At 28.4% G+C, this 115343-nt stretch carries 122 protein-coding genes, 4 tRNA genes and 1 pseudogene (1 of these 127 running past the window's edge); 44 read left to right on the forward strand and 83 right to left on the reverse strand.

Annotated features, from left to right (window positions below):
- Positions 1-179 precede the first annotated feature (179 nt).
- From AVBRAN12642_RS01715 to pyrF, 3 genes are all read right to left on the reverse strand, one after another.
- Positions 180-647 (reverse strand): hypothetical protein, encoded by a 468-nt coding sequence (locus tag AVBRAN12642_RS01715; RefSeq protein WP_336607863.1) that lies wholly within the window; start codon positions 645-647, stop codon positions 180-182.
- Between the two features lie 114 nt (positions 648-761).
- Positions 762-1367, reverse strand: coding sequence for an orotate phosphoribosyltransferase (pyrE, locus tag AVBRAN12642_RS01720; protein WP_214116805.1), 606 nt, complete (start codon positions 1365-1367; stop codon positions 762-764).
- Positions 1360-2085, reverse strand: coding sequence for an orotidine-5'-phosphate decarboxylase (gene pyrF / locus AVBRAN12642_RS01725; protein WP_214116806.1), 726 nt, complete (start codon positions 2083-2085; stop codon positions 1360-1362). The genes pyrE and pyrF overlap by 8 nt, the downstream gene beginning before the upstream one ends.
- 157 nt (positions 2086-2242) lie before the next feature.
- Here pyrF and AVBRAN12642_RS01730 point away from each other — a divergent pair, with 157 nt between their 5' ends.
- Positions 2243-2404: a hypothetical protein gene (locus AVBRAN12642_RS01730; RefSeq protein ID WP_214116808.1), complete on the forward strand. Its 162-nt coding sequence runs from the start codon at positions 2243-2245 to the stop codon at positions 2402-2404.
- A gap of 23 nt (positions 2405-2427) precedes the next feature.
- On the opposite strand, the gene AVBRAN12642_RS01735 is transcribed toward AVBRAN12642_RS01730, so the two are convergent.
- Positions 2428-3354: a homoserine O-succinyltransferase gene (locus AVBRAN12642_RS01735; RefSeq protein WP_214149860.1), complete on the reverse strand. Its 927-nt coding sequence runs from the start codon at positions 3352-3354 to the stop codon at positions 2428-2430.
- Positions 3355-3443: 89 nt separating this feature from the next.
- On the opposite strand from AVBRAN12642_RS01735, the gene AVBRAN12642_RS01740 reads away from it, so the two are divergent.
- Positions 3444-4724: an O-acetylhomoserine aminocarboxypropyltransferase/cysteine synthase family protein gene (locus AVBRAN12642_RS01740; protein WP_336607864.1), complete on the forward strand. Its 1281-nt coding sequence runs from the start codon at positions 3444-3446 to the stop codon at positions 4722-4724.
- A 49-nt stretch (positions 4725-4773) separates the two neighbouring features.
- Here the strand turns inward: AVBRAN12642_RS01740 and flgG are convergent, their stop codons facing one another.
- The 8 genes from flgG to typA form a co-directional block, all read right to left on the reverse strand.
- Positions 4774-5562: a flagellar basal-body rod protein FlgG gene (gene flgG / locus AVBRAN12642_RS01745; protein ID WP_214116814.1), complete on the reverse strand. Its 789-nt coding sequence runs from the start codon at positions 5560-5562 to the stop codon at positions 4774-4776.
- A gap of 8 nt (positions 5563-5570) precedes the next feature.
- Positions 5571-6380, reverse strand: a complete 810-nt coding sequence (locus AVBRAN12642_RS01750) for a flagellar hook-basal body protein (RefSeq protein ID WP_214116815.1) — start codon at positions 6378-6380, stop codon at positions 5571-5573.
- Positions 6381-6480: 100 nt separating this feature from the next.
- Positions 6481-7749: an MFS transporter gene (locus AVBRAN12642_RS01755; RefSeq protein ID WP_336607865.1), complete on the reverse strand. Its 1269-nt coding sequence runs from the start codon at positions 7747-7749 to the stop codon at positions 6481-6483.
- A gap of 95 nt (positions 7750-7844) precedes the next feature.
- Positions 7845-8261 carry a ribosome maturation factor gene (locus AVBRAN12642_RS01760; protein ID WP_336607866.1) on the reverse strand — a complete coding sequence of 139 codons (417 nt, stop codon included), beginning with the start codon at positions 8259-8261 and terminating at the stop codon, positions 7845-7847.
- Complete coding sequence (gene rbfA / locus AVBRAN12642_RS01765) at positions 8262-8621, reverse strand: 30S ribosome-binding factor RbfA (protein WP_214116821.1); 360 nt, start codon at positions 8619-8621, stop codon at positions 8262-8264.
- The gene (gene infB, locus AVBRAN12642_RS01770; RefSeq protein ID WP_214119782.1) at positions 8621-11296 is read right to left on the reverse strand and encodes a translation initiation factor IF-2; all 2676 of its coding nucleotides are present in this window, start codon (positions 11294-11296) and stop codon (positions 8621-8623) included. The genes rbfA and infB overlap by 1 nt, the downstream gene beginning before the upstream one ends.
- A complete protein-coding gene (locus tag AVBRAN12642_RS01775) occupies positions 11277-11543 on the reverse strand; it encodes a DUF448 domain-containing protein (protein ID WP_214116825.1) in 267 nt (88 codons plus the stop codon). Before AVBRAN12642_RS01775 ends, infB begins: the two co-directional genes overlap by 20 nt.
- Positions 11544-11657: 114 nt before the next feature.
- Positions 11658-13463 (reverse strand): translational GTPase TypA, encoded by a 1806-nt coding sequence (gene typA, locus AVBRAN12642_RS01780; RefSeq protein ID WP_214116827.1) that lies wholly within the window; start codon positions 13461-13463, stop codon positions 11658-11660.
- Positions 13464-13583: 120 nt separating this feature from the next.
- On the opposite strand from typA, the gene fliK reads away from it, so the two are divergent.
- Positions 13584-15221, forward strand: coding sequence for a flagellar hook-length control protein FliK (gene fliK, locus AVBRAN12642_RS01785; RefSeq protein WP_336606690.1), 1638 nt, complete (start codon positions 13584-13586; stop codon positions 15219-15221).
- A gap of 141 nt (positions 15222-15362) precedes the next feature.
- Here fliK and AVBRAN12642_RS01790 read toward each other — a convergent pair whose 3' ends face one another.
- From AVBRAN12642_RS01790 to AVBRAN12642_RS01865, 16 genes are all read right to left on the reverse strand, one after another.
- Positions 15363-15686: a hypothetical protein gene (locus AVBRAN12642_RS01790; protein WP_214116831.1), complete on the reverse strand. Its 324-nt coding sequence runs from the start codon at positions 15684-15686 to the stop codon at positions 15363-15365.
- Positions 15683-16987, reverse strand: a complete 1305-nt coding sequence (gene murC / locus AVBRAN12642_RS01795; protein ID WP_214119785.1) for a UDP-N-acetylmuramate--L-alanine ligase — start codon at positions 16985-16987, stop codon at positions 15683-15685. The genes AVBRAN12642_RS01790 and murC overlap by 4 nt, the downstream gene beginning before the upstream one ends.
- Before the next feature lie 9 nt (positions 16988-16996).
- Positions 16997-17836 carry a DMT family transporter gene (locus tag AVBRAN12642_RS01800; protein WP_214119786.1) on the reverse strand — a complete coding sequence of 280 codons (840 nt, stop codon included), beginning with the start codon at positions 17834-17836 and terminating at the stop codon, positions 16997-16999.
- Positions 17833-18486 carry a HesA/MoeB/ThiF family protein gene (locus AVBRAN12642_RS01805; RefSeq protein WP_336607867.1) on the reverse strand — a complete coding sequence of 218 codons (654 nt, stop codon included), beginning with the start codon at positions 18484-18486 and terminating at the stop codon, positions 17833-17835. The genes AVBRAN12642_RS01800 and AVBRAN12642_RS01805 overlap by 4 nt, the downstream gene beginning before the upstream one ends.
- Positions 18461-19252: a carbon-nitrogen hydrolase family protein gene (locus AVBRAN12642_RS01810; protein WP_336607897.1), complete on the reverse strand. Its 792-nt coding sequence runs from the start codon at positions 19250-19252 to the stop codon at positions 18461-18463. The genes AVBRAN12642_RS01805 and AVBRAN12642_RS01810 overlap by 26 nt, the downstream gene beginning before the upstream one ends.
- Positions 19246-19473, reverse strand: coding sequence for an exodeoxyribonuclease VII small subunit (locus AVBRAN12642_RS01815; protein ID WP_214116840.1), 228 nt, complete (start codon positions 19471-19473; stop codon positions 19246-19248). Before AVBRAN12642_RS01815 ends, AVBRAN12642_RS01810 begins: the two co-directional genes overlap by 7 nt.
- Positions 19470-20921 carry an IMP dehydrogenase gene (gene guaB, locus AVBRAN12642_RS01820; RefSeq protein ID WP_336607868.1) on the reverse strand — a complete coding sequence of 484 codons (1452 nt, stop codon included), beginning with the start codon at positions 20919-20921 and terminating at the stop codon, positions 19470-19472. Before guaB ends, AVBRAN12642_RS01815 begins: the two co-directional genes overlap by 4 nt.
- Before the next feature lie 43 nt (positions 20922-20964).
- Positions 20965-22629: an AAA family ATPase gene (locus AVBRAN12642_RS01825; protein ID WP_336607869.1), complete on the reverse strand. Its 1665-nt coding sequence runs from the start codon at positions 22627-22629 to the stop codon at positions 20965-20967.
- Positions 22616-24133 carry a long-chain-fatty-acid--CoA ligase gene (locus AVBRAN12642_RS01830; protein WP_336607870.1) on the reverse strand — a complete coding sequence of 506 codons (1518 nt, stop codon included), beginning with the start codon at positions 24131-24133 and terminating at the stop codon, positions 22616-22618. The genes AVBRAN12642_RS01825 and AVBRAN12642_RS01830 overlap by 14 nt, the downstream gene beginning before the upstream one ends.
- Positions 24134-24146: 13 nt before the next feature.
- A complete protein-coding gene (locus AVBRAN12642_RS01835) occupies positions 24147-25883 on the reverse strand; it encodes an OmpP1/FadL family transporter (protein WP_336607871.1) in 1737 nt (578 codons plus the stop codon).
- Positions 25884-26057: 174 nt separating this feature from the next.
- Positions 26058-26693, reverse strand: coding sequence for a protein-L-isoaspartate(D-aspartate) O-methyltransferase (locus tag AVBRAN12642_RS01840; protein ID WP_214116849.1), 636 nt, complete (start codon positions 26691-26693; stop codon positions 26058-26060).
- A complete protein-coding gene (locus AVBRAN12642_RS01845) occupies positions 26683-27705 on the reverse strand; it encodes a ribonucleotide-diphosphate reductase subunit beta (RefSeq protein ID WP_336607898.1) in 1023 nt (340 codons plus the stop codon). The genes AVBRAN12642_RS01840 and AVBRAN12642_RS01845 overlap by 11 nt, the downstream gene beginning before the upstream one ends.
- On the reverse strand, positions 27705-28121 hold the full coding sequence (locus tag AVBRAN12642_RS01850; protein ID WP_336607872.1) for an RDD family protein: 417 nt from the start codon (positions 28119-28121) through the stop codon (positions 27705-27707). The genes AVBRAN12642_RS01845 and AVBRAN12642_RS01850 overlap by 1 nt, the downstream gene beginning before the upstream one ends.
- Before the next feature lie 2 nt (positions 28122-28123).
- Complete coding sequence (frr, locus tag AVBRAN12642_RS01855) at positions 28124-28681, reverse strand: ribosome recycling factor (protein WP_214116854.1); 558 nt, start codon at positions 28679-28681, stop codon at positions 28124-28126.
- 11 nt (positions 28682-28692) lie between these two features.
- Positions 28693-29010 carry a preprotein translocase subunit SecG gene (gene secG / locus AVBRAN12642_RS01860; protein WP_442862353.1) on the reverse strand — a complete coding sequence of 106 codons (318 nt, stop codon included), beginning with the start codon at positions 29008-29010 and terminating at the stop codon, positions 28693-28695.
- Between the two features lie 88 nt (positions 29011-29098).
- Complete coding sequence (locus tag AVBRAN12642_RS01865; RefSeq protein ID WP_239803051.1) at positions 29099-29776, reverse strand: Bax inhibitor-1/YccA family protein; 678 nt, start codon at positions 29774-29776, stop codon at positions 29099-29101.
- A 103-nt stretch (positions 29777-29879) separates the two neighbouring features.
- Here AVBRAN12642_RS01865 and AVBRAN12642_RS01870 point away from each other — a divergent pair, with 103 nt between their 5' ends.
- From AVBRAN12642_RS01870 to nhaA, 3 genes are all read left to right on the forward strand, one after another.
- Positions 29880-30518 (forward strand): carbonic anhydrase, encoded by a 639-nt coding sequence (locus AVBRAN12642_RS01870; protein ID WP_214116860.1) that lies wholly within the window; start codon positions 29880-29882, stop codon positions 30516-30518.
- Positions 30515-32227, forward strand: coding sequence for a mechanosensitive ion channel family protein (locus AVBRAN12642_RS01875; protein WP_336606697.1), 1713 nt, complete (start codon positions 30515-30517; stop codon positions 32225-32227). Before AVBRAN12642_RS01870 ends, AVBRAN12642_RS01875 begins: the two co-directional genes overlap by 4 nt.
- 214 nt (positions 32228-32441) lie before the next feature.
- The gene (gene nhaA / locus AVBRAN12642_RS01880) at positions 32442-33569 is read left to right on the forward strand and encodes a Na+/H+ antiporter NhaA (protein ID WP_336607873.1); all 1128 of its coding nucleotides are present in this window, start codon (positions 32442-32444) and stop codon (positions 33567-33569) included.
- Positions 33570-33595: 26 nt separating this feature from the next.
- Here the strand turns inward: nhaA and AVBRAN12642_RS01885 are convergent, their stop codons facing one another.
- Entirely contained in the window at positions 33596-34798 is a 1203-nt protein-coding gene (locus tag AVBRAN12642_RS01885; protein ID WP_336607874.1) for a sugar MFS transporter, read from the reverse strand.
- A gap of 209 nt (positions 34799-35007) precedes the next feature.
- Between AVBRAN12642_RS01885 and AVBRAN12642_RS01890 the strand changes: the two genes are divergently transcribed.
- Positions 35008-35733 carry a tetratricopeptide repeat protein gene (locus tag AVBRAN12642_RS01890; protein WP_214119797.1) on the forward strand — a complete coding sequence of 242 codons (726 nt, stop codon included), beginning with the start codon at positions 35008-35010 and terminating at the stop codon, positions 35731-35733.
- A gap of 23 nt (positions 35734-35756) precedes the next feature.
- Here the strand turns inward: AVBRAN12642_RS01890 and AVBRAN12642_RS01895 are convergent, their stop codons facing one another.
- The 3 genes from AVBRAN12642_RS01895 to AVBRAN12642_RS01905 are packed head-to-tail and all read right to left on the reverse strand — an operon-like array spanning position 35757 to position 39023.
- Complete coding sequence (locus AVBRAN12642_RS01895; RefSeq protein WP_336607875.1) at positions 35757-37592, reverse strand: aryl-sulfate sulfotransferase; 1836 nt, start codon at positions 37590-37592, stop codon at positions 35757-35759.
- Positions 37593-37620: 28 nt separating this feature from the next.
- Positions 37621-38379, reverse strand: a complete 759-nt coding sequence (gene dsbI, locus AVBRAN12642_RS01900) for a protein-disulfide oxidoreductase DsbI (RefSeq protein ID WP_336606701.1) — start codon at positions 38377-38379, stop codon at positions 37621-37623.
- 11 nt (positions 38380-38390) lie between these two features.
- Positions 38391-39023 (reverse strand): thiol:disulfide interchange protein DsbA/DsbL, encoded by a 633-nt coding sequence (locus AVBRAN12642_RS01905; protein ID WP_336607899.1) that lies wholly within the window; start codon positions 39021-39023, stop codon positions 38391-38393.
- 244 nt (positions 39024-39267) lie between these two features.
- On the opposite strand from AVBRAN12642_RS01905, the gene AVBRAN12642_RS01910 reads away from it, so the two are divergent.
- Entirely contained in the window at positions 39268-40158 is an 891-nt protein-coding gene (locus AVBRAN12642_RS01910) for a DMT family transporter (RefSeq protein ID WP_336607876.1), read from the forward strand.
- The gene (locus AVBRAN12642_RS01915) at positions 40155-40658 is read left to right on the forward strand and encodes a magnesium transporter MgtE N-terminal domain-containing protein (protein WP_214116887.1); all 504 of its coding nucleotides are present in this window, start codon (positions 40155-40157) and stop codon (positions 40656-40658) included. The genes AVBRAN12642_RS01910 and AVBRAN12642_RS01915 overlap by 4 nt, the downstream gene beginning before the upstream one ends.
- Positions 40659-41132: 474 nt before the next feature.
- Here the strand turns inward: AVBRAN12642_RS01915 and AVBRAN12642_RS01920 are convergent, their stop codons facing one another.
- From AVBRAN12642_RS01920 to AVBRAN12642_RS02000, 17 genes are all read right to left on the reverse strand, one after another.
- Positions 41133-42101, reverse strand: coding sequence for an iron-sulfur cluster assembly scaffold protein (locus AVBRAN12642_RS01920; protein ID WP_214116889.1), 969 nt, complete (start codon positions 42099-42101; stop codon positions 41133-41135).
- Positions 42101-43297, reverse strand: coding sequence for a NifS family cysteine desulfurase (locus AVBRAN12642_RS01925; protein ID WP_214116891.1), 1197 nt, complete (start codon positions 43295-43297; stop codon positions 42101-42103). The genes AVBRAN12642_RS01920 and AVBRAN12642_RS01925 overlap by 1 nt, the downstream gene beginning before the upstream one ends.
- Positions 43298-43391: 94 nt before the next feature.
- A complete protein-coding gene (locus tag AVBRAN12642_RS01930; protein ID WP_214116893.1) occupies positions 43392-44636 on the reverse strand; it encodes a homoserine dehydrogenase in 1245 nt (414 codons plus the stop codon).
- Positions 44636-45430 carry a hypothetical protein gene (locus AVBRAN12642_RS01935; RefSeq protein ID WP_214116895.1) on the reverse strand — a complete coding sequence of 265 codons (795 nt, stop codon included), beginning with the start codon at positions 45428-45430 and terminating at the stop codon, positions 44636-44638. Before AVBRAN12642_RS01935 ends, AVBRAN12642_RS01930 begins: the two co-directional genes overlap by 1 nt.
- Positions 45430-46455, reverse strand: coding sequence for a hypothetical protein (locus tag AVBRAN12642_RS01940; protein ID WP_336607877.1), 1026 nt, complete (start codon positions 46453-46455; stop codon positions 45430-45432). Before AVBRAN12642_RS01940 ends, AVBRAN12642_RS01935 begins: the two co-directional genes overlap by 1 nt.
- The gene (locus AVBRAN12642_RS01945) at positions 46448-47134 is read right to left on the reverse strand and encodes a TrmH family RNA methyltransferase (RefSeq protein WP_214116899.1); all 687 of its coding nucleotides are present in this window, start codon (positions 47132-47134) and stop codon (positions 46448-46450) included. Before AVBRAN12642_RS01945 ends, AVBRAN12642_RS01940 begins: the two co-directional genes overlap by 8 nt.
- Complete coding sequence (gene rsmI, locus AVBRAN12642_RS01950) at positions 47131-47943, reverse strand: 16S rRNA (cytidine(1402)-2'-O)-methyltransferase (RefSeq protein ID WP_336607878.1); 813 nt, start codon at positions 47941-47943, stop codon at positions 47131-47133. Before rsmI ends, AVBRAN12642_RS01945 begins: the two co-directional genes overlap by 4 nt.
- On the reverse strand, positions 47943-48143 hold the full coding sequence (rpmE, locus tag AVBRAN12642_RS01955; RefSeq protein ID WP_214116903.1) for a 50S ribosomal protein L31: 201 nt from the start codon (positions 48141-48143) through the stop codon (positions 47943-47945). Before rpmE ends, rsmI begins: the two co-directional genes overlap by 1 nt.
- A 57-nt stretch (positions 48144-48200) precedes the next feature.
- On the reverse strand, positions 48201-48860 hold the full coding sequence (locus AVBRAN12642_RS01960) for a 16S rRNA (uracil(1498)-N(3))-methyltransferase (RefSeq protein ID WP_214116905.1): 660 nt from the start codon (positions 48858-48860) through the stop codon (positions 48201-48203).
- Entirely contained in the window at positions 48844-49233 is a 390-nt protein-coding gene (locus AVBRAN12642_RS01965; RefSeq protein ID WP_214116907.1) for a hypothetical protein, read from the reverse strand. The genes AVBRAN12642_RS01960 and AVBRAN12642_RS01965 overlap by 17 nt, the downstream gene beginning before the upstream one ends.
- 12 nt (positions 49234-49245) lie before the next feature.
- A complete protein-coding gene (locus AVBRAN12642_RS01970) occupies positions 49246-49632 on the reverse strand; it encodes a hypothetical protein (RefSeq protein WP_336606707.1) in 387 nt (128 codons plus the stop codon).
- Complete coding sequence (locus AVBRAN12642_RS01975) at positions 49632-50210, reverse strand: 6-pyruvoyl trahydropterin synthase family protein (RefSeq protein WP_336607879.1); 579 nt, start codon at positions 50208-50210, stop codon at positions 49632-49634. Before AVBRAN12642_RS01975 ends, AVBRAN12642_RS01970 begins: the two co-directional genes overlap by 1 nt.
- Positions 50207-50938 (reverse strand): 7-carboxy-7-deazaguanine synthase QueE, encoded by a 732-nt coding sequence (locus AVBRAN12642_RS01980; RefSeq protein WP_336607880.1) that lies wholly within the window; start codon positions 50936-50938, stop codon positions 50207-50209. The genes AVBRAN12642_RS01975 and AVBRAN12642_RS01980 overlap by 4 nt, the downstream gene beginning before the upstream one ends.
- The gene (gene moaA / locus AVBRAN12642_RS01985) at positions 50938-51906 is read right to left on the reverse strand and encodes a GTP 3',8-cyclase MoaA (protein ID WP_214149883.1); all 969 of its coding nucleotides are present in this window, start codon (positions 51904-51906) and stop codon (positions 50938-50940) included. Before moaA ends, AVBRAN12642_RS01980 begins: the two co-directional genes overlap by 1 nt.
- A 9-nt stretch (positions 51907-51915) precedes the next feature.
- Positions 51916-52428, reverse strand: a complete 513-nt coding sequence (locus AVBRAN12642_RS01990) for a helix-turn-helix domain-containing protein (protein WP_214116919.1) — start codon at positions 52426-52428, stop codon at positions 51916-51918.
- Complete coding sequence (locus AVBRAN12642_RS01995; RefSeq protein ID WP_214116920.1) at positions 52418-52906, reverse strand: hypothetical protein; 489 nt, start codon at positions 52904-52906, stop codon at positions 52418-52420. Before AVBRAN12642_RS01995 ends, AVBRAN12642_RS01990 begins: the two co-directional genes overlap by 11 nt.
- Positions 52906-53769, reverse strand: a complete 864-nt coding sequence (locus tag AVBRAN12642_RS02000) for a UbiA-like polyprenyltransferase (RefSeq protein ID WP_336607881.1) — start codon at positions 53767-53769, stop codon at positions 52906-52908. Before AVBRAN12642_RS02000 ends, AVBRAN12642_RS01995 begins: the two co-directional genes overlap by 1 nt.
- Before the next feature lie 56 nt (positions 53770-53825).
- On the opposite strand from AVBRAN12642_RS02000, the gene miaA reads away from it, so the two are divergent.
- A complete protein-coding gene (gene miaA, locus AVBRAN12642_RS02005; RefSeq protein WP_336607882.1) occupies positions 53826-54695 on the forward strand; it encodes a tRNA (adenosine(37)-N6)-dimethylallyltransferase MiaA in 870 nt (289 codons plus the stop codon).
- A 51-nt stretch (positions 54696-54746) separates the two neighbouring features.
- On the opposite strand, the gene dnaJ is transcribed toward miaA, so the two are convergent.
- Positions 54747-55838, reverse strand: coding sequence for a molecular chaperone DnaJ (dnaJ, locus tag AVBRAN12642_RS02010; RefSeq protein WP_336607883.1), 1092 nt, complete (start codon positions 55836-55838; stop codon positions 54747-54749).
- A gap of 78 nt (positions 55839-55916) precedes the next feature.
- Between dnaJ and AVBRAN12642_RS02015 the strand changes: the two genes are divergently transcribed.
- The 15 genes from AVBRAN12642_RS02015 (at position 55917) to AVBRAN12642_RS02085 (ending at position 64879) form a co-directional block, all read left to right on the forward strand.
- Positions 55917-56588 carry a response regulator transcription factor gene (locus tag AVBRAN12642_RS02015; RefSeq protein ID WP_214116928.1) on the forward strand — a complete coding sequence of 224 codons (672 nt, stop codon included), beginning with the start codon at positions 55917-55919 and terminating at the stop codon, positions 56586-56588.
- Entirely contained in the window at positions 56588-57808 is a 1221-nt protein-coding gene (locus AVBRAN12642_RS02020) for an ArsS family sensor histidine kinase (RefSeq protein ID WP_336607884.1), read from the forward strand. The genes AVBRAN12642_RS02015 and AVBRAN12642_RS02020 overlap by 1 nt, the downstream gene beginning before the upstream one ends.
- Positions 57805-58368, forward strand: coding sequence for a recombination protein RecR (locus AVBRAN12642_RS02025; RefSeq protein WP_214116931.1), 564 nt, complete (start codon positions 57805-57807; stop codon positions 58366-58368). Before AVBRAN12642_RS02020 ends, AVBRAN12642_RS02025 begins: the two co-directional genes overlap by 4 nt.
- Entirely contained in the window at positions 58361-59020 is a 660-nt protein-coding gene (locus AVBRAN12642_RS02030; RefSeq protein WP_239803062.1) for a hypothetical protein, read from the forward strand. The genes AVBRAN12642_RS02025 and AVBRAN12642_RS02030 overlap by 8 nt, the downstream gene beginning before the upstream one ends.
- On the forward strand, positions 59017-60627 hold the full coding sequence (dsbD, locus tag AVBRAN12642_RS02035) for a protein-disulfide reductase DsbD (RefSeq protein WP_336607885.1): 1611 nt from the start codon (positions 59017-59019) through the stop codon (positions 60625-60627). The genes AVBRAN12642_RS02030 and dsbD overlap by 4 nt, the downstream gene beginning before the upstream one ends.
- A gap of 54 nt (positions 60628-60681) precedes the next feature.
- A complete protein-coding gene (gene ndk, locus AVBRAN12642_RS02040) occupies positions 60682-61095 on the forward strand; it encodes a nucleoside-diphosphate kinase (protein ID WP_214116937.1) in 414 nt (137 codons plus the stop codon).
- Between the two features lies 1 nt (position 61096).
- A complete protein-coding gene (locus AVBRAN12642_RS02045; RefSeq protein WP_267525052.1) occupies positions 61097-61447 on the forward strand; it encodes a hypothetical protein in 351 nt (116 codons plus the stop codon).
- Between the two features lie 10 nt (positions 61448-61457).
- Positions 61458-61604 (forward strand): 50S ribosomal protein L32, encoded by a 147-nt coding sequence (gene rpmF, locus AVBRAN12642_RS02050; RefSeq protein WP_214116941.1) that lies wholly within the window; start codon positions 61458-61460, stop codon positions 61602-61604.
- 5 nt (positions 61605-61609) lie between these two features.
- Positions 61610-62599 carry a phosphate acyltransferase PlsX gene (gene plsX / locus AVBRAN12642_RS02055; RefSeq protein WP_214150181.1) on the forward strand — a complete coding sequence of 330 codons (990 nt, stop codon included), beginning with the start codon at positions 61610-61612 and terminating at the stop codon, positions 62597-62599.
- On the forward strand, positions 62577-63563 hold the full coding sequence (locus AVBRAN12642_RS02060; RefSeq protein WP_336606713.1) for a beta-ketoacyl-ACP synthase III: 987 nt from the start codon (positions 62577-62579) through the stop codon (positions 63561-63563). The genes plsX and AVBRAN12642_RS02060 overlap by 23 nt, the downstream gene beginning before the upstream one ends.
- Positions 63564-63797: 234 nt before the next feature.
- Positions 63798-63873: transfer RNA gene (locus AVBRAN12642_RS02065), tRNA-Lys, on the forward strand.
- Positions 63874-63894: 21 nt separating this feature from the next.
- Positions 63895-63970, forward strand: a tRNA-Glu gene (locus tag AVBRAN12642_RS02070).
- Between the two features lies 1 nt (position 63971).
- A tRNA-Val gene (locus AVBRAN12642_RS02075) sits at positions 63972-64047 on the forward strand.
- A gap of 16 nt (positions 64048-64063) precedes the next feature.
- Positions 64064-64140: transfer RNA gene (locus AVBRAN12642_RS02080), tRNA-Asp, on the forward strand.
- Positions 64141-64441: 301 nt separating this feature from the next.
- Complete coding sequence (locus AVBRAN12642_RS02085; RefSeq protein ID WP_336606714.1) at positions 64442-64879, forward strand: PH domain-containing protein; 438 nt, start codon at positions 64442-64444, stop codon at positions 64877-64879.
- A gap of 21 nt (positions 64880-64900) precedes the next feature.
- Here the strand turns inward: AVBRAN12642_RS02085 and AVBRAN12642_RS02090 are convergent, their stop codons facing one another.
- From AVBRAN12642_RS02090 to AVBRAN12642_RS02155, 14 genes are all read right to left on the reverse strand, one after another.
- Complete coding sequence (locus AVBRAN12642_RS02090) at positions 64901-68737, reverse strand: autotransporter outer membrane beta-barrel domain-containing protein (protein ID WP_336607886.1); 3837 nt, start codon at positions 68735-68737, stop codon at positions 64901-64903.
- Positions 68738-68843: 106 nt separating this feature from the next.
- On the reverse strand, positions 68844-70061 hold the full coding sequence (locus AVBRAN12642_RS02095) for a flavodoxin family protein (protein WP_336607887.1): 1218 nt from the start codon (positions 70059-70061) through the stop codon (positions 68844-68846).
- Positions 70061-70711 carry a hypothetical protein gene (locus tag AVBRAN12642_RS02100; RefSeq protein ID WP_336607888.1) on the reverse strand — a complete coding sequence of 217 codons (651 nt, stop codon included), beginning with the start codon at positions 70709-70711 and terminating at the stop codon, positions 70061-70063. Before AVBRAN12642_RS02100 ends, AVBRAN12642_RS02095 begins: the two co-directional genes overlap by 1 nt.
- The gene (locus AVBRAN12642_RS02105; protein WP_214150176.1) at positions 70711-71481 is read right to left on the reverse strand and encodes an ABC transporter substrate-binding protein; all 771 of its coding nucleotides are present in this window, start codon (positions 71479-71481) and stop codon (positions 70711-70713) included. The genes AVBRAN12642_RS02100 and AVBRAN12642_RS02105 overlap by 1 nt, the downstream gene beginning before the upstream one ends.
- An 8-nt stretch (positions 71482-71489) precedes the next feature.
- Positions 71490-72236 (reverse strand): ABC transporter ATP-binding protein, encoded by a 747-nt coding sequence (locus AVBRAN12642_RS02110; protein WP_214120259.1) that lies wholly within the window; start codon positions 72234-72236, stop codon positions 71490-71492.
- Positions 72229-73209, reverse strand: coding sequence for a FecCD family ABC transporter permease (locus AVBRAN12642_RS02115; RefSeq protein ID WP_336607889.1), 981 nt, complete (start codon positions 73207-73209; stop codon positions 72229-72231). The genes AVBRAN12642_RS02110 and AVBRAN12642_RS02115 overlap by 8 nt, the downstream gene beginning before the upstream one ends.
- 3 nt (positions 73210-73212) lie before the next feature.
- Entirely contained in the window at positions 73213-75177 is a 1965-nt protein-coding gene (locus AVBRAN12642_RS02120) for a TonB-dependent receptor (RefSeq protein ID WP_336607890.1), read from the reverse strand.
- Between the two features lie 4 nt (positions 75178-75181).
- Positions 75182-75574, reverse strand: coding sequence for an ExbD/TolR family protein (locus tag AVBRAN12642_RS02125; RefSeq protein ID WP_214116976.1), 393 nt, complete (start codon positions 75572-75574; stop codon positions 75182-75184).
- Positions 75558-76157 carry a MotA/TolQ/ExbB proton channel family protein gene (locus AVBRAN12642_RS02130; RefSeq protein ID WP_214116978.1) on the reverse strand — a complete coding sequence of 200 codons (600 nt, stop codon included), beginning with the start codon at positions 76155-76157 and terminating at the stop codon, positions 75558-75560. The genes AVBRAN12642_RS02125 and AVBRAN12642_RS02130 overlap by 17 nt, the downstream gene beginning before the upstream one ends.
- 591 nt (positions 76158-76748) lie before the next feature.
- Positions 76749-77141: an NfeD family protein gene (locus AVBRAN12642_RS02135; RefSeq protein WP_214120579.1), complete on the reverse strand. Its 393-nt coding sequence runs from the start codon at positions 77139-77141 to the stop codon at positions 76749-76751.
- Complete coding sequence (locus AVBRAN12642_RS02140; protein WP_214116983.1) at positions 77138-78040, reverse strand: SPFH domain-containing protein; 903 nt, start codon at positions 78038-78040, stop codon at positions 77138-77140. Before AVBRAN12642_RS02140 ends, AVBRAN12642_RS02135 begins: the two co-directional genes overlap by 4 nt.
- A gap of 15 nt (positions 78041-78055) precedes the next feature.
- Positions 78056-78631 carry a formate dehydrogenase FDH3 subunit beta gene (gene fdh3B, locus AVBRAN12642_RS02145; RefSeq protein ID WP_214116984.1) on the reverse strand — a complete coding sequence of 192 codons (576 nt, stop codon included), beginning with the start codon at positions 78629-78631 and terminating at the stop codon, positions 78056-78058.
- A 2-nt stretch (positions 78632-78633) separates the two neighbouring features.
- Positions 78634-81486: a formate dehydrogenase subunit alpha gene (locus AVBRAN12642_RS02150; protein ID WP_336606723.1), complete on the reverse strand. Its 2853-nt coding sequence runs from the start codon at positions 81484-81486 to the stop codon at positions 78634-78636.
- A gap of 18 nt (positions 81487-81504) precedes the next feature.
- Complete coding sequence (locus AVBRAN12642_RS02155) at positions 81505-81702, reverse strand: twin-arginine translocation signal domain-containing protein (protein WP_336606724.1); 198 nt, start codon at positions 81700-81702, stop codon at positions 81505-81507.
- Between the two features lie 127 nt (positions 81703-81829).
- On the opposite strand from AVBRAN12642_RS02155, the gene coaE reads away from it, so the two are divergent.
- From coaE to AVBRAN12642_RS02190, 7 genes are all read left to right on the forward strand, one after another.
- Positions 81830-82462 (forward strand): dephospho-CoA kinase, encoded by a 633-nt coding sequence (gene coaE, locus AVBRAN12642_RS02160; RefSeq protein ID WP_336606725.1) that lies wholly within the window; start codon positions 81830-81832, stop codon positions 82460-82462.
- Positions 82449-83198: a diaminopimelate epimerase gene (gene dapF / locus AVBRAN12642_RS02165; RefSeq protein ID WP_336606726.1), complete on the forward strand. Its 750-nt coding sequence runs from the start codon at positions 82449-82451 to the stop codon at positions 83196-83198. Before coaE ends, dapF begins: the two co-directional genes overlap by 14 nt.
- 44 nt (positions 83199-83242) lie before the next feature.
- A complete protein-coding gene (locus AVBRAN12642_RS02170; RefSeq protein ID WP_442862354.1) occupies positions 83243-83893 on the forward strand; it encodes a dUTP diphosphatase in 651 nt (216 codons plus the stop codon).
- Positions 83894-83895: 2 nt separating this feature from the next.
- Positions 83896-85698: a threonine--tRNA ligase gene (thrS, locus tag AVBRAN12642_RS02175; RefSeq protein ID WP_336606727.1), complete on the forward strand. Its 1803-nt coding sequence runs from the start codon at positions 83896-83898 to the stop codon at positions 85696-85698.
- A complete protein-coding gene (gene infC / locus AVBRAN12642_RS02180; RefSeq protein ID WP_336606728.1) occupies positions 85695-86219 on the forward strand; it encodes a translation initiation factor IF-3 in 525 nt (174 codons plus the stop codon). Before thrS ends, infC begins: the two co-directional genes overlap by 4 nt.
- Before the next feature lie 265 nt (positions 86220-86484).
- Positions 86485-89331, forward strand: a complete 2847-nt coding sequence (locus AVBRAN12642_RS02185) for an autotransporter outer membrane beta-barrel domain-containing protein (protein WP_336607891.1) — start codon at positions 86485-86487, stop codon at positions 89329-89331.
- A 153-nt stretch (positions 89332-89484) separates the two neighbouring features.
- Positions 89485-89646 carry a hypothetical protein gene (locus AVBRAN12642_RS02190; RefSeq protein WP_336607900.1) on the forward strand — a complete coding sequence of 54 codons (162 nt, stop codon included), beginning with the start codon at positions 89485-89487 and terminating at the stop codon, positions 89644-89646.
- A gap of 32 nt (positions 89647-89678) precedes the next feature.
- Here the strand turns inward: AVBRAN12642_RS02190 and AVBRAN12642_RS02195 are convergent, their stop codons facing one another.
- The gene (locus tag AVBRAN12642_RS02195) at positions 89679-90452 is read right to left on the reverse strand and encodes a 3'-5' exonuclease (protein ID WP_214119567.1); all 774 of its coding nucleotides are present in this window, start codon (positions 90450-90452) and stop codon (positions 89679-89681) included.
- Positions 90452-91099, reverse strand: coding sequence for a ribulose-phosphate 3-epimerase (gene rpe / locus AVBRAN12642_RS02200; protein WP_214117019.1), 648 nt, complete (start codon positions 91097-91099; stop codon positions 90452-90454). The genes AVBRAN12642_RS02195 and rpe overlap by 1 nt, the downstream gene beginning before the upstream one ends.
- 118 nt (positions 91100-91217) lie before the next feature.
- Between rpe and rpmB the strand changes: the two genes are divergently transcribed.
- The 5 genes and pseudogenes from rpmB to AVBRAN12642_RS09865 all read left to right on the forward strand — a co-directional run bounded on the left by rpmB (position 91218) and on the right by AVBRAN12642_RS09865 (position 93952).
- The gene (gene rpmB / locus AVBRAN12642_RS02205; RefSeq protein WP_214117022.1) at positions 91218-91412 is read left to right on the forward strand and encodes a 50S ribosomal protein L28; all 195 of its coding nucleotides are present in this window, start codon (positions 91218-91220) and stop codon (positions 91410-91412) included.
- 18 nt (positions 91413-91430) lie between these two features.
- Complete coding sequence (locus tag AVBRAN12642_RS02210; protein WP_214117036.1) at positions 91431-92555, forward strand: potassium channel family protein; 1125 nt, start codon at positions 91431-91433, stop codon at positions 92553-92555.
- Positions 92556-92630: 75 nt separating this feature from the next.
- Positions 92631-92852 carry a YdcH family protein gene (locus AVBRAN12642_RS02215; protein ID WP_214117038.1) on the forward strand — a complete coding sequence of 74 codons (222 nt, stop codon included), beginning with the start codon at positions 92631-92633 and terminating at the stop codon, positions 92850-92852.
- Between the two features lie 395 nt (positions 92853-93247).
- A pseudogene (locus tag AVBRAN12642_RS09860) lies at positions 93248-93511 on the forward strand (methyl-accepting chemotaxis protein); the annotation flags it as partial.
- A gap of 126 nt (positions 93512-93637) precedes the next feature.
- Positions 93638-93952 (forward strand): CZB domain-containing protein, encoded by a 315-nt coding sequence (locus tag AVBRAN12642_RS09865; protein ID WP_239803735.1) that lies wholly within the window; start codon positions 93638-93640, stop codon positions 93950-93952.
- A 388-nt stretch (positions 93953-94340) separates the two neighbouring features.
- Here AVBRAN12642_RS09865 and AVBRAN12642_RS02225 read toward each other — a convergent pair whose 3' ends face one another.
- Complete coding sequence (locus AVBRAN12642_RS02225; protein ID WP_336607892.1) at positions 94341-99524, reverse strand: hypothetical protein; 5184 nt, start codon at positions 99522-99524, stop codon at positions 94341-94343.
- 526 nt (positions 99525-100050) lie between these two features.
- On the opposite strand from AVBRAN12642_RS02225, the gene AVBRAN12642_RS02230 reads away from it, so the two are divergent.
- Complete coding sequence (locus tag AVBRAN12642_RS02230) at positions 100051-100701, forward strand: DNA alkylation repair protein (protein WP_336607893.1); 651 nt, start codon at positions 100051-100053, stop codon at positions 100699-100701.
- Here the strand turns inward: AVBRAN12642_RS02230 and AVBRAN12642_RS02235 are convergent, their stop codons facing one another.
- The 9 genes from AVBRAN12642_RS02235 to rpmJ are packed head-to-tail and all read right to left on the reverse strand — an operon-like array spanning position 100702 to position 106814.
- Positions 100702-101634: a Cj0814 family flagellar-dependent secreted protein gene (locus tag AVBRAN12642_RS02235; protein WP_336607894.1), complete on the reverse strand. Its 933-nt coding sequence runs from the start codon at positions 101632-101634 to the stop codon at positions 100702-100704.
- A gap of 48 nt (positions 101635-101682) precedes the next feature.
- A complete protein-coding gene (locus AVBRAN12642_RS02240; protein WP_214119557.1) occupies positions 101683-103389 on the reverse strand; it encodes a M24 family metallopeptidase in 1707 nt (568 codons plus the stop codon).
- Positions 103390-103398: 9 nt separating this feature from the next.
- Positions 103399-103875, reverse strand: coding sequence for a cysteine permease (locus AVBRAN12642_RS02245; RefSeq protein WP_214117762.1), 477 nt, complete (start codon positions 103873-103875; stop codon positions 103399-103401).
- Positions 103876-103904: 29 nt separating this feature from the next.
- Positions 103905-104255 (reverse strand): 50S ribosomal protein L17, encoded by a 351-nt coding sequence (gene rplQ / locus AVBRAN12642_RS02250; RefSeq protein ID WP_214117763.1) that lies wholly within the window; start codon positions 104253-104255, stop codon positions 103905-103907.
- A 3-nt stretch (positions 104256-104258) separates the two neighbouring features.
- Entirely contained in the window at positions 104259-105260 is a 1002-nt protein-coding gene (locus AVBRAN12642_RS02255) for a DNA-directed RNA polymerase subunit alpha (RefSeq protein WP_214117764.1), read from the reverse strand.
- A gap of 13 nt (positions 105261-105273) precedes the next feature.
- Entirely contained in the window at positions 105274-105900 is a 627-nt protein-coding gene (gene rpsD, locus AVBRAN12642_RS02260; RefSeq protein WP_214117765.1) for a 30S ribosomal protein S4, read from the reverse strand.
- 29 nt (positions 105901-105929) lie between these two features.
- Complete coding sequence (rpsK, locus tag AVBRAN12642_RS02265; RefSeq protein ID WP_214117766.1) at positions 105930-106322, reverse strand: 30S ribosomal protein S11; 393 nt, start codon at positions 106320-106322, stop codon at positions 105930-105932.
- 9 nt (positions 106323-106331) lie between these two features.
- Positions 106332-106697 carry a 30S ribosomal protein S13 gene (gene rpsM / locus AVBRAN12642_RS02270; RefSeq protein ID WP_214117767.1) on the reverse strand — a complete coding sequence of 122 codons (366 nt, stop codon included), beginning with the start codon at positions 106695-106697 and terminating at the stop codon, positions 106332-106334.
- Between the two features lie 3 nt (positions 106698-106700).
- The gene (rpmJ, locus tag AVBRAN12642_RS02275) at positions 106701-106814 is read right to left on the reverse strand and encodes a 50S ribosomal protein L36 (RefSeq protein WP_214117768.1); all 114 of its coding nucleotides are present in this window, start codon (positions 106812-106814) and stop codon (positions 106701-106703) included.
- 479 nt (positions 106815-107293) lie between these two features.
- On the opposite strand from rpmJ, the gene AVBRAN12642_RS02280 reads away from it, so the two are divergent.
- Both AVBRAN12642_RS02280 and AVBRAN12642_RS02285 read left to right on the forward strand, forming a co-directional pair.
- The gene (locus AVBRAN12642_RS02280; protein WP_336607895.1) at positions 107294-107998 is read left to right on the forward strand and encodes a hypothetical protein; all 705 of its coding nucleotides are present in this window, start codon (positions 107294-107296) and stop codon (positions 107996-107998) included.
- A 2-nt stretch (positions 107999-108000) separates the two neighbouring features.
- On the forward strand, positions 108001-108258 hold the full coding sequence (locus AVBRAN12642_RS02285) for a hypothetical protein (RefSeq protein WP_336606738.1): 258 nt from the start codon (positions 108001-108003) through the stop codon (positions 108256-108258).
- A gap of 245 nt (positions 108259-108503) precedes the next feature.
- Here the strand turns inward: AVBRAN12642_RS02285 and AVBRAN12642_RS02290 are convergent, their stop codons facing one another.
- From AVBRAN12642_RS02290 to infA, 3 genes are all read right to left on the reverse strand, one after another.
- On the reverse strand, positions 108504-108788 hold the full coding sequence (locus AVBRAN12642_RS02290; RefSeq protein WP_336606739.1) for a hypothetical protein: 285 nt from the start codon (positions 108786-108788) through the stop codon (positions 108504-108506).
- Complete coding sequence (locus AVBRAN12642_RS02295; protein ID WP_336606740.1) at positions 108789-109556, reverse strand: hypothetical protein; 768 nt, start codon at positions 109554-109556, stop codon at positions 108789-108791.
- Positions 109557-109650: 94 nt separating this feature from the next.
- A complete protein-coding gene (infA, locus tag AVBRAN12642_RS02300) occupies positions 109651-109869 on the reverse strand; it encodes a translation initiation factor IF-1 (RefSeq protein WP_214117771.1) in 219 nt (72 codons plus the stop codon).
- A 117-nt stretch (positions 109870-109986) separates the two neighbouring features.
- On the opposite strand from infA, the gene AVBRAN12642_RS02305 reads away from it, so the two are divergent.
- The 3 genes from AVBRAN12642_RS02305 to AVBRAN12642_RS02315 are packed head-to-tail and all read left to right on the forward strand — an operon-like array spanning position 109987 to position 111574.
- The gene (locus AVBRAN12642_RS02305; RefSeq protein ID WP_336606741.1) at positions 109987-111054 is read left to right on the forward strand and encodes a transglutaminase-like domain-containing protein; all 1068 of its coding nucleotides are present in this window, start codon (positions 109987-109989) and stop codon (positions 111052-111054) included.
- Positions 111051-111323 (forward strand): hypothetical protein, encoded by a 273-nt coding sequence (locus tag AVBRAN12642_RS02310; RefSeq protein WP_214117773.1) that lies wholly within the window; start codon positions 111051-111053, stop codon positions 111321-111323. Before AVBRAN12642_RS02305 ends, AVBRAN12642_RS02310 begins: the two co-directional genes overlap by 4 nt.
- The gene (locus AVBRAN12642_RS02315) at positions 111320-111574 is read left to right on the forward strand and encodes a heavy-metal-associated domain-containing protein (RefSeq protein WP_214119551.1); all 255 of its coding nucleotides are present in this window, start codon (positions 111320-111322) and stop codon (positions 111572-111574) included. The genes AVBRAN12642_RS02310 and AVBRAN12642_RS02315 overlap by 4 nt, the downstream gene beginning before the upstream one ends.
- A gap of 37 nt (positions 111575-111611) precedes the next feature.
- On the opposite strand, the gene AVBRAN12642_RS02320 is transcribed toward AVBRAN12642_RS02315, so the two are convergent.
- From AVBRAN12642_RS02320 to gltX, 4 genes are read right to left on the reverse strand one after another with little or no spacing between them, the layout of a single operon-like run.
- Complete coding sequence (locus AVBRAN12642_RS02320) at positions 111612-112004, reverse strand: rhodanese-like domain-containing protein (RefSeq protein ID WP_336606742.1); 393 nt, start codon at positions 112002-112004, stop codon at positions 111612-111614.
- A gap of 2 nt (positions 112005-112006) precedes the next feature.
- Positions 112007-112630 (reverse strand): uracil phosphoribosyltransferase, encoded by a 624-nt coding sequence (gene upp, locus AVBRAN12642_RS02325; RefSeq protein ID WP_214117776.1) that lies wholly within the window; start codon positions 112628-112630, stop codon positions 112007-112009.
- Entirely contained in the window at positions 112617-113864 is a 1248-nt protein-coding gene (locus tag AVBRAN12642_RS02330) for a malic enzyme-like NAD(P)-binding protein (RefSeq protein ID WP_336606743.1), read from the reverse strand. Before AVBRAN12642_RS02330 ends, upp begins: the two co-directional genes overlap by 14 nt.
- Complete coding sequence (gene gltX / locus AVBRAN12642_RS02335; protein ID WP_239803736.1) at positions 113861-115261, reverse strand: glutamate--tRNA ligase; 1401 nt, start codon at positions 115259-115261, stop codon at positions 113861-113863. The genes AVBRAN12642_RS02330 and gltX overlap by 4 nt, the downstream gene beginning before the upstream one ends.
- 42 nt (positions 115262-115303) lie before the next feature.
- Here gltX and AVBRAN12642_RS02340 point away from each other — a divergent pair, with 42 nt between their 5' ends.
- Positions 115304-115343, forward strand: the 5' end (the start) of a protein-coding gene (locus AVBRAN12642_RS02340; RefSeq protein ID WP_214117779.1) for a hypothetical protein. It continues 527 nt past the right edge of the window; 40 of the gene's 567 nt are visible here — the first part of the coding sequence; its start codon is at positions 115304-115306; its stop codon lies off the right edge, out of view.

Here is a 115343-nt window from a genome sequence, read left to right on the forward strand (position 1 = left end):
TGTTGTTTGAGATACCAATCATTAGTATGCTTAATACAAATATCTACAAAAGAATATTTCTTCTCTAATCTATCATCAATAATTGCGTTTTTAAAAGCCATTTGCTTACCTTTTTTTAAACCAAATTCCTACTTCAAATTCCACAATTTTTAAAGAATTTGAATTAGGATTTAAAATATTTATTCTTTTATTATTTCATCTCTTACATATACTTTATAATCTTTTTCAATTTCGCCCCAAGCACCAGAAAGATTATAAACATCTAATATTTCTTTAAGAAGATTTATAACTTCTTTTTCGCTTAATAATTCATTGTTTTTAATATCAAAAATACTCCAAACTTTATCGTATAAAACACCATCTATTGTTATATCAAAATCATAATCAAGTATAACTTCAATCAAATTACCTTTATAATATAAAACCCACAAGCCTTTACTAAGTCTTGCACGCTCTAATTCAGGGTCTAAAAAATTATAAGCTTGTATTATAAAACAATCTAATTCTTCATCTATTACTATTCTTTTCTCATCAGGCATCATACGATTTTGTTTATAATATAAGCTATCTGTATAATTGCAAAAAATATCTGTCATTTTGTATTTTTCATCAAGTTCTTTTGTAACTACTGCGTTCTTAAAAGCCATTATTTTTCCTTAATTTTAATTATTAAGTAAATATTATAAAAATTATTTTTTGTAAAGTAAAGAAGGTCTGAAGATATTCAAATTCCAAAATCGGAATTTGAAATTAAAATTATTTTATTCTTGAGCGTCACGCCATTCGTTTAGAACTTTTACTTCTTCATCGCTTAAAAATCCACTAAATGCAGAAAATCCACTAAGCGAATAAGCAGGGCAATCAATACTCTCATAATTTTTCTTAGCTTGATTTAATTCATAGCTAAATATTGAAAATACACCTTTTACATCTAATCCGTGAGACCTAGCAGCACCAACAGCAGCAATACTTGAACCGCCACTTGAGATTAAATCTTCTAGCACAACGCAAGTGCTTCCGTGCTTAAAGCTTCCTTCAATCATCTTTGCTCTTCCGTGGGTTTTGTTTTTTGATAATATATATACTAATGGTTTGTTTAATATATCAGCCACCCAAGCTCCGTGAGCAATAGCTCCAGTAGCAGTTGCTGCTATGTAATCAACATCTCCTGCTTTTTCTTTAATCAAATTCGCTAAATGATTTGCTATGATTTTACGCTCTTTTGGATAGCTAATTAACACACGATTATCACAATATATAGGGCTTTTAATACCACTTGAATATGTGAAAAACTCTTTAGTATTAATAAATATTGCTTCACAATCTTTTAATATTTTTACAACTTCACTTGCAACTTCTTTATTCATTTTCTTCTCCTTTTATACATTGAAAATAAGCTCTAATAGGATTAGAACTCTTTGTAATCATTCTACCAGCTACAATATAATCAATATTGTTTTCTATAGCAAATTTTGGCGTAGCAACCCTTGCTTGGTCATTTGCATCATTGCCTAAAAATCTAATGCCAGGCGTAAGAGCCTTAAGTCCTAAATCTTTAGCAAATTTTGCTTCATAAGCACTACTTACTATACCATCAAGACCTGCTTTTTTGCTGATTAAACAGCGTTGTTTTACGCAATCATTAATGCTTCCATTAAAGCCTAAATCATTTTTAAATTCTTCTTCTTCAAACGAAGTTAATACAGAAATTCCAAATAATTCACACTTGCTACCTAATTCATTTTTAGCATTAACAGCAGCCTTTAAAGCTTGCTCGCCTGCAAAAGAATGAAGGCTTAAAATATCAATATCATTTTTTAAAAGTGTCTTAGTAGCATTATAAATAGTATTTGGAATATCAATTAATTTTAAATCTAAAAATATATTAAAACCTAAGTCTTTTAGCTCTTTTAAAAAGTCATTTCCAGCTGTGTAGTATTGCCACATACCGACTTTTAAATAAGGCATAATTAATTTTAAATTATGCTCTTTTGCATAGTTTTCAAGATTTTTTGCTGATAGTTTTGATACAAATTCACGGCTTTGCTCTAAGGTGTCAAAATCTAATGCGATTATGGTTTTCAAATTCTCTCCTTTGATTTAATAAAATTATCTCTTTTTAACTCTTTACGACTTAGCATTATGCAAAAATTTATTAAATAAAACATATTGAATTTGTATTTTTAAAAGTTATTTATTACATTATTTAAATAATATAATACAAAAATCAAAAGGAGAAAAAATGGACTTTTTAGACTCATTAAAGCAAATCAAAACAGATATAAAAGAAAATGAAAAGAAAAAAGAGCAAGAATTAGAACTAGCAAAAATAAAACAAAAAGAAGAAGAATTAAGACAAGATTTCATAAATTATATGAATGAAAGCGGAGTTAAAAAAATCTAATTAAGATTTAGAAAATCTAAATCTTAATTAATTGAATTAAGTTTGTCTAATTCAAAAGGTGTAGTTTGATATACATAATAATTTAGCCAGTTGATATAAACACAATTTGCGTGAGCTCTCCAAGTAAGTTTTGGGGGATTGTTTGGATTATCATCTTTATAATAATTATAAGGAATATCAACATCTAAGCCGTTTTTAATATCTCTTTTATACTCATTATCTAAAGTAGTGCGAGAGTATTCAGGATGACCTAGGACAAAAACTTGTCTTCTATCAGAACTTCTTATTAAATAGCTTCCTGCTAAATCGCTTTTAGCTAAAATCACTAAAGATTTATGATTTGCTAAGGCTAATTCATCAATTCCTGAATGCCTTGAATGTGGAGCTAAAAACACATCATCAATTCCCCTTAAAATCTCATCTTTACTATCAATTACATCGTGATAAAACACTCCGCTTAATTTCTTTTTTAAAGGAATTTTTGCAATATTGTAATGATAATTTAGCCCAAACATCGCACCATAGCATATATGAAGAGTGCTAAAAACATTGCTTTTGCTCCATTCTAAAATACTAACTAATTCATCATAATAAGTTATTTCGCTAAATTCATATTGTTCTAGCGGAGCTCCTGTTATTATCATTCCATCAAATTTTTTATGCTTTATCTCATCAAATACCAAATAATGCTCGTTTAAGTGGCTTTGACAAGTGTTTTTGCTCTCGTGACTTGCTATTCTTAAAAGCGTGATTTTTACTTGTAAAGGCGTATTAGAAAGCATTCTAAGTAATTCTAATTCAGTTTCTTCTTTGATTGGCATAAGGTTTAAAATCACAAGCTCTAATGGACGAATATCTTGAGAATTTGCTCTTGCTTCGTCCATTACGAAAATATTTTCATTTTCTAGTAAAACTTTTGCTGGAAGATTAGTTTTTATATTAACGGGCATTTTTTCTCCTTTTTTAACTAATTTTGCCATTTTTTACTTGCTAAATACTTAAAATAAAGTTAAACTAATATTTTTTTAAAGGAGAGAAAATGTTAAAACAAGATACTTTATGTATTCACGCAGGTTATGAGCCAAAAAATGGCGAAAGTAGACAAGTGCCAATCATTCAATCAACTACTTACAAATACGATTCTTGTGAATTTATGGGAAAATTATTTGACTTAGAAGAAAGTGGATACTTTTACTCAAGAGTAGCAAATCCTACAAATGATTATGTAACTAGTAAAATTGCTAAATTAGAAGGAGCAATTGCTGGGGTGCTAACTTCTAGCGGACAAGCGGCTATATTTTTTGCAATTACAAATATTTGTAAAGCAGGAGATCATTTAGTTTGCGTAAATGAGATTTATGGTGGAAGTATAAATCTAATAGGCGTAACGCTTAAAAAATTTGGAATTGATTGCACCTTTATTAGTGCAAATAGCACAGATGATGAAATAAGAGCAGCTATTAAAGAAAACACAAAATTAATTTACGCTGAAAGCGTATCAAATCCTGCTTTAGTAGTGCTTGATATTAAAAGATTTGCAAATATTGCTCACGAAAATGAAATTCCATTAGTAATTGATAATACTTTTGCAACTCCTATTAATTGTCAGCCTATAAAACACGGAGCTGATATTGTTATTCATTCAGCTACTAAATATCTTGATGGGCATTCAAGTGTGATTGCTGGGGTTGTGCTTGATAGTGGTAATTTTGATTGGAGTAAGTATCCTAAAAAATTTGCAGATTTTAATACCCCTGATGAGTCATATCACGGATTAATCTATACGCAAAAATTTGGCAAATTAGCGTATATTGTAAAAATGATTGTTCAATTAATGAGAGATATAGGTGCTTGCTTACCTGCAACTAGTGCATATATGCTATCAACTCATATTGAAAGCCTACCTTTAAGAATGGCAAAACACTGCGAAAATGCGAAAAAAATTGCAGAATTTTTAGAAAATAATGAATATATTGAAAGCGTAAATTGCCCTATGCTAAAAAGCAGTCCTTATTATAATCTAGCTTTAGAATATATGCCTAATGGAGTTTGTGGGGTTATTAGCTTTACATTAAAAGCAAATAAAACTAAGGCAGTTAAATTTTTAGATAACTTAAAATTAATAATGATAGCAACTCATGTAGCTGATGCAAGAAGCTGTATTTTACACCCTGCAAGTCATACTCATAGACAATTAAATGAAGCTGAATTAATAAAAGCTGGAGTTAGCGAAGGTCTTGTAAGGCTTTCTGTTGGTATTGAAAATGCTGATGATTTAATAGCTGATATTAAACAAGCATTAGAAGTTACTTTTAAGTAATTCGTATTTGAAATTCTTATAAAATTATAAGAATTTCAATCTATATTATTTATCTTTTAAGTCCATTTACGATTGATAGCATTTCATCACTTGTAGTGATTGCTTTAGAGTTTGCTTCATAAGCTCTTTGACCTGTGATTAAATCAGTCATTTCTTCTACTAATTGCACGTTACTCATCTCTACGAAGTTTTGCTTAATTTGACCAAAACCATTAGTCCCACCCGTGCCAACAACAACTGCTCCACTAGCACTAGTTTCAAGGAAATTATTATCTCCTAATGCGTGTAAGCCGCTAGGATTTATGAAGTTTGCTAATTCAATTTGACCTAGTTGCACTGCTTCAGGATTACCCGCTTGAATTACACTTACAACCCCATCAGTTCCTATCCCAATAGCAACTGCATCTTCAGGAATTGTAATTTCAGGGATTAATCTATATCCATCACTATTTACGATAGTTCCTTCGCTATCTAGCTTAAAAGCACCATTTCTTGTATATGCCGTAGTGCCATCAGGTAGCTGAACTTGGAAAAAACCATTACCTGCTATTACCATATCTAATTGATTACCTGTTTCTTTGAAATATCCTTGTGTAAATTGCTTTGTGATTGCTGTTGGGCGAACCCCAAGACCTACTTCAATACCTGTTGGACTTTGCGTTGTTGTGCTTGTGCTAGTTCCTGCGTATTCCATTACTTGATACATTAAATCAGCAAATTCTGCTCTATTTTTTTTGTATCCCATAGTATTTACATTGGCAATATTATGAGATGTTGTATCAATTTGTGTTTGCTGTGCTATCATTCCTGTTGCTGCTGTATATAAAGACCTAAGCATTTTTACTCCTATTTAACATTTGCTAATTTATTTATTGCGTCGCTGTTTAGCTCATCCATATGGCTAGTCATTACTTTTTGATACATTTCAACTAAACGATGAGTTTCTATAAGACCTACCATTTCATTAACGGCATTTACATTACTCATTTCTAAAAACCCACTCGCAAGTGCATTTGAGCCCTCGAAATCCTGCATTTTAGTTAAATCATCTAATTTATAAAGATTATCTCCTATCTTTTCTAAATCCCTTGTATCATCCATCCTAGCTACAAAAATCCTATTTGCTACTTCACCATCTAAATAGACATTTCCATCTGAATCAATAGTTAATCTTTGATTATCTCCTACTTGAATGCCATCATTTGCAGGGTCTTCAAAATAATTCGAGCTTAATAATCTATCTCCATTTTTTGTAACTATAAAGCCATCTTCATCTAGACTAAATGCTCCATTTTTGCTAAATTTCACACTACCATCTGATGAGCGAACCATAAAAAAACAATCACTTCTTTTGATTGCAATATCTAAAGGATTGTTGGTCGGACGGATTGCACCTACGCTAAAATCTGTGTATTCTATATCAATATTAGGAACTCTATTTATGGTTTGATTTATGTATTTTGCAGCTTGTTTTGTATGATTATCAATTGGCATATTTTGCATTTCTTCATCATAAAGCCTTTTAAAATCAGCAATTACTACATTATCTCTTTTATAACCTGCTGTATTTACATTAGCTAAATTATTAGAGATAACATTTAAGCGATTTAGTTGAGTAACCATTGCTCCTGTAGCTTGATAAAATCCGTTTTGCATAACTTTCCTTAAATATTTTATATTTTGGTAAAAGCAAAACTTATTCCAAAATAAGATAAACTTCTAAAAATTTTTAGAGTTTATCTTAAAATCAAATTCTTTATTTTTTATTTTTCATAATTTTGTCAAAAAATACAGAATTTAAAAAAGCAATTAAACATATGAAAATAATGTAATATCCACTACCAATATCAAATTTTCCGTGTGATTGAACTACGATAATTGGAGTTAAAAATCCTGCTATTGCATAAGCTAAATTATAAGAAAATCCTATGCCTGTATATCTAATACTAGCCTTATAAAGCCTACACATAAATAATGATGTAAAATTAACAATACCACCAAAAAACGCCGAAGCAAAATAAAATATACAAGTTGAAGCGAAATCCTTTAAAACATATAAAGAATAAAAATACATAGTGCTAGTAAAAACTAATAAAATAGCAAAAATTTTGCAAATTAAACTAGCTTTAAATCTATCAGCCAATGCCCCGCAAACAACAAGTCCAATCATCATACTAACACTAGCAATAATTTGCAAGCTAGTATTTAAAGCAGGATTAATATTTAAAATACCTTTCATAAAATTAGGCATCATTATTAAAAATACTAAAACACAAGCAGTAAGAACAATAGTTAAAAACATTGATAAAATTATTTCCATTTTATAATCTTTAATGACTGATTTTATAGGAAAATCGCTTAATTGCTTTTCAGCTTGAAGTTGCTTAAAAATAGGAGTTTCTTGCAAAAATCTTCTAAGATAAATGCTAATTAGACCAAAAATACCACCGATTAAGAAAGGAATTCTATACGCATAATCTTTTATTTCATCTTCTGTGAAATTTAGTTGAAGCAATAACGCACTTAAAGCTCCTAAAGTAATACCACCACAAACCCCGCTTGTTAAAACTCCTAAAAATAATGCCTTTTTATTATCAGGACTATGTTCATATATAAAAGCCCAAGCACCAGGTAACTCTCCACCAATTGCAACGCCTTGAACTAATCTAATAGCTAATAAAATAGCAATAGCAAAATAGCCAATTTGCTCATAAGTAGGCATAATCGCAAAAATGAATGTAGGAATTACCATTAAAATAATGCTTAATAAAAACATATTTTTCCTACCAAACTTATCTCCAAAATGTGCCATTATAACTCCACCTAATGGACGAGCTAAATACCCTGCAGCAAAAGCTCCATAAGTATTTAATAATTTTATACTCTCATCAAGCTCTTTTGGAAAAAAATGATGTGTAAAATACGGAGTAAATAATGCAAATATAATAAAATCATAAAATTCTAATGTCCCACCTAATGCACTTAATGCTAAGGTTTTTGTATCTTTTTTTGTAATAGTTTTCATCAAATTCCTTTAAATTTCTTTGTTTTTTTTATTTCTAATTTTGATTTTGTTAATGATTATTAATTTGAGTAAGAGTATATAGGTAAGGCTTTGCCTTACCAATAGATATAAGTTTTTGTAGATTTAATATCTGCGTAGTTTAAAATTGTGCCATCTTCTAAAGTGATTTTTTCATCATCAGCACCAAGTAATTTTGAGATAATTTCTTCTTTTTCTTTAGTTTTAATTTTTAATATCTCACCTATACTAAGTTTAAAATGCTCTATTTTAGTAAGCTTTCTTTCAAGTCCAGGAGAGCTTACTTCTAAAAAGTATTTTTCATCTGTAGGTGGATTTAAATCAAGTATAGGAGAAATCAATCTACTAAATTGCTCGCAATCATCAAGGCTAACTGATTTATTTTCTCCATCTTTTAAGATGAAAATTCTATAAATAAAGTTATTGCCTTCTTTTGCTAATTCAGTATCATAAATCACTAAATTAAGCTGTTTAGCTAAATTCTCTAGCTCCATTTATTTCTTTTCCTTATTAATTTGCTTAAATAATTCTTCTATTCTATTAATTTTATCTAAACTATCGTCAAACCTAAAATGAAAATTTGGGCATCTATACATACCAAGCGCTCCTAAGCAATGAGCTTGCAATACTTTACTAACTCTTTTTAGCTTAGAAAGAACTAAATTTTGTTCATCTTTTGTAAGCGACATTTTATCTAAATATATAAAAGCATCATAACGACCCTTTTTACAATCTACATCATTTACCAATAGACCGCTCAATAAAGGATCATCTAAGTTTGCTAAAGCTTCTCCTACTAATTCCTTTAGCAAACTTTGTGTTCTTAGGCGTTTTATTTGTGCTTTATCATTCATTATAAACTAGCCTTACTTTGAACTTCTTTATAACTTTCTATAAAATCGCCTTCTCTCATATCGTTAAATCCAACGATACCAACACCACATTCATAACCTTTGCTAACTTCTCTAGCATCATCTTTAAAGCGTTTAAGTGAACTAATCTCTCCTTCAAACACTACAACACCTTCACGAATAACACGGATTTTAGCCCCTCTTACTATACTTCCATCAGTTACCATACATCCTGCTATTTGTCCTACTTTTGGCACATTGATTACTTGTCTAATTTCAGCTTGTCCGAGTTGCTCTTCGCTAATAATAGGACTCATTAAACCACCTAAAATAGCTTTAATCTCATCAATTAGATTGTAAATTACATTATATGTTTTAATCTCAACCTTGGCTTCTTTTGCTTTTTCCTTAATATCCCCCGTTGGACGAACATTAAAGCCAACTATAACACCACCGCTAGCTTGTGCTAAAGCAATATCTCCTTGAGATATTCCACCAACACCGCCTAAAACAATATCAACTTTTACCTCATCATTTGAAAGCTTTTCAAGACTTCCTCTAATAGCTTCTAATGTTCCACCTACATCGGCTTTTAAAATAACAGGTAATGATTTTAAATTCCCTTCTTTAATTTTTGCACTTAATTCATCAAGGCTTACTTTTGTTGATTTGCTTAATTCTTTTTGTCTTAAATATTCGTGGCGTTTTTGTGCGTAATCTCTTGCTTCTTTATCAGTCGCAACACTAATTAATGTCTCACCTGCATCAGGAATTTCATTAAGACCCATAATTACACCACACTCGCCTGGTAAAATCTCTTTTAATGCGTTACCTTTGCTATCTGTAATACTTTTTACCCTACCATAAGCAATGCCTGCTACAACGGTATCTCCTACTCTTAGCGTTCCATTTTCCATAATCACAGTAGTTACTACACCGCGACCTTTTTGTAAAGAACTTTCAACTATATTTGCTTTTGCAGCTGTATTCTTATTTGCTTTAAGCTCTAAAATTTCAGCTTGTAATAAGATAATTTCAAGTAAATCTTCAATTCCAGTTCCCTTTAAAGCACTAATATGAACGAATTCATGACTTCCACCCCACTCAGTTGGCATAATATCAAGCTCTGCTAATTGAGTTTTAACTCTATCAGGATTTGCTGCTTCTTTATCTATTTTATTAACAGCGATGATGATTGGAACACCAGCTGCTTTTGCATGCGAAATTGCTTCTTTTGTTTGTGGTTTTACACCATCATCAGCAGCTACAACGATAATTACTATATCAGTAACACTAGCACCCCTAGCTCTCATAGCTGAAAATGCTTCGTGACCTGGAGTATCAATAAAGGTTATATTTTTACCATTTTTATTAACCATATAAGCACCAACGTGCTGAGTAATTCCACCTGCTTCGCCACTTGCTACACGACTATTTCTAATATAATCAAGCAAACTTGTCTTACCATGATCAACATGCCCCATAATTGTTACAACAGGAACTTTAATATCTTTTAATTCTTCTTGATTTTCTTCATAATCAGCAACATAATCAAATTGTGCAGTCTCATCAAAAAAGCTTATTTCAATTCCAAACTCAAGTCCTAAAATCTCAATAGTTTCTTCATCTAAGAAATCATTTTTAGTAGTCATCATTCCTTGCATAAATAGTTTTGAGATTAATTCGCTATCTTTTTTACCTAACTTCTCTGCTAATTCATAAAGTCTTATTTCTTTAGGAATTTTAATACTTGTAATTTCTTCGCTACTTTGTTCTTTTTTATATGCTTTTGATTTTTTACGGCGAGACCTTGCTATTGAAGTATTTGTAAATTGATTGATTTGGTTATTAAATGCACTTCTTAATGAAGTTTGTGCCTTTGCAGGCTTTTCAATATCTTCTTTTCTTTCATTAAATGAAAAATCAGGCATAACCACAACATCATCTTCATCATCATTAATCTCTGCAAAATTAGTATCAAAATCCATCTTAGATGAACTTTCTTTTCTTGCTGCTGGAACTATTTTTTTAGCTTTTTTCTTTTTTAAGCTTTCATCTGTGCTAAATATTGAAGCAAACGATACGGGCTCTTTTGATTGAGCTTTAGGCTTAACCTCTTCTTTAACTTCTTCTTTTGCTGCATTTTTCTTCTTAATGATTACTAAGCCACGGCGTTTTTCAAGCCCACTTCTTGCAAGACTTACAGGTTCTTCTTGCACTAATTCTTCTTTTGCTATTTCTTTGCTTTTCATTTCTTCTTTAACTTCTACCTTAGTGATTTTTTCTTCTACTATTTTTTCTTCTTTAGTTTCTTGTTTATCTTCTTTGGTTTCTTCTTTAAGAATTTCTTTTTGTTTGCTTTCAGTTTTTTTTGTTTTTTCAATCTTTTCAGTCTTTGTACTTTTTTCAGCTTTTTCAGTTTTACTTTTTGTTGTTTTAGAAGTAGTTGATTTTGTACTAGATTTTTTGGCACTTTTACTTGATTTTGCAACTTCATCTTTTAAAATTTGTTGAATTGTTCCATTTTTTAAATACTCATATATTGCTGCTGCTACATCTTCACTTACAGCTTTTTGAGGTGATTTATAATCAAATCCTAATTCATTAATTTTTTCTAAAGTTTCTTTATTTTGATAACCTAATTCCGCTGCTATTTCACTAATTTTTATATTCGCCATTTAAAAACCTTTCTTTTAATTTACTAGCAAGTTCTTTTTTATCTATATTAATTTTTATAACTTTTTGCAAAGACTTTAAAAAATCACTATCATCTTTTTTAAGGCATTCATCACATAAATACATACTTCTACCGCTATTAAATTGAAATAAAACTTCATTTAAAGACACTTGAAAACGCTTTAAATCAGTTTGATTTTTTCTAATCTTGCAAATAATACACATTCTAATAGGTTTTGCTTTTTTCATAATCTTTTAATTTTAATTGTTTTTGCTTAACAGAAGTCTTAAAAGCTTTATTTTCAAACATTTTAATTTTCTATTCTAAATTCTTTAAAAGATTTAGAATAGAAAGAATAAAAATTAAGATTTAGATTTTTCCATACGGCGTCTTAGAGTTGGGTCTAAATAACGCTTTCTAATACGAATATTAATTGGAGTTACTTCTACTAATTCATCTTCTTCAATCCACTCCATAGCACGCTCTAAAGTAGGTTTTCTAGGTGGAACTAATTTAATAGCATCATCACTACCACTAGCACGAACATTGGTTAGGTTTTTACCTTTTATAGGATTTACATCAAGGTCATTCGGACGGCTATGCTCGCCTATAATCATACCAACATAAGTTTTTGCTTGAGGGTCTATAAATAAAACACCCCTATCTTGAAGATTCCATAATGAATAAGCTAATGCAACACCATTTTCCATACTCACTAATGCTCCATTTTGGCGTTTTTCAACACTACCAACAAAAGGTCTAAATTCCATAAAACTATGATTCATTATACCTTCACCTTTTGTATCTGTTAAAAACTGACTTCTAAATCCAATTAGCCCACGAGCAGGAATTTCAAACTCAAGTCTAGTTTGTCCATCTCCTGTTGGAACCATACTTTTCATCTCAGCTCTTCTTCTTCCAAGCTTTTCAATAACCGTTCCACTAAACTCATCAGGAACATCAATAACTAGATTTTCAAAAGGCTCTGTTTTAACTCCATTTTCAATTTTTACGATAACTTCAGGGCGTCCAAGACAAAACTCAAAACCTTCTCTTCTCATATTTTCAGCTAAAATCGTAATTTGTAATTCACCACGACCACTTACTTTAAACTTACCTTCGCCAATATTTTCATATTTCATAGCGATATTTGTCTTCATTTCGCTTTCTAATCTTTCAGCAATTTTATTACTTGTAACATGCTTTCCTTCAGTTCCTGCTAAAGGTCCATCATTTACGCTAAATACAACGCTTAAAGTAGGTTCTTCTATATGTAGTGGGTCAAGTGGCATAGGATTGCTAGGATCAACTACGCTATCTCCAACATCTAAAGCATCAAAACCTGCAATTGCTACTATATCTCCTGTGCTAGCACTATCAATATCCATTTTTTCTAAACCTAAAAATCCAATTAGTTTTGAAATTCTTCCTGTGTGTTTTGTCCCATCAGCCTTAGCTAACATTACATTTTGATTTTTTGAAATTGTTCCATTGAAAATTCTAGCAATTCCAATTTTACCAACGAAGTTATCATAACCTAATGTAAATACTTGTAATTGTAAAGGATTTTCATTACTACCACTTGGTGCTGGAACATGCTCAATTATCTTGTCAAATAAAGGTTGCATATCCTTACTATCATCATCTAATTCATTTTTTGCAATACCTTCTTTTCCAATTGCATAAATTACAGGGAAATCTAATTGCTCATCAGTTGCATCAAGTGCAGCAAAAAGGTCAAATACTTCATTAATTACTCTGTCAGGTTCAGCTGCAGCTTTATCTATTTTATTTACCACAACTATTGGTCTAAGACCTAATGCTAATGCTTTTTTAACAACGAATTTAGTTTGTGGCATAACACCTTCTTGAGCATCAACGATTAATAAAACCCCATCAATCATCTTTAAAACACGCTCAACTTCTCCACCAAAATCTGCGTGGCCTGGAGTATCAATTATGTTAATTTTTGTGCCTTTATAATTAATTGCTGTGTTTTTTGAAAGAATTGTAATTCCACGCTCTTTTTCAATATCATTACTATCCATAACGCGTTCATCAACTTGGTCTCTTTCGCTAAATGTTCCTGATTGTTTTAATAACTGATCAACCATTGTAGTCTTACCATGATCAACGTGTGCGATTACTGCTATATTTCTAATACTCAATGTTTTCTCCTTGATTTTAAAGTAAAAGTTTAATTAATTTAGGTTAATTTTTAAATATGAAATCACAAAAACTTGGAACGAATTTTGCTAAAACTCATCAAGTTTTAAACAAGGATTATTATGAAAGATTTATTAATTTTACAAGATGTAAAAAATCTAAATTCTAAAAAAGGTAAAGGCTCTAAAAAGTCTGGCGGAGAAGGTTTTGCTGATTTATTATTTAATCAAACCGATGTAAAAGATACTAAAAATTTATTGGTAATGCAAAATGTATTTAAAGCAAAAAATGAAATAAAAAATAAAGATGTAAAACAATTTAGTAATATAAATCTAGCTTCAACTTTATTAAACGAAAAAACAAGCAAACAAGAGCCAAATTTATTAGCAAGTCTTTTACAAAATCCAAAAACTCTACAAGATAAAGTATCAAAAATAGTGCAAAATGCAAAAGAAATGAATGAATTTTTACCTAAAAGATTGCAAATAAGTGATGCTGAAATTATGCAAGATATTAAGACTTCTATGGAAGATGTTGAATATGGAAAAGAACTTTTAGATGATTTGAATTTCGTTCAGATTTTAGATTTTTTAGACATATTAAAGCAAGATAAAAAAAATGTAAAATTAAATGATTTTTTTAACTTAAAAAATATTGTTAATAATAAAGCTAGTTTAGAAAGTTTTGCAAATACAAATAGCGTTCATTCATTAGTAGAACTTGCAAAAGAGCATAAATTAGGGCTTAGCAATATAACTTATGAAAAAATTAAAAATAATGAATATAACGAGCAAATTTTTGCTAAACCATATCCTAAATTATATGAGCAAAATTTCTTCTCACACGCATTAAACAAAAATACAAAAATTGAAGAGAATTTAAAAAATACTGAAATTAAAAAACCAAATTTAGAAAGTTTATTATCAGTAAAAAGTGAAAAAATTGTATCTAATAATACAAACGAACCTATTATAAACGCTGAAAAAACTCTAAAAACTGGGGCTTTAAATGAGTTATTAAGCAAAATTGCAAATGATGATAAAAAACAAACTAAAGATATAAAAGAAGAAGCATTTAAAATCGTTTCAAAAGATATAGAAACACAAAGTCCTAAAATAACTCCGAACACAATTAAAAATGATATAAAAGATATACAAATTCAAGCAAATAAAACTCAAATTCAAACCCAAGAAACAAAAGAAAATGAAAATAAAATTCTACCTGAATTAAATATAGTAGAAGAAAATTTGCAAGATAATTTAGATGAAAACTCAAGCCAAACTCAAGATAATAAAGAAAAGCTAAATCTACCACAAAATCTTAAAGTTGATTTTTTAAATCCTAATAAAGAACTTAGTAAAGAACAAACTAAATTAGTAATTGATAATTTTACAAGAGATTTTAAGGAAGAAATAGAAAAATTCAAAGCTCCAAGCCATAAAGTTAGCATTAATTTAAATCCTAAAGAATTAGGAGAAGTTAATGTCACTATGATTGCAAGGGGTAATAACTTACATATAAATCTTAATTCAAACAATGCAAATACTCTAAATCTTTTCATAGCAAATCAGCAAGAATTTAAAAATAGCCTTGTAAATATGGGCTTTACGGGTCTTGCTATGAATTTTGGAGATAAAAAAGAAGGTTCAAATCATCAAGAGCAGCAAAAAGCTCGTAAAAAATATGAAGAAATTGAAGAATTAGAAAGCACAAGCGATATGCCAAGTGGAATTAATGCTGTGCTTTATAGATATTTTTAAAGGGGTAAAAAATGTTGGTTTCAATTTTATTAATAAGTTCAATGATAATTTTAGCAGTAAGCTTTGCTGCTAAAATATATTTTAAAGATAGTTAAAATAATTAAAGCCTTTATTATTTAGGCTTTAATTAAAATCTTAAAATTATTTGCAAATAAACATATCTATTTTTTGATTGTTAGTATTATCTATAAACACTGAAGTTCCGTTGTTAAATCCGTGAGTTTTGATATTGATTTTTATACCTTGACAATCTAAATCCTTGCCTGAATTATAAATATTTAAAATCTCTTGCTTTAAAGCCCCACTTGAATTATCTAGGCTAGTGTATATAAAACCAACTATAAAAGTAACAACTATTAATGAAATAACAGCCACATAAAGCTTAGAATTAAAATGATTTTTATAATAAATACAAACACCAATTAATGCAAAAAACAATATTAAAAATATTGCAAATCTAATCATTTTAATCCCCTTAATTTATAGGTCAAATCACCTGCGTTAAATCCAACCACTACGCCTTTATCTAAAGTAATTTCTCCTAAATTACTAAATAATTTTAAAGAATTATCAACTCTTTTTATATCGTCTATGAAACAAGCATTAGGAAAATGCTTAGCTAAATCAATTTTAATTTCATCTTCATTAGCACTATAAACAGGCAAAATAAATAGCTTTGAAAAACCTTCAAAACAAGTTTTAAAACCTTCTAAATTATCAAGCAATCTTGTGTATTTATGCGGTTGCCAAATCGCTATAGTATCATCTAAATTTAGTGCTTTTGCATAAGAAAATATACCTTTTTTAGTCTCTCTTACTTCGGTTGGATGATGAGCGTAATCATCAATTATTACAAAATCCTTACTAGCATATAAAACATCAAAACGCTTTTTAATACCACAAAAATCTTTCAAATTTTGCTTAATCTCACTTAGGCTTAGCCCAACACACCTAGCAGCAAGTATTGCTAAAGCAGTATCAATAGCTATACATTCGCTATGACCTTGCACGCTAAAACGACCAAAATCTCTTAAATCAAAAGATATAAAAGGCAAATAATCCTTAACTTCAAATTCTAAGTTTTTAATATCTTCGCTAGGCACTAGCCTTTCACAATCTAAATCAATTGTAGCTAAAAACTCATCTTCAGCATTAATTACTCTAATTTTGCTTTGTTTTAAAAAGTCTGTATAAGCTTTATAAAAAGCGTTTAAATCGTGATTATAATGCTCTAAATGTTCAGGTTCAGCATTAGTTACTATACTTAAAGCAGGATTTAAATTCAAAAACGAACTATCACTCTCATCAGCTTCAAAAACTAATTTTTCACTAGTTTTATACACCATATTTTTACCAGCTCTTTTATCCACTGCACCGATTATAAAAGAGCTTTGCAAAATATTTGCTAGGATACTACTTGTAGTGCTTTTGCCGTGTGCACCTGCAACTGCAAAAAGCATTTTGTTTTCTAAAATAAGTGGCAAGGCTTCTTTTCTTGATAGAACTCTTATACCTAGTTCTTTTGCTTTTTTTATTTCAGGATTGTTTTCACGAATTACTGCTGAATGCACTACTAAATCAATATCGTTGCTTAAATTTGATGCACTATGACCTATAAAAACCGCAATTCCTTCTGCTCTTAATTCTTTTACTAATTCACTCTCATAGACATCGCTTCCTAAAACACTAATTCCACGCTCATTTAAAAATCTAGCCAACGCACTAAGACCAATGCCACCAATACCGATAAAAAATATTTTTTTCATAAAAATCCTTTAAGAAAATGCTAGAGCAATCAAAATTAACCCTGCTCCTAATAATTGTAAAATTGTAAATACTTCTCCATAAAAACTTCCTAAAATTCCAGCCGAAATTGGCTCAAGTAGTAAAATCAATGCGACTTTACTTGGATGAAGGTGCTTTTGAGCGTAATTTTGAGCAAAAAAACAAAATATTGTAAATATCAATGCTGATACTAAAATAAGTATAAAAACCTTAGAATTTAAAATAGGAGTTAAACTTAAATCAGCAAAAATTAAAGCCGATAATAAATACATTATCGTGCTACCTACAAATTGAAAAAATATAAAGGTATTTAAATCATTTGATTTTAAAAATTTATCATTTAAAGCCACTAAAAGTGCAAAAAACACAGCACAAATTATCGCTAAATATTCGCCTTTTCCAAAATTATCAAAATTCGCATCACTAAATAAAAACATACCAAAACAAGCAAGTAAAGCTAGGAAAAATATCTTAAAACTAAGCTTTGCTTTGCTTATAAAAAAGCATAAAAATGGAGCAATAATTCCTTCTAAACCAGTTAGAAAAGCCACATTAGAGCTTTGAGTAAAGCTTAGTGCTTGGGTTTGAAAAATAAAGGCAAACGCCATACAAAAACCAGTGATTAATCCATATAAATAAGTATTTTTGTAATGCTTTAAAATATCATTTTTAACCAAGAAAAAAAACACAATAGAAGCTAATAAAAATCTATAAAATAATAATTCATAGCTATTTATGTAGTTTAATACCCACTTAGTAGGTAAAAACGATGCTCCCCAGATAACTACAGCGAATATTAATAAAAAAAATGATTTTTCTTGATGGTTCATAAATTAAACTTATTAATATTTAAAATATCTTTTGAAAAATCAAAATAATATAAATAATCAAGTTTTACTTCATAACCTGCTAGATATTTTAATGCCAAAATACTTGCAAAAGTAGCACTAAACATAACAAATGGAGTTGCTTGAGGTTTTATCCTTTTTATTTCATTTTTGAATGCTATTTTTTTATTTTTTACAATACTAGCACTTATGAAAAACTCTTCAACACTAGCAAAAATCCAAGGAATATTATTAGCTTTAGCGTAATTATCAATTTCAGCTCTAACTGATAAATTATCGGTCGCATCCATAATTAAATCAGCACTAGGTTTAGTAGCAAAAAATTCTGCCGCACTCATTTTATAAGTTTTTATATCACAAAATGAACGCTCTTTTAATTTATTAAAACAATCAACCTTAGCTTTACCTTCATCGTTAAAATTAAACATAATTTGCCTTTGAATATTGCTAAAGCTAACTATATCAAAATCAACTACACTAATACTCTTTATACCACTACTAGCAAGTGCATATGCTATACTTGAGCCAAGACCGCCTGCACCTATTATTATGATTTCTTTGTTTTCTAAATTCTTTTGCTTATCTTTTAATAATAAAGTTTGTCTTTCATAAAAGTCGCTTGTTGATTTCATTTCTTACTTCCTTAAATTGCCAAAATTTAGTAGCTTCACTAGGTTTGCTAATTTCAGAAATTAATACTTCTTCAGCGTCGCTTAATTCTTGAACTATATCTCCATAAGCATTGCATAAAAAACTATTACCATAAAAATTCCACTCTAATTCATCTACTTCGCTAACACCGATACGATTTACTCTTAAAATATTAGTATTATTTAAAAATGCTCTCATTTTAATAAGTTCGCACCATCTAGAATTTGAATTATAAGTATTTGCCGTAGGAATTATCAATAAATCTAATTCATTTGCCTTTTTAAAAAACTCATCAAAATGTATTTCATAGCCAAATAAAACGCCTATTTTAAAATTATCACATTTAAAAGTATGCAATTTAATAGCTTTTGTTGAATTTATAAAAAAATCCTTTTCATTCCAATGTGAATACGGCATAAAAACTTGCTGATTTATATATTTGATTTTACCTTTATTTGCTACTAAGCAAGTTTTATTAAAACCTTTATTAGTGCTAAAAATTATAGGAGCAACTATACATAAATTATATTTAGCACTATATTCTTTTAAGGCTTCTAGTTTTACCTTGCTTTGCTCTTTTACTAAATCAACTGGCATTTGCTTTAATTCAGTAAAAAAATTATTTAAAACATACTCGCCTAACGCTACTAATCTAACATCTTTTTGCTCGCAAATTCTTAAATAATAATCAAGCCTTGCATTACTTAAAGCCTGAGTGCTTAGTTGAAGTGCTGCTATTTTCAAAATGGCAATCTTTCTGTATCAATACTTAAAGAATTATTTTGTTTAGTTTGTTCAAATTCTTCAATATCTTTACTAGCCTTATCTAATAATTCTCTAGCTTCATTTATTAGTTTCATACCATCTTTATACGCATCTACTAAATCAAATAAAGGCGTTTGCTCATCTTCAATTATTTTTAATTTTTCATCTAAAATTTCACAGATTTGTTCGTAAGTTTTTTTCATTGATTTACCTTATAATTTGGTGCTTCTGCAGTGATTGTTACATCATGAACATGGCTTTCTTTAAGCCCTGCACTAGTAATTTCTACAAATTCAGCTTTTTCTTGAAAATCCTTTATATTTATAGCTCCGTTATAACCCATTGAGCTTCTAAGACCACCAAGTAATTGAAACACTACATTTTTAATACTTCCAGTATGTGGAACTCTTCCTTCAATTCCTTCTGGCACGAGCTTTTCTTTTGCTGTTCCTTCTTGAAAATATCTATCAGAACTACCCTTTGCCATAGCCCCTAAGCTACCCATACCGCGATACGATTTATATTGTCTTCCTTGATATGTGATAAATTCTCCTGGACTTTCATCAGTCCCTGCTAAAAGTGAGCCTATCATTACACTACTTGCACCTGCTGCAAGAGCCTTTGCAATATCTCCTGAATACTTTATCCCACCATCAGCAATTATAGGCACATTAAACTCTTTAGCAGCTTCAGCACAATCGCTAATAGCAGTAATTTGCGGAACTCCAACTCCACTTACTATACGAGTAGTGCAAATACTACCTGGTCCAATACCAACCTTTATAGCATCAGCTCCTGCTAATGCTAAATCCCTAACTGCCTTAGGATTAGCAATATTGCCTACTATTACATCTATATTTAATTCTTTTTTGATTTCTTTTAAAGTATCAATTATGCCTTTACTATGTCCGTGAGCACTATCCATAACCAAGACATCAACACCTGCATTTACTAAAGCTCTAGCCCTATCAAGTTGCCCTACTCCAATAGCAGCACCTACTACTAATCTTCCTAATTTATCCTTATTTGCATTTGGATATTCTTTACGCTTTTTTAAATCCTTTATAGTAATAAGACCACAAAGAGTATTATCATCATCTACTAAAGGTAATTTTTCTATTTTATTTTTACTAAAAATTACTTCAGCTTCATCTAAGGTGCAGCCTTTTTTAGCAGTAATTAAAGGCATTTTTGTCATTACTTCATCAACTATTTTTGAAAAATCAGTCTCAAATCTCAAATCACGATTAGTTAAAATTCCTAATAATTTTTTATCATTATCTACAACAGGAACACCTGAAATACTATATTCATTCATAATAGCTAAAGCATCACTTACCTTTGCTTTAGTATTAACATAAACAGGGTCATATATAATACCACTTTCACTTTTTTTAACCCTGATTATTTCTCTTACTTGGCTTTCAATATCCATATTTTTATGAATTATTCCAATTCCACCAAGCCTTGCCATCATTATTGCAGCCCTATGCTCTGTAACCGTATCCATAGCAGCCGAAATTAAAGGCATATTTAAATTAATATTTTTAGTAAGTTTTGTGCTAATATCAACTTCTTTTGGTAAAACTTCTGAATATTGCGGAACCAATAATACATCTTCAAATGTTAGAGCTTTTTTAATAATATTCACTGGATTTTCCTTTCGTAGTTTATTTTATTATAAGGGCTATTGATTAATTAAAGCCCATTTTAATTTCTTTAGAAAAATCGCTATTTAGTTCTTTTTGAATACTTTCTTTAAAATCATCTAATCTAAAAATTCCATCGCCTTGAGCAACTTTTATAGCAGTATTTTTAACAACCATTTTAATCTGTGCTCCACTTAATTCATAACTTTTTAAATCTTCTACTTTAAATCCTGATTCAAATTCCGCATTTTTTGGTAAGTGTAATTTCCAAATCTTCTCACGCTCTATTTCTGTTGGATTTGAGAATTTGATTTTATACTCAAATCTCCTTGAAAATGCTGGGTCTAAACTATCTAAAAAGTTAGTTGTAGCTATTACAATGCCATCAAATTTTTCTAGTTGTTCTAAGAAAATATTTTGCATTTGATTATGCATTAATTCACTTCCGTGACTTGCTACACTTCTAGTGCTTAAGAATTGATCAGCCTCGTTTAATAATAAAATAGGCGGAGTTTTAACACTTTTGCTAATTATTTTATAATTATCAAAAATAGCACGAACATTTTTCTCACTCTCTCCTACATATTTATCTAATACTTTAGAACAATCTAGTGTGATAATTTCTCTTTTTAAAGTTTTTGCTAAATAACTAGCACTCATAGTCTTACCCGTGCCTGGAGGTCCATAAAAAATTATATTAGCTCTTAAAACATCATCTTTTACTATGCCCCAATCTTTCAATCTTTTTGCCACACTTTTGGTTGAGCGTTTTTTAAGACTTGTTGCTAAATCGCTAATATCTTTACTAACTATTAAATCTATTTCATTTATTTCTAAATATTCAAAGAAATTTAATTCTTCTACAATAGCTTTAATATTTTCGCCTTTATTTGGGAAAAAGTATTTTAAAGCATTATCACTTATAATAAATCTATTATCATTACCAACATATTCAATTAATTCATTGCTAAGCAACTTAGAATCATCACTTAACAATTCATAATTTCTAATCTTTTCTAATTGATAAGGGTTAATTATGCTTAATAATTCTTCATAATGAAGTGGTTTTTTAGAGCCTGTTAATTCTTCTTTTAATAAAGCCATTAATATAAGAGTTTCTTCAGCACTCAAATCATAATCTTTCATAATTTCATTAAAAGGATTATGAAATTTTGGGCTATTTTTAAGCCTTGTATTAATCAAATCAAGTCTTAAATCCGATGTTAAAAACTCTAATTTGATCCTAGCATCAATCATATCAAAGCAATCATTTAAATAAACGCTTAAATCAGTATAAGGCTTATGTTTATATTCTTCTAATTCATTATCACTAATTAATCTTGCCCCATCAAATTCATTAGCAAGGTTAAAAAATACATGAGCATATCTTGTAAGTGCTATTGATTGAAATAAAATAAGCCCTGCATTATCTTTATAATTAAACTGCTTTCCGCTTGCTTCTTGAATAAATTTTTTCTCATATAGCTCAACGAAATTTGGTAAATATGAAACCATTTGAGCGGTAGTATTAACATTAAAAGCATCTTCTACAATACTATGAAACTTTATCCCGAAACGAGATTTTATAGTTTTATTTAGCATTGTTCTTAATATAATGCACGCTTCTTTAGATAGACCTTGATTTAATAACTTTAAATATAAAAAACTCTCTTCGTAATTATTACTTAAAAACTCTTTAATTTTTTCCAATTTCTAACTCTTTTTTTAATTCTTTTTTCAATACTTTTCCAGCAGCATTTTTTGGTAATTCGCACTTAAAAATTATAGTTTTAGGAACTTTATAATTTGCTAAATACTTTTTAAGATACTTTTGAATTTCTTGAGCGTTTAGTGTAGCACCTTCTTTTAAACAAACATAAGCAACAACGCTTTCATCTAACTCACTATCCTTAACACCTATAACAGCACAAGAATCAACTTCATCTAATTGCATAATAATATCTTCAATTTCTCTTGGATATATATTCATTCCTTTTGCAATTATTATGTCTTTTTTCCTATCTACTATATAAATAAATCCATCTTCATCAAGTCTTGCAATATCACCTGTTTTAAGCCATTCGCCTTCTATTACTTCATTAGTAAGCTCAGGTTTATTGTAATAACCTTGCATTACACAATCACCTTTTACAATTAACTCTCCTATTTCTCCGATAGGCAATTCTTTTAAATCATCATCTACAACTTTTACTTTATATCCGTGTAATGGCAAACCTACTGAATTAACCTTTTGCTTATCTACACGATTTACTGCAACTATAGGAGAACATTCGCTTAATCCATAACCTTCTAAAACTGCAGTTCTTTTAAATTTTTCTTTATAGGCTTTAAGAGTTCCTTCACTTAAGGCACTAGAGCCTGATACTATAATTCTAATTTTATGAAACCACATAAAATACCAAGGTAACTTTGCTTTTAATAAAGCATTTAGTATCACGGGAACTGAAAATAATATCGTAACTCTTTTTAATAGAATTTGTTTTATAACATTTGAAAAAGGTAAAACAGAACGCTCAATTACAAGCGAACAACCCGAAAGTAAAGGTAATAAACAAACTGCTGTTAAAGTAAAACTATGAAACATAGGTAAATACGCTATGGCTCTATCTGATGATTTGATTTTAAAATCATATTGAGCTGATTTGATATTTGATAAAATATTTTTATAACTTAATAAAACTCCTTTAGGAAGACCTGTGGTTCCTGAAGTGTATATTATATGAACGCTATCATCAATACTAGCTTCACACTTAAAATTATAAACGGGTGCATAATCTAAATAACTTGCCAAATATCCATCTTTTAAATTGTCATCAAAAGAATGGTATATTAAAATATCTTTAAATTCATTAGCTAATTCAGCAGCTTCTTTAATATCTTTTGAAACTATTAATAATTTTGCATCGCAGTCTTTAATAATATACTCATATTCTTCACATTTTAGCATAGTATTAATAGGAACTGCGACTGCTTTTAAAGATGCTATTGCAAAATATAAAATCATAAATTCTTTGCAATTACTCATAATAAAAGCTACATTGTCACCACTTTTAACGCCTTGATTTTGTAAAAAAGCTATCATTTTATCTACATGATTTTTCAACTCTTTAAAACTTATTTTTCCATTTGCATCAAAAATAGCAACTCTACTTAGGTTTGAGTAATGCTCTAAGTATTCATAATAATTTTGCATTAATATCCTTTAATTAAAACTCATAATTTATACCAACATTTACAATCTGATTTGATTGATTTGAAAACTTACCTTTGGTTTGTAATAAAATATTATCAGTAATATTATCTACTCTAACATCAGCATAGTGTTGGTATGCTCCTGCTCCTGTTACTTTTAGGTTTTTATTTAATCTGTATTCAAGTCCTAAAGAATACATATACATTCTACTATCTTTTGCTAAAAAGCTTATTTTTTCGCGTCTTACCGGACTATCTTCTGTAGAAAAACCTAACATAAATGATAATTCTTTATCATAATTATACCTATAACCAAAACTAAACAATGTTGTATCTCTCCAACCTTGATCTAAACTATTTTGTAAAAATGATGCCAAGAAATAATCTTGTATTGCTTGAGTATCTTTTTCGCTAAAACCTAATTGTTTTATTAAACTCATAACAACTTTATTTAAATCTTCAACACTTGAGCAAGATACTTTCATTCCAGTAGGTGTCATTGTTGCAGGATCTAAGCCAGCACAAGTCGCTCCTACTGCACCAGCTAATTTAGTTAATTGTTCTGGCATTTGTGGTGCATTTATTTTTAAATCTAATGTTTTTGCCTTGCTCCAAAATGTTCTTCCCATATTAAACATAAATTCATGTTTTCCATACTCATAAGCAATACCAAAATTTGCATTAGCAGGATATAAGAAATTAGCACTTGCATAGCCATTATAATTCACACTTTTATCATAATTTCCATTCATTATATCATTTGTCAAACTTCCAAAACCAGCAATCATTCCTAATAATTCTTGATATTTACTATTATTTAAAAGTGCTGGATTAGACTTTAAACTCATATCCAGTAATTGTAGCGTATTATAGCCATTAGCAGGACTTTTTGGATTGTTAATTGGTGTTACTAAAGGATTTAGTAAAGCACTTGCAAAATCTAACATACCAAATTTTGAAAACCTAAAATTCATATTACCTTCAAACTCATTTTTATAAGAAGAATTATAAAGTAAAGAAAATCTTAATTTTTCATCAAAATACTTAGGAACATAAGTTAAAGCTAATTTATATCCAAATTTATAACCATTATCAGCCTTAGCATTGCCATCATAAACCCAAGACTTACGAAGCGTATTTCCTTTATTATCAACCCAAGTATCTTTATTGTTAGGAAAAATATATCTAGGATTTTTTGCATTATCTTTTACAAGATTAAATTTTAATTTAGTATGATTAGCCGTTAAACTTGCACCTAAACTTAATTCATCAATAGGCTTATAAGCATAAGAAATAGCTGCAGTTCCACCACGAATATCCATAGTATCAGCAAGAGATTTTGCATAATCACTATTCCAACCATAAACAGCAGCAAAATCAGTATAAGCAGCTGCACCTAAAAAATGTTTTTCATTTATAGGATAAACAAATGCGATAGTTGGTAAAAAAAACGAAAACTCTTTTCCGTGTGCATTAGTGGCATTGTAATATGGCTCGCCATCTATACCAGTACTTAATTCATTTGTAAATCTTGAACCAGCTACATTATAGAAATTTGAACTAAAATGTAATTGTGGATTTTGTCCTAAAAATCCCATATTTGCTGGATTTATAAAAGCCGCATCGGCACTAAAACTCTTTGCTAAATTTGAGCTAGATAAAGCTACTCCATCAGCACTCAATGGAACTAGCTTATAATTTGATGCTAGTAAGCTACCACTAACAACAAATGATAAGAAAACCTTATTCATTGACTCAATTTGTCCTTAATTTTTAAATAAAACTTTGATTATATATTTTTAAAATTAATTTTTCTTTACAAAGGATAATTTTTACCTTATTAAGTAATTTTTTATAATTTAAATAGAATTTAAAATATTATTTTAATAAAAACCAATATCAATTAAAAAAGTGGTGTTAAATTATTATTCAACACCACTTAACATAGGAACAAAAGTGCAAGAATCAAGAATGATTTCTTCTATTCTATCTTTATGCTTAATATACTTAGTAATATATTGTTTATTTTCATTTCCAACAGGAGCTACTAAAATTCCACCAACTTCAAGTTGAGTAAATAATACATCAGGAACTTTATTTGTATATGCAGATAGTAAAATTCTCTCATAAGGTGCATAATTTTTAAGCCCATTATTTCCATCGGCGTGGCGAACATATACATTTGCCTTGATTGTATCAAGATTTTTTATTGCTTTATTTGATAATTCCTTTATTCTCTCAAGAGAAAAAACTCTTCTAATAAGATTACTCAAAAGTGCGGCTTGATACCCACTACCACAACCAATCTCAAGCACACTATCAGCACCAACAGGCTCTAGTGCTGCTGTCATCTTTGCAACGGTAATTGGTGAGCTAATCCATTGATTTGAGCTAAGCGGCATTGCGTGAAGCTCATAAGCAAAATTACTCATAGGCATAAAAATTTCTCTTGGTGTATTAGCAAATGCTTGTTTAATCTCATTGCTAATATTAACTTCATTTGCAATATTTTCAGCAAGTCTAGCACATTTTTGCTGTTCGTAAATATCCTTAAAAATCATCAAAACTCAAGCTTCCTTTACTATAATTTGTAACTTTACTTTCAAAAAAGTTACTCTTTTGGTCGTTAAATTTAGAAAAGTCATCAACCCATTTAATAGGATGTTTTGCATTATATTTTTTATCAAGTCCGATTGAGCTAAGTCTTAAATCTACTAAATAATGAATATATTCAGTAATTATATCATCAGTAAAGCCCATAATTTGATTTTGAGTAATGTATTTACCCCATTCAATTTCAAGCTCTGCAGCTCTTTCAAACATTTCATAAATTTTAGCAATTGTTTTTTCATTAAATAAATCAGTTCTTTCTTTTCTAACTGAATTAATCATATTTTGAAACAACAATAAGTGAGTGATTTCATCTCTTTGAATAAATCTAACCATTTGAGCAGAACCTAGCATTTTACCTGCACGAGCTAGTGCATAAATTGCAGTAAAACCACTATAAAAATAAATTCCTTCTAGAATTTGATTAGCAACCATTGCATATAGTAACTTTTCATCAGTTACATCTCCTGCAAGTTCTTCATATAAACTTGAAATAAAATCATTTTTCTTTCTTAAAGTAGCATCGTGCTTTTCCATTTCATATATTAAATCAGTGTCATCACAAATAGCTTCAACCATTACCGCATAGCTTTTTGAATGATTTGCTTCTTCGTAAGCTTGTCTTGCTAATACTGCATTAATCTCTGGAGCTGTTATATAAGGGTTGATATTATCAGCAAGGTTATTGGTTTGAAAACTATCCATAGAAATTAGTTGGCTCCATACTAAATCATACATTCTTTTTTCACTTGAAGTTAAATTACATTTATAATCAAGTGCATCTTTTGTAGTATCAACTTCTCTAGGAAACCAAGTATTAGCTTCCATTAAATCCCATAATTTTAAAGCCCACTCATATTTTGCTTTTGTAAAATTTAATATACCTTGTGGATTTCCACCAAATACTCTTCTTGATGTTAAATCTTCATTACTTTGTGGATTATAAATTCTTTTTCTATCCATCATTTGTTCTCCTTAAGGACTAAAGTGTTTGAAAATAAATCGTGTATATATTGCCTATCTTTTCTAAAAAATGGAAATAAAATACCAAATAATAAAGAAAATGTAAGCACAAACAATACCAATCTAATAAAAACTTGAAATAAACTTGCTTTTTTACCATTTTTATTTCTTAAATGCAAACCTAAATATTTATACCCTAAACTCTGACCTTTAAAAAATAAAAGTAAAAATAAAACTAAAAGATAAGTAATGGTTGCAAATAATATAAAAGATTGATTTTGTCTATACTCACTAGCACTACCTACTAAGATATAGGTAGTGAAGTATTGTATTGGCATCATTATCATAAACATATCAACAATGCCAGCTTTTAATTTATCATAAAGGCTAGCTAAACTTACCTTAGCCTTTGCCATTTTTAAACTTTAAGTAATTGTGTTTCTTTTTCTTTAACTAATTCATCAGTCTTAGCTATTGCCGCATCTGTTAATTTTTGAACTTCATCGTAAGCTTTTTTAGCTTCATCTTCGCTTACTGCTTTATCTTTTTCTAATTTTTTTACAGCATCATTAGCGTCTTTTCTGATATTTCTAATAGCTACTTTGCATTTTTCTCCCATTGCTTTTGCAGCTTTAGCATTTTCTTCTCTTTGCTCTTTAGTCATTGGTGGGAAAAATAATTTAACTCCATCAGCATCAGCATTAGGATTTACACCGATATTTGCTGCTTTTATAGCAGTGTCTATAGCCTTAATCATAGATTTTTCCCAAGGACTAATAGTAATTGTCGTTGCATCAGTTGCTAACACGGTTGCAACTTGATTTAATGGAGTTGGAGTTCCATAATAATCTACAAAAACATTATCTAATATAGAAATATTTACTTTACCTGTTCTTAAAGTCATAAAATCTTTTTTTAAAGAATTGTGAGCTTTTTCGTTTTGTTCTTTTTGTTTTGAATAAATATCATTTAACATTAGTATTCCTTTTATTTAATTGATTCTGGTAATGCTTTAGGCTGATTAGTGTCATTAAGTTGTTTGCTAGCATTTTCTAGTTTATTTACTAGACTTTCACTAGTTTTAGTGTTATAACTATAGCTTAAATAAATAGTATTAGCTACTAGCAAAACTCCTATAATAAAAGTAAATTTTGCTAAAAAACCAGCAGGACCTTTAGCTCCAAATAAGCTCTCATTAGAACCACTATAAGCACCTAAGCCTATACTTGAGCTTTTTTGCATAAGAACGCAAGCACAAATAATAACTACTAAAATAAATTGAATTGCGATAAAAATTGTGTTCATATTACTTCTTTCGTTTAAAAATAAAGTTTGTATTATATGTTATAAAATTTAAAATAAGTTAAAGCCTTCAAAATTGAAGGCTTAAAAATTAGTCTCTAATGCTTCTTAAGATATTTAATAAAGATATAAATAAATTAATAAAGTCAAGGTATAAAGCAATTGCACCTTGAATTGGTGTTTGATAAGCTCCACGAATTATCATTTGAGTATCATAAATGATAAAGAAGCTAAATACTATTGCTCCAACACAAGAAACTATTAAATGTAAAAGGTGGCTTTGGAAAAATAGATTTAATAAAGACGCACCTATCATAATTAATAAAACTATAAAAAATCCTTTAGCAAAAACGCTAAAATCTCTTTTGGTTGTAAATGCAAAAACACTAAGACCTGCAAAAGCTAAAGTTGTTAAGAATAAAGCTTGAGCAATAATTGTAGCACCTGCTTGACTTTGTAAAGTAATATAAATAATTCCAGTAAGGCTTAATCCACTAATAAATGCAAATGCAAATAGCATAGCAATAGCACCATTAGTTACCTCACTTTTTCTATTTAATATCATAATTAAGGCAATTTCTACTATAAGCGTTCCTATACTAGCCCAAATATTGCCAACTAAAAAACTAGCTAAATAAGTAGCACCTAAATAAGCTCCTAAAGTAGCTGCAACTAGTGAAAGTGCAAAATACATATATGTATCTCTTACAAAAATAGCAGCATCTGAGCGAATTGCTGAACTAGTGCGAGTTCTTTCGTATAAACTCATAATTGTCTCCTTGTTATTATTAAATGCACTTGATTATAACTAAGTTAGTTAATATCTCATTGAAATTTTTTTATATAATTTCGCTTTTTAACAAGGATAAAAAATGGATAAATTAATAAAAGGCGCATTGCAATTTATGCAAGAAGGGTTTTTAGAACATAAAGACTTATTTAAAGACTTAAAAGAAGAGCAAAATCCACATACATTATTTATAGGTTGTGCTGATTCAAGAGTAATTCCTAATCTAATAACTTCAACAGTTCCAGGAGAATTATTTGTTGTAAGAAATATAGCAAATATTATCCCACCATATCGTGTAAAAGATGAATATTTAGCAACAACTTCAGCTATTGAATATGCTTTATATGCGTTAAATGTTGAAAATGTAATAATATGTGGGCATAGCAACTGCGGTGGATGTAAAGATATTCCTAGTAAAAAAGCAGAACTTTTACCTAACGTAAAAAAATGGGTTTCTTTAATTGATGATATTAAACAACAAGTTGATTTTACATTAGAACTAAACCACTACGAAGGTCAATACGCATTAAGGTCTTGGATGATAGAAAAAGCAAATATTTTAAATAGCTATGAGAATTTATTAGGCTATCCTGAAGTTCAAAAAAGAATTGATGAGAATAAATTAAAAATTAGAGCTTGGTATTTTTTAATAGAAACAGGAGAAATCTATGAATACTGCCCTAATGACGGACACTTTAAGCCATTAAAGGATATTAAATGAGAATTTTATTTATACTATTATTTGGGGTTTTTTTATATTCTAATGAGCTATTAAATAATATTGATAATTTTTCTACTAAAAACATAAAAATAGAAGAATTAAATAAATTTTTAGCTGATGAAAAAGATGAAAACAGCCAAAATAAACTCAAAATAAATTCTGAAATCAAAGAATTAAAAAATGAAAAAAATCAAATACTAGCAGTATTTCCAACCCTAATTACACCAGAGAATTTAGACAAAAACATATTAAAAGATATTAAAAAAACTAATAATGATAAAATTTTACAAGCAGTAGAACAAAATTTTTATGAATGTTTATTAGAAATTATTTCTTATCTAAATTCTAAAGAAGAGCATAAAACAGATTTAAAAAATCTAATAGATGAACGCATAAAAACGATTAGTAATTATACAAGTGATAATCAAGAAGTAAAAATTAAAATCAATTCTTATGTAGAACTTTTAACATATCTTAGACTAAATACAGATATATTTACTACTAATGATATTTTTAAGCAACTAGATACTAATAAATTTTTAAGCAAATTTAATTCATATTTTCCAGAAGAAGTCAATAATTATATAAATCCTGGTAAAGTGATAATATGCACTCTTATAATGCTATTTATATTTTTATTAAAAAAATTAGTTCTTAAAATAATTTTTACAATAATTTTAAGAGTATTTAAGAAAAACCATGATGATCATTCATTGCAATTATTGCAAAAATCAACAAAACCATTAATTGCTTTATTTTATATATATGGTTTATGGTTATGTTTTCTAATAGCGTTCTATCCTGCTCCAATTATGACACTTATACTAACGCTATTTGGCATTATTAATACTATGGCATTTACTTGGTTATTAATAACTATCTTAGATGGATACGGAGTAATAATTATTTCAAAAATTGCTAAAAGAAGCGGTAAAAAAGAAATAATAAATCTTATGCTAAAAATACTATATTTTATAATAGTCTTCATAGCTATATTAATCATACTTGCTAAATTAGGTTTTGATATTTCAGCAATTATTGCTTCATTAGGTATTGGTGGTTTAGCAGTTGCACTTGCTGCAAAAGATATTATCGCTAACTTTTTTGCTTCTGTTTTAATGTTATTTGATAATTCATTTTCTCAAAGTGATTGGGTAGAAATTAACGGAATAGAAGGAACAATAGTTGAAACAGGTCTTAGAAAAACAACCATAAGAACCTTTGATAACTGCTTAGTATTTATCCCAAATTCTACGATATTAAATGGAAATATAAAAAATTATTCAAAAAGAAAATATGGTAGAAGAGTAAGAATGAGCGTTGGCTTGACATACGATGCAAGCACAGAGCAAATACAAAATTTTATAAACGATATAAAAGAATTGCTGACAAGTAATAATATAATAGCTAACGAAAACGATGATGTATTTCAACACAAAAACAAAAATTATTACAAACAAAATTTAATTTCTGTCAATGATTTAGAAGGCTTTAAATCATCAATTTATGTTTGGCTAGATGATTTTGCTGCAAGTAGTATCAATGTAGAGCTATACTTTTATATAAAAAGCGTTAGTGCTAAACAATATTATGATGAAAAAAGCAAAATATTAATGGAAATTATGAAAATAGTTGAGAAAAATGGTCTAAGTTTTGCTTTCCCTTCAACTAGCCTTTATATTGAAAAACTTCCAGATACAACAAAATAATTCAAATATCCTATTTTAAATGCAAGAATTTAAAATAGGAATTTTAATTTTATTTTTAAATTATTAAATAATAAAAATTATTATCTTTTATAAACTTTTATTTATTTTTTTTAATTATTATCAGAGTAAATATCGCTTTTAAAACCTTTATAATTCTTTAAATCAAGCATTTTTTACTAAGAATGTTTTATTTAATTTATTTAAAAGGAGAGAAATGTTATCAAAAATCAAAAACAACGAACTTTTACCTGCATTTTTATTATTATTTATGACATTTTTAGCAATATTTTTAAAAAATTCTTCATTTAGTGAATTTTACAATGCTTGTTTAGAAGCTAGAGCATCTGTTAGCTTTTTAGATTATTCTTTAAGCAAACCATTATTTTTATGGGTAAATGATGGATTGGTTGCTATATTTTTCTTTTGGATTGGACTTGAAGTAAAAAAAGAAATTCTATGCGGAGAACTAAATACAAATAGCAAAAGATTATTACCACTTGCTGGTGCTTTAGGTGGAATTATGGTTCCTGCTTTAATATATTCTATATTTAATTTTTTTGATACTTATAGATTAAGTGGATTTGCAATTCCAACAGGAACTGATACAGCGTTTGCTATTGCTATTTTATTAATGCTAAAAAACTATGTTCCAAATAGTGTAAGAGTATTTTTATTAAGCCTTGCAATATTTGATGATATTGCTGCAATTATTATAATTGCGATATTTTATACAAATGACCTTTTATATATTTCTCTTGTTTTAGGCTCTATTGGTGTTGGGTTATTATTTATATTAAATATTTTCCATTGCACTTACAAAATGTTTTATTTAATAGTAGGTGCTTTTATTTGGGTTTGTGTTTTAGAAAGTGGGGTTCATACTACTTTAGCTGGAATGCTTTGTGCATTTTTTATCCCTTTACATACTAAAGACAATAAAGAATTTTTAGAGCAAATTATGCACGATTTAACCCCTTATGTAAATTATGCAATATTGCCTATATTTGCCTTATTTAATGCTGGGGTATTGCTTGAGTTTAATTTAGACAATTTAAATAGTGTATTTTTTGGAATATTTTTTGGTTTATTTATTGGAAAGCAATTAGGAGTATTTAGTTTTTGCTTACTTGCTAATAAACTAGGTGCAACCTTACCATCTAGCAAAAAGATTTTATACGGAGCTAGTATATTAACAGGAATTGGCTTTACAATGAGCTTTTTTATAAATACATTAGTTTTTGAAGGAAATGAAGCAATTTTTAATAGTGCAAAATTAGCAGTTTTAAGTGCTAGTTGTTGTTCTGCTGTGCTTGGATTTTTATGGTTAAGATTTAAGATTTGAATTCAGAAAAATCTGAATTCAAATTCTTATTTACATTTATAGCCTTTAATAGCAAAGAATAAAATATATAAATAGCAAATCGCAGGAATAATAAAAGATATATGCAAATCACAATTATCAGCAAGTAATCCTTGAATAGGAGGAATAATAGCTCCACCAACGATTGCTATACAAATAATTCCTGAAGCTTGAGAGGTGCAGCGACCAAGTCCATTTGTAGCAAGTGAAAAAATAGTTGGAAACATAATAGAGTTAAAAAATCCAACACCTAAAACCGCATAAGCACCCAATTCTCCACCAATTAAAATAGCACACAATAAAAGCACCATCGCAACAATTGCATTAAATGCTAAACAATAAGCAGGTTTAATATAATTCATTAAATAACTTCCAATAAAGCGACCTACCATAGCACCACCCCAATAATAAGCTATCATACTAGCACCTTCTACTTGAGTGATATTTAAAATAGGCATTAAATAAAGAATTAAAAATGAGCCGATAGCAACTTCAGCACCAACATAACAAAAAATACCAAAAGCACCTAAAACTAAGTGTTTATATTGCCAAGCACTTGTTCTTGTATCGTGTGCGTTTTCGCTGATTTCTTCTGCCGTAATTCTTACATCAGGTAATTTTATGAAAAACTTTACAAAAATTCCTAAAACAATTAGCGCAACCGCAATTCCTAAATAAGGTAATTGAACTGAACTTATTTTTTCTTCTAAACTTAAATTAGCTGTTGAGCTTAAAATAAATAAACCGCCAAAAAATGGTCCAACGGTTGTTCCAAGTGAATTAAATGCTTGAACTAAAGCTAAATTTCTTGCTTCTTTACCACTAGGTGATAATAAAGTAACGAAAGGATTTCCTGTAACTTGAAGTAACACTACCCCACTAGCTAAAACAAATAAAGCACCTAAAAATATAGCATAACTATGAGTTCCTGCTGCAGGATAGAATAAAATAGCACCTAATGCGGCTAATAAAAATCCACCTACAACACCATTTTGATAGCCAATTTTTTGAATTAGCTTACCAAAAAATGCAGAAGTTATAAAATACGCTCCAAAAAAGCAAAATTGAACTAAAGATGATTGAAAATAAGTTAATTCAAAAAGTTCTTTAAGATGTGGGATTAAAATATCGTTTAAAACGGTTAAAAAGCCCATCATAAAAAATAACGCTGTTAAAATAACAAGCGAAAATGAGTTGTTTTGCGTTCTCATAATAATCCTTTGATTAATTTTAAAAAGCTCATTTTAAAATAATTTTTAACATTTTTAATAACTTTTTGTAAAAAAATTCAAAAAGTGTGTAGTTTATACACATTTTTAATTACAAAAGCAATTAAATACAAAAAAGTGATTTTAAAATAATATATTTGCTATTTTAATTATTTAAATCAATAATAACTCAAAACATAAAAGGAGAAAAAATGAAAAAAATATTATTAATCGCATTAATTAGCGTAATTGCTTTTTCGCAAGATTATTATAAAGAAGCTTTAAAATATCACAAATGCTTAGGCGTTGAATGTGATTTAGAAAAAGCAAAAGAACTATACATAATCTCTTGTAATGAAAAATCATATAAAGCTTGTAATAATTTAGCAACTATTTATAATGAAGAAAACAATCCAGATAGCTTACAAAAGGCTGAATATTATTATAAATTATCTTGTGAGTATAATAATAATGATGGAATTTCTTGTGGGAATTTAGGTATATTTTATTCTAATACTTTAAAAGATGATATTAAAGCAGAACCATACTTATTTAAAGGTTGTAAAGCAAATATAAAAGATGCTTGTATGCAATTAGCCTTCGTATATATAAATACAAATACTAACTTAGATAGAACCGCTAAAATATTTGAACATTATTGCAAGTTAAATGACCAGAATTCTTGCTTTAATTTAGGGCAATTATATTTATATAATGATAAGATGAAAAACGAAAAATTAGGTTTTGAAAATCATTTAAAAGCTTGTAATATGGATAATGCGATTTCTTGTAAAAATATAGCTATTTTGTATGTAAAACATAATAATTTATTTAAAGCGTTTAAATATTTTAAAAAATCTTGCGGCTTAGGAGAGCAAGAAGATTGCAAAAAAGCCTTAAGTATTGTTATACATTTTATTAAGAATTTAAAGAACTAGAAATAATTCTAGTTCTTTTTTACTTATTTACTAAGTGCTTTGCCTAAATCAAACGGCCACGCTTGATAGCCTGTTGTATCTTTTAATTGGATTTCAACGCTAGGAGTGGTTGAGCCATATTTAAATTCCATAATGTATGGATTTGGTGCTGAAGTGAATGCTCCATTTGCTAAATCAAAATTAGCTCCAGCAGTAGCTGAATATGCAAAAATTGAGTTCTTATCTGCATTATATTGAGCTAGAGAAGTTACAGGGCTATACCATTCATGACCTCTTTGTTTGCCATATTCCCAAACTTGTTCAACGCTCATTTTTTTCTCATCTATTTTATAAACAACTGCACGAGAGTATTTATCAGTTGGAAACGCAGGTTGTTCCATACCACGACTATCTCCGTTATCAAATACGGTTATATAAGTAACACCTTTTTTACTTAATTCATGAATTCTATAAGCTGTGTGTTGAGTCCAAGTGAAGTCAAATCCGCCTTCAGGATTTTCATATCCTGGACATTTACTATATTCATCATCACACTCAATTTTTTTACCTTTATTATCTACAGGTTGTAATAAGTATTTTTTAAACTCATCTTTCCAACCTTTGTGAGCACCTAAAATCCACTTGATTTTTTTATCACGACCAATTTTTACAACCGCATTTTGATGGCGAGATGAAATGATAATACTATCATCACTTGGGTCATAACTAACGCTATTTACATGAGCCCAGTTGCGACCTGCTCCAGTTCCAACAATATCTCCAAACTTATCACTACTATCAAGTTTTGCTAATTCTTCAGCACTTAAAGTTTGACCTGCTTTATTTGCATCAATATTTAAACATACCGCACCTTGGTCAAGAACTTTTAATGCTATATCTCTATATGGGTCAAGTATTTCGTATAATCTCCAATCATCAACCACATTACCATCCCTATCAATTTCTACGATAACATCTCTTACCGTTCTTACATTTTTACCATCAGGGCGAAGTGTATTTGCACTAGCAACTCTTAAAAAATAATTTCCATTAGCTGCAACATCAAGTTGGTGTGAATAGTCAATATAGTTTGCAGGTAAGCGACGATTGAAAATCTCTCTTCCCATTATGTCGTATTTTGCATATCTTTGACCATATCCCCAAACTAAAGCACCATCAGTATCTTGTTTAAAGCCCATCATAACACCAGCCATAGTTGAGCTATCAAGGTCATAAATTGGAGTAGCTAGCATATACCATCTAACTTCTCCTGTTGTATCAATGATAAAGTTTTGCGGATAGTAATTCCATTCTAATGCCCCACCTGTTGGGTTATTCCATACTACTTTAGTTCCTGCTCCACTTTTTTCTTCAATATTATTTACAAAATAAAGTCTATCTTTAAATTCTGGATCAACTTTATTTACTTTAGCTTCACTAAATAATGCAGCTTTTTGGAATTTAATTCCACTAGCTTCTACATAAATAGCACTAGCATACATTTCATAAACTTCGTTTTCTACTCTTTCTTTTTTGCCATTTGCTTCTTTTGTATAGCTAACCTTAACCGTATTATAATAATTAGGATATAGTCCAAAAACTGGAATTCCGCCGTGAGTTAATAAAAATTTATTAGCAACATTATATTTTAAAGGAACTCCGTTTTCCTTAGGAACAATTTCAACGCTAACATCGCTTAATTTATAACCACCATTTTTAATAACTGCAGTAAGGGGAGCGATTTTATAAGGGTTCATTACTAATTCACCGATTTTGCCTTGTTTGTGATAATCAGTCTTAGCACCACTAGCACCACCTATAGCATAAGCACTTGTTGAAAGAATTGCAGCCGCTGCAAATAAACTCAATACCTTTTTCATTTTAATCTCCTTTAAAAAATTAATATATTCAAATTCCAGCTGCCATTGAAGCAATTTTTGCTGCTTTAATAGCATTTCCACTAAAAAATAAAATCAAAGTAATAGCTATTACAATAATAGCACCAATTTTTGCACATTTGCAAGGTTTTGATATAAAACCTATAAACATTGCTAAAAGTGCAATAAAACAACATACAAAGCATAATAAACATGCAATTGCCATATTCATAAAATGTAAACTAGGTATTAAATACCAACCTTGCGAATAAAATCCATCTTCAAAATCACCCGCTTCAGTTCCTACAAAAAATTGCTGAAAAGAACTTAAAGTAGCATAAGCATCTTCAGGCACGATAGGATTATCAAGACCACATTCTCCAGTAGGTAAAAACCAGCCTGGTGCTAATTCGTGTAAAGGCAATGCAAAAGGATATATTGGAATTTCTCTACAACCTTGCACTCCACCAAAAGCATTTGCATTATGCACTGCTTCGTGAATTTCATTTAAAGTTATACAAAATCCAAAACCTATTAAACAACCATAAAAACCTAAAGTATATCCAATAATTCTAGTTAGTTGATGTGGATAAATAGCTGCTATTATGCCACCTATTGCCATTACTATCATTGCATATCTAATATATACGCATTGTTCGCAAGGCTGCATATATAAATAATCTTGAAAGAAATAATGTGCTACACAAGTAAGACCTAGTGTAACAATAACCATTAATATCCATAAAAGCCTACCTTCTTGTAGGCTTGTTAATTTATTAAGAAGCTTCATAGCAAAACTCCTTACATACTAAGTAATTCTTTAATAACCTCAACTAAAGCTTCAGGTGAGCCAATTTTTGAAATATTTACTTCATATTTCCCATTAACTACAAAACCTGGAGTTCCGAAATTCTTTGAAATAGGATCAGCGATTTCATAAGAAGCAATGATTTCTTGAGCCTTAGGAGTAGCCAAAAACTCATCTAATTTTGCTTTATCAATTCCTAAAGCTTTTAGACCTGTTTCATAAAATTTATCTGGCTCAGCACCATTTCCCCATCTTTGATTTTTCTTAAAATAAGCTGAAAAATAAGCATCACTTACTTTATGGTGTAAGCTATGTGCGTCAGCAACTTTTCTTCCTGCTTTTTCATCTTCATTTTGTGCATAAGCTAAAACTTCAGCAGCTTGCTTGCCATAATCTCCCATAGTTTTTACTAATAAATATCCAACTTTTACATCAGGGAATGCAGCTTGGATTTTTTCCATAGTTTTTGCTTTATGATGTGAATAGCAATGTGTGCATCTATAAGACCATACTTCATAAACTGAATTTTGAGCATTTGGGATAGGAGTGCTTAATGTAATGTATTCATTACCTTCGCTTAAAGCAAATAAATTACCCCCCCCATTAGCATAGTAGCTAAAACCAATGAACTTGAAACTTTTTTTAAGACTTTCATCTTAATCTCCTTAAATTAAAATTATATTTTTATTTTAATTATTTAATTTTAAAATAAACTGAAAAATTATTTTAAATTCTAATAATTATTATTATAAAATATATACTATATATTTAATTTATAATTACTTTAAGTGTTTAGTAAAATAAATTAATTAATCTAAAAAATTAAGCAAATAAAATAGCATTTAAACTATAATTGCCTAAAGGATTAATATGAGTAAAAATTATGGGGTAATTTTAGTTTTTTTAGGTGGAATTTGCTGGGGATTTAGTGGTGTTTGTGGAGAATTTATATTCTTAAAAAAAGGCTTAAATGCTGATTTTCTAGTGCCTTTAAGATTATTATTTGCTGGAATATTAATGCTTTTATTTTGTTTAGTAAGAAAAATCAAAATTAATTTTTTAATTTTTAAAAACACAAAACACCTATTTACATTATTAATATTTTCATTTTTCGGCATTTTTATGTGTCAATATACATACTTTTACGGAATTGAATTAAGCAATGCTGCAATTGCTACCGTAATTCAATATACAGCCCCTGTTTTTATAGTGCTAATCGTATGTTTTGAACAAAAAAGATTTCCTAACATATATGAAATTCTAGCTTTAATTTGTGTGTTATGTGGAGCTTTTTTGCTATCAACTAATGGTGATTTGAATAAATTTGTAATATCTACTAAGGCTTTAATTGTATGCTTTTTATCATCAATTGGAGCAGTTTGCTATGCAATTATTCCTAGAAAAATTAATATGATTTATTCTCCTTTACCTAATTTAGGTTTTGCTATGATTATTGCAGGAATTGCTTTTTGTCTATATCAAAAGATTTGGGAATTTGAAGTGCAAATTGATTTAGAATTAATACTTGCTATGTTAGGAGTAATTGTAGTTGGAACTACTATGGCTTTTGGTTTTTTTATGGTTGGTTTGCAAGAAATAGGAGCAAGTAAAGCTAGTCTAATATCATCAAACGAACCATTAGCTGCTGCAATTATTGGATATTTATGGTTAGGGACAAGCTTATTAATCGTTCAAATAATTGGATTTGCTTTAATTATGATTGGTATTTTAATAACAATGTTAAAAAAGGAAAAATCTTGAAAAAATTATTAATTCTTATGAGTTTAATCTCTTTTACTTACGCACAAGATTGTAGCGCTTATTTTGCTAGTCAACAAATACAAATGGATAGAAAGATAGAAGAATTAGATGAAGCAAAACAAGCATTAGAAAGCTATAAAGCTGCCTTTTTAGCTATTCAAAAAGAAAAAGAAGAAAAAAACTTAGCAATGTTAGAAGAGATAAAAAAAGAACAAGATAAATTAGATGAAATTAGAAACAATAATGCAAAAATTTTAGCCGAAATTAGACAATTAAAAAATGAAATTACAGAAAATAAAATAAATAAAGTATCAAATGCCTATGCTAAGATGAAAGATGCAGCAGCAGCGGCTATTTTAGAAACAATGGATGAAAAAGAAGTTATAAAAATATTTTTAAGTCTTGAAGCTAAAAAAATATCATCAATACTAGCAAAAATGACCCCAGCAAAAGCAGGAGAATTAACAAGATTATTAAGTGAAAATAAATTACAAAATTAATCTATTTTCTTATAAATTTGGTTTATCTAATATTTTTTGTTTAATAATTAAATATGATATTAGATTTAGCCTATAGGTTTTAATTAAGATTATTTTTAAAAATTAATTTAAAACTTCGTTGTATTAGAGTTATAAAAAGTTTTTATAAAATATTTTTTTTAAGTTTATTTAGTTAAAACCTTAAATTACTTTCAATGCTAATTTAATTTCGTGCGTTTTATGAAGTTTTTTAAAATTATATGTATTATTCTAAGTAATTTTATATATTAGTTTTTATACTTTTAAAAGTTATTTAAAGTCCCATATATAAAACTTTAATCTATTTTATAATCAAGTAAATTTTTAAAAAATTGCTACTTATATGCAATATATCTACTTCTTAAAATACTTGATTTTAAATTCTTTAGCAATATTATGAGTGATATGTAATAAGAAAAATTAAAATAGGAAATAAAAATATTTCCTATTTTGTAATCACACTGGAATTACTCTAATGTTTGGACTAAGATTTTCTTGAAGAATATTTTCAATAGCATATAATGTCCCAGTGCTTCCACTAGAACAGCCACTACATGCGCCTAGATATCTAATATATAAATCACACATTCCATCGCTACTTTTTTGAATATCAATTACTTCTAAATCTCCACCATCCATATGTAGCATTGGGCGAATTTCAGTATCTAATAATTCTTCAACTGCTTTAATTTGTTTTACAACGGTTAAATCATCAAAATTATCACTTAAATTAGCTTTTTTCAAGCGTTCTTTATCCATTTCAGCTCTAGTTTCAGCCAATATATCAACCAAATAATACTCTCTTTTTTCATGACCACCAGGTCTTACACAAGATTTGCAAAAGCCACCTGCTTTAGTATATTGAGTAATTTGCTCAACTGATTTTAAATCATTTAATTTTATTACTTCTTTAATAGTTTTTAGGCTTACTCTAGCACATTCACAAACTATAATCTCATCTTCAAAATCTTCAGGGTTAATACCTTTATATTGAGCTGCTGCAGCTTTTATAACATCATACGCCATTACACTGCAATGCATTTTTTGAGGTGGAACTGCAGGAGTATCAGGATTATCACGCATTGCAAATTCCACATCTATATTTGTAATTTTTACAGCTTCATCAACACTTTTACCTATACAAAGTCCTGCCATTGTATCACTACTAGCAATTGCAGTCCCACAGCCAAAGCTTTTAAATTTTGCGTCCTTAATAATATTAGTAGCTTCATCTACTAACCAATAAAGCCTAACAGCATCGCCACAACTTTCAGCTCCAAAATCAGCAACTATTAATCTTGTATTAGTAGCTTTTGCGTCTTCTTCTGTAAGCTCACCCATATGAATTGGATTATTCATTAAATCTTGAACTTTTTGTGAATATTCATCCCAAATTGAACCACTTATTAAATTATTTTTTGCCATTATTTATCCTTTTTAAGCCAGCTTGGAGAATAAGCGTAAGTGCTAGAAATTGCTCTTAAACGCTTAGCTGCTGCTTTAATTTGTTCTGCTGCGTAATCAATTTCACTTTCTGTATTAAAACGACTAAGACTTAATCTTAAAGCCGTATGAGCTAAATCAGCTTCAGCTCCTATTGCTTCCATAATAGGATTACTCTCAAGAGTTTCAGAAGCACAAGCACTTCCTGTACTTGCTGCAATTCCAGCCTTATTTAAATCCCATAGCATCGCTTCACCTTCAACACCCTTAATACTTGCTAAAATAGTATTAGGAACTCTATTTGCCCTACTTCCTACTACACTAACATCAGGAATTGTTAAAATCTCATCTTCTAATTTATCTCTTAATCTTCTTATATGAGAATTTTCATAATCAAGCATTAAATTAGCAAGTCTTAATGCTTCTGCCATTCCAACTATTCCAGCTACATTTAATGTCCCACTTCTACGACCACCCATATGCTCTCCGCCGTGAAGTAATGAAGTAAGTTTTAAACCTTGTTTTATATAAAGACCACCAACGCCTTTTGGCCCGTGGAATTTGTGTGCTGAAAATGACGCAAAATCAACTCCTGCACTTCTAAAATCAACTTTTATTTTACCAACTGCTTGGGTTGCGTCAGTGTGAAATAAAGCTCCGTGCTCATGTGCAACTTGAGCTAATTCCTTAATAGGGAAAATCATTCCTGTTTCGTTATTTGCCCACATAACATTCACAAGTGCTGTTTTATCGCTTATCATTGCTTTTAAATCATCAACATTGCAAGTGCCTTCGCTATTTACAGGTAAAGTTTTAACCTTAACACCTAATCTAGCTTCTAAAAAAGCACAGGCTGCACCAACTGCTGGGTGTTCAACCCCACTTATAATGATTTCGTTTTTATCTTTATTTAAAATCTCATCAAAATAAATTCCTTTTAAAACCCAGTTTATGCTTTCAGTAGCACAAGATGTAATAATCACATCATCTAAATCACTCGCTCCTAATCCGCTATATAATTTATTTAAAGCATCATTTAATGCTTTATGAGTAGCTTGACCATAGCGATGAAGTGAATTTGGATTACCATATATATTTTCTAAATACGGCTTCATTAATTCAAAAACGCTTGGGTCTATCATAGTAGTAGCGTTATTGTCTAAATAAATTTCTTTCATAACCTTTCCTTTTCCTAAAGCTTTTTTATCCATTTTTTAAAATGGGATAAAAATTATCTTTTATAAATAATATTCCAAATTATTAAATGAATTACTATTCTTCTATTCTTATTAAATTAATTTCATCTTTTACAAATTCTTGAACTTGTAATTCTTGCAATAATTTATTGATTTTTGCTTCATTTGCAAGATGAGTTGTAATAAAAATCGTTCTTGATTGATTTTTTGATGGGCGTTGCATTAGACTATCTATGCTAATTTCATTATTACTCATTAAACTTGTAATTTTGTTTAAAACACCTATCTTATCATCTACACTTAATCTTAAATAATATTTAGAAGTTATATCGCAAGTTGATACTAAAGATACCACTGGTAATTCATTATATCCTAGCATTTTACGAGTTTTATTATCAGCTATTTGCATTAAATCGCTTAAAACAGCACTAGCAGTCTCAAGACTTCCTGCACCTGCTCCATAATACAAACTCTCTCCTAAAGCATTATCATTAAGTAAAATAGCATTCATAGAATTATTTACACTAGCTAAGATATGATTTTTATCTATTAATGTTGGATGAACTCTAATTTCTACCTTATCATTATTTTGTTTTGCAATTGCTAAAAGCTTAATTCCAAATTCAAATTCTTTAGCAAAATAAAAATCATCATTGCTAATCTTATCAATTCCTTGAACCAAAATATCTTCAGGTTTTATATTAACTCCATAAGCAAGACTTGCTAAAATGGTTAGTTTATGTGCTGCGTCCATTCCGTTAATATCTAATGTAGGATCAGCCTCTGCATAGCCTAATTCTTGAGCTTGTTTTAAAGCTATTTCATAACTTAAGCCTTCATTTTGCATTTTTGTAAGAATGTAATTTGAAGTGCCATTTAATATACCTTTAATACAATTAAATTTATTCGCACTTAAACCTTCTTTGATAATTTTAATAATGGGCACACCACCAGCAACACTTGCTTCATAGCCAAAATATTGATTAGGCTTTAGCATATTTTCAATATCGTAACGATAATAAGCAAGTAAAGCTTTATTAGCTGTTATTACATGTTTTCCTTTTTCAAGAGCTTTTTTAATGCACTCATAAGCAAATGTAGTCCCGCCCATTAATTCGCACACTACATCACAATCGCTATTTAAAATATCTTCAAAATTACTTGTTTGAGTATAAGGACAATTTGCCTTATGCTCTCTTGTATAAACTAAAGAAATTTCTAATTTTTTGCCTAGTCTTTTTTGAATTAATTCAGAATTTGTTTTGATTAATTTTGCTACACCACTAGCAACCGTTCCATACCCTAATAAAGCTATTTTCATTACATTCCCTTTATATTTAATCCTAATCTAATATTTTCTAGCGTAAAAGCATCTCCTACTATCATATAAGCACACATTTTAGGAACTGCTACATTTAATTCTTTAAAATTATTTTCACTTTTATAAGTTGAAATAAGATTTAAATTCTTATCTAAAAATTCAATCTTTGGATACCAAATATTATTTAAATTTCTATCAATTACGAGCTTAGAAATATTATTCACTTTTATAAAATACGCATCAAGTGGTTTAGTAAGCTCTAATAAATCGCCTTTATTTAATTCAAAATCAGCTTGTATATTTGCTCTACTAAAATCAAGTTCATAACTAAATTCATTCTGATTTCTTCTAGCATCTATTATATATACTCCTGTCTTTTTTAAAGCTTCGTATAAAGCACCTGGGTCTATACTAAATTTTGAATTAATCGTAAAAGCAACACTAATTTCATCATTATTTTTTACATATTCACTAACTAAATAATAATTAATTCCTATTTGCTCATAAGCTTTTGTAATAGCCTTTAAAAATATCCCTGCTTTTGCCTTTGCGCTAAATTTAATTTGCATATTTGTAGCGTTTGAATAAGCATAAGTTAATAAAGAATTCATTTTTAAAACTTGAGTAATTGCTTTAATATTTGGCATATTTCCTTGCATATAAGACCCGCTAGGAAATAATAATCTAAGCTTTGCATCTTTGCTATCGTCATTTACTAATTTTGAAGCTATTTCATAAGAAGAAGTAGCATATGAAAAACTAGCTAATACAAATAAACATATTAATTTTTTCATTATTTTGCCTTATCTAATTTTGTATATTCTTTTTGACTTAAAAAAGTAACTTTTCCATCTTTAAATAAAATATATCTAGCATCATTTGTGGTAGGTAATTCTATCTTAGAACCATCTAATTCAAGGGTGAATAAGTTATTACCAACAAAAATTAAAGAGTCTTGAGTAAAACTAGCACTTTTTACTATCATATAATTTTTATTTTCTTTTGTTTTTAAATTCTTAACACTAACCCAAACCTTAGAATTTGGACTTAATAATAATTTATTATCTTTTTTAATCTCTACTTTAGGCTCTATAATCTCTGCTTTTTCTTCTTTAATTTCATTAGATTTTACTTCTTGAACTTTAACTTCTTGAGTTTTAATCTCTTGTGGTTTTATTTCAGGAATAAGCTCTACTTGTGCTGGAATTTGAATTGTTTCTTCTTTTGTATTTATCTTACTTTCTTCTAAATTTTCAGGCTTTTTATCTTCTTTTACTTCTTCAAGCTTTTTCTCTACTAAAGGAGTAGCTGGTTTTATTTCTTCTTTTACTTCTTTAATAGGTTCTATTTGAGTTTTGGTTTGTGTAGAATTTTCTTGCTGATTTACTTGCAATTCTTCTATTGGTTTTTCTTGAGTTGTGGTATTTTCTACTACTTCTTGAGAATTTTCATCATAATAATTAAAATAATAAAAAACCCCAGCTATTACAATAATAGTAGCTAAACTAAGATATATAAAATAAGCTAAATTACTATTTGATTCCTTATCAGAGTTATAACCCATTACTTTAGGTTTTACTTTTAAAGAATTTTTTTTGTCCTTAAAATGATTGTTTTTATATTCATTATATTCATTTAACCATTCGCTAAAATCAATATTATATTCACGCTCTAAAATCTTTATATTCATTGCAATATTAACACTACTTAAATTCTCATAATCTTTATTAATTATTGCTTTAATTCTAGCTTCATCTAAGTGAGTTTTTAAAGCTATTTCTTTAACAGAAAAACTTTTTAAATAATCTACTTCATTCATTTATCATCCTATCGCCTAAAATAGCAAAAGCATTACTAACATTTAGGCTATCAAAATTATTTTTCATAGTAATTTTTACTTCTTCATTACAAGATTTAATAATCTTAGAACTAAGTCCATTACCTTCGCTACCCATAACTAAAACCGATTTTGTAGCATATTTTATTTTATTATGCTCTTTAGCGTTTTCTGAATTATTTGCAGCATAAAAGCTAAAACCAACTTGCTTAAATTCATTAACCAAGCTTAAAATATCCTTAGTAAATGCTAATTTTAATTCAAGTAAAGCACCAGCACTAGAACGCATAACTGCTTCTATATTAATATTATTTCCTGAATGAATAATCCCATCAAACCCTAAAGCATAAGCACTTCTAGCAATTGAACCTATATTTCCAACATCGCTTAATTCGTGCAATAAAACAATTTTTTCAAATTTTTTAAACTCATTTATATTTGCTAATTCGTATTCGCTAACTTTTGCTAAATAGCCTTGATGATTTCCACCCTTTGCCATTGCTTGAGCTTTAATAAAATCTAACTTATGGATTTTTTTGCCTAATTTTGTAATTTGTCTAAAGCTATCTTTATCTAAATCTTTTGCCAAATATATTTCTTCTATTTTTTCAGGATGTTTTGTAATATAGTGCATTAGCACTTGTTTGCCGTAAATTATCATTTTTCACTCTTTAATAAATTTTCATAATTTTGTTTTGGGCTAAGCCCATTTAATTTACTCAATAATTTCGCTTTATCTTTTAAACTTATATTAAGATTTAAAATATCTTGAGAATTTATATTAGAATTTGAAATAGAATTTTCATTATTTATAACCACTACCCATTCGCCTTTTAAATTCTCATTTTTTAAAATATTTGCTAGATTTTTAGCAGTATTTTTGTATGTTTTTTCATACATTTTTGATATTTCTTTAATTAAAAATAATTCTTTATCTTCATCAATTTTTGCAATATCTAATACTAAATCCAAAATCCTTGTAGGAGCTTCATATATAATAGTCGGATAGCTTTGATTTAGAGCATTTTCTATTTGAGCTTGACGATTTTTTTTGATATTTAAAAATCCTAAAAATATAAATTCCTTATCAGAAAACCCACTTGCAACAAGTGCAGTAATAGCAGCATTTGCACCAGGCAAAACACTATATTTTATATCATTTTCTTGAGCATATTTTACTAGTGAAATTCCAGGATCACTTATGCAAGGCATACCTGCATCACTCAAATAAGCTATATTTTTAGAAAAATCAATTTTAGAAAAATCAAAATCTTTTTCATTGTGTGAATGTAGTGATATGAAATTATTTATATTAAATTCTATATTATATTTACTACTTAATAAATTAAGTAAAGCCTTACAAACTCGCACATCTTCACAAAAAATTAACTCGCAAACTTGTAAGACTTCTAAAGCACGATATGAAATATCGCCTAGATTTCCTATTGGTGTAGGAACGAAATAAAGCATTATTGCATTGAATATTTTTTCTTAAACTTCTCAACTCTACCTGCAGCATCTACGATTTTTTCACTTCCTGTGAAAAATGGATGACAACTTGAGCATATATCTACTCTTAATTCTTCTTTATTTGATTTAGTTACAAAAGTATTTCCACAAGCACAAGTTACAGTGCATTTTTTATAATCTGGATGAATGTCTTTTTTCATAATATTTTCCTTTTTGGCATAAATAAAGCTGTGATTGTATCTTAAATTACATTAAATCTACATTAAAATTTTTGAACTTATGCTTATAATGGCTGTTTTTGCTTTTAAAATATTTGTAATTTTTAGACCTTGAGTTTTAAATAAATTCCTTTCTTTTTCACTAAAACCACCTTCAGGGCCAATTACATATAAACAATCTTTATTAAACTCGCATAAATCATTTTTATTAAAATCAATTAAAACAAAATCATTATAAAGTTTTTTAAGTTCGGCTAAATTATTTAAAATTGTGATTTTTAAAATATCAGCCCTAGCACATTGTGAGCTTGAATTATGCAAAATCTTTTCAAGTTTAGCTAATTTTTTATCATCAAATTTATAAGATTTTTGAGAAAAATCTGTATAAACTAAAAATAATTCTTCTAATCCTAATTCATTTAAATAAGGTGCAATTTCAAAAATACTATCAATTTCTATCATAGCAAGTGCAATTTTTACACCACTTTTATTTGCTTTAAATTCACATTGTTCTAGCATTTTTAAAATGATTTTATTTCTTTGCATAAATATTATTTCATATTTATACAAAAACCCATCTAATCTACTGATATTTACTATATTTCCTATTTGTTCTCGTCTAGCTTTAAAATGAGATACTAATTCACTATCTAAAACAATTTCTTCACTACCTGCTAAATCATTAAAATAGTAAAACATTGTTAAATCCTGCAATTAAAATAGCAAATAATTTTATTAGCTCTAAAAATAAACTTAATTTTTTAAATTTTAAATATTCTTTGCTTTTTCTATATTTTTTAAATTTAATAAATTGAAATATAGAAATTCCTAAAATTAAAATAACAGCAAATAGCATTAAAAATCTAAAATCATTAAAGCCTTTCATAGCTTCAATAATAATGCCTGTAAAAAACACACAAACAATTATCGTATAATAAGCAGGCAAAAGCACTCTGATTCTAAAAATATATTTATGAATGTCCTTTAAATATTGTGAAAAAACAAAATATAAAAGTTCTAAAATTATTAAAATATATACAAAAAACAAATGCACACTTATAAAATCACTCATTAAAAACTCCGATTAAAATAATAAAGAATTTGTAACACCAGCAAATATGATTAAAAATATTTTTAATATCTCAAAAACAATACTGAATAATTTAAAATTAAAGCTTTTTTTTGCTTTTTTTATCTTATTAAAAATTACAAGCTGTCTAATGCTAAGATAAAAAATCAAAATCCAACTTAAAAATAAAAAAATCTTAAAATTAAAAAATGCCTTAGTAGCTTCAATAAACATACCACTTAATAACACCAAAACTAAGGCTATAATTTGTATTGGACTAATAATTGAAATTCTTGAAATAAATTTATTAATATCCTTACAACATTGAGAAATAAACAAATAAGAAAATTCTAAAGCTACCAAGCAATACACAAAAAACATATGAATGCCAATAATACTCATTAAACTTCCTTTGGATTTATAAAAATCTCATTATTTTTAATTTTTTCAAATAAATTTATATCACTAAAATCTTCTAAAATCGCCTTAGAAAAAGTTATTTCATTTAAATTAATTATAGGCTCATCATTATAAAAAGCATCATCATATTCACATTCAGCCCAGCCTGTTCTAGTCTCATTTAGTCTGATTTTATCTACTCTTACATTCTCATCATTGTGCATTTTTGAATTTTGTAAAATCTTAGAAATTAATATAAAAAACACTATGCTAAGATTTTCTGCACTGATATTACAAGGTAGCTCAACCCACCTAGCTGAATGCTTTTTAATATCATTTACATACTCTAAATCATCGTATTTATAAACACAAGTGCTATGGTCAAACGCATCTATTATTTGCTTAATATTTCCCTTTAAAAGCCCGAAATCATAAACCATTCCCGCTTTATCAAGAGTATTTGCATATAAAATTAATTCTAATTTATAAGAATGTCCGTGAATGCTAGTTTTACATCTTTTTGAACTACAAAACCTAACTATATGAGCATTTTCAAACTCAAATAATTTACCTATTCTCATACACCCTCCAAATCATCATAAATTCTAATATGTATCCTATCTGTATAATTAAAGCCATTTTTAATAGCAAATTCTAAAACGCTCTTAGCATTCGCTCTTAATTCATCATTAGTAGCACCTTTTGGCATTAGATAAAAATTAGCGTCTTTATAAGCATTTCTTAATTCAAATAATTCTTGATTATCTTCTAAATCCGCTTTATCTAAAACGACTTTAAAAAATGCTTGTTTTGATAGCTTTAAAATTGAATTAATTGCTTCATATTTTATTCTTTTTTCCTTTGGCATTTTGCTATTTGCAAGTTTTACTCCCATTGCAAAATAACAATTTTTATAAAAATCGTATTCTTTTAAACAAATACTAGCATTAGTCTCAAACTGCACTAAATATTCATTTTTTACCAAATATTCTAAAAGCTCTATAAATTTAGGATTTTCTTGATGAATTAAAGGCTCTCCACCAGTAATTACTATCATAGGTTTGTGCTTAAATGATTTGATTTTTTGAATTGTAATTCCTGTTTCAAATTCCTTATACTCATCGCTAAATTCATTAGTATAAACAGCTCTTAAAGTATCGCAACCAATTAATGTTTTATTATTTTTGCTCTTAACAACTCCAAATCCATAGCAAGAGAAATTGCACCCCGCAAAACGGATAAAATAAGCAAGTCTTCCTGCAAATATCCCTTCACCTTGAATACTTAAAAATTCTTCAACTAATTTCATCATCCACCCGTTTGTGAAAACGACCTAGCAGAGCTTTTATTATCTTCTTCGCTCCATTTATTTTTCTCAGGTTTGTTTTCTAAAACCGTATTTAAAATCTCTAAAGCCTTATTAATATCTTTATTTCTTAAAGCCTTTTTAATACTCATAGCTTCATCAAAATAAAGGCAAGGTATCAAAAATCCTTCCGCACTAAGTCTTAAACGATTGCAGCTATCACAAAAATCGTGCTTGTGTGGATTAATCACACCAAACACATAATCTAACTCATCAATTTTATATAAACTAGCAGGAGAATTTGGTTCTTTCTCAAGTGCATTTATGCTAAATCTTTGCTTGATTTTATCTAGTATTTCAGCTTCTCTTAATCCACATAATTGTCCGTAAGCGTGTTCGTTTTCCATAAATTCAATAAATCTTATTTGAATATTTTTTTCTTTGCAAAACATAATCAAATCAATTAATTCATCTTCATTAATACCCTTTAAAGGAACGCAATTAATCTTTACTTTTAACCCTACTTTCAAGGCTTCTTCTATACCTTCTAAAACTTCTTTTAAAATATCTTTTTGAGAGATTAATTTTGCTCTTTGTGGCACTAAAGTATCAAGAGATACATTTATTCTTACAAGTCCTGCTGCTTTTAATTTTGCCGCTTGTTCTTTTAATAAAAATCCATTAGTTGTAAGTGCTAAATCCAAATCGCTCTTATAATCAATTAGCATTTTTATGAATTTATCCAAATCAGCTCTTACAAGTGGTTCTCCACCAGTTAAACGGATTTTATCTACACCCTTATCCATACATAATTTTGCAAATAAAAATAATTCTTCATAGCTTAATAAATTTTCTTTAGGAACCCAATTAAAAGGAACTTTTGGCATACAATAAAGACAACGGAAATTACATCTTTGAGTAAGTGAAATTCTTAAATAATTTATCCTTCTTCCATACGAATCAATTAACATTTTTAGTCCTTATAAACTTTTTAAAATAATATTAATTGCTTGTGGGCTTTTGTTTAGAAGTAACGCTATTTCTTCTACGCTTTTACCATCTCCAAAAAGTTTTAAAATCTGCATTCTTTCAGCGTCTTCATTAGGACTTAGCCTAGTGATTGGCTCGTTTGCAAGTTCTAAATTTGCAATTCTACTATCTTGGTTTTTTGTAACTTCTTGAATACTTTCTTGAATAATACCTAAATCACTATTTAGCTCATTAATTCTTTCATCAATAATTGAATGTATTAAAAACTCACAATTTTGCATAATATTATCATTAAAATCATTTTGTTTAGCGTTATTTATCTCTGCTAGTTTTAATTTTTCTACATCTTTTTCAAGTCTATGAATAGATTTATAATTCTCATCAATAGCCTTTAAAACCCCATCTAATTTATCATTTAAATCTCTAAAACTAAGTCTTACATAAACAAATAATAAAACTATAAAAATTATAAATACAATATAAATTAATAAATCAATCCCCATTTTTTTCCTTTTTAATATTAATTAAATTCCTTTGAATATCAGCTACAAATAAATTAAGCCCTTCTGTATCATATCTTTTAATTTGAGTGATTTTAAAAGTATGCTCATCAATTGCACTAACAAAACAAGATATAGTTCTATCAACTAAAACAAGCCTTGCATAATATGTTTGATTAGGTTTTAAACTATCTTCAACACGAATATATTCATAATTTATTGAATTTGAATAGGTGCTATTATCTAATTTTATAAATTCATCTTTTTTAAGATTTTTAATCTCTAATAAATCTTTTTTAATATCACAAAGCATTTCAAAAAACAATTTATCTTCAGGATACATATCCATTTTACTAGCTCTGTGCCTATAATCTTGTAAAGATTTATGATAATTAATAGCATTATATTCTTGTAAAAATCTATCTTCTAATTCTTCACATTCTTGATAATCAATCCTAAATCTTGCTTCATACATAATCATTAGCCAACCTTTAAATCTATTATAAAAAATATCAAAAACACTATGCTAACAATAGCATTTATATCAAAAAAAGCTCTTTCTATTTTTTCTGTATTTTTTCTCACTATAAAATGCTCTATTATTAATAAAATTCCTACGATTATCAATCCTAAAAATCCATAAAATCCAGCATTTACACTAACTAAAAAAACAAACCAAAACAAAAATGCAATCAAATGAAAAATCGCAGCTATAAATAAAGTAGCCGTTTTACCAAAACAAGATGGTATAGAAAATAAATTATTTGCTTTATCAAATTCTAAATCTTGCAAAGCATACAAGCAATCAAACCCAGCAGTCCAAAAACAAACCGCAAAACATAAAGCAATAGAATAAGCACTAATAGAATTTGTAAGCACAATTTCACCTGCTACACAAGCAAATCCTAAAGATAAGCCTAAAATAATATGAGCTAAATAAGAAAATCTCTTAAATAAAGAATAAGAACCAAGTAAAGCTAAGGCAAAAAAGCTAAGATAAAAGCAAGTAGTATTTATAAAATACGCTAAAAGCACGAATATTACAGCATTTGCGATTATAAATAAAACCAAATTCCCACGCCCTACTCTACCATCTACACTAGGACGATTTTTTGTCCTTTCGTTTAAAATATCAATATCAGCATCAAGTAATCTATTAAGTGCCATTGCGTAATTTCTAGCACAAACAGCACAAAAAATAGCTAAGATAAAATTAAGCCAAATTGATGATAAACTTAATTCATATAATTTTATAGCACTAAGCATTGAAATAATTAAGAAAGGTAAAGCAAAAATACTATGCTTAAATACGATTAATTCTAAAATGTTTTTTAATTTATTCATAACTCTTCCGTTTTTAATCTAGTTTATAATATTTTAATTAAGATTTAAGGATAAAGATGAAAAAAATTGCTCTCATAGGAACAACTGCAAGTGGCAAAACAAACCTAGCTCATAAACTTGCTAAAGCTTCAAATTCTATAATTTTAAGCCTTGATAGTTTATGTCTTTATAAAGAATTAAATATTATAAATGCCAAGCCAGATAATCAAATGCTAGAAGAGATTAAATACTTTGGAATAAATCTAATTAGCGTAAATGAAAATTATAATGTAGGGCTTTATTTTGATGAATACAAAAAGGCTTTAGAATTTGCAAAAAATAATGACAAAAATCTAATTATAACAGGTGGAAGTGGATTTTATCTAAAAGCAATGCTTGATGGATTAAGCCCTAAAATTAATGATATTAATCATAATTTAAGCCTTGATGAAATCTATAATCTAATGCTAAAAATTGATAAAAACTCAAACATATCAGCAAATGATACTTATAGGCTAAATAAATGGTATAGCATTTATAAAAGCACAAATGAAATTCCTAGCCTTTGGCTAAAAGCAAATACTCAAAAAGCACTTATTAAAGAGATTAAAATATACGATATTTTATGGGATAAAGATATTTTAAACGAAAGAATTAGGCTAAGGACTAAACAAATGCTTAGCTTAAATGCTTATGATGAAGTTATAAATTTATATAAGATTTATGGTGATACAAAAGCATTAAACTCTATTGGAGCTAAAGAAATAATTGATTGTTTTAATCAAAAAATATCTAAAGACGAATTAGAAGATTTAATCACAATTCACACAAGACAACTAGCAAAAAGACAAAGAACTTTTAATAAAAAATTTAATGCAAAAATATTTAATATAAAAAGCGAAGAAGATTTGCAAAACGCATATGAAAGTATTTTAAGCTCACTTTAATAAAAATATTTTTAATCCAAATTCTAAAAAGAATTTGAATTAAAATAAAAATTATTTAAACCAAGATTTAATAGTATCAAATATCCCGTGTTGTTGCTCTTTAGCATCATTTTTGATACCAAAACTCTCATTTAATTTTTCTAATAATTCTTTTTGTTCTGCATTTATATGTTTTGGATACATAATACTAAGTTGGACAAATTGATCCCCTGTTCTTCTTGTATGATGGTTTTTAACACCTTCGCCACTAATTTTTACAAGTTGTTTATCGCTTAAGCCAAATGGAATTTGAATACTAGCTTCTCCTCTAATAGTAGGCACAATGATGGTAGAACCTAAAGCTGCTTGGGTAAATAAGATTGGAACATCTATATAAATATCATCACCTTTTCTAACAAACCTATCATCTCTTGCTACACGAAGTTTTATATACAAATCAGAACGCTCATTAGAATTAATCTCATTTCCTTTATTAGAACATTTTAAAGTTACTCCGTTATCAACTCCTTCAGGAATAGTTACTTCTAATTCTTCTTTTTTATTTTCTTTTCCACTACCTTGACAAGATGAACATTTATCTTTTACTACTTTACCTTTACCGCCACACACATCACAAGTGCTAACCATTTGGAAAAAGCCTTTTCTAATAGCTATTTTGCCCTTGCCATTACATCTTGAGCAAGTAGTTGTAGTTTTACTTGCCGAGCCTGTTCCATCACACTTAATACAATTTGCTTTATAAGAATAATTAACTTTCTTTTTACAACCAAAAATAGCTTCTTTAAAACCTAATTCAAGAGTAATAAATAAATCTTCATCAATTTCTTCATCATCACTATCGCCAAAGCCACCAAAAATATCACTAAAAATATCACTAAAATTTGAAAATCCTTCAAATCCAAAGCCACCAGCACCTGAACTACCATTAAGACCAGCTTCGCCGTATCTATCATATCTAGCTCTTTTAGTGTCATCACTTAAGGTTTCATAAGCTACATTGATTTCTTTAAACTTTTCTTCAGCATCTTTATCGCCTTGATTTCTATCAGGATGATATTTCAATGCCAATTTTCTATAAGCTTTTTTAATTTCTTCAGAACTAGCATTTTTACTAACTCCTAGAATTTCATAAAAGTCACGCATCTTTTTCCTTTTGCAATTTATCATTTATAAATTAATTATTGTTAAAATGGAAAGACTTTAATAAATAAAGGTGAAAAAATGATTAATGTAATTATGATTGAAGACGAAGTGGAATTCGCTGAGTTGATTACAGAGTTTTTAGCAAGGTTTAACATAAAAGTTACAAATTACAGCACTCCTGCTGAAGGTTTAACTGCTAACTTTAGTAATTATGATTGTCTAATTTTAGACTTAACTCTACCTGGAATGGATGGATTAGAAGTATGCAAGGAAATTCGCAAGAAGTATGATATTCCTATTATCATTTCAAGCGCTAGAGGGGATACAAGTGATAAGGTTTTAGGACTTGGATTAGGGGCTGATGATTATTTACCAAAACCTTATGAGCCAACTGAATTACAAGCAAGGGTATCATCACTTGTTAGAAGATACAAAAAAAGCTTACTACCACCTGAAGAAGAAGTAAGCACATTATTCAAAGTTGAGCATGAAAAACATGAAATTTACTATGATAAAAAACCACTAAGCTTAACACCGGCTGAATATGATATATTAAGTTATCTAGTGAAAAGACATAGCTATTCAGTATCAAGAGATGAGCTAGCTAATAGCTGTAGGTCATTAAGAGAAAAAGATAGCAAAAGCTTAGATGTAATTATAGGAAGATTAAGAAGTAAGATAGGCGATAGTTCAAAAGACCCTAAACATATATTCTCTGTTCGTGGTATTGGTTATAAGCTTCTTGGCTAATGCTGTTACACTCTATTCTTAGTAAGCTAATAGCAGTTTTTGCTATTAGCATTATACTTACTATTACAGCTATTATACAAATAACTCAATACTCCAATAAGGCTTTAAGAGCTGAAAGTATAAGTAGGCTTTATTTTGCAATATTAGCTATTAATAAATTGTATGCTAGCGGTGCTGGTGTAGAAATTGATAAATACTTACAAGATATTGATTTTCAAGAAATCACAGACAAGCGTTTTATGCGTGAGCTTTGCACAAGCAATGATAAACCAATAGACCATAAAACTAATTTTGGACTAATTCAAGGAATTGTTTATAAAGACAAATATTATTTAAAACTCATAAATCAAAAAAACAATTCATTAAAAGTTTATGAAAACACCCACAATAATAATATAAATGATGGTTTAATTAAATTATTAATATCATTAATTATTATGATGTTTTTTGCTTCTTTAATATATTGTTATAATTTAATTCAACCATTAAAGGGTCTTACAAGACATATTAGAGATTTATCAAACGGAAAAAATAGCAATTTTTCTTATTATAAAAATGATGAAATAGGATTATTAACTAAAGAATTTAATAAAGCTACTAAAAAAAATAATGAATTAGTATTGGCAAGAAGATTTTTTTTAAGAGCAATTATGCACGAGTTAAAAACACCTATTGCTAAAGGAATGTTTGCAGCAACTATGCCAGAAAGCGAAAAAAATAAAAAAATCTTAATAAGTGTATTTAAAGGTATGAATGCTTTAGTAAATGAATTTAAGCAAGTAGAAGAAATATTATCTAAAAACCATGAAGTAGTCTTAAAAGAATATTCGTATTCATATTTATTAGAGCAATCAATCAGTGCTTTATATTTAGATAATTTACAAATTATTGATGTAAAAATGAACGAAGATAGAACAATAATAGTAGATGGAGCTTTGTTTATAATATTAATTAAAAATCTATTAGATAATGCTATTAAATACTCAAGCAACCATAAGTGTATAATTGAATTTCAAAAAGAATATATTAATGTAAAAAACATAGGAGAAGAAAAAGACTTTAATACAGAAGAGTATTTTAAACCATTTGCAAGGGGTAATGTAGAGCAAAGTGGATTTGGATTAGGACTTTATTTAATAAAATATATTTGTGATACTCAAGGATTTGAGCTTAAATATTTTTACGATGATGGCTATCATAACTTTAGGATTATATTGTGATACATTTTGATAATTTATGCAAAAGCATAGGAAAAATTCAAGGAATTGGCAAAAAAACTTCTTTAAAAATGGCTTATTATTTGTGTTATGAAAATAAAAATTTATTAGAAGAACTAATGAATTCTTTAGAAAATGCTAAAAAAAATATAAAAGAATGTTCTATTTGTGGTTGCTTAAGTGAAAATGAACTTTGTGATTATTGCATAAATGATGAATTAGATAATACAATTTGCTTAGTAGAAAGCCCAAAAGATGTATTTTTTATAGATGAATGTAAAGTATATGAAGGTAGATATTTTATACTTTCAAAAACCAATGAATACTATTTAAAAAAATTAGAAAAAATGATTTGCAAATACAATACAATAGAACTGGTTTTAGCCTACACACCAAGCGTTAGCACGGATACGATGTGCTTTTATTTAGAAGATTATTTTAAACACTACAATGTAAAAGTAAGCAAAATCGCTCAAGGCGTTCCAAATGGTATTAAAATTCAAGATATTGATATTCACTCTTTAAGTAGTGCAATTTTAAATAGGGTAAGTATTGATGGGTAAAAAAACTATTATATTATTTTCATTATTAGCCTGTATTAGCGTAATATTAAATAGCATAGATGTTTATATTACACTTGATAAAAACTATCAACTAAAAGACAATGAAGGCACTAAAAATATCATCGCAAAACAAGCAAAAGCAATAGTAGATAAAATAGATAATTATGCAAAAAATCTTCCAAATTCTTTAAATTATAAAGAAAAAATTAATCTAATCAAAAAAGAAATTAATACGATTAATTTTGATAATTATCAAGAAAAAGCCTATGCTTTTAATGAGTTAGGATTTTATATAGCTCATTATTCTAAGGACTATGAGCATCAAAATATTTTTTTAGAAAAAGACACAAATAATAAATTTTATATAAAAGAACTATTAGCAAAAATAAAAGATGAAGGATATACGAAAGCTAATATTTTTTGGACTAACTACTCAATAAGACATATAATAACTTATATCAAAAAAGATAAAAATTTAAATGTATATTATGGTTGCACTATTGATTTAGATAAAATTAAAAACTTTAAAAAAATAAAGGCAAGTTATAACGATAAAGAAAAAATACTAATTATTTTTAGCACATTATTTATTATTTTTACAATCATATGTTTTACTCTTATACAATATAAAAAAACAAGGAAAAAACAATGAAATTTATTATAAATATTTTAATATTTTGCGTATTAGCAATTGCAAATCCACTACCGCCAAATGAAGCATTTAAATTCCAACTTGAAAATAATTCTCAAGCAAATTTTATAAAACTTAATCTAAATCCTGATATTTATTTATATAAAAACGAAATAAAAGTCTTATTAAACAACCAAAATATCACAAATAAATTTGACTTAAGCAATGCGGTATTAAAGGATAATGTTGAAGTCTTTTACAATACTTTAGAATTTGATTTCCCAAATTTTACATTAAAAAATAATGACAATATTAAAATTTTTTATTTAGGTTGTTCTACTGAAGGATTATGTTATCAACCACTTGTAGCGTCTTTTAATTATCAAAATGATAAATTGGTTTTAGAATACGATAACAAAGAAGCTTTAAAACTAAAAAAAGAAAAACAATCTACACAAAACGAATATGAAAGCAAGCTTTTAAATTCTTCATTTTTAATAAATATTTTAACTTTTTTTGTATCAGGAATACTATTATCTTTAACACCTTGCACCCTACCAATGATACCTATAATATCTAGTATTTTGGCAAAAAGTAGTGGTAAAAATCCAATAATTTCAAGCATTATTTATGTATTAGGAATGGCTATTAGCTATACAATAGCAGGAATAATAGCAGCTTTAGTAGGAAGTGGAGTTCAAGTATTTTTTCAAAATCCAATTGTAATCATTCTATTTTCTTTAATTTTTGTAATTTTATCATTATCAATGTTTGGCTTATTTGAACTAAAAATGCCTAACTTTATTGTAAATAGCGTAAATAAAAAAAGCTCAAAATATAGTGGAATTATCGGAGTATTTTTAATGGGGGTCTTAAGTGCTTTAATAGTAGGACCTTGTGTAGCTGCACCACTTGCTGGAATTTTAATTTATGTAGCAAATAGCAATGATGTATTACTTGGAGCTTTTTCATTATTTTTTATGAGTATAGGTATGGGAATTCCACTAATAGCAATTGGTTTTGGTTTTAAATTTATAACTGGCTCTTGGATGCAATATGTTAATAAATTTTTTGGATTTATTTTATTAGGAATAGCAATATTTTTCTTAGAAAGAATAATAAATGAGAATATTACAAATGTCTTATATGCCTTACTTGGTATTAGTTTTGTAGTATTTTTTGGCTTATTTGAAAATACTAAGAACAAATTCTTTTTATTTTTTAAAATTATTTTAGTTTTAATATTAGCTTATAGTTTTATATTATTAAACAAAACTTTTAATCCAAGTAATAATATTTCTCAACAGAATTTAGAATTCACACAAGCAAAAGAAAAATTAAATCTAAGTTCAAAAAATATTGTATATTTTACTGCTAGTTGGTGTGAGAACTGCAAAGTTATGCAAAATACTACTTTTAAAAATGAAGAAGTTATAAATGAGTTGAAAAATTACAATTTAATTAAAATAGATTTAACTAACCCAAACCAATTTGAGCAAGAAATGGCAGAGACTTATAAGGTTTTTGGACCACCAGTTTTACTTGTTTTAAACGATAAAGGCGAAGTGCTAAAACAAATAATAGGATTAGTTGATGCAAAAACTTTATTAAAAGAACTTAATTTTTAAAGCTTAAATTAATTTATTTTTGTATAATATGAGCTTTTATTTTAAGGAGATTTAATGCAAAGAACTTTATCAATCATTAAACCTGACGCTGTTAAGAAAGGTGTTATAGGTCAAATTTTAAGTCGTTTTGAAGCAAATGGCTTAAGAATTGCGGCTATTAAAAAGCTTTATTTAACAAAAGAACAAGCAGGAGAATTTTACGCAGTTCATAAAGAAAGACCATTTTATAAAGATTTAGTTGAATTTATGACTAGTGGTCCTGTTGTAGTATCTGTGTTAGAAGGCGAAAATGCAGTTGCTAAAAATCGTGAATTAATGGGAGCAACTAATCCAAAAGAAGCAGCTAAGGGAACAATAAGAGCTGATTTTGCTGAAAGTATTGACGCAAATGCAGTTCATGGTAGTGATAGTTTAGAAAATGCTAAAATAGAAATAGAGTTTTTCTTTAATAAACTTGAAATAAATTAAAATGAAAATTGCTTTTAGTAAAATTAATTCGGTAAAATACCCTTTTAAATTAGATTTTGATAATTTAATATTAGAAGGCTTTTTAAAGAGAAAAGATAATAAAATAGTTACGCTAGACGCAGTTTTAGTAGGCAATGTAATTCATTATTGTGATAGTTGTGCTGCTGAAATTGAGATTGAAATTAATGAAAAAATTAATTTAGATTTAAGCGATGGTGTATTTAAAGATGAAGAAAACGAATTAAGCGACACTATGGAATTTTATGATGGTGAAATAGACTTAATTGAAGTATTAAAAAGCGAATTAGCTTTATATTTAAGCGATTATTTTTATTGTCAAAAATGTAAATAAGGAGAATAACATGGCAGTTCCAAAGAGAAGAGTTAGTAAAACAAGAGCAGCAAAAAGACGCACTCATTACAAAATTGAGCTAGTAAGACCAATTAAAGATAAAGATGGTAGTTGGAAATTACCTCATAGAATTAATCCAACAACTGGCGAATATTAATACCTATGATAAAAGTTGCTGTTGATGCTATGGGTGGAGATTTTTCTTTCCCCCCAATAATTAGTGGAGTTATAAAAGCGTTAAAAGAAAAAGATAATTTTAGCGTTATTCTAGTTGGAGATGAAGAAAAAATAAAAAGTCAAATTCCATCAGAATTATCAAATAGAGTTGAATTTGTTCATACTACCGATGTTTTTGATATGGATGAAAATTCTACAGATGTTTTAAAACGCAAAGACAGCAGTATTTATAAAGCAGTTGAATTAGTAAGAAACCACGAAGCAAATGCAGTTGTTTCGGCTGGGCATAGTGGTGCTACAATGAGCCTTGCAACCCTTAGAATAGGTAGAGTAAAAGGTGTTTTAAGACCTGCTATCGCAACTTTAATGCCTACTTTTAACGGCAGGGTTTTGGTATTAGATGTAGGTGCTAATGTTGATTGCGAAGAAGAAAATTTATTACAATTTGCAATAATGGGCGAAGCTTATGCAAAAGAAGTAATGAATATAAAAAATCCTAAAATTGCACTACTTTCAAACGGAGAAGAAGATTGCAAAGGAAACAAACTTACAAAAGACACACATAAATTATTAAGAGAACATTTAAGCAATTTTATGGGCAATGTTGAAGGCGGACATATATTTGCTGGAGAATGTGATGTGGTAGTTTGCGATGGATTTACTGGAAATATATTATTAAAAACTGCAGAAGGTGCTGTAGGCATTTTTGCTAAGTTGTTAAAAAATGAGATTAAAAAATCATCATTGTCAAAACTTGGTTATATGCTTAGCAAAGGTGCATTTAATGCTTTAAAACAGCATTTAGACTACGACCAGTATGGTGGAGCTCCATTATTAGGAATTGATGGATGTGCTATCATTAGCCACGGAAAAAGCAATGAAGAAGCTATAAAAAATGCAATTTTTCAAGCTTTAAAATTTGCTAATTCAAATGTAAATAAAGTGATTGAAGATGAAATTAAAAGCTTGCATTAAAAGTATTGCTTCGTATTTACCAGAAAAAACACTAACAAATAAAGATTTTGAAAGTTTTTTAGATACAAGTGATGAATGGATATTAAAAAGAACAGGAATTAAGCAAAGATATATTGCTAGTGAAACTGAAAACACTAGCGATTTAGCATATAAAGCAGCTATAAAAGCTATACAAAGAGCTAAAATTCAAACTAATGAAATAGATTTAATAATAGTAGCTACATTAAGTCCTGATTATTTTACTATGCCATCAACTGCGGTAGTTGTAGCAAATAAACTTGGATTAAAAGGTGTAAGTGCATTTGATATAAGTGCTGCTTGTTCTGGATTTATTTATATGCTTGAGCTTGCTCGTTCTATGGTTGAAAGTGGTGCTAAAAAAAATGTATTAATAATAGGAGCTGAAAAAATATCTTCTGTTCTTGATTATACAGATAGAACTACTTGTGTTTTATTTGGAGATGGTGCTGGAGCTTGCGTTGTAAGTGCAAGTGAAGGTAAAGGAATTATAGATATTCATACAGGAAGCGATGGAGAATTTAAAGATTTATTATGCACTAAGCGTTCAAATCAAACAAAACAATTAGAGCCTATTAAACTTGAAATGAAAGGCAATGAAGTATTTAAGGTAGCTGTTAAAACATTATCAGATGATGTGTCGTATTTATTAGATAAAAACAAACTTAAAACAAGTGATATAGATTTATTTATACCGCATCAAGCAAATCTTAGAATTATCTCTTATGTTCAAGAAAAACTTGGCTTAAGCGATGAGCAATGTGTTGTATGTGTTGATAAATTTGGTAATACTTCAGCTGCGTCAATTCCAATAGCTATCAATGAAGCTTACGAACAAGGTCGTTTAACAAATGGCAAATTAATGCTTTTAGACGCATTTGGCGGCGGATTTACTTGGGGTAGTGCTTTAACTTATTTTGATGGAATTGATTATAAGAATTTATAAAATTCAAATCATATTACTGTTTATAAAAGAATTTAATTAAGTATATTTTTGTTATAAAATCTTGCAAGTATATTTATTTAACTTATTAATTAAAATTTTTGCAATATTTTTATAAACTTGATTATTCAAATCTTCTTTATTTTCAAGAGATTTAGTATAAATATTATAAATTATTTTAATATTAATTTTAATTTAAGTTTTAAAATGTATAATCCAAACTTATTTTTATTTTAAGTCTTGTTAGCTCAGCAGGTAGAGCATCTCACTTTTAATGAGGGGGCCGCTGGTTCGAATCCAGCACAGGACACCATTTTTTTTGATCCAGGTTTGAGACCCTTTCGTCTAGTGGCTCAGGACGCCATTCTCTCCGTTTGGAAACGAGAGTTCAAATCTTTCAAGGGTCGCCATGGTCGCTTAGCTCAGTTGGTAGAGCGCCACCCTTACAAGGTGGATGTCATAAGTTCGAGTCTTATAGCGACCACCATTCATTAAATTCGGTTGCGGCGGTAGTTCAGCTGGTTAGAATATCGGCCTGTCACGCCGGAGGTCGCGGGTTCGAGCCCCGTCCGCCGCGCCATTTAATTTTACTTAAGATAAATCAATTTTCCCAAGTTTTTTTAATAGGTCAAATTAATTTTTGTATGAATATTTTCTAACTCAATAATAACTACAAATATTTTAAAATACATTACTAAAAGCAACAATAAAATATACTTATAAAAACCTAAATTCAAGTTATTATAAAACTTTTAAAAATATTAAAATTATTAATTCAAATTCTTTATAAATTTAAACGCAAAATATATTTATCATTTAAGCTAGAATTAAAAATGGGGGGGGGGGTATAATACTTTTTTTAATTTTTAAAAGGAGTTTTTATGTCTTATGTAGAACAAGTTTTAGGCACAGATGAAAGCGTTGTTTTAAAAGCCAAAGTTAGTGTTTTTGCTTTTATAGGTGATTTATTTGCTATTTTAGTTTTAGCAATTTTAAGTATTGCTATTCATCCTTTTATTGCTATATTTATCATCTTTCTTTTACTTCGTATATTCATTATCATTACAACAACAGAACTTGCTTTAACAAATAGAAAAGTTATAGCTAAATTTGGCTTTATTAGAAGAGATACAATAGAGCTAAGATTAGAAAAAATAGAAAGTATCAGAGTTGGTCAAGGAATTCTTGGTAGGATTTTTAATTTTGGCACAATATTTATAAATGGTGCTGGTTCTTCTGCACCTGTTCCTTTTATTGGAGAACCAATAAAATTCAAAAAAAGTGTAGATGAATATATAGAAAATAAATTATCAAAATAAGCCCTATTTCTAGGGCTATTTTTAAAACGAATATCTTAAAGTTCCGTTTATATTGTAGTTTGTATTATATTTTCCACTAAATGATTTTTCAGCATCTAAGCTAAACTTAGTATTTTTACCTAAGTTAAAATTAGCTCCTACACTTGCAAATCCACGACTATCTTTAAAGCCTTTTTCAACTCTTGTAGTTGTGCCATCGCTTAAAGTTATAGTAGGAGTGTTATTTAAATCAAACGCCCCGCCAACACTAGCTCTTAAACCAAAAGTATCATTAATATTCGCACCAGCACTTAAAGCAACTTTTGCTGCTCCCATAAATTTACCTTCACTTTTTAAAGTAACTTTATCATTACCCTTTAAATTAGCCATAGGAACATAGCCAAGGATTAATTCAGCACTAGGCTCAAGATAAAAATCACTTCCCATTCTATATCCAGCCTCAACGCTACCTAAAAATCCACTTCCGCTATCTTTTAAATCGCCTAACCAAACATTATCTTTAAATGTTGATTTATGATTGGTGTATCTAGCTGTAGCGTCAATAAATAAGCCATCATTACCAACTAAGCTAACATAAGCACCAATGCCGTGATTTTTCACCTTAGAATTACTTGAATTACTTGTGCTTTGACCTATATTTGCCATTACACCTGAATATAATTCTCCGTAATTTGTGCTAGTTTGCTTATCTGCACCAAATTGCACTTCATAGTATTTTATTTTAGCACTATCAATCTTGCCTTCGCCACCAAAACTTCTAATCCAAATTCCAGCATTCTTGCCATCATTATTTCTTAGTTCGCCCATTCTTTTGTTTAGATTGTTCCATTCACTAACATAAGAATAATAAGTCTGATTTAGCATATTTTTTGCATCTGTTAAAGCCTTAGTATTAGCACCTTTTAAAGTAAGTTCAATCTCATTACCATTAATGTTAGACCCTATTTTAATAGCTTCTTCAATTGCAGCGTTTTTAATATCTGTTTGCGCTTCTTCAATTGCTTTATCAAGGCTAGTTTCACTTGCTACAATCTTGCTTGTATCATTTGCAACTTTATTAGCATTTGCCATTACCTCATCACTTGCAGTTCCTTTTGCAACTTCATTTGCTTTTTGAGCAATTGCACCTACACTTGAGCTTGCATTATCTAAGATACTCTTATCAGCACCACTTTTGCTATCAGCACTAAAATTATCACTTGTCTTACTAGCATCAGCCCTACTTGCAGCCGCATTAACAGGATTTGCTACAACTGAATAATAAATATAATCCTCATCTCCTTGCTTTAATGTCCCGCTTAAGATATTTTTCTTATCTAATGAATATACACTTAGCCCATCATAAACTCCGATTTTTGTAACGAAGTCTTCTGCTGTTGCATTTCCATTTCCAATCTTTAATAAAGCTAGTGGAAGATTTGCTAGATTAGTTGCATCAGCTTTGCCATTATTTACACTTAAACCAAGTAATCCTATTTCATTTGCCTTACCACTTGTGCTATTTCTTGCAATCATTGTGCCTAAGAATGTATTGTTTGTGCCACCCATAATAAATGTATTATTACTTGCATTTAAATCATTTGCTAAAATTCTACCTGTAATCTTAGAGCCATTCACATTTAATTTATCAGCTTTCATATCGCCAAATACAATAGCGTTATTTAAATTAATGCTTGAACCTTTTGAGATAGGATCTTTATAAAAATTCGCAGCACTAACTTGATTTGCCAATACACCAGTAGTTAAATCATCGCTAATATCAGCATTACCTATAACTTGAGCTTTGATAGCTGAACTATTGATATTTATATCTTTTGCTTGTAAAAGAGTTGTATTAGCACTCTTATCTAATTTATAAGCACTCTCTATACCTGTTAAGCTTAGATTATTTGAAGCTGCGATATTAGCGTCATAGCTAATCTCTCCGTGATACTTTCCTGCTTTTTTATCTAGTCTTTCTACATCTTCAACGATACCACTTAAGCTTAGATTTTTAGCCTTAACATCTTTATCAAATGATGAACTAACAGCATTGATTGAGCCGTAGTTTGTAACGCTTTCTCTAAATAAAGCTTTATTAGCATTTACATTAAACTCTGCGTCTTTTAGATTTGTTCCGTGTGTAAGCTTATTTATAACTGCATTTTTAAGAGTAATTGTTTTAGAGCTTGTAGCTTTATCGTTTGCTATGATATTTTCTGCATAAGTATTTGTTAGGCTTATATTTCCATCATTTACATTGATGTTTTTAAATCTTGACATTGTATTAATTGCATCATCATTGTCAATATAAGAAAATGCAGGATTATACTCTTGATTGCCGTTTTTATCTTTTACTCTTTCGCCACTTTCATCTCTTTTTTCTTCTAATAAATTTCCTAAAGCTTTTAAATCGCCCTTAGCAATATTTACATCACTTTTAAAAATTGAGTTATTAGCATTTAAATTACCTTCTGTAATATAAACACCACCTGTATTTGCAAAAGTATCAACAATGCTATTAATATCACCCTTAGCAATCCTAACAACTCCAGTTCCTTTCGTTTCAAAACCAGTTGTATCAATACCGCCATTAGCTATTAAATCTCCTGATATTAAATAATCGCTATCTATATATTTTAAAGAGTCTTTATAAAATGTAGTGCTATCAATATCATGAGAATTTGAAGCTGCAGCTTTAACAATAGGTAAGAAATTTTCTTCATTTCCCATTATCTCATCAAGCCTCTTCATATCTTCAGCACTTGCTATTTTTTCGCTATTTAAAAGAGTTGAGAAATACTTGTTTGCTAATTCTTTTTGATGAGCTCCACTTATGAATTTTCCTTCGGTTTCTACACTATTTTGAATAAGTGTTCCGTATGTTTCTATATCGCCTTTACTCTTAACTCCATTTTGAATGTCCGAAAGGATAAATCTAGCTTTGCCGTTTTGATTATCAATAGCACCTTGAAAAGTTGTATTAAAGCCATAGAATGAATTATTTGCACTTGCTTTAGTATTTGCTGTAACTTTACCTTTTACAATAGAAGTTTCAAATTTAGCTAAGTTTGTGGTATTTACATCATTAACACTTGTAACATGATCGTTTTGAGGTTGGCTAGTTTTTCTAGCTATATAAGGAGCGCTTTCTTTTTTTGGTTTTCCCATAACATAAAGGTCTTTAGCATTTAATGTGCCTTTTATTTCTGCATCTTCTAAAATCACATCTCCATTACCACTAATAGCTACGCCACCTTCATTAATAATACCTGACCAATCTACAAAAAGCACTCCATTATTAGTAACTGATTTTAATCCACTATCTGTTACATAAAGACCACCATTATTTACAATATCTGAAGTAATCTTAGCTGTATCTATAACCATATTAATATTTTTACCGGTAACTGCTTGAACTCTCTCAAGGTCTTTAGCAAATTCTAAGATTTCTTCTTTTTGTCCTTGAATACTTTCAGGATTATTGTAATAATAATCTCTTAAAGCTTTTGGCACACTTTGAGTAGAAACATTATTGGTAATGGTTCCATTAATTATCCCCGAAGTATTTTCAAGTACATCACCTTTAAAATCTCTTATAAGGCTTACTCCATCATTTGTAATATTACCACTTAAAGTAATTCTTTGCTCTGGTGTTGGATCAATTCCTTTGTTATCAAAACCAATCTGTTGATATTTGTCTTTTTCTGTAGTTATATCTTTAGTAGCATTGCTTGAATTAATTAGATAAAGATTTTCTTCTTTTCCAACTTCGTTTGAATTAACGCTTTTTGCGTTTAAGCTAGTGCTAAGAATTAATGCACTCGCAACTAATGAGAGCTTAAATACCCCCCCCCGTAATGTGTCTAGCCATGACATCTCCTTAAAAAAATAATTTTGCCTAAGCAAGTCGTGATGATAATTTATATAAATTAAATATAACTTAAATTATGTTTGATTATAAAAAATAATCAAACATAGAATTTCAATTTGCATTATTATGTAATTTATGCGGCATATTTAATCTAACTTCAGCAGCTTTATTATTAGAATCTATATCAAAAGCAGCACCAAAGCCTTTTACAAATCTACCTGATTTTATACTTAATTGTATAAAATGAAAATCTAGCATTTTGCTAAAAATATTTACCTCATTTCCATATTTTTCTTTTAAAACTTCAAATAATTCTTCTCTTCTATCATCAACTATTTTTGCATTTACTTGATATTTGAGCCTTTTTCTTGCAAATATTGTTTTAGCTTTACTCTCGTCTTCTAAAAACATTATTTCTATATTGTTAGGGTTGTTTTTAATACTTGAAAAATGTTCAGCAACTTCGCTTATGAAAATAAACATTTCATCATTTTTAAAAATTATTGGAGCATAAGAGCAAATAACTTGATTATTTTTGCTAACACTAGCAATATTTACACTTTTAAAAGAATGTTTAAAATTTTTTATTTCTTCATCTAAATTATTAGAATTTATTTTTGTTTCGCTAACTAGTTCTATTACACTATAATGAAGTGTATCTTCACTAGCCTTAGTTTTATAATCTAGATGTAAAATTTCTCCATCATACAAAATATCCATTCCGCTATAAGTTATATCTATTAACTCCACATTTTGAGCATCTTTATTTGTATGATGCTTTACTAGTCTAAATAAAGAATCTTTATGGTCTTTATTCATATGTTCTTTTGCTTGTTGTAATTTCATGATTTTTTCCTTAATATAAATTGTAAAGTTTTTTGTTATTTTTAAATCGTTTTCATCGGGATGTTTTTTGCTATTTTTCCATAATTTCTCCTTTTCTTTTGTAATAATATAATTAGGGTTTTCTTTAGCTAATTTTTTTGCATTATTTATATATTCATCACTAATAGCTCCATTTACTGCTTGTATGCCTAGCACTTGATTATTTTTATTAAAAATATTAAAAAACATTTCTTTTTTATTTTTTATATATTCGCTGTTTTTATCTGCTCCACAAGTAAAAATTATGCCTAAAATCTTATTTTGTATTTTTGGCATATTGCTTGTGATATTGCCTTTTTCTAACCAAAATACTAAGAAAATATACTTATGCTTATCAATGTCTTTATAATGCTCTAAATTAAAGCAATCAATATTTAAAAGTTTAGCGATTTCTAAGGCTATTTTTTTACTGCTATTATTTTTGCTAAGATATAAAACAACCATTAATTCATCCTATATTCTATATTTTTTAAAAATACACAACCTAAAGCTTGCTTATCTAGTATTTTGTATTTCATATCTAAAATTAGTTTTTTTGTATGATTTGCAAAGAAGTCATTTCCAGTAATGCTTAAAATATTTATCCCGTTGTTTGAAATGCTAAATCTAACGCTAACTTTACTTATCCTTTCAAGTTTTAACATTTTTGCTTTTTTAGGATAAGAATTATCAAGTTCATTAAAAATTATATTGCTTTTGCAAAATTGTGAATTTGTATTTTTAGGATATTCTTTAACTGTATTAATCTGATTGTTAGTAATAAGATTTTCTTTAGTTTCTTCTTTGTTTTCATTTGCTGTATTGCTTGTGCTTTTAGTATCTTGTTTTGCTTCTTTTTTAATTTTTATTTTTTTATTTGCTTTTAAATTTGTATTTTTTATATTTATTTCTTTTTGTATAACTTGCTCTGATAAATTATTTTGTTGGTTAAAAATCTCTTCTTGAAGGATTTTTTGATTATTTAAAAAATCTTCTTTTTTTGTTTCAATTATTTCAATATTAATTTTTTTATTATCAATTATAATTTCTTCAGTGCTAAGTGGTATCGTTAGTGCTACAATGTTTATTATCAAAGAAATTATAAAAAATCTCATTATAATTCCTTTGACAATTCTTTCATATTTATAATAATTCTCGGACTTGCCCTAAGTATTGAAGAAGAATTTGTTTTTATTAGATTATTGTTTTTGAATGCTTTAGTATGTTTTAAAAAATTGCTTATAATTTTTAAATCTCCATCATTAAAATAAAAAATATAATCAGGATTTTTGCTTATTATATATTCTTTATTTACTATTGGCGTTTGTTCTTTTAAATCACATATATTTTTCATACCAAAAGCTTTAATAACATCATTTGCTAAATTGTTATCACAAAATAACATTATAGGGTTTGATGAGAAAATAAACATAGCTGTTTTATCTTTTGCAAGATTGTGAAATTCTTTAATTCCTAATTCAAATTCTTTGATGATTTCTTGTGCTTTATCTTTTTTGTTTGTAATTTCTCCTAATTTAGCAATATTGTTTTTTAGCTCTTCGAAAGAATTAGCTTTAAAATCTAAAATTTTTATATTAAATTCTTTTAATTTTTCTAATCCTAATGAATGTTGACTTGTTATTACAATATCAGGTTTTAATTCTATTATTTTTTCAATGTTTGGTCTTGTGTATGTTCCTACGCTTGGTAATTGTTTTGTTTTATCTTCTGGATAAATGGTAGAAGTGGTGGTGTTAGCTATAGCTAAAATATTATTAAAACTATCTAGCTCATATAATATTTCTACAGCACTAGGTTCTAAGACAACTAATTTATTTGCATTTAAATTAACTAAAATTAATAAACTTAATAAAATTTTTTTCATTTTTTCTCCTAAAATATAACATTTAAATTATTTTTATTTTCATAAATATCACAATCAAATTCAAAAATATTTTTAATGTTTTCTTTATTAAAAACTATTCTTGTTTTGTCGTAAAATAAAATATTTTTATCTTTAACAAAAGCTATCTCATCACAAAATCTAATACTTGTGAATAAATCATGTATTACCATTAATATAAGCAAACCATCCTTTGCTAAGTCTTTTAATAATTGCATTAAAAATATAGAGTAATTAATATCAAGTGGAGCACAAATTTCATCTAATAATAAAATTTTTGGTTTTTTTATTAAAGCTCTTGCTAACATTACTTTTGCAAATTCTCCACCACTTAAATTATTAGTAAGATTATTTTTATAGTTTTGTATATTTAAAAATTCCATTATTTCATCAAGTTTTTTGTAATCATTTTGTATATAAAATGAATTGTTTTTACTAAATAAGCCCATCATTATAAAATCACTCACACTAATAGGCATAAATTGATTTGATTTTTGTGGAACATAAGAGATTAAATTACTTAAATCTTTATGATTTAAGAGTTTTAGATTTTTATTTTTAAAACTAATTTCGCCTTTATACGAAAGCAAATTAATTATACATTTAATTAAAGTGCTTTTACCACAACCATTTTTACCCATTAAACCTATAAAATTTGATGAATTAAAATTTATATTTAAATTACTAAAAATTATTTTGTCTTGATATGAGAATGAAAAATTTTTAATTTCAAGCATAGTTTTTCCTTAAAGCTAAATATATAAATAAAGGAACTCCAAAAAATGAAGTAATAATGCCTACAGGAATTTCTATGGGATATAATATATTAAATGCTAAGTTATCACAAAATAATAAAAAAATTCCCCCTATAAATATTGAATATGGAATTATTATTTTATTAGATGAAGTTTTAAAATACATTCTTAATGTGTGAGGGATAATTAAACCAATAAATGCTATAAGCCCACAAAAAGCTACAGAAAAAGCAACTGCAATACATGAAATTATTAAAAATAGTTTTTTGCTTTTACTTGCATTAAGCCCTAAAGAATTAGCTTCTTCATCTCCACATAATAACAAATCAAGTTCATATCTTTTAATATAAAAATACAAAATACATATTATGCTTGCAATATATACAATTATTACTATATTCCAATTTGCATTACCTAAGTATCCCATTAGCCAAGCACTTATTTTAAAACTATCTTCTCCTATTAAATATATAAAAAAAGATGTTATAGATGCTAATAGTGTTGAAGTGGCTATTCCTAAAATTAATAAAGTTGCCATATTTTGATTTTTTTTATAAATAGAAAATATAAAAAATGTAAAAAGTATGCAAGATAAAAATGCAAAAAGTCCAAAATAAATCTCACTTAAATTAAACATAAATGCAATTAAACTACCAAATGTAGCAGCCGATGCTATTCCTATTATATAAGGATCAGCAAGTGGATTTAAAAAACATCCTTGAATAACTGCTCCACTACTAGATAATAAAGCACCAACTATAAATGCTAATAGTATTCTAGGTGCTTTTAATTCTATAAATATTTGATACAAAATATCTAAATCATTTAAATCATTATTTAAGCTTATTAGTCTATATAATGCTTGAAAGCCGAAATTAGATTGAGGTGAACTAATTCCAAGCGATAATAACATACATACAACACTAATTAAAGCTAGAAATAATGATTTTTTCATTGTTTAAAATCTCGCTTTTACTTGCATATAATAAGTGCTTGTAGGTGCAACTTGGCAAGTTTGGCCACTGCAGTTTAGATTGTATTTTGTATTAAAGATATTTTTTGCTTCTAAACTTAAACTTATATTTTTGGTAAAGTCATAATTTAATCCAACATCAACTAAAGAATAAGCTTTCTTTTCTAATTGTGTATTATTGTTTAAATAATCCCAATTTGTTTTAGAATAAAACCTATAATCAGCATTTACGCTTAACTTGTCAGTTATTTTATAATTTGCTCCTAGGCTGATTTTGTAAGGTGATACATTTGGTATTTTTTGTCCTTCTTTGTATTTGTTTAAATTGTCTTTAACTACTTTAGCATCAATATATGAAAAGGTTTCAAACAAGTTTAATCTATCATCAAGTAAGCTTTGATTTAAGCTTATTTCAACTCCATATCTTTTTGTTTTAGCAATATTTTCATAAGTCCATTTAACAACAGGATAATGGCTCATATTTACATTTATTTCATTGTTTGTTAGGGTATAAAATAAACTTATACTTGCATATTGGTCAAATACTAAACCTTTTAATCCTAATTCATAATTTAAATAATCTTCTGATTTTAAATTATTAATAGAATAGTTTTTTCCATCAGCTTTATCGGTTAATTCATAAGGAGATGGAGAATTAAACCCACGTTCAAATTTAAAATACACACTATTTGTATCCATAAATTTATGAGATAAAACAATATTTGCACCATAGTTGTTTGTGTTTTTTGAATCGTTTATTGTAGCTATTCCATCACTTCTATTTATATTGTATTTAGAATTTTCAAGTCTTGCACCAATATCAATTCCAAACGGATTAAAATCTAATTGTTCTATTGCATAAATAGAATGAGTATCTTTTTTAACTATATTTGTTGTTGTAGAAGCTCTTTTGCCTTTTGCATATAAATATTCATATCCTAATATTGTATTTGAATAATCATAGTTTAGTTTTGCTTTAGCATTAGCCCCTATTTTTCTATCAAAAAATTGTTTATCTTCATAGTTATTATCTTGCAAATAAGCCATAAATTCTGTTAAAATATTTTCATTAATTTCATTGCTATATTTTAGATTATAGTTCTTTCTACTGCTAGTTTTCGTTGAATCTTGACTTGCTAGAATTTGATTTTTGCAAATAAAGCCAAATCTTGAAATTTCATATTGAGTACAAATTATTCCTTCATATCTTCTATCTTGTTCAATTTCTTGCTCGGTTAAAGCTTGACTATTTCTATATTCATTATGCATATAATTTGCATTGATATCTAAATTTTGATAGTCTGTTAGTTTAAATTTAAACCCAATATCAGTATTTAAAAGTTTATTTAAATCTGCTCTTTGATATCCTTTTTCATCTACATAATTAATTCCAAAATGAGAATATATTTTATCATTTATATTTGCACCAGCACTTGCTCCTATACTTTTATGAGAAAAAGAACCAAACCCAAGAGTAAGATTTGCATAATCTTTTTTTAAGCTTGATTTTGTAATTACATTAACAACACCACCACTAGTGCCATTTCCATAAACTACACTTCCTCCTCCAGAAATAACCTCAATTTGCTCAATATCATTTACGCTTATTGTATTAAAAGGAATTCCAAGATGTGATGTATCTAATGCGTTTTGACTAACTCCATCAAACAAGATTTTTACCCTTGCATTAGCTCTACTTCCTTGACCTCTAATATCAATTGCACTGCCTATACCTACAGGATTTAAAGAAACACTAGGAAGATAAGATAAAATTTCTCCTAAATCGTGATAATTCTTTTTATTTAACTCTTCTTTATTTATGACAAATAAGTTTGAGCTAACATCAGCTAAGCTATCGCTAAATCCACTATCGCTAATTACTTGAGTATCAAGCAAAGTATCAGCATATAATGCACCAATTAATGAAAATACTAAAATAGTTTTTTTCATTTTTTTACCTTTCTATATTTAATTTGATTTTATTAATGTTTGAATTTTTAATAATAGATATTGTTTTAATTAAGTTGTCGTAGCTTATTTCTTTATCAGCACTTAATAAGACAATATCTGAAGATTTTATATATTTATTTATATCATCTATAAAAATTAAATCTTTATTGTTTTTTATGTATAAGTTTAAATCTTTATTTAAGATCACTTCTTTTATATTATTTTCTTTAGTTGTGTTTTCGCTATTATTTGTTTTTGGTAGACTTATTTCATAATGCCAGTATTTAGAAAATGTAGTGCTTAGCATAAAAAATATAAGTAATATAAAAATAACATCTATCAAATTCAACATAGAAATTTCTATAAATTCAGGTTTTTTTCTATTTATTCTTCTCATTAAAAGCCTTATTAAAATAATTTAAATTAAGGTAGATTTCGTTATTTAAATAATCAATTCTTTTATTGAAAATGATATGAAATACAAGAGCAAAAATAGCTACAATTAATCCGAATGCAGTTGTATATAAAGCTTCACTAATTCCAGCCGCTACTAATTCTTCATTTGCTTCTTTACTAAGAGCTGCAAATGAAGAAATCATACCAGTAACGGTTCCTAAAAGACCAAGTTGAGGACATATACTTATGCTTATACCTAAGATAAAACCATTCTTCTCAAGTTTTTTTATTTCATTAAAGTGAATATTTTCTAATTCAAATTCATTTAAATTATTTTTTTCGTATATATTTATAGCTTTTTGTATGCTATTTGATATAGAATTTTTATTTGAACATATATTTTTTAATTCAATTAAATTTTTATCATATATTGCTTTTTTTATTTTGATTTTAAAATTATTATTAAAAGAAAATTGACATAAATATATATTTGTTATTTTTTCTAATATCACAGCAAAACTAAGCACTAAAAGAACAAAAATAGGCCACATAAATAAACCACCAATTTGCATTAAGTTTAACATTAAATACCTTTTTTTTAATTTATAATGAAAAGAATTTTCATAATCATTATATAAAATTATTTCTTAATTTTTTTTTAAATTGAAACTAATTTGTTAATTAGCAATTGTGATTTTTAAATTAGCTATTACTTTAATTAATATGTTTAATACTTTTAATTTAGGGTTTTTATTTGTTAAAAATTAAATAAAATTTAAAGAATTTAAAATATGAATCAGTACTAAAAAAAGTGGCTAAAGTTTAAATAAACATATTGCTTAGATTTATATTTGCATTTTTAGTTAAAACACGCTTTCTATATACATTAAAATTCGCTCTCATCTCCAACTAAAAGTGTATTTATAATACATACAACAGCATACTTTGTATATTTACCCATTTCACCTTTAATTCCAAATACTCTATCTCTTGGAAGATAATTTGTATAAATTAAATATAACTTAAATTATGTTTGATTATAAAAAATAATCAAACATAGAATTTCAATTTGCATTATTATGTAATTTATGCGGCATTTATGGTTTAAGTTATGTAATATTATTGTTTGTAGTTGTATTTTATAAATTAAAAAATATTATTGAAAGTTATAAAAATTAATCTTGTTTGATTTTTACTTTATTGTTGTGGATTTTTTCAATTTTTACAATTTCACCTTCTCTTAAGGTTAAATTATCAGTTGTTTGCCAAAATGAGCCTTTATAATAAATCATACCATTTTTAACAACGCCTTCGCCTTGAGTATTTAAAAAATCATCATCATAATTCTCTACTTTTTTAGTTTTAACAAAAAATTTAAAAATTATAAGTAAAACAAGAGATATAACAGCAATTAATATTATTTGTAATTCTAAATCTAATGGCTTTATTAAATTAATTGCACCGACAATAATAAATCCTATAGCAAAAAATATTATATAAAAACTACCGACTAATAATTCTAAAATTCCTAAAAATATTCCTATACAAAGTAAATATAGGCTACTCATTTTTTGCCTACAAATTCTTTTAATACACTTAAAGCCCCTATTAATTCAGTGCTTTCATAAGGAACTAATATTTTATCTTTATTTTCGCTTTTTGCTAAAGCTAAAAATGCTTCTACTCTGCCTTTAGCTAATAAAAACTCAGCTGCATTAATGTTTTGTGCCATTGCTTCATTTATGTTATTCATAGCTTCTTTTTGACCTTGAGCTAATGCAATTTGTTCGTATTTTTTAGCATCAGCCATTCTTTCTATTGCTTCAGCGTTTAAAACTTGCTCTTGCTTTAATGCTTCAGCATTTTTTATAAGTGCTACTTTTTGTGCTTCAGCATTTAATTCTATAGCTCTTTTTTCTCTTTCAGCTTTCATTTGCAAATTCATTGCTTCTTCTATGCCACTAGGAACTGAAATTTCAGAAATTTCCACTCTCATAATTTTTACACCCCAGTTATCAGCAGCATCTCCAAGTGCAATTTGTAAAGCACTATTTAAACTATCACGACTACTTAAAGTATCATCAAGATACATACCGCCAATCTCACCCCTAAGAGTTGTCATAGCTAAATTTGATATAGCTTTTTTATAATTTTCAACATTATAAAATGCCATTTTTCCATTTGTTACTTTTAGAAAAACTATCCCATCAACTAAAATATTTACATTATCTTTTGTAATAACTTGTTGTTTTTCTATATCTATTAGTTGCTCTTTAATAGTAATTATTGATTTAACCATATCAATAAAAGGAAAGATTAAATGAAATCCTCCGCTTAATTCTTTGTGAAATTTACCTAATCGCTCAACTATTACAATATCGCTTTGCGATACTATAATTATAGACTTTATTAAAATGACTATGATTAAAGCTAGTAAAACTCCAACAAAAATTAAAAATTCCATCATCTCTCCTAATTTAAATTAAATAAACATATTACTTAAATTAACATTTGCATTTTTAGTTAAAACACGCTTTCTATATACATTAGAAACTTCGCTCTCATCTCCAACTAAAAGTGCATTTGTAGCACATACAGCAGCACAAATAGGCACTCTTCCTTCGCTTATGCGATTTTGTCCGTAAAGTTCTCTTTCTTCATCACTATTTGTCTCTTCAGGACCTCCTGCACACATTGTACATTTATCCATTTCGCCTTTAATTCCAAATGCTCCATCTCTTGGAAATTGTGGAGCACCAAATGGACAAGCATATAAGCAATAACCACAACCAATACATTCTTTTTTATCGTGTAATACGATACCATCTTCACGAATATAAAAGCATTTAACAGGGCAAACTTGAGCACAAGGTGCGTCAGTGCAATGCTGACATGCTATTGTCATTGACACTTCTTTGCCTTCAATACCATCATTTAAAGTAATTACTTTTCTTCTTTTAATACCAACAGGAACTTCATGTCCGCTTGAACACGCAACTTGACAAGCAAAACAACCAATACAACGATTTTTATCAACAAAAAACTTCATTCTAGCCATTTTTATGCCCTTTCTATCTTGCAAAGTCCAGCGTTATATTCGCTAATTTGTGTATTTGGATCAAAACCATAATTAGTTACCGTATTTGACATTTCGCCTATTGTATAAGGTTTAGTGCCTTCTGGATAATTGTGGCTTAAATCAACTCCTTGTAAAACACCAGCAAAATTGTAAGGTAAGCAAATTCTATCTGGAGTTACGCTTCTATTATGAATACATTTTACTTTAATTTTAGTTCCTTGTGGGCTATGTATCCACATCATTTCTCCATCACCAATATTGTGTTGCATTGCAAGCTCTGGATGAACATTAGCAAACATTTCAGGTGTAATATCAGCTAAATATTTACTGGTTCTTTCAATCATTCCAGCACCACTTAGATTTACTAAACGCATTGAACTGATAATAATAGGGAACTCTTTGCTCCAATCTTGTTTCATTTGCTCTGATTTAAACATAGTTGTAACACGGAAATTAGGCTTTTCTTGGTCATCAAATGTTGGATATTTTTGCACTAAATCCCATCTTGGTGAATGCACTGGCTCTCTATGTTTTGGAATTTGGTCGCTAAATTCCCAAACTATAGTTCTAGCTCTTGCATTTCCTAAACAACAAGCACTTTTTTCACGGCATTTTTCTAATATAATTCCTGAAATATCTGTGCTCCAAGAATTACCCATTAATTCTTTTTCTTCATCACTTAATTTAATACCAAACACTTGTTCAATATTATCTTTTTTAATTTCAGGATAACCACCTTTAACTTTAGAACCAACAGGGGTAAATGAATTATCAGCTAACTGACTAACTCCATTATGCTCAAGTCCAAATCTATTTCTAAAGCCCATTCCACCTTTTTCATAAGGCACATTTGGATTCCATAAAATAGCAGTTCCAGGGTGTTTTGCATCCCACACAGGCCAAGGTAAGCCATAGTATTCGCCTTTTACATCTCCACCAATACCCATTAAAGTATCAGGGTCAAAATTAGCCCAATTTTTTTGATGCTTTCTTAAACGCTCTGCACTAATACCACGAAGACCAATTGATAATAAACCATTACTCATTTCTCTTGTAGCATCATCAGGCCATTTTGCATCAACATCATCAGGAATTACCTGAACTAATTTATGATTTTGAAGCTCAAGTTTCATACCACGAGTATATTCTTTATAAAAGCCAAATTTCTTAGCAAACATAAACATAATATCTTGATCTTCTTTACTCTCATAAATTGGTTTTATAACTTGATTACGCCATTGCATAGAGCGGTTGGTCGCTGTTACATATCCTTCTGTTTCAAATTGAGTTGAAGCAGGTAATATATAAATTCCATCAGGACGATCTGCTAAAACTGCTACTTCATTTACAAATGGTTCAGCTACTACTATTAAATCAAGCTTTTTAAGTGCTTCTTGAATTTTAACAGTGTGAGCCATAGAAGTAATTCCAGTTCCTTGAACCCAAAGAACTCTAACAGGAGCATTAGTGTAAGTTTTATCTGTTCCATAAGGAGTTACACCTTTAACACCTTGCCACCAACGAGATAAACTAAAGCCTTTTTCAAACATCCAATTTTTGCCACCATTAGCACTATCATCAGCAAAGCGTTTTTGCATATCTTCATAACTAACGCCCCAAAAATTACAAAAATGTTTCCAAGCACCTTCAGCAAGACCATAATAAGCAGGAAGTGTATCTGCTAAACATCCCATATCGGTTGCACCTTGAACATTATCATGCCCACGGATAATATTAGTCCCACCACCTGGCACACCAACATTTCCTAATACTAATTGTAAAATAGCTAAAATACGAGTATTAGAACTACCAACTGAATGTTGAGTAATACCTAATGCCCAGAATAATGTAGCTGGTTTTGTAGTTGCAAATAATTTTGTAACTTGAATTAATAAATCTTCACTACATCCACAAATATCAGCAACTTCGCTAGGAGTATATTTTTTAGCTTCTTCACGAATTAAATCAACACCATAAGTTCTATTTTTGATTAGTTCCTTATCTTCCCAACCATTTTCAAAAATGATATTTAACATTCCATATACAAATGCAATGTCAGTTCCAGGACGAATTCTTACATAAATATCAGCGTGAGCTGCAGTTCTTGTAAAAATAGGATCAACTACTATTAATTTAGCATTATTTCTATCTTTAGCTTGAAGCATATGTTTAAATCCAATAGGATTTGCAACTGCTGAATTAGCACCAAAAATTATCATACATTTTGTATTACCTACAACATCACCAAAATGATTTGTCATAGCGCCATATCCCCAAGTATTAGCCACACCGGCTACTGTTGCGCTGTGTCAAATTCTAGCTACGTGATCTATTGAGTTTGTTCCCCAAAATGCAGCAAATTTTCTAAAATAATATGCTTGTTGGTTGTTAAATTTAGCTGAACCTAAAAACATTACGCTATCAGGACCGCTTTCTTTTCTAATATCTAGCATTTTATCGCCGATTTCATTTACAGCTTGTTCCCAACTAATTCTTTCCCATTTACCATTAACTCTTTTTAACGGGTATTTAACACGGCATTTTGATTTAGTTAAATCAATTTGGTCAATCCCCTTACAGCAATGACTTCCTAATGATATTGGATGGTCTATTGCGTTATTTTGTCTAACCCACACACCATCTACTACTTCTGCTTCGATACCACATCCAGCACTACAAATAGTGCAAATTGTGCGAACACTTTTGCTACCTTCATAAGGCATTTTAACTTTTTCATCTGCCTTTAAAGCTGCGTTTGTTGCACCAAATGCGGTAGTACTAGCACCTGCAACTGCTGCAAGCTTTAAAAAGCTTCTTCTACCTAGATTACGCATTTAAATCCTTTCTATAAATTAATATGCAATTTTATAAAATTTTTCCCAGTGAAGGGTCTTTTTATACAATACTTCTTTTTTCTTTGCACGACCAGATACTACGCCAGAGCCATTATTTTCGCTACTTGTTGCTGCATTTAAACCTACACTAGCAACAGCACAGGTAGCTCCAGCACTTAATGCTTTTTTAAGAAAAGCTCTTCTTTTGTTCTCCATAGCTGTCTCCTTACTAAATTTTTAAAAGTAACCTAAATAATACATTATTGCCTTAAAATTAGGCTTAAGAAAATAAACAAAATTATCTAAGTAAATAATATTATGATAATGATAAAAAGAGTCGGTTTTGATAAGAAAAATTAAGATAAAAAAACACCTATTTTATAAAAATATTTATGTTATCACATCTAGCATTGCTTGTGGAAAATCTACATTTTTAAATATTGCTAAGGAAAATAAAATATTTTGTATTAGTGCTGATGAAATTTCTTCAAAAGTTTTTTGCTACAAATGGAAACAAATTCGTAAAAAATTAAATATAAAAAAATCAAATCTTAAATCTTTAAAAGATAAAAAACAAGCGGTAGCTAATGTGATTTTTACAGATAAATTTGCTAAAAAGAAATTAGAAAAAATAATGCACTCAAAAATCAAAAAAGAAATTCTCAAAAAAATCAAAAAAAATAAAAATAAAATAATTTTTGTAGAAATTCCCTTGTTTTTTGAAAATAGCAATTATAATTTTTTACTTAATAAAATTGTGATTTATTGCCCTTATGAATTATCTTTAACAAGGCTTATGAATAGAAATAATTTAACAGAATTTGAAGCAAAACTAAGATTAAATTCTCAATTACACATAGACAAAAAAATAAAATTTGCAAGTTATTTAATCAAAAACGATAGTAATTTAGAAGATTTTAAAGATAACTCGCTAAAACTTATCCAAAAACTAAAGGAAAAACATGGAATTTCATAAATACTACGCGAATGGAAATGATTTTATTATTTTTCAAACTGATAATTTAGATGAAAATTATTTAAGTAAATTAGCCATAAAATTATGCAATAGACATAGTGGAATAGGTGCTGATGGGCTTATTGCAATCAAAAAAAATGATAAAGATTATGATTTTACTTGGGGATTTTACAATCAAGATGGCTCAAAAGCTAATATGTGTGGCAATGGTGCAAGAGCTGCGGCACATTTTGCTTATACTCAAAATTTAGCAAATAAAAATATGAGCTTTTTAACTGGTGCAGGGATTATTAAGGCGACAATTTTTGATGATGATTTTGTAGAAATTAGACTAACTAAAGCTAAGGTTATACACGAAAATTTAGTGGAATTTCAAAATGTATTTTGCCTAATTGATACAGGTGTGCCACACCTAGTAACTCTTGATGGAGTGCAAAACTACAACGAAGAAAATGCTAAATATTTAAGAGAAAAATATGACGCAAATGTAAATTACGCAACTTTTAAAGATGGGGTTTTGTATGTTAGAACTTATGAGCGTGGAGTTGGAGAAACTTTAGCTTGTGGAACTGGAATGAACGCTTGTTTTTATTATGCTAGAATGCTTAAATTAGTTGATGAAAAGGCTACTATTTATCCAAAAAGCAATGATATTTGCGAAGTGAGTTTTAAAGATGATTATTTATATTTTAAAGCACAAGTTAAAAAAAATTTTAGCACTACGCTTGATTGTTAAATAATTTTGCTAGTATTTTGATATTTTTTGATGTAGAAGGGATGATGAAATTACAATATACTAATGATATGTTAAGCTTACAACAAGCTTTAAATAACGCAACTTGCGGAATTGGTTGGGAAAAAGGTTATACAAAGGAAAATCGCTTAATTGATTTTGCTCGTTGTATTTATATGGAATGTGCTGAACTCGTTGATTCTATGCCTTGGAAACATTGGAAAAGCATAGATGCTAGTTGGGATTTAGAAAATATTCAAATTGAATTAGTTGATATTTGGCATTTTATTTTAAGCCTTGCAATTATGCAAAATCAACAAAAAGAACTTATAAACACGATTTCAGAATTTAAATTCAATAAAACAAATAAAAATTTAAATGATATTTTAGAACTTTCAAGAGAATTAATTCACACAAGTAGTACAAAAGAGCTAAACATAACACAAATTACAGAAATATTTTTAAAGCTAATGTGTAGTTGTGAGTTAGAATTTACAAGACTTTATAAAATCTACATTGGTAAAAATGTCTTAAATAAATTCCGCCAAGATAACGGCTATAAAAATGGAACTTATAAAAAACTTTGGAATGGTAAAGAAGACAATGTAATCTTATATGAACTACTAGAGCAAAATGATATAAACTATGATAGTTTGTATAAAAATCTTAATGAAATTTATAAAAATTTAAAGGATTAATAATGGAAATAATAGGATATTACGATAAAGATAAAAATATTTATGATACTTTAAGCACTGATGGAGCAGGACTTAAGCCAATTTTCTATGATGATAGTCCTATGGCACTTGAGATAATTCGCCATAGCTGTGCTCACCTTTTAGCTGAAGCTATTACACAATTATATAAAAATGCTAAATTTTTCGTAGGACCTTGCGTTGATGAAGGTTTTTATTATGATTTTAAAGTAGATGAAAAAATCAGCGAAGAAGATTTAAAAGTAATTGAAGATAAAATGAAAGAGCTTGCAAAAAAAGGCTCTCCTATGATAAAAAATACGATGAGCTATGAAGCTGCTTGCGAAAAGTTTAAAAATGATGAATTAAAACAAGCAGTTTTAAGTCGTTTAAGTGGAGAGATTAGCACATATTCTCAAGGCGAATTTACCGACTTATGTCGTGGGCCACATTTACCACACACCAAAATGCTTAAGAATTTTAAATTAACAAAATTAGCAGGTGCTTATTTAGGCGGCGATGAAAAAAATGAAATGCTAGTTAGAATTTATGGTATCGCATTTGCAACAAAAGAAGCTTTAAAAGACTATCTAACAATGATAGAAGAAGCTAAGAAAAGAGACCATAGAAAACTAGGAAATGATTTAAAATTATTCACATTTAGCGAACAAATTGGTGGCGGCTTACCATTATGGCTTAAAAATGGTGCAAGAGTTAGAAATAAATTAGAGCATATTTTATATAAAGCCCATAGAGTTAGATTTTATGAGCCTGTTCGTGGCCCTGAATTGCTAAATTCTAGCGTTTGGAAAACAAGCGGACATTATGCAAACTATAAAGAAAATATGTATTTTACTAGAATTGATGAGCAAGAATACGGAATAAAACCAATGAACTGCGTAGGACATGTATTCTGCTATAAAAGTGAAGGTAGAAGTTATAAAGATTTGCCTATTAAATTCTTTGAATACGGAATGGTTCATCGCCATGAAATGAGTGGGGCTTTACACGGGCTTTTAAGAGTTCGTGAATTTACTCAAGACGATAGCCACATTTTCTGTATGCCAAGTCAAATAAAAACCTTAGTAAAAGAGATTTTAGATTTTGCTAAAAAAATTATGGTAACTTTTGGATTTGAATGGGAACTAGAAATCTCAACAAAACCTGAAAAATCAATAGGAAGTGATGAGATTTGGGAAGTTGCTACAAAAGCTTTAATGGAAGCTTTAGATGAAGAAGGTATTAAATACGGAGTTGATGAAGGTGGTGGAGCTTTCTATGGTCCAAAAATTGATATTAAAATCCTAGACGCACTTAAACGCAAATGGCAATGTGGAACTATTCAAGTAGATTTTAACCTACCTGAAAGATTTGAGCTTGAATATACAGACGAAAACAATGAAAAAAAACGCCCTGTAATGCTTCATCGTGCTTTACTTGGAAGTTTTGAAAGATTTTTAGGCATATTGCTTGAGCATACAGCAGGAGAATTACCATTCTTTATAGCTCCAATTCAAGTTATGATTTTGCCAGTAGGTGAAAAACATATTGAGTATTCAAAAGCATTACAAAAGGAATTATTAGAGCTTGGAGTTGATGCTGATATTAATGAGAAAAACGATACTCTAGGTAAAAAAATAAGAAATGCAGAAATGTTAAAAGTGCCTTATATAGCAGTAATCGGAGATGAAGAAATAAATAATAATCAAATAGCTTTAAGAGATAGAAGAGCTAAACAACAATCAACACTTACAATGGAGGAATTTTTGAAACTAATTAAAGAAAAACAAAACGAGGTAGTATTTTGAGTAAAGAAAAAGATGTATTGTTAAATGAAGAAATAGATTTAGCAGAGGTTAGATGTATAGGTGATGATGGAACACAATATGGCATAATTAGCAGTGATGAGGCTAATGCACTTGCTAATCGTTTAGGACTTGATTTGGTATTAATCGCAAAAGATGCTAAACCACCTGTTTGTAAGATTATGGATTATGGCAAATTTTGTTATCAACAAGAAAAAAAGCTAAAAGATGCTAAGAAAAAACAAAAAGTCATTGAAGTAAAAGAAATTAAACTTTCTGTAAAAATTGCTCAAAATGATATTAACTATAAAGTTAAACACGCTATTGAGTTTTTAAAATCAGGAAAGCATGTTAGATTTAGAGTATTTTTAAAAGGTCGTGAATTAAGCAATCCACAATCAGGCGAAGAGCTACTTTTAAAAATTTATGAAGAAATTAGCGATATTGCAAATATGGATAAAGCACCTTTATTTGAAGGTCGCTACATTAATATGCTTTGCACCCCAAAAAGCACTAAAAAATAAAAACTTATCATTAAGGCAATTAATTTGCCTTAATCTTTATAATAATTATTGAAATTTATTGATATTTTTTAAAAAAAATCATTTATATTTATTAATCTTTAAGTTAGATTTTAAGATAATAGCATTTCAATTTTTTTTAAAGGAATGTTATGAAACAAAATTTTAGTGTAACGGGGGGGGGGTATTTAAACTCTCATTAATTGCAAGTCTATGTATCTCTTCAAACTTATTTGGTGCAACAATAAATGTTGTAGATAAAGCTAAGGTGGAAAGCTTTGATTTTAAAACTTTTCCAGATATTCATAAACCATTTAATGATAATTTTGGTCCTTTTGATAATAAAAAACCAGATTATTACAAGACAAATCTTAAAAATATCACAGATATTACAGAAGAAAGTGCTGATAATGTAAATGTATATTTTTCAGAAGGATTAAGTAACAAAAATTTTCCTATAAGTTTTGATAATTCTTTTTGGGACTCAAGAAGTAAAACTATTAGTAATAGTAATAATATTACTATAAAAAATTCTTTAATTAAAAGTTATCTCGAAACTGCAAAATTTAATAATGGAAATAATTTTATAGCTGAAAACAGTTTTGTTGATTCATATATCATAAATTTTAAAAATATAAAAGCTACAAATTCTTATTTAGACTACATAGAAAATGGGCAAGGAATAAAAATTGATTTAACAAATTCTGCCGTTAATTCTATTTCCAAAACTACCGGAACAATTGATGCAAATGGAGGACGCATTAATGGAATATCATATTCTAATGTTAATCTAAATGGGACAAAAGATAATTTGGTAAAAGTAGATAATTTTTATGAAACAACAGGATCAATCAATCACGCTGATGTAACAAATATAGAGTTTGGCAAGGATTTAACAATTACAAATTCTAATATAGGATTAATAAGTGTTAGTAAAAATTTAACAATTAAAGATTCTACAATAAAAGAGATAAAATCTACTGGAATTTTAGGAATTACAAATTCAAATATAACTACTTCAATAAATTCTTATGATAAGGTAACATTGACTGATAGTATTGTTGGTGGTAAAGTAAGTGGTATAAATTCTATTGGTGAATATAAAGGTAGTCTTGATTCTAAAGGCTCTACATTCAATGATGATATTTATGTTACAAAACTAACCCTAAACACTAGTGAGAGCGGAAAGCAAAGCAAGGTAAAGGCTATTAAGACTATAAGAGCAGGTGCTTATGATATAGATAGGCTTGATACAGGTGATAAATATTATATTGGTGGTAGCATTATAGGTGAAGGAACGATTAAAAATAGCACTATAAATATGCAATTATCAGGTTCTAAAGGCTATACAACTTCAGCATTAATTAACCAAGATAATTTTTACAATGAATTTGCTGATGAAAAAAATGAGAATAGCCTAACTATAGCAAACACAAGTAGTATAAACTTAGATAATGTAATAGCTACAAATAGTGTTAGAGCACATACTTTAGATATAACAAATTCAAAAGTAGCAAAAAGAGTTCTAGCAAATAGCCTTACTTCAAATAACACAGCTTATTATCTAGGAGCAAACAAAGAAAGCTACACAGGTGCAATAATCTCAAGAGAAAATACAAGTGGAGCAAACAATGAATTAGTATTACTTAATGTTATGAGTGATAATAAGCTTGATACAAGCAAAATCAATGCAAATCTACCTTTAGCAATACTTAAAAAAGGAACAGGAACAGCAGAGCTAAACACTTTCTTTAAAGATTATAAGATTAGCGATGGAATAAGTGATTATGTGATAAATAATGATTATATTGCTAGTGCAATGCTAGGGGATTATCTAACCTATGCGATAACTACTAATAAGAATGGTAAAGTAAGCGATACAGGACTTAATGCAAATAATATTGCTAGTATAGCAAACGGCGATAAGACAAGTGAGCTAGGTAAATTAGTAAATCAAAGTGCAGGTGATTATGATGGTGATGCAGGTTTAAAAGCTGCATTAGATAATCTAGCTAAACAAACAGTTAGTATAAGCCCTGAAGCTCCAGATAATTCTAAACCGGATACAGGTGTAACAAATCCTGATAATAAACCAGACAATTCTAAACCTGATACAGGAGTAACAAATCCTGATACAGGTGTAACAAATCCTGATAATAAACCAGATAACAAACCTGATACTAGTGTAACAAATCCAATTGATAAAAACCAAATAGCAGATGATTTTATAAAAGATATTAAAATCAACAAAAACGCTAAAGCTCAAGCTCAAGTTATTTCAAAGGGAATAAATCTAATCAATACTTTTGCTTGGAATAATATGAATAAAAGATTAGGCGAAATTAGAGGTTTAGATAAAGAATTAGGCGTTTGGGCTAGAGCTTATTATACAAATGCAAGTATAGATGATGTAAAACTTAATTCATTTGAAGTTCAATTTGGAGCTGATAAAGCTAATAATTTTGCAGATGGCAATGTAATTACAGGAATTATGGCTAATATTTCTAATTCTAAATCTAGTGATGTTTTAAAAGGAAATAATTACGGGTTTGGTCTATATACAAGCTATATTTCAAACAATGATTTATATGCTGATTTAGTAATTAAAGCAAATCATTATAATGTTAAATACAATTCAGAGCTTTTAAAAGGTTTAAAAGATAGCAAGACAGGATTTATTGCAAGTTTTGAACTTGGTAAAAGATTTGATTTAAATAGATTTTATGTTGAGCCTAGCATAGAAGCTATATTTGATTATACACCTAAAACTAACTTAGAAAATAACGCTATAAGCATTACAAGTAAGGCTAATTCTAATTTACATATAAAACCTGCAGTATTCTCAGGATTTAAGGTAAATGATAATGCCAATATAAGACTAGGTGCTGGTTATATTATAGATGTTAATAAGCCAAGTGATTCTATAATAATCGCAAAATCAAGCAAAGCAAGTGAAATAATAGAAGGTAAAAGAGATAATAAATTTTACTTAAATCTAACAGGCGATTATAAGTTTAACGATAATTTAAGATTAAACTTAGGTTACGAAAGAACTTTCGGAGCTGATTTTAATATTGACAATCAAATTAACGCTGTTGTAAGATATACATTCTAATTACAAAATCTTTAGCCTTAGTGCTAAAGATTTCTTTAAATATTTTTATCAAAAATTACATTGACTTTATATTCTAATTTAATAATAAAAAATATGCTATCTTTTAAGTGCTTAATAAAAAGCATAAAATGTTTAAATATTATAATTGTGTAAATATTTTTAAAAGGTCATAAATTAAGCAATCCACAATCAGGCGAAGAACTGCTTTTAAAAATTTATGAAGAAATTAGTGATATTGCAAATATGGATAAAGCACCTTTGTTTGAAGGTCGCTACATTAATATGCTTTGCACCCCAAAAAGCACTAAAAAATAATAAAGTGGCTTTTAATAGCCACTTTTAAATTCTTATTTTTTCATCTTAGAGCGTGAATATAAAATCAAATCATTACTTGTTTTAATTTGTGAACCTTTTAAAGAATTAATACAATAATTCAAAATATCAGCACAAGCTTTCGCATCACTTAAAGCCCTATGATGAGTGCTAATGATACCTAATTCATTTTTTAAACTATCAAGACCATATTTGTCACATTCAATACAACGCCTTGCTAACATAATCGTGCAAAGCTTTCTATTAATCAATGGAGCATTTAAGTATTCAAGACTTTCTTTTGCGATAAAACCATAATCAAAAGATACATTATGAGCTACAAAAATAGCATTACCTAAAAACAATCTAAAATCAGCTAAAACCCTAGCACTTCTAGGAGCATTTTTTAGCATTTGCGTTGTAATTCCTGTAAGCTCAACTATATTTTCAGGCACTTCGTTTGCATAAATAAAGCTTTCAAATTCATCTAAAATCTCGCCATTTTTTATCTTAACAGCACCAATTTCTATGATTTGCCCGTTACTAATTGAGCCTGTGCTTTCAATATCAACAACACAAAAAATCTCATCTTGAATTAATTTATTTCTTGAGTTTAAAAATACTTCTTGATTTTGTTTTAGCGTAATATCAAGCCCTAGCATTAAAAGAGTTTCATAGGTTATCTCAAAATTTAAAGCATTTTCGTATTGGTTTTTTAAATCTTTATAATTAATACTACTTGTAAGTAGCCTTTCTAAAATCTTATCACAATTAGCAATTTGTTTTTTATAAAGCTCGTTATAATCCATCAAAATTCCATTTTTAAAGAATTAATTGCGACTTTATAATCATTACTACTAAACACATAATTTCCAGCCACAACTATATCAGCCCCTGCTCTTTCAATATCTGCAATATTTAAGCCATTTACTCCACCATCAACTTCAATGAAGCATTTATAATTATTCTTATCAATCATTTCTCTTAAGGCACTGATTTTTCTAAGAGTGCTTGGTATGAAGCTTTGACCACCAAAACCAGGATTTACACTCATTAAAAGCACCATAGAAACTTCACTTAAAACATATTCAATCTCATTTAAATTCTGGTGTGGATTTAATACTATTGAAGGATTTACGCCGTGTTTTTTAATATAATCAATCAATCTTAAAGGATGAGTAGTAGCATCTATATGAAAGCTTAAGAATTTAGGTTTTATATCTAAAAACAAATCAACAAATTTATCAACTTCTCTTACCATCAAATGCACATCTAAAGGAATAGTAGCAACTTTAGCAATAGCTTTTGTAGTGCAAGTTCCAATGCTTAGATTTGGAACATAATGTCCGTCCATTACATCAATATGCAATAAATCAGCACCAGCAGCCTCAACTTTTTTAATATCTTCAGCTAAATTTAAAAAATCAGCAGACAATAAACTAGGAGCAACATACATTTTTTAATCCTTAAAATTATTTTTTATAGAATATCATTAAAACTTAAAAAAAAAATTAAGCTTAAGATGCTATGATTAATACTTTTATTTTTACAAGAACACAAAAAAAGGATTTACGATGTCAAAATTTTGTCAATTAACAGGTAAAGGTCCTATGGTAGGAAATAATGTTAGCCACGCTAACAATAAAACAAAAAGAAGATTTTTACCTAATTTACGCACTATTCGCATTGATTTAGGCGATGGCACAACTAAAAAAATTAGAGTTGCAGCTTCAACATTACGCACACTAAAAAAAAGAAGAGCTAACTAATTTTTATAAAGAATTTTTATGAGCTTTTTTAAAAAGCTAGGCAAATTGCTCGGTTGGGCTGAAAGTGGAAAACCTGAAGTTGATATAAATACCGAGTTTTACGAACAATTAAAACCTTTTCGTCTCCCATTAATAGCAGTTGTTGTAATGATGCTATTTGGGGCGATTGGTTATATGCTTACTAGTAATTTTTCATTACTTGATGGGATTTATCAAGCAGGTATGACTTTTACAACTTTAGGTTATACTGAAGTAGCTACAATCACTCCTGCTGGTAGATTTTTTACGATTTGCTATGTATTATTAGGCTTTGTTACTTTTACTTTTTCAATAGGTATTGTGATTGAAGTTCTAAAAAAAGGCGAATTAACAAGAATTATTAAGGAAAAACGAATGCTATACAAAATAGCAAGATTAAAAAATCATTATGTTATATGTTATCACAACGAATTTACCCAAGAATTAGCAAAACAATTTAAACAAACATATACACCTTTTGTAGTAGTAGATGATATACCAGATTTTGAAAAAATTGCTGAAGCAAATAAATATCCATTCTATATTAAATGCCCGCCACATAGTGATTTGGCATTTTTAAAAACACATTTATCAAGTGCGAAAGGAATTATTTCTCTTAGCCCAAATTCTGCTGATAATATAGCAATAATTGCTAGTGCTAGACTATATGAAAAAGATATAAAAAGAATTAGTCCTTATTCTATAATAACGATTTCAAATTCCGAACACGACGCAGCAAGACTTAAAAAGCTAGGGGCAAATACGGTTGTATTAGCTACGAAATTAGCAGCTCAAAGACTTAGCGTTGTAAGTGTAAGACCTGAAATGGAAAATCTATTAGAGCAATATTTATACACAAGAGACCAAAGTATTGATATTGAAGAAGTTAAAGTTCCTGATGAAAGTTGGGTTAGATTTAGAAGATTAAAAGATGTAGCTTTTAGACAATTAGCAAATGTTAGCGTAATCGGAATAAAAGATGCAAATAATAATTTTTTACCTATGCCAAAAGGTGATGCAATGATTGGAACGGGGACTAAATTATTGTTAATAGGAACTCCAGAAAGTATTAAAGAAGTTAAAAAAATTATTAAAAATAAGCAAACTCCTGAAAGTTTAAAATAAAATATAAATGTTATCTGTTTGTAATTTATTTTAGTTACCATATTAATACACATTACTAAAAATTAAGGAGAAGTTATGTTACACGAACATAGAGAGTTAATCACGAATTTAAAAGGTAAAGACGCACATTTTGATAAGCTTTTTGAAGCTCATAATGATTTAGACCATAAGATAAAAGATGCTGAAGAAGGTAGAATTCATTTAGATGATTTAGAAATAGCTAGAATGAAAAAGGAAAAATTAAAATTAAAAGATGATTTAAATAATTATTTAAATTCTATTAAAAATAAAGCTTGATGGGGGGGGTATTTATGTTTTTTAACAAAGATAACACCCTCCAAAATGAATTGCAGGAAAAACTAAATAGAGCAATAGCAGAAAAAGAAAAGTTAGAAGCTGAAATTGCGAAATTAAAAAATGAAATTACTGCAAAGGCAAATAACGAAGAAGAAGATAAAATCAAATTCTCACTATTTGACATTATGGTAAAAGGTATGAAAGAAAGCGTTTCTTTTGTTCAAAAAGATATTGAGGGTGATTTATCAAGAGCTCAAGAAATAGAAACTCTTTCAGCAGATTGTGTAGATATGATAGTAAATCTTAAAAAAGTATCTGAAAGTATCATAACATCACTTGAAAAAATCACTGAATCATCAAGTAAATCTCGTGATACTGCACAAAATCTCCATAGAAGCGTTGATGAAATTACAAATGTAATTAATTTAATCAAAGATGTATCAGACCAAACCAATTTGCTAGCTTTAAATGCAGCTATTGAAGCAGCTCGTGCTGGTGAGCATGGTCGTGGTTTTGCTGTGGTTGCTGATGAAGTTAGAAAACTAGCAGAAAAAACCCAAAAAGCAACAGCTGAAGTAGAAATGAATATCAATTTATTAAAACAAAACGCTAATGAAATGTTTACGCAAAGCGAATCGGTAGAGCAAATATCACAAGATTCAAACGCACATATCGGAACATTTTCGGAACAATTTGATAGATTATCGCATATATCTAAAGATATTAAATTTAATGCGAGTGCTATCAAATACGAAGTATTTACATCTTTAGTAAAACTTGACCATATCTTATTTAAAGCAAATGGATATGCAAACGCACTAAGTGAAAATCCAACAAAATTAAGCGACCATTTTAGTTGCCGTCTTGGTAAATGGTATCAAAATGAAGGTAAAGAAATGTTCGGACATCTTCCTTTATATTCTAAAATTGATACTCCGCATAAAAATGTTCATGAAAGCATTAATCAAGCACTTGGATATATTGCAAGCAAGCAGTCTAATAGCAAAGAAATTGTTGAACTTTATAAAGAAGCAGAAAAATCAAGTCTTGAATTATTTATGATTTTTAGACATTTATTAGGCGAATTTATTAAAAAATAATTCACTAATCTTATTAGGGTTTTAGCCCTAATAAGCTTGTATATTTACAAAATTTATACTTAATCTAATACTAAAATCAACTTTTATTTTTATTTAACAACCCTTTAAAATACCAATATAAAGCTAAAAATAACTTTTATAGTTATATCTACTCCTAGAAATTATCGGCAAAATATCTTAGTTTAAAATATACATTTTGACATAATTAGCAGAATTTAAAAATTAATTACATAAAAAAATATCCAACCAACAAACTCAAAAATATATTAATTGAAAATATTTTAAAGCAATAAAATCTTTATTAGTTATATCAAATAAAAAAGAAAATAATTGTGATAGTAAAAATAAATTCTAATTCGTAATAACAATTACGAATTAGAATTCTTCATTAGAATTTATAGCTAAAGCCCAAGCTACCTTTTAATTCTTTATCAGAATTTGTGTAAAGATTGCTTCCTAAATTGATATTAAAACTAGCATTAGGGTTGATTTTATAATCTACACCAAAATTTAAATTCACACTTGTATCGCCCTTTTTACCTTCAATGATATTTTCTTTAACTTCATCTATTAACAACATATCAGGCTTTTTAGTTAGTTCTTTGCTAAGTGCAACAGATAAAAATCCATCAAGGCTATCTAGCATAGAAACTCCACCTTCTAATTTAGCTGATAAAGTATGCTTTAATTGGCTATCCCCACTTATACTAAGACCATTTGTGCTAATTGCAGTCGGCTTATAAGAAGTCAAATCATATCTTAAACTTGGCTCAAAATAATATTTATCCCCAAATCTAACCCCACTTTCAAAACTAGCTGTATAAACATTGTGATTTTTATCAGCTTTAATTCCTAATTTATCTGCCTCATAAGAGCTTGATATATTGTGGTAAAAAGCATTAGCACCTATAAACACTCCATTATTAAACACATTCATAGCATATAAACCAATGCCTTTTGAATCGCTATTAGCATCTACATTTCCTTTAGTTTCAGCCGTTCCAAAACTAGCAGCTACACCTAAAGTTAAATTAGAATTGCTAAGTTCATTTGTCTTATCAGCACCAACATTAAAATTCTTATAACGAATTGAACTATATTCATATTTGTTATATCCCATTTGATTATCTAGCCAAAATCCATTACCTACTTTTTGATTTTTTACCAATCTTAATCTATTGTTTAATGTATTGTTTTTAGTATTTGCTATGTAATCAGGGCTTGTTAGAATGAAATTAGCCGTCCCAACAGCGTCTTTATCAAAATCTATTAAATCAAACATATCACCTAAAACAACTTCTAAACTAGAAGTATTAACATTATTGCTATTAGCACCATTTGCTATATTGCCTAAATCTTGACCCGAAATAACACTATCAACATTACTCTCATCTATTAAATCATCGCCTTTGATACCAATGCTCCAAATAGCATTTCCTTTAGCATTAGGATTAAAATGCGTAAATCTATCGGCTAATTCATAATTTGCCACTTTTGTTTGATAAGTTACTTTAAAAAAGTCCTTGCTAATTCCTGATTGAGAATTTGCATCACTTCTTTGTGAATTAGTAGTGTTATTAACTATTGCTATAGGGATAAAACCTTCTTTATCTTTTAGCATAGTAAGGTTTGTATTCGCAAGTTGTATTGTATTGTTAGCACCACTTATAGCTTCTCTTACTATTATAGCTCCACTATAAATATCGTGGAATGAAGTATCAATTCCACCACCATAAATATAAAACTTAGAATTATTAGCTACTAAAGTATTTACTGCTACTTGACCTTTTATATGAGTATTTGTTGTATCTAGCTTATCAACCCTTACGCCGCCATTTAATTCTGATTGTTTTGTAGTGTAAGTTCCGCTATCTTTTTGTATATTAGCGTCATATACATTACTTGAGCTATCATCTTTGCCTAAAAGCTTAGAATTAATAGTAGAGTTTGCAATATTTACTAAATTAGAATTGATATTTGATGAGTTGATAGTAGAGTTTGTAATGCGTGCGGAATTTGATTTGATATTTTCTGCTGTAACATTTAAATCTTTTATATTTAAATCCTTAGTAATATCAACTTGATTTGCCGTAATTACATTACCTTTTTCCATAGATTTACTTGTATCAAGGCTAAAGATTGCATCAGTAGCACTAACTTTACCACTGAACTGATTTCCTTGATTAGCATATAAAGTTTTACCTACATTTAAATCTTTTTCAAATGTTGTATTATCTACGCTTACATCATTTGTAGTAGTTGTTATTCCACCAAATTTACCCCCACTACCTTTAATATCACTCAATTCAACATCGTTTGTATAAACAACTTTATTACTGATTAAGTCCCCATTACCTGTGATTTTTGATGAAATCGTCCCATCAACTATCTCAATAATACCTTCATTTTTAATATCGCCTGTGATTTGAGATTTGCCATTAAGTGCTAGGTAAGTAGTATCATCAAGTAATGTTAAATTATTTGCCGAACTTCCCTCATCAAGAGTAATTTTTGCATTATTTTTTAAAGTCAAATCATTAAAATAACTAGCTTTAATATCTGACTTACAATTTGTATTATCCTTGCAATCAATTGTAGTAGCTCCATTAAATTTTGTATTAAGTGCATTAAGATTGCTTACTACAACTTCGCCATCAAAAATAGATTTACTCGTATTAATAGTGTTAGCATTAACTTTTGAATCTTTAGAGAATGTAGTGTCTAAAACTGCTTCAATTGTATTGGCATTAACTATAGAATTAAATGTAGAATTATTAGACTTTAAAGTATCTTTTACATTAACTTCTTTATTAAATACTGATTTTTCTGAAGTTATATTATTTGCCGATACAAAACCATTAAAAGTTGAGCCGCCATTTGCAATTATGCTATCAGTTGCAGTGGTTGTGCCGTTAAATACTGAACCGCTATTTGCCGTGATAAAATCTGATTTTATATCTTTTTCAAATGTAGCTTTATCATTTGCTGTTAGTTTGTGTGCTGTAAATGTATCGCTTATGGTTGCATTTGTAACGCTTAATTCATTAAACTTACTATTATTAAGACTTGAAGTGCAGTCAGTATTTTTACAATTAATATCCACTAAACCTTGAAAATTAGTACTATTAGCCGTTAATTTCTCTACATTTACTTTAGATGTAGCACTAAAAACACTATTAGCATCAGTAGTTAAACTAGAAGTATTTACTAAAGCTTTAAAGGTTGAGCCTGTAGAGTTTATAGAATTACTTGCATTTACACTACCGCTAAAAATTGAATTAGTAGAAGTGATTGTATTTGCTGTAACATTTGCAAAGCTTGAATTATTTTTAGCTGTTAGAGTAGCTGTATCAATTGCATTAGCAAATGTTGAACTATCAGCTGTAATTGAATTATTCTTAACTATGCTTCCATTAAATGTAGAACCTACTGCATTAATATCTGTTGCATTGACTATGCTTGTAGTATCAAATATAGAATTTGAATTAGCATTTAATGTAGCTGTATTTACTATAGCTTTAAATGTTGTATCACTTGAAGTGATTGAATTACTTGCTGTTATGTTGTTATTGAATATAGAATTTTTAGAACTTTCTAAATCTTTTGTATTTACCAACCCATCAAATGTAGCACCATTTGAAGTAATTTTATTAGTTGCATTTACATTTCCTACAAATTTTGAACCACTATTAGCAGTTATGCTATCGGTTGCAGTGGTTGTGCCATTAAACACTGAATTAGTAGAAGTGATAGTATTTGCTGTAACATTTGCAAAGCTTGAATTATTTTTAGCTGTTAGAGTAGCTGTATCAATTGCATTAGCAAAAATTGAACTATCAGCTGTAATTGAATTATTCTTAACTATGCTTCCATTAAATGTAGAACCTACTGCATTAATATCTGTTGCATTGACTATGCTTGTAGTATCAAATATAGAGCCTTTTTGAGCGTCTAAGAATGCAGTTTTTACTTCTTTTTCAAATGTAGCACCATTTGAAGTAATTTTGTTAGTTGCATTTACATTTCCTACAAATTTTGAGCCACTATTAGCAGTTATACTATCAGTTGCAGTGGTTGTGCCGTTAAACACTGAATTAGTAGAAGTGATTGTATTTGCACTTACATTTTTTGCGAATGTTGTATCACTTGAAGTGATTGAATTACTTGCTGTTATAGTGTTATTAAATATAGAATTTTTAGAACTTTCTAAATCTTTTGCTTCCACTACTCCATCAAATGTAGCACCGCTTGAAGTAATTTTATTAGTTGCTGTAGTAGTTCCTACAAATTTTGAGCCACTATTAGCAGTTATGCTATCGGTTGCAGTGGTTGTGCCGTTAAATACTGAACCACTATTTGCAGTAATTGTATTTGCACTTACATTTTTTGCGAATGTTGTATCACTTGAAGTAATTGAATTACTTGCTGTTATAGTGTTATTAAATATAGAATTTTTAGAACTTTCTAAATCTTTTGCTGTAACTTCTCCATTAAATATAGCACCACTTGAAGTAATTTTGTTAGTTGCATTTACATTCCCTACAAATTTTGAGCCACTATTAGCAGTTATGCTGTCATTAGCCTTTGTATTCCCATTAAATATAGAACCATTTTCAGCAATAATAGTGCCTGAAGTTATACTGCCGTTTAAATTCGCACCATTTGTTGCCTTTAACTCATTAGTTACATTAATATCTGCACCTATTGTAGAAGTTCCTATTTCTGCATTAGTTGCTGTAAGTTTGTTTGTATTATCTATTTTAGAATTTTTTATATCCAATTTTGTTTTTGCATTAATATTTGCATTATTTGAAGTTGTAATATTATTAAGAGTAACATTTTGAGCTATTATATTGTTATCTTTATTTAATCCGCTATTTTCAATATTTACTTTATCTAAAGTAACATTTGCAAGATTGGTAGCTCCCGTTGCCCCACCTATACTAACATCTTTGAATATTCCACCAATAATTGTTAAAGAACCATTTTTATCGCTTTTACTATTAGCATTTATAGATTGATTAGTAAGATTTGTATCGGTAATTATAACATTTGCACCATCTTTTATAACAATCTTATGTGAAGTTGGAGTGGAAGTCGTTTTTGATAAATCCATATTATTAATATTAATTTTATTATCCAAAACTATATTACCACTAACATCTATTTTGCTAGTATTATCTAATAATAAATTACTAAATATAACAGTTGTTCCCTCTATATTAACTTTTGATATATTACCTTGCAAATTACTAGAAGAATCTCCTATAGTAATACCACTACCCTCAGATTTTAATGTAACATTTGAACCATTCGTGCTATTATTTGTAACTTTTTTTATAGTAGAACCACCTTGCCAATTATGAAAAGTAGAAGTTTCATCTATTTTTAATTCACCAACAATAGCATTGCGAAAAGTATTTGTAAAACTAGATTTATTAGATAACTCAAAAACATCAATATCCATTATTCCATTTTTTCTAATAATTGAATTATCTAATGATAAATTACCTATTTTAATCGCTTGTGTCCCATCAACAACATCTATTGTAGAATTATTTTTTAAAATCATATTATTTACTTTAAAAGAGTTGCTGTTAGCTGAACTTAAATTAAATTTTAACTTATCTCCTATAATAGTATCTACATCAGTTTTACTATTTGCACTGCTGCTTTTAAAAGTACTATTAACTAAATCAACTTTTCCAGTAGAAGTTAGACTTCCAGTAATATCAAGAGTTGCTCCATTACCAATAATATCTTGAGTTGTATTGTATGGAGTTTTAACTTCTATAGTTTTACCATCAATATTACAAGGGTTCTTGTCGTTACATACAGTGTTTAATTCTTCAGCGTGTAAATACCCCCCCCCCGCTGATTGCTAAACAAGTTAATAAAGATAAACTTAGTTTATTTCTCATAATTATTCCTTGAATTAAAATCTTTTAATATTATCAAAATTTAACTTTAAATCTATGAAAATAATAAAAATTTGTAAATATTTGTTAATTAGTAATTTCTTTTTAAGTTTAGTTTTAGAATTTAAAATATAATCTTTAAATTCCAATTATTTATATTAGCATTTAAAAGGAGCTAGATTGAAAGAGTATTTAACAAAATTTATTGATAACAATTATAAAGAATTTCATAAAAAATTAGTTTTTAGCAAATATGAAATTTTAGGAGTTCGCTCAAATATATTAAAAGACTACGCAAAAAAACTTCAAAAAGAAAATACCTTTGATGAATTTTTTAATAAGTTTTTAAAAGATGAGAAATTTTATGAATATCTACAAATAATTGCCTATGGGATTAATTATGAAAAAGACTTCTCAAAAGCACTAAAATACACTAAGCTTTATTTAGATTTCGTTGATAATTGGGCTAATTGTGATACTTTAGCACCTAAAAGCTTTAAAAATCAAGATATAAAAGCTTTTGCAAATGAATTAATTTGCGAAAACCACATATACAAAATTCGTTTTGGGATAATTTGTTATATGAAATTTATCGCTTATAAAGATGGGTTAAAAGCTATATTTAATATAAAAAGTGATGAATATTATATAAATATGGCTAGAGCTTGGTATTTTCAAGTAGTTTTAGCTAAAGAATTTGAATTAGGCATTTCGTTTTTAAGCTCGCACAAATTAGACGCTAAAACACTTAAAATGACTTTACAAAAATGTAAAGATAGTTACCAAATTAGCCAAGAGAATAAAGCAAAACTAATGCAGATTTTAGTCTAATCAAGCCTTAGTTTTGTCTAAAAACTTAGCCACTTCGGTATTAGTTTTTAGCAATTCATCAATGCCTAAATGCTTAATCTCATCAGCCATTTTTAATAAATCTTTATGCTTTTTAATATCTTTATTTATATTATTGTAATCATCTTGCATAGCTAAAGCATATTTTAAAGCATCTTTGCTTAGCCTTGTTGTCCCGCTATCACTTGCAAATGGATTTATGCTTTGTAAAAATCCTATGAATTTCTTTTCTTTTTCATTATACATAGAAAAATCAGGGCTAAAAGCAAGTTCTTTATCAACGCTAATATTTTTTGGCTCGAAACTAAGCTCTATTACGCTAAAGCCATCTGCTTTTATGCTTTTTGCATATTCTAATTCTTCGTTATTTTTATAAATATTTGTGATTTTGTATTTGCTAATATCATTTATATAATCAAAGCTAACCTTGCTGTAACCAAAATCTATGCTAATGCCACTTGGATAATCTTGATTGTTGTGAGTAATTTGAGTAAATAAATCATAATAATGCTTAATAGTATCAGCTAAATCAATATTGCTAAATGTCTTGCCCGAATCTTTCATCACCGAATATACATTCATTTTTTCATTAAATCTAACTATTTCTTTTAGTGTGCTTGAGTGGATTTTAAAATCATCTGGCAATCCTGCAGCCTTGTTAAAATCAGCACCCATAAAGCCATCATTATCTACGCTATAGCCAAACTGAATGCTAGATTTTGCTTTATTTAATTCGTTTTTATAATCAAGCTCATTTTTTATACTATTATTTAAAGTGCTTAGTGAAGTTGGCGTATTATTTGATATAGTTTTTGTCGTAACTTTGGCTAATTCATTTGTAAAAAACTCAGATGATATTTGTTTGCTTTTTTTGATTTTAGTATCATTAAATAATGCAATATTTTCTACTTTCATTAAAACTCCTTTAATTATTTGTTTAATAGCAAATAATATTCCTAAAGTTTAGTTTAATGCTCTCGTTTTAAATTCCAAAAACTGCTTTAACTCATCATCTAAAAATACACTTATGGTATCAAAAACCCTTTTATGATAATCATTTAGCCAATTAATCTCATCTTGATTTAATAATTTTTTATCAATCAAATCAAGCTCAAAAGGATAAAGCGTAACTATATCAAAGCTCAAAAAATCTCCGTATTCACTGCTAAAACAATGCTTACTAATTGCTAAATTCTCAAGTCTAATTCCGTATTTGTTATTATGATACAAACCTGGCTCAATTGATGTTAGCATACCCCTTTTTAATTTAGTATGTTCGCTAATATTAGCATTTAGCGATAAAACTTGTGGACCTTCATGAACATTTAAAAAATACCCTACCCCATGTCCTGTGCCGTGCAAATAATCAAATCCGTATTGCCATAATTCCTTTCTTGCAATGCTGTCTAATAAAGGCATTTTTATATTTTCGGGTGCTATGGTTTTTGATATTGCAATATGTGCTTTTAAAACCAAAGTATAATCTCTAATTTGCTCTAAACTTGCGTTTTTTATCTTAAAAACTCTCGTAATATCAGTAGTGCCGCACTCATATTGAGCCCCACTATCAAGTAATAATAAACCTGATTTATTAAGTAATTTTGAAGTTTTTGCGTTTGCTTTATAGTGAATTATTGCGGCGTTTTCATTAAATGCTGCGATAGTATCAAAAGAATTGCTGATAAAATACTCATTTTCTTGTCTAAATTGTGTTAGAACTTCATCAATTTTTAGCTCATCAACTAAGTCTAAATTAGTATTTTCTAAGTAATAATTAAACTTAGTTAATGCAATGGCATCAATTATATGAGCTTGTTTTATGTGCTTTATTTCTATATCATTTTTACAAGCTTTATGTATGGTGCTAGGCAAGATTTCATTTACTAAATTTGCATTTATTAAGCTAATAATTTTTGCATTTGTATTGGCAAAATCACACAATACATTACCACTTAAACTAGATAAATCCGAATAAAACTCATCGTAATTTTTATAAATTATATTTAAATCTTTTTGAATATTTTTAAGCTTTGTTGGCTCTATATAACAAATCGCATTAGTTTGTGAAATTATCATATAACTTAAAAATACGGGGTTAAATTCCACATCTTTTCCACGATAATTTGTAAGATAAGCTATGTCGCTAAGGCTTGAGATTACGCAATAATCAATGTTTTTATTTTTTAATTCATCTTGGACTTTTTTTATTTTATTAGAACTTAAATCACTTATGAATTTTTCATTTTGTTTATAGATTGGCTCTTGTGGGAGTTGTTTATCGTAAAAATCTTTATAAAAATTATCATAATCTATTATATTAACAAGGTTTTTTAGCTTTTCGTAATTATTTTGAGATATGGTTTTTAAATCAATTAAAGCCTTTTTGGTGCTTAGATTATTTTTAATATAGTCTATATAATCAGGGCTTTTGATTAATCTAATGCTATCTTTTAACTCATTTTCAGCTTGTAAAAAATATCTACCATCAGTAAATAAAATTGCATCATCAAGGCTAATTAAAAGCGAGCCCGCAGAACCGCTAAATCCACTTATAAATTCTCTAAGTTTAAAATATTCAGGAATATACTCACTCAAGTGATAATCAGCCGTTAGTATTAAAGCAAAATCAGCATTATTGATTTTTAAAATATCTCTTATTTTCGTAAGCATTTTATCTCCTTAGTAATATCCTAAACATAAAGTATTTGTGAGTTTGATTTTTTTCTCAAAAGGCTCGGGTGCAAAATAACAACATTTTTCTATATAAATATGAGAATTTAAAGGTATTTTTAACTTTGTAAAAAAATCATTTAAATCAATAAATTTTATTCCTGCAATCTCTACTAATTTTATTACATTTAAAAGATTTGAATTATTATTTGGATTTAAATGTGATGGCGCTAGATTACTCATAGAACAAAAAGCACTAGCTAATACTAATCCACTTAAATTAGAGCATTTAGGGATTAAATTCTCATATTTTTTAGCTATTGTATTTTTATCTAAAAATACAATTCTAGAATTTGGATATTGTGCGTATTTTATATTTTTCCAAAATTTATAAGCATTTTGAGAAATATCAGCTAGGGTAAAAAGTTCTTTGTTTAATATATAGTTTTCTAAAGTTTGATTATTTGGGAGTGTTATTTTATTCATAATATTTTGAGTGCCGAAGCACTCAATTATTATACTAGCTCAATATAAGCTAAAGTAGCCGCATCACCACGGCGAGTTCTTGTTTTAATAATTCTTGTATAGCCACCATTTCTTTCTTTGTAATTTGGAGCTATTTCATTTACTAATTTATTTGTGCATTCTTTGTCTTGTAAAGCTGCAAATACTGCTCTATGAGCGTTAAAATCTCCAACTCTTGCACGAGTTATTAGTTTTTCAATGTATGATCTTAATTCTTTAGCTTTTTCTAAAGTTGTTTCAATCTTACCATTTTTGATAATTGCAATGCTTAAATTCTTTAGTAAAGCTGCACGATGAGTGCTAGTACGACCTAGCTTTCTATATCCATGTCCGTGTCTCATTTATTATCCTTTAATTTCTTTTATTTTTTCAATAAGTTTATCTTTATAAGCATCTACAGAATTTGAACCTATCGGATAGCCTATTTCTTTCATAGCAGTAGTAATTTCATCCACTGATTTTTTACCAACATTTTTTAAATTATTTACATCGCTTTCACTCATTAAAGCTAATTCGCCTATAAATTCAATGCCAGCTTTTTCTAAACCATTATTACTTCTTACGCTTAAACCAAGTTCCTTAACGCTTTTTAATAAAGGAGATAAATCAATTTCTTCAGTTGTTTCTTCCCCTATTAATCTAGGACTTGTAGTTGCAATTTTATTAAATACCATCATTTGTTGATACATAGCATCTAAAGCATTTTTAAACGCATCTTCAGGTGTAATTTGACCATCAGTTGTTATTTCAAATACAATTTTTTCATAATCAGGATTATCTTCGTGTAATACCTTTTCTATTGAATAATTTGCATTTCTAACTGGTGTAAAAAACGCATCAAGAGCTATAAAACTACTATCAGTTTTTTCTCTTAAATCTTCGCTTGCTACATAGCCAATACCTTTTTCAATAATTAATGTGAAGTCTAATTCAGTGTCTTCATTTATAGTAGCAATGTAGTTATCAGGATTTACAACTTCAATTACATTATTAGCTAAATCACTACCTTTAATTTCTCTTGGCCCTTTAAAGCTAAAGCTTACTTCTTCTCTTTTACTATCTTCGTTTTTAATTTTAAAACGCATATTTTTGATATTAATAATAAATAAAGAAATATCTTCTACCATACCTCTTTTGCTATCAAATTCATGACTTACTCCATCAATTTTAATAGCAGTTGCTGCATAGCCAATTGCACTAAGGCGTAAAAGCCTGTGCAGTGGATGTGCTAATGTAATGCCAAAACCAATTTCAAAAGGCCAAGCACTAATGCGTGCTTTATTTTCGCCGATATTTTCAATAGTAAAATCATTTGGCATATGAGCTGTTGTAACTACTTTTCTCATTTGCTACTCCTTATTACTTAGAGTATAGCTCTACTATGAATCTTTCCTCAACAGGAATGACAACTTCTTCTCTCTCAGGTTTTCTTGTGAAAATTCCATATTTTTTATCTTTTTCAACATCAACCCACTCAACAATACCTGTTTGATTTGTAAGTTCAACTGCTCTTACTATTTGAGGATTGTTTTTGCTTTTTTCTACAACTTCAATTTTAGCGCCTGGTAATACTCTATAACTTGGAACATCTACTCTTTTACCATTTACTAAAATATGTCCGTGAGTTACAAGTTGTCTTGCAAAACGGCGAGTTGTAGCAAAACCCATTCTATAAACAACATTATCAAGTCTTTGTTCTAAGAATTGAATTAAAATAGAACCTGTATTTCCATCTTTTCTAGCAGCTTCTTGGAATAATTTTCTAAATTGCTTTTCGCTTACACCATACATAAATTTAGCTTTTTGCTTTTCTCTTAATTGTAAGCCGTATTCGCTAATTTTACCTCTTCTTTGACCATGCTGACCTGGTGCATAAGGTCTTTTATCTAAAGCACTCTTACCAGCTAGTCTTCTTTCACCCTTCATTGCAAGGCTAACGCCTAATCTTCTTTCAATTTTCTCTACTGGTCCAGTATATCTTGCCATACTATTTCTCCTATATTCCTATACTTATATTATACACGACGGCGTTTTGGTGGTCTGCAACCATTATGTGCTAATGGTGTAATATCTTTTAAGAAAGTAACTTTAATACCTTCAACTGCACCAACACTCTTAACAGCAGTTTCTCTACCGCTACCAGGACCTTGAACACGAATACCAACTTCTTTAATTCCGTGTTCTTTAGCTTTATTTAAAGCATCTTCAACCGCTTGTTGAGCAGCAAATGGAGTTGATTTTTTAGAACCTTTAAATCCTAAACCACCTGCACTACTCCATGCAATTGCATTTCCCATTTCATCTGTAACTGTTACCATTGTATTGTTAAAAGTTGCACTAATATATACTACACCTTTAGCAATATTCTTTTTAACTACTTTTTTCTTAACTACTTTTCTCTTAGCCATTATCTATCCTTACGCTTTTGCACCAACGGTTTTTCTCTTACCTTTGCGAGTTCTAGCATTTGTTTTAGTTTTTTGACCACGCACTGGTAAACCTTTTCTATGTCTTAAACCACGATATGAACCTAAATCCATTAAAGCTTTAATGTCCATAGCAACTTGTTTTCTTAAATCACCCTCAACTAAATAATGTTCTTGGATTTCTTTACGAATATTTGCTGCTTCATCTTCGCTTAATTCATATACACGCTTGTTTGGATCTATTCCAACTGCTGCTAAAATTTTGCGTGAAGTAAATAAACCTATACCATAGATATAAGTTAAGCCATATTCAATTCTTTTTTTCTTTGGTAAATCAACACCTGCAATACGAGCCATACCTTATCCTTGTCTTTGTTTGTGTTTTGGATTTTCGCAAATAATACGAACAACGCCTTTTCTCATAACGACTTTACATTTGTCGCACATTTTCTTAACAGATGGTCTTACTTTCATCTTGTCTCCTAAAAAATAATTTGCTTTCCACTTTTTTACAATCTGCATTTTTAGGTATCACGAATTACCAACTAATATTTAAATGGTGGAAAATTCACTCAAATATTACTTCTTCACACAGATAAATTGCAAAAGTGCTAATATTATCAAAACAAAATTAATATAGGTTTAAATATTAAATTTATTTGTCTTTGATAATTCTAAAAATTTCTTAGCAATCTAATCTCAAACTATTATTTAAGAATTAATTTATAGATTTTACTTTTTTAATTCATAAAGTTTTAGATAACTTTTAATGTGGGTGAAATATCCCAATATAAATGAAGTTTCAAAAATACTAGATAAAAATAAAATAGAGCATATTATAAAAATTATTTAATTACAGATTTAAATTCTAAGAAAATTTTATTTTATATTAAAAATATAATTGACCATTTGTTTAACTTGGGGGGGGGTATAATCACTCAAAAGGAGAACTAATGAGTGAATTACCAATAAACAAAAACAAATATGAATTATTTAAAGGCGTTGCTTTAAGTGATAACTATGAAATAGTAGGTTATGATTTAGTTTATTTAAGTGAAATTGAAATTATTTCTATATCTAAAGAAGACTATAAAGATGCTGAAAAAAATCTAAAAGCATTGGCAGATTTTTTTGGTTTTAATTGTGTTCTAAAAGTTACTAAAGAGCAATATACAGATAATACAAGCACGACCGGTATAATGGATACAAAAGGAACTATGAAAGCTAGTCCAAATCCTTTTGAAATTTCAAGAAATTATGTTGTCAAAACAGCTTCTACTATAAAATCCATTACAAAAACAAACAATGTATTTACAATTAAAGGTTTGTTAGGTATTATCGGCAAACCAAATCCAAATGCAAATACTTTAAAAATAATTTTTAAAGAAAAAGAAAAAATATATTTAGAATGTATAGATACAGCAAGAAATATTTATTATGCAAATTTACATATAAAAAATATAGAACAAAAGCTCTCAATATTTCCGATGAATATCTTTGCAAATTTTACAAGAGCAGGACTTGTTAAAAATCATGTAGAAACATTGGTTAAATATGAAAATTCTTTAAAAGAATTGCTTGATAGATACAGTAAAGATTTTGTAACGATTTATAAAATATGTTCTAAAAATGTAACAATAAAACACATGGGAGAGTAAAAATGCAAGAAAATACAACAAACAAAACGGGTAATTTTGCAAGGGCTTTTGATTTAATGATAGAAAATAACGATTATAATTTTAGTGAAGAAAATATAAATAAATATATCAATCTAATAGAACAGTCAAAACCGATTGTAAATTTTTCTAATAAAGAAAAAATAATATTAGTAATCTCAACTATCTTATGCTTTACACCACTTGGTTTTATTGTACTGCCAATAATACTAATCTATTTATATAAAAAATTTAAAAAATAGATTTGATTGTTTATAATTTAAATCTTTGGAGAGCATAAGAGAGAACAGGTGTTAAATGAAGCGAAGATTTATAATAAGTTAACCTCAACGCCAAGATAACTCTCAAATGATTGCGAAATAAGTGTTTAAGTAGAATGCCATAATAAATGAAGTTTAAAAATCCTAGATAAAAATAAAATAGAGCATATTATAAAAATTATTTAATTACGGATTCAAATTCCACTTGGAATTTATTTCCGTATTAATTAAAATATTTTAAATTTCTTTAATAACTTAATTACTATATAAATTGCACTAAATATAAAAACCCAAGGATATAATGTAAGTAATAAAGAAAAAATACCGATACTAGATACAATAGATGCTATTATTGTCGTAATTGCAATTAAAATAAATTTTTTCAATATATCGTTTTTTGCATATTTTAATAACTCATTTGTATTTGTTGTGCCATCTATGGCATTTTTATGAAAAGCTTTTGCAAATTCACCTTGCTTAAGACCTTCTAAATTATTTATTAAATTTTTCATTTATTCTCCTATGTATTTAATGTTAGTTTTTGAAGTAAGTTTATAGATGGTTATCATTTCATCGCCATATTGTAAAATCATTTTTTTTAGATTGGGCTCACAAATTTGCAATGTGTTATAAGGTATTTTCCTAATTTTACTTATAGAAAAATAAGAAATAGCGACGATAACAATGTTAACAAATGCAAAACCAAAACCAATCATAGGAATTAGACAAAGAACTATTAAAGAAGCGCTAGATATTAAAGCTATTTTACTTTTATTATCTAACTTCTCTAAAGCACAATTTGCTTCGTAAATAGGCTGAGTAGTGCTTTGGCATTCATATACTATATTTGCTCTTTCTAAAATAACATTTATATTTACGCTCACTCCGTTAGGATTTGGCTTGCCTACGATTGCTAAAGTGCCTTTTATTCTAAAATTATTATTTACTTTAGTTTCTGTATTGATTGTAGATGTAGAACTATAAGAATTAGAAAAACTACTAACCCTACCCTCTGTATGCATAGTCCCCGAAGTTTGCATACTATCAGTATAGTTATCTCTTACTATATTTAAAATACAATTAAACCCCAAATAACTAGCTAGATTTTTTAATGACTTTTCCGCATCTTCATAATTAATTGTGGATTTAGCAGTTATTTCTATTTCACTCATATAAATTAAACCATATTGAGTAACGTCGTTATTATTAACTAATAAAACGCCTTTAAACAAATCATATTTGTTTTCATTTTGATTTTCATTTGTTGTTAAATCACTCATTTAATCTCCTTTCAAAAGAGTGATTATACCCCCCCCCAAGATAAATGAATGGTAAAAAATAATTTAGAAGTTTAGCACCATAAAAAGTGCTAAATTATTTGTGTCTATAAGTAATGCGTCCTTTATCAAGACTATAAGGAGTTAGCTCAACTCTTACTCTATCTCCTGGCATAATTTTAATATAGTGCATTCTCATTTTACCCGCAATGTGGCATAAAATTACGTGTTTGTTATCAAGCTCAACTTTAAAAGTTGCATTTGGTAAAGCTTCAATAACTTCGCCGTCAATTTCTATTACATCATCTTTAGCCATAATTTTCCTTTGTAAAAATGTAAAGGTCAATAATAACATAAAAACTATTAAAAAACTAAATTTATTATTAAATAAAATAATTTAAAATAAAAGTTTATTTCACACAAGGATAAAGTTATGAAAAGAAGAACATTTTTAACTTTATCGTCTGCAGTTGCAGCAAACACTTTACTAAGTGCGAATGAAACACCTTTAGTAAATAATACTCAAGCAACAAAAGACGATAGTAAAGAATACATTGTAAGCTTAAAACATAATTTAAGCGAATTAGGCGAAGTTAGCAAAATATGGCTTCCATTACCAAAATCACGCTCATATCAATACCTTACAAGTGATATTGTAAATAGTGGAAATTACAATGAAATTTATTTAAGTGATTTTGAAACTAATAGTTTATATGCAAGTTTTTCTAATGTAAAAGCTGAATTAATAACACAATTTAGCATTAAAACTCATGATAGAATTACTGATTTTTCTAAAGTTAATTTTAATGAAAACGAGAAATTAGACGAAAGTATCGCACAATATTTAAAACCAAGCGAACATATTTTTACTAGTGGAATAGTAAAAGAATATGCACTAAAAATTACAAAAGGTATAAAAGGCGATTTAGAAAAAGCAAAAGCTATTTATGATTGGGTAGCACTTAATTTTACTCGTGATGAGAGTGTAATTGGGTGTGGAATTGGTGATGTTAAGGCTATTTTAGAAAGTAAAAAACTTTATGGCAAATGCACTGATATTAGCTCTGTTTTTGTAGCACTTTTAAGAAGTATTAATATTCCTGCTAGAGAGTGCTTTGGAATTCGTTTAGGTGCGAGTAGATTTTATGCTGCAATGGGTAGTAAAGAAAATATAACAAAAGCTCAACATTGTAGGGCGGAGTTTTATCTAAAAGGCTATGGGTGGATTCCTTGCGATCCTGCTGATGTAGCTAAAGTTAAATTATCTTTAAACCTAGATAATAATGATAGTGGTATACAAAAATTAAGAGAATTTCAATTCGGTAATTGGGAAATGTGTTGGTGCGAGTTTAATACCAAAAGAGATTTCGTGCTAATTCCACGCCCAGCTCAAGCACCGCTTAATAATTTTGGCTATGTATATGCTGAAGTTGATTCAAATACTATTGATTATTATTCACCTAATGAATTTGTGTATGAATACACTTCAAAACAAATATGAAAAAATATTTAATATCAATGTTTATCTTAGCTATTAGCTCTAGCCTTTGTTGTGTTGGAGCTATTAGCTTTTTGATATTTGGAGTAAGCCTTGTTAATTTTGATTTTTTAGCACCTTTTAGAGTATATTTGGGGATTGCAACCTGCATTTTATATTGCATATTTGTCTATAAAAAACTAAATCAAAAAAATAAAATCAGATTATTTTTAATAGGACTTGCATTATTATTTATCGTATTTTATCCTGAAATTATAGGAGCAATGATTTGAAAAAAATATTATTGTTAAGCTTATTTTTAAGTGTTTTAAATGCTTATGAATACACTTTAGAAATTCCTAAAATACATTGTCCATTATGCACGGCAATTGTTAGAAAGGCACTACTAAAAATTGATGGAGTAAATAAAGTAAATGTTAGTTTAGAAAATAAAACAGCGATAATTAAAAGCGATAAAGAACTTAACGAAAGCATAATAAATCAAGCACTTTTTAATACAGGCTATCAAGGAATACTTAAATAAATCCTATTTTAAAAAGAATTTAAAATAGGATTAAAAATTAATTTTGATATGGAACTAATTTAATATTTGTCTTTAATAATTCGTTCATTCCACCATCAAGATTTATTATATTAGTAAAGCCGTTTTGCTCAAGCATTTTAGTTACCATTGCACTTCTTTTACCACTTCTACACATAATTGCTATTTTGCTATCTTTTGAATAATTTTTACTAATTTCATTCAAAAAATCAGGATTGATACTTCCATTTTCGTTTAGAAATGTTATCAATTTTGCTTTATTTACAACGCCTGTTGCAGCGTATTCACTAGGCATTCTAACATCAATTACAGCATAATCACTATTAGTAAAATCAAATTCCTTGATATTTTGTGTAATTACCTCAGCATTTAAACAAACAAATAAACTTAAACCCAATAATATTTTTTTCATTTTTAAGCCTTTAAAGTATTAAATATCCTATCTCCAGCATCTCCAAGACCTGGGATAATATATCCTTTTTCATTCAGCCCTTTATCCAAACAAGCAGTAATTAATGCTACATCAGGATGAGCTTTTTTCATTCTATCTCTTGCTTCAGGAGTTGCAATGATACTTGCAAAAATTATTTTTTTGACACCAATTGATTTTAATCTATCAACAGCTGCAATAGCACTTCCGCCCGTTGCAAACATAGGGTCAATTATAATTGCAGTTTTATTTTGCATATCTTGTGGGTATTTTTCAAAGAAAAATTCAGGCTCAAGCGTTTCTTCATTGCGTTGAATACCTAAAAATCCCACACTAGCTTTACCCAATAAATCAAGTGCAATATCACTCATACCAAGAGCTGCTCTTAAAATAGGCACTATTACAATATCATCGCTAATAACTTCGCACTCACAAGGCATAAGTGGAGTTTGAATATTAACTTTTTCTGTGCTTAAAAATTCACAAGCTTCATAAATAACAAATCCACTAAGCTTTTTTATATGCTCACGAAAATCCCTACAAGATGTATTCTTATCTCTAATTTTCGCTAGATAAGTTGAAACTAGTGTATTTTTAATTACTTTCATTCAATAACCTTTCAAAATATGCTTTATCATCAAAATTTTTAACTAAAGCTATGCCTTCATCAACAGCAGCCTTAGCAACTGCGGTGCTAACATAAGCTTTTACCCTATCATCAAATGGTTTTGGAATTATTAAATCTTTTCCATATTTTAAGTCTTTACCATATAATTTTTTAGTTTTTTCGCTAACTTCAAGGCGTCCTAATTCGCTTAATGCCTTAACAGCTGCTATTTTCATACCCATAGAAATCTTTCTAGCTCTAACATCTAAAGCCCCACGGAAAATATATGGAAAGCCTAAAACATTGTTGATTTGATTGTCATAATCGCTTCTTCCTGTTGCAATAATTACATCAGGGCGAACTTTTTTCGCAAGTTCAGGTAAAATCTCTGGGTCAGGATTAGCTAAAGCAAATACTATTGGATTTTCTGCCATAGTTTTTAACATTTCTTCGCTTAAAGCTCCAGCTTTGCTAAGCCCTAAGAAAACATCAGCTCCTTTTAAAACATCGGCTAAAGTATCCTCATCACATTCTCTTACAAATTCTAATTTATGCTCGTTTAAATCTGTTCTTTTAGTATTGCAAACACCTTTAGAATCTACTAAATAAATCTTTTTAACTCCTAAAGTCTTATATATCTTAGCACTTGCAATCCCTGCTGCTCCTGCCCCACAAACAACTACCTTTAAGTCTTCTAATTTTTTGCCAATTAGTTCACAAGCATTAATTAACCCTGCCGCACTAATAATAGCCGTTCCGTGTTGGTCATCATGCATTACAGGAATACCTAAGTCTTGAAGTCTTGCTTCAATCTCAAAACATTTTGGAGCTGCTATATCTTCAAGGTTAATACCGCCAAAACTAGGAGCAATAGCTTTTACTGCTGCTATTATTTCTTCGGTATCTTGAGTGCTTAATTCAATATCATAAGAATCAACATTTGCAAATTTTTTAAATAAGCAAGCCTTACCTTCCATAACAGGTTTTCCTGCAATTCCACCGATATTGCCAAGACCTAAAACAGCTGAACCATCGCTAATAACTGCTACTAAATTACCTTTACTTGTGTATTTATAAGCTAAATCACTATCACGAGCAATCTCTTCGCAAGGATATGCAACTCCAGGAGAATATGCTAAACTTAAACTCTCATATTCTTTCATAGGCGTTTTAATAAAAGTGCCTAATTTACCGCCTAAATGATACTCTAATGCTCTTTCTTTTAAATTATTCATAAAATCTCCTTTAAAAAATTATTAAATCTTTTTTTAATCTCATCATTGCCTAAAAACTCCATAATAGCATAAATACTAGGACTAATTGTTGTTCCTGTTAGGCTTAATCTAATTAATTGCGCTATGTCTTTTAGCTTAGCATTATTGCTATCTAAAAATTGTTTAACGGCTAATTCAAATTCTGCTTCAGTATTTGCACCTTTAAAATCATTTACAAACTTAGAAAATAAAGCTTTACTATTATCATTTACAAACTTAGCAACTCCACTTTCTTCATAAGAATTTGGCTCGTTTATAATAATTTTTGCACTATTTATCAAATCTATTAAAGTCTTAGCTCTTTCTCTTAACATTGTTAATAAGAATGAATAATTCTTAACACTTGAAAAATCAAATCCTAAATCTTTACAAGCATTTACTAATCTTTCATCGCTAACGCTTTTTATATAATGAGCATTAATCCATTCTAATTTTTGTGCGTTATATGTGCTTGCACCTTTGCTAACATTATCAAATGTAAAGCATTCTTTCATTTCTTGCATTGAAAATATTTCTTGGTCTTTGTTTGAAAATCCTAATCTTAATAAGAAATTAAGTAAAGCTTCAGGCAAATATCCTAAAGCCTTATATTCCATAACATCGGTTGCTCCGTGTCTTTTGCTAAGTTTTTTGCCATCTTCTCCATTTATCATAGCTAGATGATAAAAATTAGGAACCTTAAAGCCTAAAGCTTCATAAATTATTATTTGTTTTGGAGTATTTGAAAGATGGTCATCTCCACGAACAACATCAGTTACGCCCATTAAAGCATCATCAACAACCACTACGAAATTATAAGTAGGAGTGCCATCAGCACGAGCTATTACAAAATCATCTAAAATATCAGCAGCGTTAAATCTAATTTCGCCCTTTACTCCATCATTTACGATTATTTCTCCATCAAGCGGTGCTTTAATCCTTACAACAGGCTTAATTCCTTCTGGTGGAGTTCCTTTAAAATCTCTGTATCTTCCATCATATTTAGGGCGTTCTTTTCTAGCTTCTTGCTCTGCTCTTAATGAGTTTAACTCATCTTCACTCATATAACAATAATAAGCATTGCCACTATCAAGTAATTTTTGAATATATTCTTTATAAATATCTAATCTTTTACTTTGGTAAGTAATTTCCCCATCTACTTCTAAATCAACCCATTTAAAAGCTTCTAAAATAGCTTTGGTTGCTTCTTCGCTATTTCTTGCCATATCTGTATCTTCAATACGAAGAATAAATTTACCATTATTTCTTTTAGCGTAAAGATAAGAAAAAAGTGCTGTTCTTAATCCACCAATATGTAAAAACCCTGTCGGAGAGGGTGCAAATCTTGTAACTATCATTATTATTAGCCTTTTGTGAATTTTTTATAGTTATAATCATTTAAAATCACTTAAAGGTAAATAATGAGAAAAATTTTGCTTGCACTTGTATTTGGTGCATTTA

It is taken from the genome of Campylobacter sp. RM12642, assembly GCF_020137635.1.
GTDB lineage: Bacteria > Campylobacterota > Campylobacteria > Campylobacterales > Campylobacteraceae > Campylobacter_E.

What these genes read in the sequence shown, in the direction of transcription:
- pyrE (WP_214116805.1), bottom strand. Translation starts at nt 1,367, where the DNA reads ATGAATAAAGAAGTTGCAAGTGAAGTTGTAAAAATATTAAAAGATTGT.
- secG (WP_442862353.1), bottom strand. Translation starts at nt 29,010, where the DNA reads ATGAACACAATTTTTATCGCAATTCAATTTATTTTAGTAGTTATTATT.
- AVBRAN12642_RS01940 (WP_336607877.1), bottom strand. Translation starts at nt 46,455, where the DNA reads ATGAATGAAGTAGATTATTTAAAAAGTTTTTCTGTTAAAGAAATAGCT.
- AVBRAN12642_RS02155 (WP_336606724.1), bottom strand. Translation starts at nt 81,702, where the DNA reads ATGGAGAACAAAAGAAGAGCTTTTCTTAAAAAAGCATTAAGTGCTGGA.
- AVBRAN12642_RS02105 (WP_214150176.1), bottom strand. Translation starts at nt 71,481, where the DNA reads ATGAAAAAAATTTTATTAAGTTTATTAATTTTAGTTAATTTAAATGCA.
- AVBRAN12642_RS01865 (WP_239803051.1), bottom strand. Translation starts at nt 29,776, where the DNA reads ATGAGTTTATACGAAAGAACTCGCACTAGTTCAGCAATTCGCTCAGAT.
- AVBRAN12642_RS01815 (WP_214116840.1), bottom strand. Translation starts at nt 19,473, where the DNA reads ATGAAAAAAACTTACGAACAAATCTGTGAAATTTTAGATGAAAAATTA.
- AVBRAN12642_RS02015 (WP_214116928.1), top strand. Translation starts at nt 55,917, where the DNA reads ATGATTAATGTAATTATGATTGAAGACGAAGTGGAATTCGCTGAGTTG.
- infA (WP_214117771.1), bottom strand. Translation starts at nt 109,869, where the DNA reads ATGGCTAAAGATGATGTAATAGAAATTGACGGCGAAGTTATTGAAGCT.
- AVBRAN12642_RS02245 (WP_214117762.1), bottom strand. Translation starts at nt 103,875, where the DNA reads ATGAATAAAATAACACTCCCAAATAATCAAACTTTAGAAAACTATATA.
- AVBRAN12642_RS02310 (WP_214117773.1), top strand. Translation starts at nt 111,051, where the DNA reads ATGAAAAAATATTTAATATCAATGTTTATCTTAGCTATTAGCTCTAGC.
- moaA (WP_214149883.1), bottom strand. Translation starts at nt 51,906, where the DNA reads ATGTTAATTGATTCGTATGGAAGAAGGATAAATTATTTAAGAATTTCA.
- AVBRAN12642_RS02295 (WP_336606740.1), bottom strand. Translation starts at nt 109,556, where the DNA reads ATGAGTGATTTAACAACAAATGAAAATCAAAATGAAAACAAATATGAT.
- murC (WP_214119785.1), bottom strand. Translation starts at nt 16,987, where the DNA reads ATGAAAAAAATATTTTTTATCGGTATTGGTGGCATTGGTCTTAGTGCG.
- nhaA (WP_336607873.1), top strand. Translation starts at nt 32,442, where the DNA reads ATGTTATCAAAAATCAAAAACAACGAACTTTTACCTGCATTTTTATTA.
- AVBRAN12642_RS01830 (WP_336607870.1), bottom strand. Translation starts at nt 24,133, where the DNA reads ATGCAAAATTATTATGAATACTTAGAGCATTACTCAAACCTAAGTAGA.
- AVBRAN12642_RS02225 (WP_336607892.1), bottom strand. Translation starts at nt 99,524, where the DNA reads ATGATTTTAAAAAATAATTCTACAATAGATGTTGTTGATGGGACACAA.
- AVBRAN12642_RS01835 (WP_336607871.1), bottom strand. Translation starts at nt 25,883, where the DNA reads ATGAATAAGGTTTTCTTATCATTTGTTGTTAGTGGTAGCTTACTAGCA.
- AVBRAN12642_RS01965 (WP_214116907.1), bottom strand. Translation starts at nt 49,233, where the DNA reads ATGAGTGATTTTATAAGTGTGCATTTGTTTTTTGTATATATTTTAATA.
- AVBRAN12642_RS01775 (WP_214116825.1), bottom strand. Translation starts at nt 11,543, where the DNA reads ATGAAAAAAGCAAAACCTATTAGAATGTGTATTATTTGCAAGATTAGA.
- AVBRAN12642_RS02195 (WP_214119567.1), bottom strand. Translation starts at nt 90,452, where the DNA reads ATGGATTATAACGAGCTTTATAAAAAACAAATTGCTAATTGTGATAAG.
- AVBRAN12642_RS02330 (WP_336606743.1), bottom strand. Translation starts at nt 113,864, where the DNA reads ATGAATAATTTAAAAGAAAGAGCATTAGAGTATCATTTAGGCGGTAAA.
- AVBRAN12642_RS02130 (WP_214116978.1), bottom strand. Translation starts at nt 76,157, where the DNA reads ATGTTAAACTTAATGCAAATTGGTGGTTTATTTATGTGGCCTATTTTT.
- AVBRAN12642_RS02100 (WP_336607888.1), bottom strand. Translation starts at nt 70,711, where the DNA reads ATGAGATTTTTTATAATTTCTTTGATAATAAACATTGTAGCACTAACG.
- AVBRAN12642_RS01875 (WP_336606697.1), top strand. Translation starts at nt 30,515, where the DNA reads ATGAGAATTTTATTTATACTATTATTTGGGGTTTTTTTATATTCTAAT.
- AVBRAN12642_RS01730 (WP_214116808.1), top strand. Translation starts at nt 2,243, where the DNA reads ATGGACTTTTTAGACTCATTAAAGCAAATCAAAACAGATATAAAAGAA.
- AVBRAN12642_RS02000 (WP_336607881.1), bottom strand. Translation starts at nt 53,769, where the DNA reads ATGAATAAATTAAAAAACATTTTAGAATTAATCGTATTTAAGCATAGT.
- infB (WP_214119782.1), bottom strand. Translation starts at nt 11,296, where the DNA reads ATGGCGAATATAAAAATTAGTGAAATAGCAGCGGAATTAGGTTATCAA.
- AVBRAN12642_RS02030 (WP_239803062.1), top strand. Translation starts at nt 58,361, where the DNA reads ATGGGTAAAAAAACTATTATATTATTTTCATTATTAGCCTGTATTAGC.
- dnaJ (WP_336607883.1), bottom strand. Translation starts at nt 55,838, where the DNA reads ATGCGTGACTTTTATGAAATTCTAGGAGTTAGTAAAAATGCTAGTTCT.
- rpmF (WP_214116941.1), top strand. Translation starts at nt 61,458, where the DNA reads ATGGCAGTTCCAAAGAGAAGAGTTAGTAAAACAAGAGCAGCAAAAAGA.
- AVBRAN12642_RS01970 (WP_336606707.1), bottom strand. Translation starts at nt 49,632, where the DNA reads ATGAGTATTATTGGCATTCATATGTTTTTTGTGTATTGCTTGGTAGCT.
- thrS (WP_336606727.1), top strand. Translation starts at nt 83,896, where the DNA reads ATGGAAATAATAGGATATTACGATAAAGATAAAAATATTTATGATACT.
- AVBRAN12642_RS02095 (WP_336607887.1), bottom strand. Translation starts at nt 70,061, where the DNA reads ATGGTTGTTTTATATCTTAGCAAAAATAATAGCAGTAAAAAAATAGCC.
- rpmE (WP_214116903.1), bottom strand. Translation starts at nt 48,143, where the DNA reads ATGAAAAAAGACATTCATCCAGATTATAAAAAATGCACTGTAACTTGT.
- dsbI (WP_336606701.1), bottom strand. Translation starts at nt 38,379, where the DNA reads ATGAAGCTTCTTAATAAATTAACAAGCCTACAAGAAGGTAGGCTTTTA.
- rpe (WP_214117019.1), bottom strand. Translation starts at nt 91,099, where the DNA reads ATGTATGTTGCTCCTAGTTTATTGTCTGCTGATTTTTTAAATTTAGCT.
- AVBRAN12642_RS02170 (WP_442862354.1), top strand. Translation starts at nt 83,243, where the DNA reads ATGAAATTACAATATACTAATGATATGTTAAGCTTACAACAAGCTTTA.
- AVBRAN12642_RS02140 (WP_214116983.1), bottom strand. Translation starts at nt 78,040, where the DNA reads ATGATGGAATTTTTAATTTTTGTTGGAGTTTTACTAGCTTTAATCATA.
- AVBRAN12642_RS02215 (WP_214117038.1), top strand. Translation starts at nt 92,631, where the DNA reads ATGTTACACGAACATAGAGAGTTAATCACGAATTTAAAAGGTAAAGAC.
- AVBRAN12642_RS01845 (WP_336607898.1), bottom strand. Translation starts at nt 27,705, where the DNA reads ATGGATAGAAAAAGAATTTATAATCCACAAAGTAATGAAGATTTAACA.
- AVBRAN12642_RS01960 (WP_214116905.1), bottom strand. Translation starts at nt 48,860, where the DNA reads ATGTTTTACTATTTTAATGATTTAGCAGGTAGTGAAGAAATTGTTTTA.
- AVBRAN12642_RS01790 (WP_214116831.1), bottom strand. Translation starts at nt 15,686, where the DNA reads ATGATTAGATTTGCAATATTTTTAATATTGTTTTTTGCATTAATTGGT.
- frr (WP_214116854.1), bottom strand. Translation starts at nt 28,681, where the DNA reads ATGTTAAATGATATTTATTCAAAACAAAAAGAACAAAACGAAAAAGCT.
- AVBRAN12642_RS01760 (WP_336607866.1), bottom strand. Translation starts at nt 8,261, where the DNA reads ATGGAGCTAGAGAATTTAGCTAAACAGCTTAATTTAGTGATTTATGAT.
- AVBRAN12642_RS01755 (WP_336607865.1), bottom strand. Translation starts at nt 7,749, where the DNA reads ATGAAAACTATTACAAAAAAAGATACAAAAACCTTAGCATTAAGTGCA.
- AVBRAN12642_RS01925 (WP_214116891.1), bottom strand. Translation starts at nt 43,297, where the DNA reads ATGAAAGAAATTTATTTAGACAATAACGCTACTACTATGATAGACCCA.
- AVBRAN12642_RS02290 (WP_336606739.1), bottom strand. Translation starts at nt 108,788, where the DNA reads ATGAAAAATTTAATAAATAATTTAGAAGGTCTTAAGCAAGGTGAATTT.
- dsbD (WP_336607885.1), top strand. Translation starts at nt 59,017, where the DNA reads ATGAAATTTATTATAAATATTTTAATATTTTGCGTATTAGCAATTGCA.
- AVBRAN12642_RS02285 (WP_336606738.1), top strand. Translation starts at nt 108,001, where the DNA reads ATGCAAGAAAATACAACAAACAAAACGGGTAATTTTGCAAGGGCTTTT.
- AVBRAN12642_RS01995 (WP_214116920.1), bottom strand. Translation starts at nt 52,906, where the DNA reads ATGATTATGTATGAAGCAAGATTTAGGATTGATTATCAAGAATGTGAA.
- rsmI (WP_336607878.1), bottom strand. Translation starts at nt 47,943, where the DNA reads ATGCTTTATTTCGTTCCTACACCAATAGGAAATCTAGGCGATATTTCA.
- AVBRAN12642_RS01990 (WP_214116919.1), bottom strand. Translation starts at nt 52,428, where the DNA reads ATGGGGATTGATTTATTAATTTATATTGTATTTATAATTTTTATAGTT.
- AVBRAN12642_RS02045 (WP_267525052.1), top strand. Translation starts at nt 61,097, where the DNA reads ATGAAAATTGCTTTTAGTAAAATTAATTCGGTAAAATACCCTTTTAAA.
- AVBRAN12642_RS01975 (WP_336607879.1), bottom strand. Translation starts at nt 50,210, where the DNA reads ATGAGAATAGGTAAATTATTTGAGTTTGAAAATGCTCATATAGTTAGG.
- rplQ (WP_214117763.1), bottom strand. Translation starts at nt 104,255, where the DNA reads ATGAGACACGGACATGGATATAGAAAGCTAGGTCGTACTAGCACTCAT.
- rpsD (WP_214117765.1), bottom strand. Translation starts at nt 105,900, where the DNA reads ATGGCAAGATATACTGGACCAGTAGAGAAAATTGAAAGAAGATTAGGC.
- rpsM (WP_214117767.1), bottom strand. Translation starts at nt 106,697, where the DNA reads ATGGCTCGTATTGCAGGTGTTGATTTACCAAAGAAAAAAAGAATTGAA.
- AVBRAN12642_RS01870 (WP_214116860.1), top strand. Translation starts at nt 29,880, where the DNA reads ATGGATAAATTAATAAAAGGCGCATTGCAATTTATGCAAGAAGGGTTT.
- AVBRAN12642_RS02255 (WP_214117764.1), bottom strand. Translation starts at nt 105,260, where the DNA reads ATGAGAAAAGTAGTTACAACAGCTCATATGCCAAATGATTTTACTATT.
- AVBRAN12642_RS02305 (WP_336606741.1), top strand. Translation starts at nt 109,987, where the DNA reads ATGAAAAGAAGAACATTTTTAACTTTATCGTCTGCAGTTGCAGCAAAC.
- AVBRAN12642_RS01800 (WP_214119786.1), bottom strand. Translation starts at nt 17,836, where the DNA reads ATGAACCATCAAGAAAAATCATTTTTTTTATTAATATTCGCTGTAGTT.
- AVBRAN12642_RS02320 (WP_336606742.1), bottom strand. Translation starts at nt 112,004, where the DNA reads ATGAAAAAAATATTATTGGGTTTAAGTTTATTTGTTTGTTTAAATGCT.
- AVBRAN12642_RS01750 (WP_214116815.1), bottom strand. Translation starts at nt 6,380, where the DNA reads ATGCAAAACGGATTTTATCAAGCTACAGGAGCAATGGTTACTCAACTA.
- AVBRAN12642_RS01840 (WP_214116849.1), bottom strand. Translation starts at nt 26,693, where the DNA reads ATGATTTTTAAGGATATTTACGAACAGCAAAAATGTGCTAGACTTGCT.
- AVBRAN12642_RS02235 (WP_336607894.1), bottom strand. Translation starts at nt 101,634, where the DNA reads ATGAAAGTAGAAAATATTGCATTATTTAATGATACTAAAATCAAAAAA.
- AVBRAN12642_RS01890 (WP_214119797.1), top strand. Translation starts at nt 35,008, where the DNA reads ATGAAAAAAATATTATTAATCGCATTAATTAGCGTAATTGCTTTTTCG.
- AVBRAN12642_RS02280 (WP_336607895.1), top strand. Translation starts at nt 107,294, where the DNA reads ATGAGTGAATTACCAATAAACAAAAACAAATATGAATTATTTAAAGGC.
- rpmJ (WP_214117768.1), bottom strand. Translation starts at nt 106,814, where the DNA reads ATGAAAGTAAGACCATCTGTTAAGAAAATGTGCGACAAATGTAAAGTC.
- AVBRAN12642_RS01920 (WP_214116889.1), bottom strand. Translation starts at nt 42,101, where the DNA reads ATGGCAAAAAATAATTTAATAAGTGGTTCAATTTGGGATGAATATTCA.
- AVBRAN12642_RS02125 (WP_214116976.1), bottom strand. Translation starts at nt 75,574, where the DNA reads ATGAGAAGAATAAATAGAAAAAAACCTGAATTTATAGAAATTTCTATG.
- AVBRAN12642_RS02090 (WP_336607886.1), bottom strand. Translation starts at nt 68,737, where the DNA reads ATGTCATGGCTAGACACATTACGGGGGGGGGTATTTAAGCTCTCATTA.
- AVBRAN12642_RS02085 (WP_336606714.1), top strand. Translation starts at nt 64,442, where the DNA reads ATGTCTTATGTAGAACAAGTTTTAGGCACAGATGAAAGCGTTGTTTTA.
- miaA (WP_336607882.1), top strand. Translation starts at nt 53,826, where the DNA reads ATGAAAAAAATTGCTCTCATAGGAACAACTGCAAGTGGCAAAACAAAC.
- AVBRAN12642_RS01935 (WP_214116895.1), bottom strand. Translation starts at nt 45,430, where the DNA reads ATGAAAAAATTAATATGTTTATTTGTATTAGCTAGTTTTTCATATGCT.
- AVBRAN12642_RS02110 (WP_214120259.1), bottom strand. Translation starts at nt 72,236, where the DNA reads ATGCTTGAAATTAAAAATTTTTCATTCTCATATCAAGACAAAATAATT.
- AVBRAN12642_RS02120 (WP_336607890.1), bottom strand. Translation starts at nt 75,177, where the DNA reads ATGAAAAAAACTATTTTAGTATTTTCATTAATTGGTGCATTATATGCT.
- ndk (WP_214116937.1), top strand. Translation starts at nt 60,682, where the DNA reads ATGCAAAGAACTTTATCAATCATTAAACCTGACGCTGTTAAGAAAGGT.
- AVBRAN12642_RS01910 (WP_336607876.1), top strand. Translation starts at nt 39,268, where the DNA reads ATGAGTAAAAATTATGGGGTAATTTTAGTTTTTTTAGGTGGAATTTGC.
- flgG (WP_214116814.1), bottom strand. Translation starts at nt 5,562, where the DNA reads ATGCTTAGGTCTTTATATACAGCAGCAACAGGAATGATAGCACAGCAA.
- rpmB (WP_214117022.1), top strand. Translation starts at nt 91,218, where the DNA reads ATGTCAAAATTTTGTCAATTAACAGGTAAAGGTCCTATGGTAGGAAAT.
- upp (WP_214117776.1), bottom strand. Translation starts at nt 112,630, where the DNA reads ATGAAAGTAATTAAAAATACACTAGTTTCAACTTATCTAGCGAAAATT.
- AVBRAN12642_RS01740 (WP_336607864.1), top strand. Translation starts at nt 3,444, where the DNA reads ATGTTAAAACAAGATACTTTATGTATTCACGCAGGTTATGAGCCAAAA.
- fdh3B (WP_214116984.1), bottom strand. Translation starts at nt 78,631, where the DNA reads ATGGCTAGAATGAAGTTTTTTGTTGATAAAAATCGTTGTATTGGTTGT.
- fliK (WP_336606690.1), top strand. Translation starts at nt 13,584, where the DNA reads ATGAAAGATTTATTAATTTTACAAGATGTAAAAAATCTAAATTCTAAA.
- dapF (WP_336606726.1), top strand. Translation starts at nt 82,449, where the DNA reads ATGGAATTTCATAAATACTACGCGAATGGAAATGATTTTATTATTTTT.
- AVBRAN12642_RS01715 (WP_336607863.1), bottom strand. Translation starts at nt 647, where the DNA reads ATGGCTTTTAAGAACGCAGTAGTTACAAAAGAACTTGATGAAAAATAC.
- AVBRAN12642_RS02210 (WP_214117036.1), top strand. Translation starts at nt 91,431, where the DNA reads ATGAGCTTTTTTAAAAAGCTAGGCAAATTGCTCGGTTGGGCTGAAAGT.
- AVBRAN12642_RS01895 (WP_336607875.1), bottom strand. Translation starts at nt 37,592, where the DNA reads ATGAAAAAGGTATTGAGTTTATTTGCAGCGGCTGCAATTCTTTCAACA.
- AVBRAN12642_RS02240 (WP_214119557.1), bottom strand. Translation starts at nt 103,389, where the DNA reads ATGCTTACGAAAATAAGAGATATTTTAAAAATCAATAATGCTGATTTT.
- AVBRAN12642_RS02060 (WP_336606713.1), top strand. Translation starts at nt 62,577, where the DNA reads ATGAAATTAAAAGCTTGCATTAAAAGTATTGCTTCGTATTTACCAGAA.
- AVBRAN12642_RS01930 (WP_214116893.1), bottom strand. Translation starts at nt 44,636, where the DNA reads ATGAAAATAGCTTTATTAGGGTATGGAACGGTTGCTAGTGGTGTAGCA.
- AVBRAN12642_RS01735 (WP_214149860.1), bottom strand. Translation starts at nt 3,354, where the DNA reads ATGCCCGTTAATATAAAAACTAATCTTCCAGCAAAAGTTTTACTAGAA.
- AVBRAN12642_RS01805 (WP_336607867.1), bottom strand. Translation starts at nt 18,486, where the DNA reads ATGAAATCAACAAGCGACTTTTATGAAAGACAAACTTTATTATTAAAA.
- rbfA (WP_214116821.1), bottom strand. Translation starts at nt 8,621, where the DNA reads ATGAATGATAAAGCACAAATAAAACGCCTAAGAACACAAAGTTTGCTA.
- rpsK (WP_214117766.1), bottom strand. Translation starts at nt 106,322, where the DNA reads ATGGCTAAGAGAAAAGTAGTTAAGAAAAAAGTAGTTAAAAAGAATATT.
- plsX (WP_214150181.1), top strand. Translation starts at nt 61,610, where the DNA reads ATGATAAAAGTTGCTGTTGATGCTATGGGTGGAGATTTTTCTTTCCCC.
- AVBRAN12642_RS02020 (WP_336607884.1), top strand. Translation starts at nt 56,588, where the DNA reads ATGCTGTTACACTCTATTCTTAGTAAGCTAATAGCAGTTTTTGCTATT.
- AVBRAN12642_RS01945 (WP_214116899.1), bottom strand. Translation starts at nt 47,134, where the DNA reads ATGATAATTTACGGCAAACAAGTGCTAATGCACTATATTACAAAACAT.
- AVBRAN12642_RS01980 (WP_336607880.1), bottom strand. Translation starts at nt 50,938, where the DNA reads ATGAAATTAGTTGAAGAATTTTTAAGTATTCAAGGTGAAGGGATATTT.
- AVBRAN12642_RS01885 (WP_336607874.1), bottom strand. Translation starts at nt 34,798, where the DNA reads ATGAGAACGCAAAACAACTCATTTTCGCTTGTTATTTTAACAGCGTTA.
- AVBRAN12642_RS01850 (WP_336607872.1), bottom strand. Translation starts at nt 28,121, where the DNA reads ATGGCAAAGGCTAAGGTAAGTTTAGCTAGCCTTTATGATAAATTAAAA.
- AVBRAN12642_RS02135 (WP_214120579.1), bottom strand. Translation starts at nt 77,141, where the DNA reads ATGAGTAGCCTATATTTACTTTGTATAGGAATATTTTTAGGAATTTTA.
- AVBRAN12642_RS02115 (WP_336607889.1), bottom strand. Translation starts at nt 73,209, where the DNA reads ATGAAAAAATCATTATTTCTAGCTTTAATTAGTGTTGTATGTATGTTA.